The sequence below is a fragment of the Roseburia inulinivorans DSM 16841 genome, from assembly GCF_000174195.1.
Taxonomy (GTDB): Bacteria; Bacillota; Clostridia; order Lachnospirales; family Lachnospiraceae; genus Roseburia; species Roseburia inulinivorans.
Genome location: NZ_ACFY01000058.1, coordinates 1 through 89,231, shown reverse-complemented (window position 1 = coordinate 89,231; position 89,231 = coordinate 1). Strand labels below are relative to the sequence as shown.

Annotated in this window: 75 protein-coding genes, 4 tRNA genes, 3 pseudogenes and 1 riboswitch; of the genes and pseudogenes, 22 read left to right on the top strand and 60 right to left on the bottom strand. The window is 44.0% G+C overall.

Going from position 1 to position 89,231, the window contains the following annotated elements:
• Nucleotides 1–34: 34 nt before the first annotated feature.
• Nucleotides 35–208, bottom strand: a complete 174-nt coding sequence (locus ROSEINA2194_RS20970; protein ID WP_172727059.1) for a DUF6472 family protein — start codon at nucleotides 206–208, stop codon at nucleotides 35–37.
• A 114-nt stretch (nucleotides 209–322) separates the two neighbouring features.
• On the opposite strand from ROSEINA2194_RS20970, the gene ROSEINA2194_RS06760 reads away from it, so the two are divergent.
• Nucleotides 323–505, top strand: a complete 183-nt coding sequence (locus tag ROSEINA2194_RS06760; protein WP_044927393.1) for a DUF4250 domain-containing protein — start codon at nucleotides 323–325, stop codon at nucleotides 503–505.
• Nucleotides 506–519: 14 nt separating this feature from the next.
• On the opposite strand, the gene ROSEINA2194_RS06755 is transcribed toward ROSEINA2194_RS06760, so the two are convergent.
• From ROSEINA2194_RS06755 to ROSEINA2194_RS06740, 4 genes are all read right to left on the bottom strand, one after another.
• Nucleotides 520–1,092 carry a M48 family metallopeptidase gene (locus tag ROSEINA2194_RS06755; RefSeq protein ID WP_007884798.1) on the bottom strand — a complete coding sequence of 191 codons (573 nt, stop codon included), beginning with the start codon at nucleotides 1,090–1,092 and terminating at the stop codon, nucleotides 520–522.
• A gap of 32 nt (nucleotides 1,093–1,124) precedes the next feature.
• Complete coding sequence (locus ROSEINA2194_RS06750) at nucleotides 1,125–2,111, bottom strand: helix-turn-helix transcriptional regulator (RefSeq protein ID WP_044927392.1); 987 nt, start codon at nucleotides 2,109–2,111, stop codon at nucleotides 1,125–1,127.
• Between the two features lie 248 nt (nucleotides 2,112–2,359).
• Nucleotides 2,360–3,676 carry a sensor histidine kinase gene (locus tag ROSEINA2194_RS06745; protein WP_007884796.1) on the bottom strand — a complete coding sequence of 439 codons (1,317 nt, stop codon included), beginning with the start codon at nucleotides 3,674–3,676 and terminating at the stop codon, nucleotides 2,360–2,362.
• Nucleotides 3,676–4,398 (bottom strand): LytR/AlgR family response regulator transcription factor, encoded by a 723-nt coding sequence (locus ROSEINA2194_RS06740; RefSeq protein ID WP_007884795.1) that lies wholly within the window; start codon nucleotides 4,396–4,398, stop codon nucleotides 3,676–3,678. Before ROSEINA2194_RS06740 ends, ROSEINA2194_RS06745 begins: the two co-directional genes overlap by 1 nt.
• A 169-nt stretch (nucleotides 4,399–4,567) precedes the next feature.
• Here ROSEINA2194_RS06740 and ROSEINA2194_RS06735 point away from each other — a divergent pair, with 169 nt between their 5' ends.
• Nucleotides 4,568–4,948, top strand: a complete 381-nt coding sequence (locus ROSEINA2194_RS06735) for an alginate biosynthesis protein (protein ID WP_044927391.1) — start codon at nucleotides 4,568–4,570, stop codon at nucleotides 4,946–4,948.
• Between the two features lie 50 nt (nucleotides 4,949–4,998).
• On the top strand, nucleotides 4,999–7,101 hold the full coding sequence (locus ROSEINA2194_RS06730) for a hypothetical protein (RefSeq protein ID WP_007884793.1): 2,103 nt from the start codon (nucleotides 4,999–5,001) through the stop codon (nucleotides 7,099–7,101).
• A gap of 204 nt (nucleotides 7,102–7,305) precedes the next feature.
• Here the strand turns inward: ROSEINA2194_RS06730 and ROSEINA2194_RS06725 are convergent.
• Nucleotides 7,306–7,665: pseudogene (locus tag ROSEINA2194_RS06725) on the bottom strand (IS1634 family transposase); the annotation flags it as partial.
• Nucleotides 7,666–7,855: 190 nt separating this feature from the next.
• Here ROSEINA2194_RS06725 and ROSEINA2194_RS06720 point away from each other — a divergent pair.
• The 4 genes from ROSEINA2194_RS06720 to ROSEINA2194_RS06705 all read left to right on the top strand — a co-directional run bounded on the left by ROSEINA2194_RS06720 (nucleotide 7,856) and on the right by ROSEINA2194_RS06705 (nucleotide 12,267).
• Nucleotides 7,856–9,307 carry an NAD(P)/FAD-dependent oxidoreductase gene (locus ROSEINA2194_RS06720; protein WP_055301721.1) on the top strand — a complete coding sequence of 484 codons (1,452 nt, stop codon included), beginning with the start codon at nucleotides 7,856–7,858 and terminating at the stop codon, nucleotides 9,305–9,307.
• 2 nt (nucleotides 9,308–9,309) lie between these two features.
• A complete protein-coding gene (locus ROSEINA2194_RS06715) occupies nucleotides 9,310–10,572 on the top strand; it encodes an NAD(P)/FAD-dependent oxidoreductase (protein WP_007884790.1) in 1,263 nt (420 codons plus the stop codon).
• A gap of 2 nt (nucleotides 10,573–10,574) precedes the next feature.
• Nucleotides 10,575–10,946, top strand: coding sequence for a DUF1667 domain-containing protein (locus ROSEINA2194_RS06710; RefSeq protein WP_044927390.1), 372 nt, complete (start codon nucleotides 10,575–10,577; stop codon nucleotides 10,944–10,946).
• 754 nt (nucleotides 10,947–11,700) lie between these two features.
• Nucleotides 11,701–12,267 carry a glycerol-3-phosphate responsive antiterminator gene (locus ROSEINA2194_RS06705; protein ID WP_007884786.1) on the top strand — a complete coding sequence of 189 codons (567 nt, stop codon included), beginning with the start codon at nucleotides 11,701–11,703 and terminating at the stop codon, nucleotides 12,265–12,267.
• 377 nt (nucleotides 12,268–12,644) lie between these two features.
• Here the strand turns inward: ROSEINA2194_RS06705 and murI are convergent, their stop codons facing one another.
• The 8 genes from murI to ROSEINA2194_RS06675 all read right to left on the bottom strand — a co-directional run bounded on the left by murI (nucleotide 12,645) and on the right by ROSEINA2194_RS06675 (nucleotide 19,895).
• Entirely contained in the window at nucleotides 12,645–13,430 is a 786-nt protein-coding gene (gene murI / locus ROSEINA2194_RS06700; RefSeq protein ID WP_044927389.1) for a glutamate racemase, read from the bottom strand.
• Nucleotides 13,431–13,577: 147 nt separating this feature from the next.
• Nucleotides 13,578–16,370, bottom strand: a complete 2,793-nt coding sequence (locus tag ROSEINA2194_RS06695; protein WP_007884783.1) for an AAA family ATPase — start codon at nucleotides 16,368–16,370, stop codon at nucleotides 13,578–13,580.
• The gene (locus ROSEINA2194_RS22890) at nucleotides 16,367–16,495 is read right to left on the bottom strand and encodes a hypothetical protein (RefSeq protein WP_007884780.1); all 129 of its coding nucleotides are present in this window, start codon (nucleotides 16,493–16,495) and stop codon (nucleotides 16,367–16,369) included. Before ROSEINA2194_RS22890 ends, ROSEINA2194_RS06695 begins: the two co-directional genes overlap by 4 nt.
• A gap of 37 nt (nucleotides 16,496–16,532) precedes the next feature.
• Nucleotides 16,533–17,099: an exonuclease SbcCD subunit D gene (locus tag ROSEINA2194_RS22885; protein WP_330370325.1), complete on the bottom strand. Its 567-nt coding sequence runs from the start codon at nucleotides 17,097–17,099 to the stop codon at nucleotides 16,533–16,535.
• A gap of 11 nt (nucleotides 17,100–17,110) precedes the next feature.
• Complete coding sequence (locus ROSEINA2194_RS22880; RefSeq protein WP_330370324.1) at nucleotides 17,111–17,524, bottom strand: metallophosphoesterase family protein; 414 nt, start codon at nucleotides 17,522–17,524, stop codon at nucleotides 17,111–17,113.
• 89 nt (nucleotides 17,525–17,613) lie between these two features.
• Nucleotides 17,614–18,531, bottom strand: a complete 918-nt coding sequence (locus ROSEINA2194_RS06685) for a SufB/SufD family protein (protein ID WP_007884776.1) — start codon at nucleotides 18,529–18,531, stop codon at nucleotides 17,614–17,616.
• A gap of 88 nt (nucleotides 18,532–18,619) precedes the next feature.
• Nucleotides 18,620–19,342, bottom strand: coding sequence for an ABC transporter ATP-binding protein (locus ROSEINA2194_RS06680; RefSeq protein WP_007884775.1), 723 nt, complete (start codon nucleotides 19,340–19,342; stop codon nucleotides 18,620–18,622).
• 55 nt (nucleotides 19,343–19,397) lie between these two features.
• On the bottom strand, nucleotides 19,398–19,895 hold the full coding sequence (locus ROSEINA2194_RS06675) for a DUF6106 family protein (protein WP_021922386.1): 498 nt from the start codon (nucleotides 19,893–19,895) through the stop codon (nucleotides 19,398–19,400).
• 132 nt (nucleotides 19,896–20,027) lie between these two features.
• Here ROSEINA2194_RS06675 and ROSEINA2194_RS06670 point away from each other — a divergent pair, with 132 nt between their 5' ends.
• The 4 genes from ROSEINA2194_RS06670 (at nucleotide 20,028) to ROSEINA2194_RS06655 (ending at nucleotide 23,060) form a co-directional block, all read left to right on the top strand.
• The gene (locus ROSEINA2194_RS06670) at nucleotides 20,028–22,049 is read left to right on the top strand and encodes an amylo-alpha-1,6-glucosidase (protein ID WP_007884772.1); all 2,022 of its coding nucleotides are present in this window, start codon (nucleotides 20,028–20,030) and stop codon (nucleotides 22,047–22,049) included.
• Between the two features lie 64 nt (nucleotides 22,050–22,113).
• Nucleotides 22,114–22,186, top strand: a tRNA-Phe gene (locus ROSEINA2194_RS06665).
• Nucleotides 22,187–22,189: 3 nt separating this feature from the next.
• Nucleotides 22,190–22,260, top strand: a tRNA-Gly gene (locus ROSEINA2194_RS06660).
• A 158-nt stretch (nucleotides 22,261–22,418) separates the two neighbouring features.
• Entirely contained in the window at nucleotides 22,419–23,060 is a 642-nt protein-coding gene (locus ROSEINA2194_RS06655) for an extracellular solute-binding protein (protein ID WP_007884770.1), read from the top strand.
• A gap of 84 nt (nucleotides 23,061–23,144) precedes the next feature.
• On the opposite strand, the gene ROSEINA2194_RS06650 is transcribed toward ROSEINA2194_RS06655, so the two are convergent.
• The 7 genes from ROSEINA2194_RS06650 to malQ form a co-directional block, all read right to left on the bottom strand.
• Entirely contained in the window at nucleotides 23,145–24,533 is a 1,389-nt protein-coding gene (locus tag ROSEINA2194_RS06650) for a methyl-accepting chemotaxis protein (protein WP_172727058.1), read from the bottom strand.
• Nucleotides 24,487–24,876, bottom strand: coding sequence for a hypothetical protein (locus ROSEINA2194_RS20965; protein WP_172727057.1), 390 nt, complete (start codon nucleotides 24,874–24,876; stop codon nucleotides 24,487–24,489). Before ROSEINA2194_RS20965 ends, ROSEINA2194_RS06650 begins: the two co-directional genes overlap by 47 nt.
• A 165-nt stretch (nucleotides 24,877–25,041) precedes the next feature.
• Nucleotides 25,042–26,790 (bottom strand): alpha-amylase family glycosyl hydrolase, encoded by a 1,749-nt coding sequence (locus ROSEINA2194_RS06645; RefSeq protein ID WP_007884767.1) that lies wholly within the window; start codon nucleotides 26,788–26,790, stop codon nucleotides 25,042–25,044.
• A gap of 226 nt (nucleotides 26,791–27,016) precedes the next feature.
• The gene (locus ROSEINA2194_RS06640; RefSeq protein WP_007884766.1) at nucleotides 27,017–27,892 is read right to left on the bottom strand and encodes a sugar ABC transporter permease; all 876 of its coding nucleotides are present in this window, start codon (nucleotides 27,890–27,892) and stop codon (nucleotides 27,017–27,019) included.
• Nucleotides 27,892–29,265 carry a carbohydrate ABC transporter permease gene (locus ROSEINA2194_RS06635; RefSeq protein WP_007884764.1) on the bottom strand — a complete coding sequence of 458 codons (1,374 nt, stop codon included), beginning with the start codon at nucleotides 29,263–29,265 and terminating at the stop codon, nucleotides 27,892–27,894. The genes ROSEINA2194_RS06640 and ROSEINA2194_RS06635 overlap by 1 nt, the downstream gene beginning before the upstream one ends.
• Nucleotides 29,266–29,375: 110 nt before the next feature.
• Complete coding sequence (locus tag ROSEINA2194_RS06630; RefSeq protein WP_007884762.1) at nucleotides 29,376–30,665, bottom strand: extracellular solute-binding protein; 1,290 nt, start codon at nucleotides 30,663–30,665, stop codon at nucleotides 29,376–29,378.
• Nucleotides 30,666–30,732: 67 nt separating this feature from the next.
• Nucleotides 30,733–32,229 (bottom strand): 4-alpha-glucanotransferase, encoded by a 1,497-nt coding sequence (gene malQ / locus ROSEINA2194_RS06625; protein WP_021923913.1) that lies wholly within the window; start codon nucleotides 32,227–32,229, stop codon nucleotides 30,733–30,735.
• 234 nt (nucleotides 32,230–32,463) lie between these two features.
• Here malQ and ROSEINA2194_RS23770 point away from each other — a divergent pair.
• A pseudogene (locus ROSEINA2194_RS23770) lies at nucleotides 32,464–33,450 on the top strand (LacI family DNA-binding transcriptional regulator); the annotation flags it as partial.
• A gap of 212 nt (nucleotides 33,451–33,662) precedes the next feature.
• Here the strand turns inward: ROSEINA2194_RS23770 and ROSEINA2194_RS06620 are convergent.
• The 3 genes from ROSEINA2194_RS06620 to ROSEINA2194_RS06610 all read right to left on the bottom strand — a co-directional run bounded on the left by ROSEINA2194_RS06620 (nucleotide 33,663) and on the right by ROSEINA2194_RS06610 (nucleotide 36,026).
• Nucleotides 33,663–33,746, bottom strand: a tRNA-Leu gene (locus tag ROSEINA2194_RS06620).
• Between the two features lie 11 nt (nucleotides 33,747–33,757).
• A tRNA-Tyr gene (locus ROSEINA2194_RS06615) sits at nucleotides 33,758–33,839 on the bottom strand.
• Between the two features lie 81 nt (nucleotides 33,840–33,920).
• Complete coding sequence (locus ROSEINA2194_RS06610; RefSeq protein ID WP_007884754.1) at nucleotides 33,921–36,026, bottom strand: glycoside hydrolase family 13 protein; 2,106 nt, start codon at nucleotides 36,024–36,026, stop codon at nucleotides 33,921–33,923.
• Between the two features lie 237 nt (nucleotides 36,027–36,263).
• Here ROSEINA2194_RS06610 and pulA point away from each other — a divergent pair, with 237 nt between their 5' ends.
• Nucleotides 36,264–38,198, top strand: coding sequence for a type I pullulanase (gene pulA, locus ROSEINA2194_RS06605; protein ID WP_007884751.1), 1,935 nt, complete (start codon nucleotides 36,264–36,266; stop codon nucleotides 38,196–38,198).
• A gap of 50 nt (nucleotides 38,199–38,248) precedes the next feature.
• On the opposite strand, the gene ROSEINA2194_RS06600 is transcribed toward pulA, so the two are convergent.
• From ROSEINA2194_RS06600 to ROSEINA2194_RS06570, 7 genes are all read right to left on the bottom strand, one after another.
• Nucleotides 38,249–38,632, bottom strand: a complete 384-nt coding sequence (locus ROSEINA2194_RS06600) for a VOC family protein (RefSeq protein WP_007884750.1) — start codon at nucleotides 38,630–38,632, stop codon at nucleotides 38,249–38,251.
• A 93-nt stretch (nucleotides 38,633–38,725) separates the two neighbouring features.
• Nucleotides 38,726–39,793: a 16S rRNA (cytosine(1402)-N(4))-methyltransferase RsmH gene (gene rsmH / locus ROSEINA2194_RS06595; protein ID WP_007884749.1), complete on the bottom strand. Its 1,068-nt coding sequence runs from the start codon at nucleotides 39,791–39,793 to the stop codon at nucleotides 38,726–38,728.
• An 89-nt stretch (nucleotides 39,794–39,882) separates the two neighbouring features.
• Nucleotides 39,883–41,058 carry a flagellin lysine-N-methylase gene (fliB, locus tag ROSEINA2194_RS06590; protein ID WP_007884748.1) on the bottom strand — a complete coding sequence of 392 codons (1,176 nt, stop codon included), beginning with the start codon at nucleotides 41,056–41,058 and terminating at the stop codon, nucleotides 39,883–39,885.
• A gap of 455 nt (nucleotides 41,059–41,513) precedes the next feature.
• Nucleotides 41,514–43,355, bottom strand: a complete 1,842-nt coding sequence (gene ftsH, locus ROSEINA2194_RS06585) for an ATP-dependent zinc metalloprotease FtsH (RefSeq protein WP_044927388.1) — start codon at nucleotides 43,353–43,355, stop codon at nucleotides 41,514–41,516.
• Between the two features lie 12 nt (nucleotides 43,356–43,367).
• Nucleotides 43,368–43,904 (bottom strand): hypoxanthine phosphoribosyltransferase, encoded by a 537-nt coding sequence (gene hpt / locus ROSEINA2194_RS06580; RefSeq protein ID WP_007884745.1) that lies wholly within the window; start codon nucleotides 43,902–43,904, stop codon nucleotides 43,368–43,370.
• Nucleotides 43,885–45,348, bottom strand: a complete 1,464-nt coding sequence (gene tilS / locus ROSEINA2194_RS06575; protein WP_007884744.1) for a tRNA lysidine(34) synthetase TilS — start codon at nucleotides 45,346–45,348, stop codon at nucleotides 43,885–43,887. Before tilS ends, hpt begins: the two co-directional genes overlap by 20 nt.
• Entirely contained in the window at nucleotides 45,349–47,193 is a 1,845-nt protein-coding gene (locus tag ROSEINA2194_RS06570) for a SpoIIE family protein phosphatase (RefSeq protein ID WP_044927387.1), read from the bottom strand.
• A gap of 591 nt (nucleotides 47,194–47,784) precedes the next feature.
• Here ROSEINA2194_RS06570 and ROSEINA2194_RS06565 point away from each other — a divergent pair.
• Nucleotides 47,785–48,777 carry an aldo/keto reductase gene (locus tag ROSEINA2194_RS06565; protein ID WP_044927386.1) on the top strand — a complete coding sequence of 331 codons (993 nt, stop codon included), beginning with the start codon at nucleotides 47,785–47,787 and terminating at the stop codon, nucleotides 48,775–48,777.
• A gap of 82 nt (nucleotides 48,778–48,859) precedes the next feature.
• Here the strand turns inward: ROSEINA2194_RS06565 and ROSEINA2194_RS06560 are convergent, their stop codons facing one another.
• The 13 genes from ROSEINA2194_RS06560 to ROSEINA2194_RS06505 form a co-directional block, all read right to left on the bottom strand.
• Nucleotides 48,860–49,165: a septum formation initiator family protein gene (locus ROSEINA2194_RS06560; RefSeq protein ID WP_007884738.1), complete on the bottom strand. Its 306-nt coding sequence runs from the start codon at nucleotides 49,163–49,165 to the stop codon at nucleotides 48,860–48,862.
• 68 nt (nucleotides 49,166–49,233) lie between these two features.
• Nucleotides 49,234–49,701, bottom strand: a complete 468-nt coding sequence (yabQ, locus tag ROSEINA2194_RS06555) for a spore cortex biosynthesis protein YabQ (protein WP_007884736.1) — start codon at nucleotides 49,699–49,701, stop codon at nucleotides 49,234–49,236.
• The gene (gene yabP, locus ROSEINA2194_RS06550; protein WP_007884734.1) at nucleotides 49,701–49,988 is read right to left on the bottom strand and encodes a sporulation protein YabP; all 288 of its coding nucleotides are present in this window, start codon (nucleotides 49,986–49,988) and stop codon (nucleotides 49,701–49,703) included. The genes yabQ and yabP overlap by 1 nt, the downstream gene beginning before the upstream one ends.
• Nucleotides 49,989–50,147: 159 nt before the next feature.
• Entirely contained in the window at nucleotides 50,148–50,390 is a 243-nt protein-coding gene (locus ROSEINA2194_RS06545; RefSeq protein WP_007884733.1) for an RNA-binding S4 domain-containing protein, read from the bottom strand.
• Between the two features lie 147 nt (nucleotides 50,391–50,537).
• The gene (gene hbs, locus ROSEINA2194_RS06540) at nucleotides 50,538–50,813 is read right to left on the bottom strand and encodes a non-specific DNA-binding protein Hbs (RefSeq protein WP_007884730.1); all 276 of its coding nucleotides are present in this window, start codon (nucleotides 50,811–50,813) and stop codon (nucleotides 50,538–50,540) included.
• Between the two features lie 147 nt (nucleotides 50,814–50,960).
• Nucleotides 50,961–52,694: a phospho-sugar mutase gene (locus ROSEINA2194_RS06535; protein WP_007884728.1), complete on the bottom strand. Its 1,734-nt coding sequence runs from the start codon at nucleotides 52,692–52,694 to the stop codon at nucleotides 50,961–50,963.
• 254 nt (nucleotides 52,695–52,948) lie between these two features.
• Nucleotides 52,949–54,184 (bottom strand): hypothetical protein, encoded by a 1,236-nt coding sequence (locus ROSEINA2194_RS06530; RefSeq protein ID WP_227970528.1) that lies wholly within the window; start codon nucleotides 54,182–54,184, stop codon nucleotides 52,949–52,951.
• Nucleotides 54,185–54,262: 78 nt separating this feature from the next.
• The gene (locus ROSEINA2194_RS06525; RefSeq protein ID WP_118091884.1) at nucleotides 54,263–55,249 is read right to left on the bottom strand and encodes a CotS family spore coat protein; all 987 of its coding nucleotides are present in this window, start codon (nucleotides 55,247–55,249) and stop codon (nucleotides 54,263–54,265) included.
• A 66-nt stretch (nucleotides 55,250–55,315) separates the two neighbouring features.
• Complete coding sequence (locus ROSEINA2194_RS06520; RefSeq protein ID WP_007884722.1) at nucleotides 55,316–56,656, bottom strand: CCA tRNA nucleotidyltransferase; 1,341 nt, start codon at nucleotides 56,654–56,656, stop codon at nucleotides 55,316–55,318.
• Nucleotides 56,653–57,648, bottom strand: a complete 996-nt coding sequence (locus ROSEINA2194_RS21850) for a GGDEF domain-containing protein (protein ID WP_252832558.1) — start codon at nucleotides 57,646–57,648, stop codon at nucleotides 56,653–56,655. The genes ROSEINA2194_RS06520 and ROSEINA2194_RS21850 overlap by 4 nt, the downstream gene beginning before the upstream one ends.
• Nucleotides 57,617–59,950 (bottom strand): tetratricopeptide repeat protein, encoded by a 2,334-nt coding sequence (locus ROSEINA2194_RS06515; RefSeq protein ID WP_007884719.1) that lies wholly within the window; start codon nucleotides 59,948–59,950, stop codon nucleotides 57,617–57,619. The genes ROSEINA2194_RS21850 and ROSEINA2194_RS06515 overlap by 32 nt, the downstream gene beginning before the upstream one ends.
• Nucleotides 59,951–60,012: 62 nt before the next feature.
• A complete protein-coding gene (locus tag ROSEINA2194_RS06510) occupies nucleotides 60,013–61,791 on the bottom strand; it encodes a methyl-accepting chemotaxis protein (RefSeq protein WP_172727055.1) in 1,779 nt (592 codons plus the stop codon).
• Nucleotides 61,792–62,111: 320 nt separating this feature from the next.
• Nucleotides 62,112–62,762 (bottom strand): RluA family pseudouridine synthase, encoded by a 651-nt coding sequence (locus ROSEINA2194_RS06505; RefSeq protein WP_007884716.1) that lies wholly within the window; start codon nucleotides 62,760–62,762, stop codon nucleotides 62,112–62,114.
• A gap of 432 nt (nucleotides 62,763–63,194) precedes the next feature.
• Between ROSEINA2194_RS06505 and ROSEINA2194_RS06500 the strand changes: the two genes are divergently transcribed.
• Both ROSEINA2194_RS06500 and ROSEINA2194_RS06495 read left to right on the top strand, forming a co-directional pair.
• A complete protein-coding gene (locus tag ROSEINA2194_RS06500; protein ID WP_007884714.1) occupies nucleotides 63,195–64,103 on the top strand; it encodes a hypothetical protein in 909 nt (302 codons plus the stop codon).
• A 68-nt stretch (nucleotides 64,104–64,171) separates the two neighbouring features.
• Nucleotides 64,172–64,360: a hypothetical protein gene (locus ROSEINA2194_RS06495; RefSeq protein ID WP_044927385.1), complete on the top strand. Its 189-nt coding sequence runs from the start codon at nucleotides 64,172–64,174 to the stop codon at nucleotides 64,358–64,360.
• Nucleotides 64,361–64,417: 57 nt separating this feature from the next.
• Here the strand turns inward: ROSEINA2194_RS06495 and ROSEINA2194_RS06490 are convergent, their stop codons facing one another.
• The gene (locus tag ROSEINA2194_RS06490) at nucleotides 64,418–65,596 is read right to left on the bottom strand and encodes a flagellin N-terminal helical domain-containing protein (RefSeq protein WP_007884712.1); all 1,179 of its coding nucleotides are present in this window, start codon (nucleotides 65,594–65,596) and stop codon (nucleotides 64,418–64,420) included.
• Between the two features lie 152 nt (nucleotides 65,597–65,748).
• Nucleotides 65,749–66,024: a carbon storage regulator gene (locus ROSEINA2194_RS06485; RefSeq protein ID WP_007884711.1), complete on the bottom strand. Its 276-nt coding sequence runs from the start codon at nucleotides 66,022–66,024 to the stop codon at nucleotides 65,749–65,751.
• Nucleotides 66,025–66,399: 375 nt separating this feature from the next.
• Between ROSEINA2194_RS06485 and ROSEINA2194_RS06480 the strand changes: the two genes are divergently transcribed.
• On the top strand, nucleotides 66,400–66,828 hold the full coding sequence (locus ROSEINA2194_RS06480; protein WP_007884709.1) for a helix-turn-helix transcriptional regulator: 429 nt from the start codon (nucleotides 66,400–66,402) through the stop codon (nucleotides 66,826–66,828).
• A gap of 40 nt (nucleotides 66,829–66,868) precedes the next feature.
• On the opposite strand, the pseudogene ROSEINA2194_RS20270 reads toward ROSEINA2194_RS06480, so the two are convergent.
• The 3 genes and pseudogenes from ROSEINA2194_RS20270 to metK all read right to left on the bottom strand — a co-directional run bounded on the left by ROSEINA2194_RS20270 (nucleotide 66,869) and on the right by metK (nucleotide 70,448).
• Nucleotides 66,869–67,558, bottom strand: a pseudogene (locus ROSEINA2194_RS20270) (response regulator transcription factor).
• Nucleotides 67,536–69,038 carry a sensor histidine kinase gene (locus tag ROSEINA2194_RS06465; protein WP_007884702.1) on the bottom strand — a complete coding sequence of 501 codons (1,503 nt, stop codon included), beginning with the start codon at nucleotides 69,036–69,038 and terminating at the stop codon, nucleotides 67,536–67,538. Before ROSEINA2194_RS06465 ends, ROSEINA2194_RS20270 begins: the two are co-directional and overlap by 23 nt.
• 222 nt (nucleotides 69,039–69,260) lie before the next feature.
• Nucleotides 69,261–70,448, bottom strand: a complete 1,188-nt coding sequence (gene metK / locus ROSEINA2194_RS06460; RefSeq protein WP_007884701.1) for a methionine adenosyltransferase — start codon at nucleotides 70,446–70,448, stop codon at nucleotides 69,261–69,263.
• Between the two features lie 130 nt (nucleotides 70,449–70,578).
• Nucleotides 70,579–70,676, bottom strand: a riboswitch (SAM riboswitch).
• 302 nt (nucleotides 70,677–70,978) lie between these two features.
• Here metK and ROSEINA2194_RS06455 point away from each other — a divergent pair.
• The 5 genes from ROSEINA2194_RS06455 (at nucleotide 70,979) to ROSEINA2194_RS06435 (ending at nucleotide 75,165) form a co-directional block, all read left to right on the top strand.
• Complete coding sequence (locus ROSEINA2194_RS06455; RefSeq protein ID WP_044927384.1) at nucleotides 70,979–72,097, top strand: HD-GYP domain-containing protein; 1,119 nt, start codon at nucleotides 70,979–70,981, stop codon at nucleotides 72,095–72,097.
• Between the two features lie 501 nt (nucleotides 72,098–72,598).
• Nucleotides 72,599–73,015: an immunity 70 family protein gene (locus ROSEINA2194_RS06450; RefSeq protein WP_044927383.1), complete on the top strand. Its 417-nt coding sequence runs from the start codon at nucleotides 72,599–72,601 to the stop codon at nucleotides 73,013–73,015.
• A gap of 130 nt (nucleotides 73,016–73,145) precedes the next feature.
• Entirely contained in the window at nucleotides 73,146–73,583 is a 438-nt protein-coding gene (locus ROSEINA2194_RS06445; protein WP_007884694.1) for a radical SAM mobile pair system MarR family transcriptional regulator, read from the top strand.
• Nucleotides 73,580–74,269: a radical SAM mobile pair protein A gene (locus ROSEINA2194_RS06440; protein ID WP_007884692.1), complete on the top strand. Its 690-nt coding sequence runs from the start codon at nucleotides 73,580–73,582 to the stop codon at nucleotides 74,267–74,269. The genes ROSEINA2194_RS06445 and ROSEINA2194_RS06440 overlap by 4 nt, the downstream gene beginning before the upstream one ends.
• Nucleotides 74,257–75,165 carry a radical SAM mobile pair protein B gene (locus tag ROSEINA2194_RS06435; RefSeq protein WP_007884690.1) on the top strand — a complete coding sequence of 303 codons (909 nt, stop codon included), beginning with the start codon at nucleotides 74,257–74,259 and terminating at the stop codon, nucleotides 75,163–75,165. Before ROSEINA2194_RS06440 ends, ROSEINA2194_RS06435 begins: the two co-directional genes overlap by 13 nt.
• 11 nt (nucleotides 75,166–75,176) lie before the next feature.
• On the opposite strand, the gene ROSEINA2194_RS06430 is transcribed toward ROSEINA2194_RS06435, so the two are convergent.
• The 11 genes from ROSEINA2194_RS06430 to ROSEINA2194_RS06380 all read right to left on the bottom strand — a co-directional run bounded on the left by ROSEINA2194_RS06430 (nucleotide 75,177) and on the right by ROSEINA2194_RS06380 (nucleotide 89,018).
• The gene (locus ROSEINA2194_RS06430) at nucleotides 75,177–75,605 is read right to left on the bottom strand and encodes a hypothetical protein (protein ID WP_118091880.1); all 429 of its coding nucleotides are present in this window, start codon (nucleotides 75,603–75,605) and stop codon (nucleotides 75,177–75,179) included.
• 536 nt (nucleotides 75,606–76,141) lie between these two features.
• Nucleotides 76,142–77,434 carry a UDP-N-acetylglucosamine 1-carboxyvinyltransferase gene (gene murA, locus ROSEINA2194_RS06425; protein ID WP_007884679.1) on the bottom strand — a complete coding sequence of 431 codons (1,293 nt, stop codon included), beginning with the start codon at nucleotides 77,432–77,434 and terminating at the stop codon, nucleotides 76,142–76,144.
• Nucleotides 77,435–77,569: 135 nt separating this feature from the next.
• The gene (locus tag ROSEINA2194_RS06420) at nucleotides 77,570–79,126 is read right to left on the bottom strand and encodes a M23 family metallopeptidase (RefSeq protein ID WP_007884677.1); all 1,557 of its coding nucleotides are present in this window, start codon (nucleotides 79,124–79,126) and stop codon (nucleotides 77,570–77,572) included.
• Nucleotides 79,114–79,632 carry a shikimate kinase gene (locus ROSEINA2194_RS06415; protein WP_021922139.1) on the bottom strand — a complete coding sequence of 173 codons (519 nt, stop codon included), beginning with the start codon at nucleotides 79,630–79,632 and terminating at the stop codon, nucleotides 79,114–79,116. The genes ROSEINA2194_RS06420 and ROSEINA2194_RS06415 overlap by 13 nt, the downstream gene beginning before the upstream one ends.
• Nucleotides 79,633–79,857: 225 nt before the next feature.
• The gene (locus ROSEINA2194_RS06410; protein WP_007884671.1) at nucleotides 79,858–80,961 is read right to left on the bottom strand and encodes a peptidyl-prolyl cis-trans isomerase; all 1,104 of its coding nucleotides are present in this window, start codon (nucleotides 80,959–80,961) and stop codon (nucleotides 79,858–79,860) included.
• Between the two features lie 144 nt (nucleotides 80,962–81,105).
• Nucleotides 81,106–84,657, bottom strand: a complete 3,552-nt coding sequence (mfd, locus tag ROSEINA2194_RS06405) for a transcription-repair coupling factor (RefSeq protein WP_007884669.1) — start codon at nucleotides 84,655–84,657, stop codon at nucleotides 81,106–81,108.
• Between the two features lie 77 nt (nucleotides 84,658–84,734).
• Nucleotides 84,735–85,307 carry an aminoacyl-tRNA hydrolase gene (gene pth / locus ROSEINA2194_RS06400; protein WP_044927382.1) on the bottom strand — a complete coding sequence of 191 codons (573 nt, stop codon included), beginning with the start codon at nucleotides 85,305–85,307 and terminating at the stop codon, nucleotides 84,735–84,737.
• Between the two features lie 48 nt (nucleotides 85,308–85,355).
• Entirely contained in the window at nucleotides 85,356–86,096 is a 741-nt protein-coding gene (locus ROSEINA2194_RS06395) for a sugar phosphate nucleotidyltransferase (RefSeq protein ID WP_007884666.1), read from the bottom strand.
• Nucleotides 86,097–86,286: 190 nt separating this feature from the next.
• A complete protein-coding gene (spoVG, locus tag ROSEINA2194_RS06390) occupies nucleotides 86,287–86,553 on the bottom strand; it encodes a septation regulator SpoVG (protein WP_007884664.1) in 267 nt (88 codons plus the stop codon).
• 75 nt (nucleotides 86,554–86,628) lie between these two features.
• A complete protein-coding gene (gene glgD / locus ROSEINA2194_RS06385) occupies nucleotides 86,629–87,747 on the bottom strand; it encodes a glucose-1-phosphate adenylyltransferase subunit GlgD (protein ID WP_007884662.1) in 1,119 nt (372 codons plus the stop codon).
• Complete coding sequence (locus ROSEINA2194_RS06380) at nucleotides 87,744–89,018, bottom strand: glucose-1-phosphate adenylyltransferase (RefSeq protein WP_021922134.1); 1,275 nt, start codon at nucleotides 89,016–89,018, stop codon at nucleotides 87,744–87,746. The genes glgD and ROSEINA2194_RS06380 overlap by 4 nt, the downstream gene beginning before the upstream one ends.
• Between the last annotated feature and the right edge of the window lie 213 nt (nucleotides 89,019–89,231).

Genomic DNA, 89,231 nt, shown 5'->3' with positions numbered 1-89,231 from the left:
CCTGCAAGCGGCAGTTCATAAGTTAAACTCTGGTTTACATCTGATGGCGCACCACCGCATACTCATCATCATTCTGATAGTATGGACAGTCTTTGTAATGTCCCTGCATCAGACGTGCAGCGTCATCCTCATCCATATCTACCTCACAGTAGTAACATTCATCATCGTCATCATAAACATTGTATACACAGCTGTCACAATTTGCCATTGTATTTATTCCTTTCCAATCCACAATCTGATTTCTATAGGCAATTGCCCTTTTGTCTTTCCTATGCTATCTTATTATTGTTCAAAAAGCAATATGATTCAAAGGAGATTTATTATGTACCAGAATATTCCAAACGACCCGGTGATGCTTTTAAGTTTTGTCAACACACAGCTGCGCGACTATTTTACCACTCTTGATCTTTTCTGTGAAAATTTTAACGTAGACCGCAGTGAGCTGGAAGAAAAACTAAAATCTATCGATTACGAATACAACGCAGCCACCAATCAGTTTGTATGATTGATACGAGACTGTCAGACGCCTTCCTCGTTGAGACGTGCACGCACATTTTTCCAGTCCGGGAAATACTGTGCGACATAACCCCAGAATATTTTATTATGGCTTGCTTCCAAAATGTGACACATCTCGTGGACAACCACATACTCAAGGCACTCCGGTCCTTTCTCATAAAGAGCCAGATTAATGTTGATATGATGCGTTTTTACATTACAGGAGCCCCAGCGCGTTTTCATCTGCCGGATTGTGACACCGGATACCTGCACCCGCATCAATTGCTCATACTTCTGGATCAGCTTTTCCACTGCTGCCTTCAAAAGTACTTTTCTACGTCTGATCTCCGCCTCACTCAAAGCCGGTCTTAAATCCTTCTGCTGTTTCAATTCCTTATATTTTTCCTGATATTCCCTGATCCACGGCAGGCGTTCCTCCGCAAATCTGCGGATACGAAGATCACTCATCTGATACGGTGCAGAGATCAAAACCATGCCGTCCTCTTTTTTGATGCGCAGATACATGTTTTTGATGCGTTTTTTTGTCACGGTGATCACAATGCCCTCCAACACGATCTGATACGTTCTTTCTTTCATGTCCGATTTATGTTTCCTTCTGCTCTGAATTATTATGAATATCTCTCGATAATCTCGCCAAGATAGTCTCTATATTGTTCCACCACCCGCTCCGGAGCTTCTATTTTCACGATATTTCCCAAGCCAGTGATCCAGCCGAAAAACTGGCGGCTCACCGCTACATTCACTCTCGCCTGGATCGTGTTCTCATCAATTTTTCTCATCGCAACATCTTTTCCAAACCGGTCGATCATCACGCCTGTTAAAGAACGGTCGCATCGCAGTGTGACAGTCTCCTCTTTTCCTGCAAACATTCCAAATGTTTTTTTCGAGTAAGCTGCAATATCAAAATGCTGGAACTGTTCTTTTCCTTCTCTTTTTTCCACAGAAAGTTCGATTTTTAACATTTTATCCACGCGATAATGCTTGATGATCCCCGCCTCGCTGTCGTAGGCGATCAGATAATAATTTTCATCATCCCACGTCAAAAGCCACGGACTCACCTCGTATACTTTTCCATTCCGGCGGAGATGCATTTCTTTATTCACATCCCACTCAAAATACTGAAACTGTATTTTCACGTTCTCCGCGATCGCATTGTAAATGATGTCGACATTATAATAGATGTTTTCATTGACCGTCTTATTCCGGTTTGTCACAACTACCTGTCTGTGTAACTGACCCGCTTCATATTTACTGCAAAGTGTTTCCAGCTTTCCGATCAGATCTCTTGATTTTTTCGTTGTGATAAATTTGGAGGACTGCACCGCATCTACCAACAATTTCAGTTCTGCCAGCTCAAACTGGCGGCTCACTAGCGTGTAACCGCCCGATCTCCCCGAATTTTTTACAATATCCATTCCATAGTCGATCAGAAGGTCAATATCTGTGTAAATACTTTTCCGTTCCGCATTAATGCCCTGCAATGCGAGATAATCAATGATCTCCTGCGTAGTCACTGAATGCTCCGCATCCGTTTTCTCCGTCAGGCACTGCATGATATATAGAAGTTTTAATTTCTGTTTTTCCGATTTTGCCATTGTTTGCCCCATGTCCTCCATGAAGTCTGGAATTCTCTGCTTTCTTTGTTGTGATCCTATTTCCGATTATAATATATCCATTTTTTTCATGCAATAGGGTTACTGTTCACTCGTCAATGCTAACTAAATGACATTGCACAGTGAAGTCTAACGTCTTTGCAAAAACGGCAATCCGGTACATACAGGGATTGCCGGAAGCGAGACTGCTGAAATCTGTGGTCGTGCCGTTTTGGAAAGGCAGGGCATAATTACCCACAGAGCATGACCTTTACACAGAACAGACCGTCCTGATAGGTAACCGTACTCACCCCGCAGGATTTTTCTGCGATGTGACGGACGGACTGAAGCCCGACACCGTCTCCTTTTCGCTTGGAGGACAGAAATACCCCGTCTTTTTCCCGGATAACTCCGTCATAGGTGTTTTCAACTTGAATCAGTGCCAGACTGTTGCCATGCAGATAGGCGGTCAGCTCGATTCTGCGTCTGGCAGGTGCAGTATGCAGGCTGGCTTCCAGCGCATTCTCCAGCAGATTAGAGAGGACCAGGCAAAGATCGATCTCGTCTACAGGAAGACATTCCGGAAGATCGAGCCGCACGGAAAATGGGATCTGCTCCCGCTTCGCAAGTGCGCAGTAATACCCGACCACGCCGTCTGCCGCCCGGTTTTCACAGAAATGCAGCTCCAGACTCGGGATTCTGGAAACTGCGTCGGAAAGATAGGCTTTGATCTTTTCAAGATTCCCTTCTTCTGCAAGGGCAGCGAGCTGACATAGCTGGTGGCGCAGATCGTGCCGCGCCTGCCGGGTTTCCTCAATGGCAGCTTTCAGGCTTTCGTAGCGCTGCTGCTGCATAGAAAGCAGCTGGTTCTCCTGCTGCAATCTCACATTCCGGTTGATACTGATTGCCATCAGAAGGAAGATTGCGTTGAAGAAAAGCATCAAAAACAAAAGTGCGATGCAGATCACAAAATACCCCTGCAAAACACGCCCGGTATAGAGAGTGTCCGCATACTTGGGAATCATAAACAGATTCAGCGCAATGAACACCAGCGGCAGCACCCAGAACACATACCAGGTCTGTGCAAAATTTTCGTCCTCGACCATCCTCCGCACACTGTGCGTCGTAGGATAATAGGCGATGGCGGCAAACAGCCAGCAGATCGCATGATAGCAAATCACGACCCGCAGACAAAACCATGGTGCAGCCTGCGCCTGCGGCAAACCGGCCAGCATAGCTGCGTTGAGCGCTCTTGCAAGGCTGTTGATACAGGCAAATACCGCACAGACGGACAACGCAATCGTTCCAGATTTCCAAAGCGAAATCCGGAGCGTTTTTATGTAGATCACGACTGCAAGCAAGGTTAGGCCTGCAAGCATCGGCGCAGTTGGCATGCGGCGCGCATAGCACATCACGCCTCCGGCGGCACAAAGCAGCGCAAGCAGCGGGGCAAGCCACAAAACAAGCTTTGACAGCGGCTGCTTTAAACTGGATTTTACCGGGAAGCAGGCAAGCAGCATGCCGGGAATCACCACGCCGAGTTCCAGAATTGGACGCAGCAGCTCCATTATACCATCCGCCCCCTTTGAAGCAGGAATTCCATAAGCGCCTGCCGGGCGCTTTTTAGAAGGTCCTGACTGACAAACACGCGGCTTCCGTCCGCCATGCGGAAGGCGGCACCTTCCAGATCCTTCGCGTGTTCCAGATTCACGATCACTCCGCGCCCGCACACAAAAAAGCGTGTGTCATCCTTTAGTGAGGCGATGAACGTCTTGAAGGGTTGGCGTGTGGCAAGCGTCTTTTGAACCGTCGTATGGACGTAGATCAAGTGGGCGAAGTGTTCTGCGTAGATGATATCCTGATAGCGCAGATGGATCTCGCTTCCCTCCACCTTTAGCTCCATATATTTGTCCGGCTGCGGTATGCAGGCAAGCAGCTCGTCCGTCAGCGCGTCGATGTCCGCTTCGGTAAGGGGCTTGACCAGATAGTGCAGCGCCCGTACCTGAAAGCCCTCCAGCGCATGGTCGGTCGAGGTCGTGATAAAAACCAGCAGGCAGTCAGTGTCGGTTTTCCGCAGCTTCTTTGCCGCCTCCATGCCCGTCATGCCATCCATATAAATATCCAGAAATGCGGCAGTAAAGGGTGCTTTCCTTGCCGCTTCCAGAAATGTCTCGCCGCTTTCGTATTCCAGAATATCCGCCTGTACTTTTCTCCGCTGAAGCTGCCACTCCAGCCTGCCTTTCAGCAGTGTGCGTTCCGCAGCAAGATCATCCACAATCGCAATTCTCATGCAGGTTTCTCTCCTTGTGCTTAAATTCCAAGATAATTATATCACAGCTTGTCGAGGATAACAAAGAACTGCTGTCGGAATTCGTGCCAAAATCGCCCCTTTCGTGCCACGGCGCTTGAAAAAAGCGAATGGCCTTTTTATACTGAGCACAAGCAGGATGCTAAATCGGATGAAGGAAGGAGGGAGATCTGTGTATCGTATTGCAGTGTTGGCAGAACAGGAAGCAGAGCGGCAGCGCTACGCCGAGCAAATTACCCGGTTTTGTGAAGCGAAGGGGCTGTTTCCGCAGGTCATGCAATATGACGACCAGGAACGTTTTTTTGAAACGGCGCAGAAAGCTGATCTAACCAATGCCGTCATTGCACTTTCCGGGGTGGCAGGGTTGAATGCGGCGGAGCACCTTCGGTCCTTATGCCCAGCATGCCGGATGATCTGGTGCAGTGACCTGGATTTCTCTCTTCATGCCTTCCGGCTGCGGGCCGACTATTTCCTGATGAAGCCGGTTTCCGAAAAAGCATTCCAGCGAGGACTGAATGCCTGGATTGAATAAACGGGCATCGAACCAAACCGGGACAATAAGCATAAAAATGGAGGATATCAATGAAAAGGAAAAAGTTACAATGTTCTGTACCAACCCTTATGCTGGCAGGTGTGTTGTGCCTGACATTGGCAGCCTGCGGTGCGAAGCAGTCTTCCGACATGCCTGCATCGGATACAGAATCCGCGGTAAGCACTGCCCTGCCTGCATCGGATACAGAATCCGCGGTAAGCACTGCCCTGCCGGTAAAGGCCATGAATGCCAAACGTGTTGACGAAAACCCCTATATGGCAAAGAGCGACGCCAACATTCACCACGACGGCTACAATACCGACTCTACGGATGAAGTCCTGCCGCTCGGCATCTATCCGGAGATCAATGTTTCCTATGAAAAAACCAACGCGAACGCTTCGCCTGCCATTTACTTTGACAGCTACGGCCACGCAGTCGTTCCGCTGCTTGGCGGCATCGCCATCCGCGATCTGAACGCGGAGGAAACCACGACGCTGGGCTATTTCTCCCCAAAGCAGCATGACGGCGGCGGTTACGTCATCCAGAGCTCCTATACGTTCCTGGACTCGGAAAACCACATCGTCTGCCCCACCAGCAACAACCATGTGCTGATGCTGATGGCAACCGATGAAGCAGGAAATGTCCTGCCTGAATTTGAAAAGGTACTGGACATTGACATCAAGGCGGCAGCCGAGACTGCGCTCGGCAAGGAGCTGACGCAGAATCTTCTGTCCGTGGTCTTTGACTACGATGGAAACCTCTGGTTTGCAACCGGCGGCTTCCGCATCTACCCGGAGCGTGAGCAGCAGGGTGTGCTGGGCTATATCGAGCGCTCCGCCATCGACGCAATTCTCAATGGCGAGCAGGCTGACCTCTCCGATGCGGTCTTTGTTTATGAGCTTACCCCCGGCGAGGGCGCGGAAAACGGCATTGCCGCCTCCAAGGACGGCGCGGTCATCCTGACAAACCAGAACTGCTATCTGCTGCGTGCCAACAATGGTGTCGAGGCTGTCTGGTGCACACCGTATGAGAGCGTCGGCGCTAAGGTCAGCGGCGAAAACGACAAGACCACCGGCGGCGGTCTTACCTGGGGCGGCGGCTGCTCCCCGTCGCTGACGCCGGATCTTGTGATGTTCACCGACAACGCAGATCCAGTCAAGCTGCTGGCGCTCGATATGAAGACCGGTGAGATTGTTGCAAGCATGCCGGTGCTGGATGATCTGCCCGAGGGCTATCAGGTGGCGGTTGATAACTCTGCCATCGTCTATGATGACAGTGAGGGCACCGTCAGCACTATCGTGTGCAACTGGTTCGGCGCAGGCAGCGCAGGCCTTGCCGATCCCACCAGTGACTCTTCCATCCAGAGCTACGCCAACATCTATGACACGAACTGGCTGACGAAGGGCAACTGCATGATCGCACCCGGCGTCGAACGTGTCGATACCATCAAAACCGATTCCGGCTATGAGATGAAAAGTATCTGGTGTCGCAATGACCTGAGTGACACGTCGATTATGAAGCTCTCCACAGCAACCGGCTATATTTACGGCTATGTGCAGGATCTGGAAAGCGGCATGTGGCAGTACATCATTCTGGACTTTGCCACCGGCGAGACGGTATTAACCATGGACGTCTCCAACAAATATGGCTACAATAACATGGCTATCGGTATGTATGCCGGAAACAGCGGCAACGCGCTCTACTGCCCGACGGGCTATCTGGAGCTGCTGTGCTTGCAGGACCGCTTTGTGTATCTTCCCGAAATGCCCTACCGCAAGGTCGATCTCGACAAGTCCGCACGGAACGTACTGACACAGGAACAGTTTGAGCAGGCCGGCGGCGAAGGTACGGTTGCGAGCTGGCGCAATACTGTGACGGTCGAAAATGTTCATCCCAACACGACGGTCTCGTTCCGGATGAACAATCTTTCCGGAAGCGCCGCTGATTTGAAGCTCTATGCCTACGGTGCAGACGGAAAGCTAGCAGAGGTCAGCAAAGAGCTGTGGACGATCACGGATGAATCCGGGACTGGCGTGGATACTCTGACCGACGGCACACTGTATGAACTGCGTGTCAGCGTCGCAGACGACGGTGCGCTTGATCTGAGCGAGGCTGAAAAGGAGATCATCATTTCCGTTGTGCTTTCAAAGTAAGTCTCCAGAAAGACTCCGGTGCTTTTGGCACCGGAGCCTTTCTTATAGTGCTATTGTGCTATATTTTTTACACTATGGTAAATTTATTTCTTTTGTTTACTTGATGATGCTTCGCATCGTAGATTTTTTGATAAATTCATAGTCTGTCCGAAAACCAAAAGTTTTGTGTAAAGAGTCTGTTATTTCAGTTCGGGTGTAGGATGGAACGATCAGCGTCCCATCCAAATCTCCGGTAAAAACAGGAACTTCCTTGTAGTAAATGGAGTTAAAAACTTCTTCATCTGTTTCGTCCAAAGTCCTGATATCTAAAAAACCTGTCGAACCAGCTTTTCCGAACTGTGTTGGATTCAGGGCAATATGACGGTCTTCCTGCTTCATCTTTTTAATGGAATGCGTGATGACATAAGCCCGATTCCCGATACTGTTAAACGCCCGGTCATTTGCGCTTTCAAGACCGGCATCTGAACAGAAAATAAATTCACTACAGTTAAAATCTTTTATGATTTTCTTCTCCAGAGGCTTAAGCGTTGTCTGCTCGTTTTGGTTACCTGGAAAAACATCAAATTTCCCTTGCACTTTTATTATTTCATGCTATACTATAGTTAAGTTAATAACTTACCGAGAGACATGAGCAAGGTAATAGGGCGATAGGAATCGCCTTGTTTCTTTGCTCTTTTTTTGTATCAAGGAGGCTAAATCCTCTCCTCGCCCAGAGGGGCTCGGATTTTGCTTCGCAAAACAAGGAGGATTTGATATGTATGATGTAGCAATTATTGGTGCCGGGGTTGTCGGCAGTGCAATTGCAAGAGAACTTTCCAAATATCAGGTAAATGCCTGTGTCATTGAGCGCGAGGAAGACGTGTGCAACGGTACTTCCAAAGCAAACAGTGCTATTATCCATGGTGGTTTTGACGCAACACCAGGTACGCTCAAGGCAAAATTAAATGTCAGAGGGAACTTTTTAATGGATGAACTTGCAAGGGATCTCGACATTCCTTTTAAACGAAATGGTTCTCTCGTAGTTTGTACCAAAGATCAGGATCGAAGTGGTCTGGAAAAACTTTTGGAAAAAGGAACCTCCAACGGCGTGCCGGGTCTCCGTATCATAGAACGTGAAGAACTGATCGCAATGGAACCGAATTTAAGCGACGATGTCACCTGTGCACTCTTCGCTCCTACCGGCGGAATCGTCTGCCCATTCCATATGACAATGGCATTTGCAGAGAATGCCTGCACGAACGGAGTGAAATTTTTCCTGAATACACAGGTGGATACAATTGAAAAAAACGGAGATAGTTACCGTATTTCCACGCTCCACACAGATACGAAAAACAAAGAAACTTTTGAAGCCAAAGTTGTAATTAACGCCGCCGGTGTTTACGCCGATGTTTTTAATAATATGGTAAGTGAAAACAAACTTCATATCACCGCACGAAAAGGCGAGTACTGTCTGTTGGACAAAGATGCCGGAACCCATGTTTCCCATACGATTTTCCAGCTTCCTTCCAAAATGGGAAAAGGTGTTCTCGTCACACCGACTGTACATGGAAATCTGTTAGTCGGTCCAACTGCTGTTGACGTAGACGACAAAGAGGCTGTCAACACCACGGCTTCCGGACTTGACTCACTCGCTGCCACTGCCGCACGAAGCGTGAAAAATGTTCCAATGCGCCAGGTCATCACCTCATTTGCAGGACTGCGTGCCCATGAGGATAGCGATGACTTTGTGATCGGAGAAGTGAAAGACGCAAAGGGATTTATCAATGCTGCCGGAATCGAATCCCCCGGTCTTTCCTCCGCCCCTGCAATTGCAGAGATGGTCACTGATATTGTAAAAGGGCTTCTTCCATTGGAGAAAAATCCTGATTTTGTTGGAACACGAAAAGGAATTCTCCGCCTGGATACACTGTCTTTGGAAGAACGAAATAAACTCATCAAGGAGCATCCTGAATACGGTAACATCATCTGCCGCTGTGAAATGATCACAGAGGGAGAAATTATGGACGCAATCCACCGCCCACTCGGTGCCCGCTCCTTAGATGGAGTAAAACGTCGCACCAGAGCCGGCATGGGACGCTGTCAGGCAGGTTTCTGTTCTCCTCGTACCATGGAAATTTTGGAGCGTGAAGTTCCGATGAGCATTTTTGACATTACCAAAAACGGCGTTGGTTCCAATATTGTTGTTGGATATAATAAGGAGGTTTAGCCATGAATACATATGATTTAGTTATCGTTGGAGGTGGTCCTGCCGGACTTGCCGCTGCTGCAAGCGCAAAAGATCATGGGATTGACAGCATATTAATCATTGAGCGTGATAAAGAACTTGGTGGAATTTTAAATCAGTGTATCCACAACGGATTTGGCCTCCACACATTCAAAGAAGAATTAACCGGCCCGGAATATGCTTCCCGTTTTATCGATATGGTCTTAGATCGTGGAATCGAATACAAGTTAAATACTATGGTCATGGACATTTCTGCTGATAAAAAAGTAACCGCCATGAACCGTGAAGATGGCATGTTTGAAGTTCAGGCGAAAGCTGTCATTCTCGCTATGGGCTGCCGCGAACGATCCAGAGGTGCCTTAAACATTCCGGGCTACCGCCCTGCCGGCATTTATTCCGCCGGAACTGCCCAGCGCCTTGTCAATATGGAAGGCTATATGCCGGGAAAAGAAGTTGTGATCTTAGGCTCCGGTGACATCGGTCTTATTATGGCACGCCGCATGACCTTAGAGGGTGCAAAAGTAAAAGTTGTTGCAGAATTAATGCCTTATTCCGGCGGATTAAAACGTAATATTGTACAGTGTTTAAATGATTTTGACATTCCCTTAAAATTAAGCCACACAGTCGTAGATATCGAAGGAAAAAACCGTGTCGAGGCAGTTACGATTGCGGAAGTTGGTTCTGACCGCAAACCAATCCCCGGCACGGAAGAACGCTATACCTGTGACACGCTGCTGCTCTCCTGTGGTCTGATCCCGGAAAATGAACTGAGTAAAAGCGCCGGTGTTGCCTTAAACCCGGTAACCTCAGGTCCAGTTGTCAATGACAGTTTAGAGACAAACATCGATGGAATTTTTGCCTGCGGCAATGTGCTTCACGTTCATGATCTGGTAGATTATGTTTCCCAGGAAGCATCCGCTGCCGGAAAAAATGCTGCAAATTATATTAAAAACGGCAAGGAAAAAGATGCAAAAATTGTTGAGATACTTCCGGTCGATGGTGTCCGTTACACTGTTCCAAAATACATCCGCCCAACAGAAATGGATGATACTTTAACCGTTCGTTTCCGTGTTGGTGCTGTTTATAAAAACTGCGCCATTGCCACCTATTTTGACGACCAGCTCATTTCAAAACGCAAACGTCCGGTCATGGCTCCCGGCGAAATGGAACAGGTCATCTTAGACAAGAAAAAACTGGGCGAATATCCTGATTTAAGTAAAATTACAATCAAAATTGAGGAGGCGTAATTATGAGCGAAACAACTCGTGAACTTACCTGTATTGGATGTCCGCTCGGATGTTCCATTACTGTTACAATGAACGGCACCGATGTCGTATCCGTTACCGGAAACACCTGTCCAAGAGGTGATGCCTATGCCCGAAAAGAAGTCACAAATCCAACACGTATCGTGACTTCCACTGTCCGTGTGGAAGGCGGAATATCACCGATGGTCAATGTTAAAACAGCCAGTGACATTCCAAAAGCCAAAATTTTTGAATGTGCCAGTGCCTTGAAAAATGTCGTTGTGACTGCACCTGTCAAAATCGGGGATGTTGTGGTTTCCAATGTTGCCGGAACCGGGGTAGATGTCGTGGCTGCAAAAAATATTGTTGCAAAGTAAACCGGAGTTTAGGTGACGTAGTGTCGCAGATTTTGTGGTGCTTTTATAGGTTGTGAAGGGCAGATATCAGCGTCCTCTCACAAGTCGTGATTTTATCGGTTTATGAAAAGAAAAACGGTACAGACGAAATATGCTGTTCCTGTTCGCCGGGCATTCCGATAAGCCTCTAAAGAGTCTTATCTCCATGGCTCACAAAGGAAATCATATTTGTCTGTACCATTTTTCTTTCATTTACGTTGTGAATGACTTGTGAGAGGACGCTTATATTTGCCCAATCAACATCATGAATCGCACCACAAAATCTGCAATTTACGTTATGGAACTCACGGTTATGGGATGAGTGCCTATATTGGGTTCTGCCGCTCGTAACCTGGATTGACGGATTTTCACAATCTGGATATTGCATGCCACACAGTCTTGGCTTAATAAAAAATAGAACTGATTTGTTTTCAGGATTTTGGGAGCGACCGGTCCTTAGAAAGCAGACATTGCGATTTCAAAAGACAATGTCAATTGTATTTTGAAATCACGATGGATACTTTCTTAGTACCACTGCCAGCGACAACAAGCGGAAGCGCTCCTGAAAACAAACAGTTCTATTTTTTATTTTATAAAGTTGTTATGCGTGCAATACAGTAGCTCTGGAAATCCGTAACACCACCTGCAGGCGGCAGTTCACAAGTTAAATTCTGGTTTAAATTGAAATATTGCTGTATAATTATAGATAGATAAAAACGAAATGGAGTAATTTCTTATGAAAAAAGAATTTAAAGAAGCAATCGAAGATTCCCCGATCATTGCAGCTATTAAGGATGATGAAGGGTTAAAAAAATGTCTCACAAGCGAAAGCCGTGTCATTTTTATTTTATATGGTGACATCTGCAATATTCCAGACATTGTTGAGACCGTGAAATCCTCTGGAAAAATTGCAATGGTTCATATTGATCTGATCGCAGGTTTAAGTTCCAAAGAGATTGCGGTCGACTTTATCCAAAAATATACCAGAGCAGATGGCATTATCACCACCAAGCCTGCTCTGATCAAACGTGCAAAAGAGCTAGGATTGTATACAATCCTTCGGCTGTTTGTCATTGATTCCATGGCTTATTCGAACATTGAACACCAGCTTCGAACCGCCAAACCTGACCTGATCGAAGTGCTTCCGGCTCTCATGCCAAAAGTACTCGCTAAGGTCTGCAAACTGTCCACTGTTCCTGTCATTGCAGGAGGACTGGTTTCCGATAAGGAAGATGTCATGGCACTGCTCCAGGCTGGCGTGGTCAGCATTTCCTCGACGAATGAGAAGATTTGGTTTTTATAAAAACTCAAAGACATTAAATTCTATCCGTGAATTTCATATCTTTTTTTGCAATGAAAAAACAGCCCTTGCGGACTGTTTTTTCGAGGAGTTTAGTTATGAAAATGTTAATCTATATAAAGGAAAATTGGCATTTTTAGTAAGCACCATTCTGAATGCTTACATCAACAAGTGCTTGTCTGTTGTTCTCTTGTTGATAATAGTAATATACAAAATAAATGTGTACGAATTATGTCGGTTTTCGAAAACATTTCTAAAATTCTGGATAAATTATTTTATAATTCGTTAATATTTTATTTTTTTCTGTTTAGATTTTTTTGTATGATCATAGTCTGCCCGGTATTTTTCCTTTTATACATAACACTTCAATTTTTTATTTATCACATCTTCCTCTGTTCCAGCAGATATTTGCTCAACTCGATCATTGCCTGATCTTCTGTGCTGTTATAAAACTGCACAGTTCCCGGTGTCACAGCATCCGAAACCAGACTATACTCTTTTAATTTATGAAGTGTCTCTCTGGCAGTTCCTGCACCACCGTCAAAAACCGCTACCCCGGAGCCGAGTACTTTCTGAATCGTCTTACGCACCAGTGGATAATGCGTGCAGCCAAGAACAACTGCATCCACTTTTCTTTCCTGGTACGGTGCAAACAGATTTTTTAAGAAATGTTCCAGTGCTTCCCCGGAAAGTTCTCCGCGCTCTACGAATTCCACAAGTCCCGGACATGGCAGTGATATGATCTCCGCCTGATCCTGAAATTTCTGCATAAGGTTATGGAACTTTTTTTCCCGCAATGTCATAGGCGTTGCCATGACAAGCACCCTTGAATTTTCTTTTACAGACACTGCCGGTTTTAATGCCGGCTCAATTCCGATGACCGGGATCTCTTTCTGATATTTTTCCCTTAAAATGTGAATCGCTGCGCTTGTCGCCGTGTTGCATGCGACAACCAGTGCTTTTACATTCCGCGACCTTAAGTACTCCGCATCTGCCAGTGTGAGTTTCCGCACTTCCTCTAAGGTCTTTGTTCCATAGGGCGCATTTTTTGAATCCCCATAAAATATAAAATTTTCATTTGGCATCAATGCCACCAATTCCCGAAGTACGCTGATTCCACCAACGCCGGAATCAAATACTCCAATTGGTCTCTGCATTTCGTCCATATTACGATTTCCTGCTTTCTTTTCTTCTATTTTGCAAACACCGCGATCTGTTCTTTCCTCGTACTGATTACTATTCCAACAAGGCACCTGCTCGAAATGTGCTTTTTACTTACCTGCTTCAGTTGTGCCTATTACCTATGATAACATTCATTCCGTCCACACAGCCCTGCTGCCCTTGTCCGTACGGCTGACAACGAGTTTACGGTCGATCTGTTCTTTCAGTTCCGTCACATGGGAGATGATCCCAACCATGCGGCTGTCACCGGCAAGTTCCGCAAGCACCTCGATCGCCTGCTGTCTCGACTGCGCATCCAGAGAACCAAATCCCTCATCGATAAACATCATATCCGGGTGGATCGCCCCTGCGCTCCGCTCCACGATATCGGACAATCCGAGTGCCATCGCAAGTGCTGCCAGAAAAGATTCCCCGCCGGACAGTGTTTTCACGTCTCGCTCGCTGTCCGTCACAAGACTGTAAACAGAAAGATCCAGTCCCTCGTTTGTCTTTCTTCCCGTGTTCGCCTCTTCCTTTAATTTAAGAATAAACTGATGATTGCTCATCGTCAAGAGCCGCTTGTTTGCTTCATGGATGATCTGTTTAAAATACTGCCTCTGGATATAAGTTTCAAAATCGATTTTCGCAGAACCGGAAAGTCTTCCGTTCGCTGTCTTTGACAGACTTTTGATGACCTGGTCTTCGCTCTCCAATTTTTTTCCCTTTTCCAGATAGACGGCACAATTCTGCAGCACTGACCTGTCATTTTCATATGCTGTGTGCAGCTCCATATACGTTTTTTCCGTCTCTTTTAATGCCTGCTTTTCTGCTTTCAGCTGCTCATTTAATTCCGCCGTATCAGTATATGTTTTTCCGCTGACCTGTTTCTCCAAAAGTTTCTGCTCACTCTGCTGTCTTAAGCACTGAGACTCATACTCTTTCTCTTCCCGCTCCAGTTTGGATCTGCTCCGCTCCGGCAGGATTGCAAGGTGGTATGTTTCTTCGGAAACAAACCCGGATTTTTCCAAAAGTTTTGCATATTCTTTTTCCGTTTTTACTGCAAGCTTTTTTGCCGTTTTCTGATTCTCTTCCTCTGCGAGCTTCTGTCCTTTTAACGTGTTCATCGCTTCTGCCAGCTCCGACACTTTTTGCCGTTTCCTCTCTATCTCCTGCTCTGCCGCCGCCAATGCTTTCTGCATTGCGGCATACTGTTTTTTTGCTTCGGCAAGAGATGGATACACAAGCTTCTCACGGATCTGTTCCGCTATTTTCTGCAGACTGACATAGTTTTGCTCTGCTTCTTTTCTCTGCTGTTTTGCAATCGTCTGTGCCAGTACAAAATCAGCTTCCTCTTTCTCGACTGCCTGCGCAAGCTTCTGTTTTTCTGTTTTCTCTGCCTCAAAAGCAGCATACGCCAGATCGCGCTTTTCTTCCGCAGCAGCCCTTGTCTTTTTTGCCTGCTCCACTTCCAGTTCTGTCACCGCATGGTCAGGAAGCTTCGCCGGATCCGGATGAACCGTTGAACCGCAGACCGGGCATGGACAACCCGCGCTCAGATTTTCTGCCAGGATCCCTGCCTGTTCTTTTAAAAAGGCTTCATACATATGTTCATAATGCTTTGCCGACTCCGAAGCGCTGAGAGATGTCTGCTCCCAGTTTTTCTTCGTTTGCTCCACGACCTGCTCCTGCCGCTTCTGCTGTTCTTTTAATGCAGCAATCCCAGCCTTTTTCTTATGGAATGACTCCTCTGATGCTTTCCCGAGGTCTTCCCACACCTTTTTGGCCTGCTGCTCCTCTGACCTTGCATTCTGCAGTGCCTCATAAGACGGGAATGACTGCTCTAACGCAAGCATTTTTTTCTGGATGTCTGCCGCTTCTCTTTTCTGTTCTGCCTCTACCTCCTGCAGCTGTGTCTTTAATGTCTCGAACATCTCCTGATTGTTTGTCAGTGTTTCCTCCATTTTTGCAATCGCCTGTACCGACTGCTCCACTGTCTGCTGCTGTCTGAGATTCTGCTGCTCCGCCACAAGCACTTTATCCGCTTTCAGCGCATTCTCAATCTGCTGCCTGCGCTCTTTCGATTCCACCTGTCTTGCTTCCAGCTCTTTTCCATTCTGTCTGATTTTTTCCAGAGAAACAAAAAGTTTATTGATTTCCTCATACTTTGTGATCTTTTTATTCAGTTCCTCCACATTTGCCCTGCGGAGATTCTGCTCTTTTAACGCATCCTTTAATCGTTCCCGCAAACGCTCCACAAGTTCATCCAGCGGTAATTCTTCACTTTCAGGAAGCAGAATGATCCTGCTTTTCTCCTGCTCAAATGCCCGGTCGTTCTCCTGTATGCGCTCATCCATCTCCATGGATTTTCTTCTGAGATTTTCCTGGATCTTCCAATAGATGTCTGTCCTGAATAATTTGGAAAAGATCATTTTCCGCTCGTCCGACTTTGTATACAGGAGTTTTAAAAAATCTCCCTGTGCGATCATCACGATCTGCGAAAACTGGTCTGCGGTAAGCCCCAGGATTTCAATAATTTTTGCATCGGTAGCATTTTTCTTTTCCGGGAAAACAGTTCCATCCGGCATGGTAAGTTCGACACTGTGTGGTACTTTCTGCTCCCTGATTTTGCCGTTTTTCAGTGTTTTCGTAATCTTATAGTCCGGGTTTCTGCGCACGCGGTATGTCTGTCCCCGGTATAAAAATTCCAGTTCCACATAGGTTTCCGTCTCCGGCTGGGCATACTGGCTGCGCATCATGTTTCCGTTTCGCTCACCGCCGCTGGTCTGATTGTAAAGTGCGTAAGTGATCGCATCAAAAATGGTTGTTTTTCCTGCTCCGGTATCTCCGGTGATCAGAAAAATCCCCTGCTGCTGCCCGGTAAAATCAATGACATTTTTTCCCGCATACGAACCAAATGCCGACATGGTAAGCTTCAAAGGCTTCATTCTGCCACCTCCTTTTCCCCGTTTATCACAGTGCGGATCACATTATCCTCATCCTCCGTCATCGCCCTTCCGTTCATCTCCTGAAAAAAGGTCACAAACGCATCATAAGGATCGAGGCTCTCCACTTCCTCTTCCGAAAACTCCAGAATCTTCCTTGTCCTCTCATTGTCTATTTTTTATCTCCAGAATATGGTCATAGACCTGTTCTAACTTTTCTTTCGGCTGGTACGCTTCCACCTCATCTGTCAATGTAATGCTCACATAATCGTGACAGTTGTCCTCTGCCGCTGCATTTAAAATCCCATCCAGATGTCCGATCATTTTGCGCACCCTGCGCATCGGCGTAAGCGGCAGTTCTGTGATATGCGGCTCGCTTCCTTTTTCCAAAAGTTCCACCATCGTCACGGTCTTTTCATCGCCTGCCTCGCTCACGGAATACTGTAACGGTGTTCCACAGTAACGGTTCTGTACACGCCCTATTTTCTGTTTTCTGTGAATGTGTCCAAGTGCTGCATAATCAAACGGTTCTAAAACCGCTGTATCCACATTTTCAATCCCTCCAACCATGCGGATCTCGGAGTCTGAAGTCTCCGGCTCCCTGCCCGCAGCAGTATAAAACTGATGGCTTACGATGATATTACGCTTTGCAGTGTCGATGTTCTCCCGCTCTATGACAAGCCGGACAGCCTCATCATAAGTCGTAATATCGCTATCGTTCAGATTTCTCACATAGGAAGGCTTCACAAAAGGAAGCAGGTAAATGCATACCTCGCCGTATGCATCAAAAAACTCACTTTTCTGATGGTCTCCTCCCGGGTAAGCGGCGGCATTCCTGCGATCATTACTCTGTGTTTTGCCAATATGTCACTCGCAAAATCAATCCGTTTCGCACTGTCGTGATTCCCTGCAATGATGCAGACTGTCACTTCCGGCTCCAGATCGTTCAGTGCTGTCAGAAACTCATCAAACACTGACACTGCCTCCGCTGACGGCACCGGCGTATCATAGACATCCCCTGCAATGAGAACCGCATCCGGCTTCTCGCGTTCTGCCAACGCCACGATTTTCCCTAATATGTCCCGCTGTTCTGCGATCATATTGTAATGATGCAACTGCTTTCCAATATGCAGATCCGACAAATGAAAGAATTTCATGTTCCTCTCCTTTTGCTCTAAGCTGACGTTTCCTATTACAGAAAAAGCCACAACAGACAACTGTTTCCATTGTCTGCCATGGCAGTCTGTTATTTCAAAAATCCGTTGATGATCTGTTCCTCGGCTTCTTTTTCCGTAAGTCCAAGTGTCATAAGTTTGATCAGCTGCTCGCCTGCAATTTTACCGATAGCTGCCTCATGAATGAGGTTTGCGTCAATATTATTGGCGGTAAGCTGTGGGCTTGCTGTCACGCATCCATGATCCATAATGATCGCATCGCACTCACTGTGGCCTGCACAGGCTGCGTTTCCGTTCATAATAGAGAAGAATTCCTGTCGGGATTCTCCCTTTGCCACCGAACGTGACACCAGATTACAGCTGCAGTCTTTTCCGTTCATATCGATTGCAAAATCTGTCTTGGCATACTGTTTTCCGTGTGTCATGATCTTCTCATGCACTTCTAAGGAAGCTCCGTCTGCAAGATCTCCTTTGGTGATACGGACTGTGGAGTCGATTCCCTTGATCTGGGTTGTCTCCATCTCCATGTGTGCGCCCTCTTTTAAATGCACGATGGTCTGTGGATTCATGACATTCTCACCATTTCCATCTCCCTCACCGTAGTGGCGCTCAATGTATTTTACTTTTGCATTTTTCTCCAGATAAAATGTGTGGATTCCCTCATGCTTGGAAGTGTCCACGCCGCAGTTGTGGATTCCGCATCCCGCAACGATCGTGACGTCTGCGCCCTCCCCAATGTAAAAATCATTGTATACACATTCCTGCAATCCGCTCTCGCTCAAAACAACCGGAATATGAACGCTCTCATTGACCGTTCCCGGTTTGATAATGATGTCAATTCCGTCCTTGTCCTCTTTTGTGACAATATCAATATTGGCGGTGGTGTTTCGTGCAGCCTTTTTTCCATTGGCACGGATATTATAGGCACCTTCCGGAACCTCATGAAGTCCCGCCACCTGTTCTAATAAATTTTTCTGTACTAAATCCATGTTTCTTCCTCATTCTCCTGCTGCTGTTTTCTGTCGATCATCATCCTTTCAGCAGCTCTCTCACTACAAATCTGTTCTGCCAGTGCGGCTATGCTTTATCGATCAACGTCTGGCAGGTCTGTGCCGTATTCAGAAGTTCCGGCAGCACTTCCGCTTTGGTTCCTGTCTTGCGCACCTGTCCGTCTGCAATGACGATGATCTTGTCCGCAATGTCAAGGATCCGTTCCTGATGGGATATGATCAGAATCGTTCCGTTGATCTCATCTCTCATTTTTTCAAATACTTTGATCAGGCTGTTAAAACTCCAGAGGTCGATCCCTGCCTCCGGCTCATCAAAAATAGAAAGCTTCGTTCCCCTTGCAGTGATCATTGCGATCTCGATCCTTTTCAGCTCACCGCCGGAAAGACTTCCGTTGATCTCACGGTCAATGTATTCTCTTGCACACAGACCTACCTCCGATAAAATATCGCAGATCTCATTCACACTCATCTCTTTGCCTGCAGCGATCGTAATGAGGTCTTTTACGGTCAGCCCTTTAAAATGAACCGGCTGCTGGAATGCAAAACTGATTCCTTTTCTGGCGCGCTCCGTAATGTTTAAACCGGTGATATCCTCTCCGTCTAAAAGAATCTGCCCACTTGTCGGACGGATGATTCCTGCAATCATCTTGGCAAGTGTGGATTTTCCACCGCCGTTTGGTCCTGTGATCGCCACAAAATGATCGTCAATGGTGACACTGACATTTTTCAAAATCTCTTTATTCTCGTTGTTATCATCTACTTCATAGGTGATATTTCTTAACTCTAACATAAATCCTCCACTGTGCAGCCGATAAGCCACAGTATTTTTCGTAATCGCGATCCTGTTACTTTATAACGCTTCTTGGATATTTTACCATGATGGCATTTAACATGTCCTCATCCGGCTCAAACTCATACCTTGTGATACCATTTTCGCCCTTGCAGACTGCCTCATAAAGTTTTGCACCTGCATTGCCGGACGCAATGTTTTTCACTGTAACCGATCTGTCATTCTCATACTTGTAAATGCTGCGGTCACCCTTCGGGGCAATGGTCAGCACATCATCCATACTAAGATAGGCAATTTTCTTTCTCTTTGCTTTATTCCTGATCTTCGCAAATCTCAGGTCGCCATCATAATATGTATACTCATACTCCACTTCACTGCGAAATGCAAACAGATACCAGATCACACCAAAGATGATCGTCGGCACCAGAAACATAACCGGTGATACAAACATGCTAAGTACTAAACAAAGACAGGTTAAAACAAAAAATGCGATCATTCCTGCCTTATGTCCACCCGTTGTTTTTTTCGGAACAATAACTAATTTTTCCTGCATAATCATTTCCTCCAAACAAAATTTCGTAATGATAATTATATACGCTTTTTTCCCTCTGTACAACTTCTTTTTTATCATGTAAAATAAGATAATAGAAATTTTCGTATTTTTTCGTTCAGGAGGAAAAAAAGAATGATCACATATCAGTATACCCAAAAAGACTGGACAACATTCAAAGAAGGGATCAAACGTGAGTGGGCAGTCACCAATGGCATTGGCGGATACGCAGGAAGCTCGATGATCGGCGCACACAGCCGTACACACCAGGGGTACCTGATTGCCAGCCTCCATGCACCAATTGAGCGCTATCTCGTTTTTTCCAAGATCAACGAAACAGCCACTGTCGGAACCAGCACGGTTTCCTTTGAGACTTCCCAGCACTGTGCTTCCGGAAAAACGGTTTACACAGAGGGACAGAAGTTTCTCACTTCCTTTATCTATGACGGAAGCGTGCACTACACCTATGAGACAGACAATTTTTCTTTTGAAAAGCACATCACATTAAAAAGGAACGCCAATGTCTGCGCAGTCGCCTATGAACTGACCGCCGGGGACAGCGACTGTACCTTTACGCTCACACCGCTTTTCAACTACCGCGAGCACAGTGAGAGCAGCACCCCGGACACTTTAAAATTTGAGACATTTACAGAAGACAGGACATTTTATCTTGTTCCGGAAAAAAATAAAGATATTGCCATTCGTTTTCAGACAAGTGAAGGAACTTTTTCCGAACGCGAAACTGTTTATGACATCGACATGCAGTTACAGATTGAAGTGGATCTTGAGACAGATGGGCTTGACTGCCATTACTGTCCGGTTGACCTGTCCATTGCAGTTCCTGCCAACACAACCAAAAAAGTTTCCATCCTGTGCAGTATCGGTGACGTGAACGAGCGTCCTGCCCCTGTGTCTGGTACGGAAGCATTTTCCATTTTAGAGGAAAATGCCCGCTGCCATGCAGAACTTTTTGAAAAAGCCGGATACCACGACTCGTTTGCCAACCAGCTGGTGCTTGCCAGCGACCAGTTTCTGACTTACCGCGAGTCCACGAAAATGATGACCGTTCTCGCCGGACTTCCGTGGTTTACTGACTGGGGCAGAGACACAATGATCGCCTTTACCGGTCTGACGCTCTGCACGAAACGTTTCAAAGAAGCTGAGGAGATCCTTCTGACATTTGCCAGATATATCCGCCACGGAATTGTGCCGAATATGTTCCCGGACGACAATATGCCGCCGCTCTATAACACGGTGGACGCCTCTCTCTGGTACTTTTATGCGGTCTATCAGTACCTTCATTATAACCCGGCTGCCGAGGCGGAAGCTTTTGTAAAAGAACAGATTTTCCCTCATTTAAAAGAGATCATCTCCGCCTATGAAAAAGGAACGGATTTCAGCATTTATATGGAAGACGACGGGCTGATCCACGCCGGAAGCGGACTTGACCAGATCACCTGGATGGATGTCCGCGTCGGTGACTGGGTAGCAACACCGCGCCACGGAAAACCGGTGGAGATCAACGCGCTGTGGTATAACGCTTTACGGATCATGGAATCACTCTGCGAAAAATTTGACGAAGATGCTTCTGCCTACCGCACACGCGCCGAACAGGTAAAAGAATCCTTCAATGCCAAGTTCTGGGATTCCGCCAACCAGTGCCTGTTTGATGTTGTGGATGGTGACGAGCCGGACGACCATATCCGTCCAAACCAGGTTTACGCCGTATCCCTTCCATTTTCCCTGCTCCCGGAGGAACAGGAAAAAGCAGTTGTCGCACTTGTGGAAAAAGAGTTGTTTGTCGGCTGTGGACTTCGCTCCCTCGCACCGGATCATCCGGACTACCATGGCATTTACTGCGGTGCTCTTGCAAAGAGGGACGCCGCTTACCATCAGGGAACTGCCTGGGGCTTTTTGCTCGGTGGATTTTTCAGTGCCTATATGAAAGTGAACCACCACTCCTCCTCTGCTGCCGCAAATGCCGTCCGCATGTTAGAGCCTGTGAGAAAACATCTGACGGATTCCGGCTGTATCGGTTCCATCTCTGAAATCTTTGACGGGGATACACCACACAATCCCCGCGGCTGTTATGCCCAGGCCTGGAGTGTTGGGGAGGTACTGCGCTGCTACTGTGAAGATATTCTTCCTTATTTATAATTTTCATTTTTTGCTTGACAACAAAGGTTCCTTCCTTTACAATAATCTTTGTTGTGAGCAACAAGCCCAGTTAGCTCAGTTGGTAGAGCAAAGGACTGAAAATCCTTGTGTCTCTGGTTCGATTCCGGAACTGGGCATCTGCGGGTGTAGTTCAATGGTAGAACACCAGCCTTCCAAGCTGGATACGTGGGTTCGATTCCCATCACCCGCTTTTTGTGTACAACGAATGTGCTAAGAATGAATCCTTTTCATTCTTAGCATTTTTTATTTTAGATAAACTTTATACTTTTTCCCTTTTAACCTGCTTCTTTCTATGTTATCCTATCATTATCGCGTTAGTAAAGCGCACAGAATTACGGAGGTTTTCCTATGGAAAAGAAAACTGCATTCAAAGACCTTTCCCGCAAAGCAAAGGTGCAATATATCTGGGACTATTACCGCTGGCACATCATTGCTGCCATCTGCCTTGTGGCGTTTGTCATTTCCATGATCGTACATTATGCTGCCTATAGGGAAAGTGTTTTAGATATAGTGATGGTAAATACCCTGAATCCTTATGAAGAAAACGTTTCTTCCACAGATGAATTTTTTGAACAGGAAGGCTTTACAAAGAAAGAAGAAGTTACCGTAGATACCTCCATCACTTTTTCTGATGACGATAATTACTCCACAAACTACTACAGTAACCAGAAACTGACTTTAAAACTTTCTGTCGGTGGTGCCGACGTTCTTTTTGCACCGGAATTTGTGTTCCAGCAATACGCTGATGCCGGAAGTCTTATGCCTCTTACGGATTATTTAACAGCGGATGAATTAGAACAGTACAAAGATATGATTGTCTATGCAACAGATTCCGAAACCGGTGAGACACTCCCATGCGGTCTGGAACTGAACGACAACCAATGGCTTTCTGACTACGGTTACTACACCGGAACGGTCTGCTTCGGCATTGCATACGCAACTGATAACAAAGGGAATGCTGTTGATTTCTTTCATTATGTTATGAACTGAATACCTATTGATAAAAAAATCGTGCAAACATAATACGTTTTTGTTCGCACGATTTTTTATTTCAATTATGATTTATAGTCTCCGTTACTCCAGTTTAAAGCGTTTCACCTCAGTATCAAGCAGATCTGCGATCTCATTGTTATGATCAGCCGCCTTCTGGATATCTCCAACACTTCCGGTAAGATCTGTGGACATTTCTGCCACATTCACAATGCCCTTTGCGCTCTCTTCGACAGCTGCACTGACTGCTGTCGTTGATTCCCTGATCTCGTCCATGGCTTTCTGCAATTCGCCTGCAGCACTTGTGAACTCTTCCATAATGGAATTCATATCACCTGCATCTTTGCTGTAACACTCACTCATTTCCACTAACTGCTGATAACCATCCACAGCAGTTATTCCCGCAAATTCGACCATATTTTCTGCCGCAAGTGCCAGACCATTCACAGCCTCAACTACCGCTGCACTCACTTTTTGTATCTGTTCTGCAGCTTCTGCCGAATTGGCAGCAAGTTTTCCGATCTCATCTGCCACGACTGCAAATCCTTTTCCTGCCTCTCCTGCCCTTGCTGCCTCAATGCTCGCATTTAATGCCAGCAGATTAGTCTGATCGGTGATCTCGATAATATTGGCTGTAAGTTGTGCTATCTTCTGCACTGCGTTGGACTGCTCGATCTTCTCATCCAATGTCCGTGCCATTTCGGCTGTCTGCTCCGCAACCTCCTGCTGTTTATTTAAGGCTTCTGTGCGGACACTGGCTGCCCGCCCGTTCATTTCACCGGAAGAATCTTTCCCATGTTCTGCACGTGCTGCCATGTTTTCAATGGATGTATAAACTTGTCCCACTGAGGTGCTGATCTGCTCCAGTGAAGCGTTTGTCTCCTCCATTGCCGCACTCATTTCCTCCATAGTTGCGGAAACGTCAGTGATATTCACCTCAGCTGCTGCAAGGTTTTGTGCGATCTTTTGTGACGAACCATTTAAATGTTCTGAATTGTCGGAGATCTTCAACATGATTCCCCGTATGTATTCCAATAAAGCATTGACATTCCCTGCAATGAGTTCCATCTCATCTCCACTGTGGATGTCCAGCTTCTGTGTCAGATCTCCCTCATTATGCACGATCTCATAAATCTTGTCGTCCACTTTCTGAAGCCCTCTCGTGATCGTTGAAATAATGATACTGAGAGCCGCTACTGCAAGAACAATGCAGACCACACCGATCTTGATCACTCCCACAAGTGATGCCTCAAGCCGGGCAGTAATATCAGATGCATCATAATCGCACCCCAGAACTGCCACCACTTTTCCTGCGCTGTTTGTGATCGGCTTGTAGACTGTGATCAGGTCTCCATCCTCCGTCTCATCAATATAATCCTGCACATATTCCTGTCCCTCAAATACAGATTTTAACTCCTCATAAGAGTCAGCAAAAGGATCCCCGAGATAACTTACATCCTCGGTTGCTTCCACATCTACTCCGTAATAAACATTTGTCCCATCGGTATATAAAGTATACAGATATGCAATCCCACAGCTGTCCTTCATATTTTTTAAGGTCTGCCAGAACTCCTTTATATGCATCGCTTTCTTCTGCCCCCGGAACGATCTGCTCCACCTCGTCGCCATCTAACATACGAAGTGTCAGATCTGCCGCCATGTCTGCCTCCTGAACGCCCATCTCAACCATGCCGTCTTGGATATGTTTGTAAGAATTTACTCCCATAACCACACAGACAACGAGTACACATACACATACCGGGATCAGTATTTTAAATTTGATTCCCAGCTTTCTTGTTCTGACTTTCCGCTTCATCTATTGTTCCTCCAGATTTTCTCTTAAACACACGCATTTCCACAACACCTGTATTTTCCGTCTTTGATATTACTATTATATACCAAAAAAGCACAGATTCAAGTAAAAATCCCCAATAGATTCTCTCATATCGGGGATTTCTGTTATCCGGAAAAGTATTCTTTTTTACTCTAAGACCACGACCGAATACGCAGGTATGGTAAGCTGTTCTTCATCCAGAACGGCAGCTTCCGTTCCTGTCAGAAGCTCCCCTGCGATCTGCAATGGATATTTCCTGTCTTCCGTTGCTCCGAGAGCTGATTTCCTGAAATCGACCGTCTGTGCCTTCTCTGAAGTATTGAACACCAGCGTCAATTGTCCCTCATCACAGGTTTTCCGGATCACGCATACCGTATCATCCGAAATCCCCTCATCAAATGCGACCTTTCCTCTGGCGATCACCGGATACTCATTCCGCAATGCGATCGTCTGTTTCACAAAGTTATAAATGGAATTACCATCGTTTTCCTGCTCCTCTAAACTGCCATACTTCATCTTAATATCGTCCATATCCTTTGGTCCGTCACACATACCCGTAGCATCGGCATCCGTCGACCAGTACATCGGAGCACGCTTATTTTCATCTTTTCCGGAGCCTTTCATTCCAAGCTCCTCCCCATAATACAAAAATGCACTTCCCGACATCAGAAGATTCATTGCATTTCCAAGCTTTGTCTGCGCTTCACTATAATCGCCGGAATAATAACCTGCGCTCCGCGCCATATCATGATTGGTGTAAAACGGTGCGTCAATGTAAGTATCACTGTAGCTGCCGTAAAGCTCCTGCGTATTGACAAGACTCTTTCCGTAAGCGGAAGCGCCATTGATTCCCTTTACTGTGTCTGCGATGATACCGTCCTTATCCGCAAAAGTAAAATCAAAGAAACTGTCCATGCCACTCTGATAATATTTCGCATAGACATTGTAATCATTCCATGCCTCTCCGACCAGATATGCATCCTCTTTTTTGGATTTCACCATATCATTAAACCAGGTCAGGACTGCAATATTTTTTTCATCTGCGCCCGAATAGAATTCCTTTACTGCATCCAGACGGAAACCATCCACTCCGAGATCCAGCCAGAACTGTACGATCTGCTCAAACTCCGTCTTTAACATTTCATTATCCCAGTTGAGATCCGGCATCTCGCTCCAGAACTGTCCTTCATAATACCAGTCTGTTCCCTCCACCGGATAATAACCGCCTAGTTTTTCTTTGGAAAAATTATAATAATCTACATAAGGGCACTCTGACGCATCTGGTTCTGCACCTTTCGGAAGACCCTGCAAATATTGGTATGCAGTCTGAAACCACTCATGCTGTGAGGATGTGTGGTTCATGACAAAATCGATGATCACATTGATTCCACGCTTATGGCATTCATCTACAAGTGTCGTAAAATCATCCATCGTTCCATACGCTGGATCGATCGCTTCATAATCCGTCACATCATATTTGTGATACGTTGTGGACGGCATGATTGGCATCAGCCAGATACCATTACATCCCAGATCCGTGTCCGTCTCAGGATCACCGTCATTTATATAATCGAGATTTTCCGTCAGTCCTTTCAGATCACCGATTCCGTCCCCGTCACTGTCATAAAAGCTGTAAACAAACACTTCGTAATAAGTACGGTAATTGTCATCGATCACATTCTCTTCCGCCGTATTGACCTGCTGCATCAAAGATAATGCGGTAACTTCATCCCCTTCTTTTTCTGTATCTGCCTCTGTTCCACTCTCCGACATTGTCTCTGTATTATCCACAGTACCTACGGTTCCACTGGTGCTATTTCCACAAGCGGTTGTCTGTACCAACATCATTCCTGCTAACAGGGCTGCGATCAAACGTTTTTTCATTCCTATAACCATGCCTTTCTCATATCATTTAAAGCTTCTCTTCTTCGTATTATACAACAAAGTGTGTGCTTGCGCACACTTTCGCGCACGAGCGGATAGCGTAGCTATATATTCATCTCCGCGAGTTGTGCATCCTCGCGGAGCGTTTTTATATTTACATAAAAAGGGACTGCTGTATCAAGATTTTCACTCTCATACAACAGTCCCACACACAGCCAAAGCTTATCCGCTGCCCGGGTTAACCCTTTACAGCTCCACTCATTCCATCTACATAGAATTTCTGTGTCAGTAAGAACAGAATTGCAATCGGAATGGATACCACAACTGCGCCTGCGGCAAAACAGGTATACCAGCTGTCAATGTATTCTTTTTCAAGCATCTTCCAAAGACCGATAGATACGGTGTAGTACTGTGCATCAGCACGGCAGATAACCTTTGCAAAAATGAAGTCTACCCACGGTCCCATGAAGGATGTCAAAATGGTATAAACAATAATCGGTTTACTGAGTGGCGCGGTAATTTTGGTAAATACCTGCCATCTTGTTGCCCCATCGATGATCGCAGCCTCGTCCAGCGCCTTCGGGATCGTGTCAAAGAAACCTTTTGCAACATAGAATCCAACACCGGATCCTGCTGAGAATACGATGATCAAAGCGATACGGATCATAGATCCCTCTGCCAGTCCAAGAGCCTTTAAAATATAGTAAACAGCGATCATGGACATAAAGGATGGGAACAATCCGAGGATCATTGCGACATTCATAAATGGTTTTCTCATGTTAAAACGCATTCTTGACATTGTATAAGATACTGAAAGTACAAAAATGGTTGAAATGATACATGTAAAAATCGCAATGATAAAAGTATTCACAAACATTTTCGGGAAGTTCAAAATACTTGTATCTGTGAATAATTTCACATAGTTGTTGATCGTATAAGTCTTCGGGAAGAAAGTGGTTACGTAAGAACCTTTCTCACCGCGGAAACTTGTCAGGACTACCCAGAAAATCGGCAGCACCCAGATGAATGACAGGATTGCCAGAAAAATATGGATAATAATATTCACAATTGTTTTCTTTGCTTTTGTGCCAGATGTCACTTGTTTTTTACTCATTACATGAATCCCTCCTCATCTTTGTAGGATGCGGTATTACGATATGTTACCAGCGCAACGATCGCAAGGACAATGAACGTCATAATACCAATTACTGCACCTAAGTTGTAGTAGTTCTTATCAACGGTCAGTTTGTACAGCCATGTAACAAGCAGATCTGTCTTACCGGCTGTTGCATCCACCGGTGTCGGATTACCGCCGGACAGCAGGTAGATAACGTTGAAGTTATTGATATTTCCGGTAAACTGTGTAATGAGGTATGGTGTCATGACAAATAACATATATGGCAATGTGATCTTGAAGAATATCTGGATTGCATTAGCTCCATCAATCTTCGCTGCCTCATATAATTCACCCGGAATGTTCTGTAAAATACCTGTTACCTGAAGTAACGTATATGGGATACCTACCCACAGGTTGATAACGATAACTGTCACTCTGGCCCATGTCGCACTTGAGAAAAATGGAAGTGCCGTATCGATCAGACCATATTTTAATAATAAAGTGTTCACGATACCGGTTGGCTGTAACATACTTCTCATGATCAGCAGGGAAACAAACTGAGGTACTGCGATGGATAATACAAAGCAGAATCTCCAGAAGCCCTTAAAATGTGTCTCTTTACGGTTGATCACGATTGCAAGGATCATACCGAAAATATAGTTTAATGCTGTTGCAAAAATCGCCCAGGTGATCGTCCATGTCAGTACGGAATAGAACTGCTTACCGATACTGTCGTTCAAATTTAAGATTTTCGCAAAGTTTGCAAGCCCAACCCAGTCAAATAATACCAGATGATCATTTACCTTGCTGTAATTGGTAAATGCCATGGAAATATTATAGATCAGTGGAAGGATCGTAAAGATCAATACTCCCATGATCGGCGCTGCAAGTAATAATTTATGTAAATTTTGATCAAACAAACTCTTGAAGTCTTCTTTAAAGGTGTTCAGGTGCTTTCCTGATTTTGCAAGCACTTCTGATTTATAAGAGCTTTTTACTGCCTCTCTCCACACAACGATAAACATCAATGTAATATAAATCGTTGCAACTCCATACAACAGGATCAGGGATGACTGATCACCGGCAGTGTACTCATAGATACTTTTCTTTTCATTCCAGACTTTTTCCTGCTCTCTCCATCCCAATGATGGAAACATGGATAAATTATAAATTCCGGATTGGATCATAAACCATATATATCCAATCTCAACAACCAGGAACATCAGTCCCTTTGCGATCTGTCTGTGTGCGATATTACCCAAGCCCATAATAAGCAGGGAAAGCTTTGTAATGATGTTTCCTTTTGTAACCGCACCGGTCACGGTATATGGATCCGCAAACTCTTTTTTTCTTTTTCCAGCCTGTATCACGTTATGGGCCTCCTTAAAATAAAAATAGATTCCTTAGTATCAAACAATCCTCAGAGCGCTCATGCGCCCCGAGGTTTGTATTTTGCATGTAAGAATCTTCTGTATTCTTTTTACTGTGCTGCGTCTGTGTTCATTGCTGTATTCATATCTGCTGTCTTTTCTGCAGCGTTATCATGTGTGACCTCGCCAGCTACAAGTGCTTTACCCATGTTCTCAGCTGGTGACCAGTAGTTACTCATCTCAGGTACTAATGGCTGCATGATAGATGTGTTGATCATTGCGTCTGCAACTGCTGCTGCGATCTCATCATCAACTGCAATGTTTGTGTTTGTAGGAAGGATGTTTCTCATATCGTAGTGATCTTTCTGAGCGTCCTCACCTGCAAGGTAAGCTGCCAATGCCATAGCAACCTGCATGTTCTCAGCATTTGGGTTTACACCGATTGCTTTAGATCCGATGAAGGATTTCATCTGGCAGTCTGTTCCGTTTAAGTTAAATGATGGAAGTGCTGCAACACCCATGTTGTCACCAAGTGCTTCTTTTACAGCTTCTGCATTCCATGTACCGGAGAATACAGCGTTTACGCTTCCGTCACGTAAACCTGCAAGACCAGCTCCGTCTGCATCATTGATAAAGTTAGGATTTGCAACTACATCAACTAAGTAATCTGTAACAGCTGCTGCCTTTTCTCCATCGAAGTCGATACCTGCTGCTGCGTCTGTACCATCTCCGAATAATGAACAGCCATTTCCAACATAGAATGCCTGAATGTACCAGGAATCAGATAATGGGAAGGCAACTTTTCCTTTCTCCAACATTGTGTCAAAGCTCTTGATATCCTCATCAGAGAATACACTCTTATCATAGTACATGAACCATGTATTAGATGTAAATGGGAATGCTACTACTGCATCATTGTATGTAACAGATGCTGTAATGGAATCGGAGTTTGTGCTTGTTACATAATCAAGATAAGATCCGCCGAGCTCAGCAAGTGCGTTTGCTGCTACTAAATCAGGGATGTTATCGTTTGCCAGCATATAGACATCTGCAGATCCCTCAACGTCTGTTGTGACAGTAGCTTTTGCATCACCCTCTGCACATACACCATACTCAAATGTGACATCCCAGTTTGGATGAGCCGCATTGAATGCGTCACATTCTTTCTGTAACCAGCCTGTATCCTGATCTTCCTGTGGGCTCCATACAGTCAATGTACCGCTCCATGCTTCCTCTTCTTCTTCTGTTGCTGCATCATCAGATGCTGCTGCTTCTGTAGAAGGTGCCGCATCGTTTCCTGCAGTTGTGTTGTCTGCTGCTTCCTGTTTGTCGCCGCAGCCTGCTGTCATTGTAGCTGTCATAGCTGCAACAAGTAATAATGAGATTGCTTTCTTTTTCATTTGATTCCTCTCCTTTTTTAGAATAAGACTTCTATATAAAATGCTTATGCATCTTATAGCGTATTTGTTATCTGCGATATACGGTTGCCAGAGTCCGTATCCATGCTCTCCGTTCTTCGCTCAAAGTATCTTTTCCGATACGCCAGCGCCAGTTGCGTCCCACCGTGGAAGGTGCGTTCATTCTGGCTTCATTTCCAAGCTTCATCAGATCCTGCATCTGGATAATGGCCACATCTGCGATACTTGCGTAGGCTGCCCGGATCAGTGCATCCGGTATTTCTTCTTTATAATGAATGTTCAGATACTCATACAGATATGCCAGCTCGTAATCTGACTTATCCCGGAAATAACCAACGATCGTTTCGTTGTCGTGAGTTCCTGCATATACGACCATGTTCGTGTCCTGATAGTTATGTGGAAGATGCTCATTCGCGGTGTCATCATCAAAGGCAAACATTAAAATCTTAATGCCCGGCCATCCGGTTTTTGTCTTTAACTTTTTCACTCCCGGAAGCCCGCCCTTTGGTCCGATGTCTTCCACGATCACCCGCATATCACCCAGAACCTCTGTCATGGCATCTGTCAGTTTCCTGCCCGGTCCTTTGCTCCACTTGCCATTTCTTCCGTCTTCTGCATCTGCAGAAACGGTGTAATAACGCACCAGACCGGAAAAATGGTCTAACCGGATCACATCAAATAATTCCATGTTCTCAAGCATTCTTGCCTTCCACCATGCAAAGCCATCCTCTTCCATGACGTTCCAGTCATATACCGGACTGCCCCATACCTGACCGCTCTCGGAAAATGCATCGGGTGCTGCCCCTGCGACCACATTCGGTCTTCCATCCGGTTCAAGTAAAAACATCTCACGGTGCGCCCATACATCCACGCTGTCTGACGCCACATACAATGGCATATCACCGATGATCTGGACTCCACGGCTATTTGCGTACTGCTTCAGCTGTATCCACTGCTTAAAAAACTCGTACTGGCAAAATTTGCAAAACATGATGTCATTATGTAATATTTCCTGATACTCTTTCACTGCCTCCGGATCTCTGTCCCTGAGCGGCACGTCCCAGCTCTGCCATTCTATATCTCCAAAATGCCGTTTCAATGCGGTATAAAGAGAATAATCAGACAGCCATCTGTCGCTTTTTTCTGTAAAAACAAGGAAGTCTTCACTCTTCGCAGAAAATCTCGAAAAAGCCATTCGCAAAATCTTGTAACGGTTCTCATAGATGGTTGCATAATCAATATCTGCATCATCCGTTCCCCAGTTAAAACTGCGGATCTCCGTCTCCTGTAACAATCCATCCTTCACCAGATCATCCAGATCAATGAGATATGGGTTTCCGGCAAATGCGGAGTAGGACTGATACGGACTGTTTCCAAAACTGGTAGGACCGATCGGAAGCACCTGCCAGTACCTCTGCTTGAGATCGACAAGTAAATCAACAAATTGGAATGCAGCTTCCCCTAATGTTCCTATTCCATATGAAGATGGTAAGCTTGTGATTGCCAGCAGGACTCCTGCTCCTCTGGTCAATTCTTTTGATCCCAATTCATTTCCTCCCGTTCTGTTGGAATGATCCCGCATTCAAAACCTATACGAATTGTTTCGTGAATTTTCGTATCTGAGGTAATTTTAGTTTATTGAAACGTTTTTGTCAACGAATTTGCAAATATTAATATCGATTTTGCTATTTTTCACGTTTTTATATTTGTTTTTTTGTGTAAAATGACAAGTTTTTCTCGTTTTGTTTCGAAACTTTTTTGAAATCTCTGAGCAGACTGCTTGAAAACAGAAATTCGATTCTATATAATAAGGGAAGTATCGAATAATTATAACAAAGAGGATAAAGACTTGGCTACGATCAAAGATATAGCAAATCGTCTGGGTGTATCCGTCAGCACTGTCTCCAAAGGTTTGAACGGAGCAAGCGATATCAGTGATGAATTAAGACAGATGGTCTTAGATACCGCAGTGGAAATGGGATATGCGACCAAACGATCAAAAAAAGTAGAAAACCGCAAGCTTGCGATTTTCATTGAAAATATGGACTATGAAGCTGCCACACAGTTTGGTTATGAAATTGTCCTGGGATTCAAACAGAATGCGTTCCGCCACAACTGGGATGTGACAGTCATTCCGGTCACACCGGCATTCCAGCTCGCAGAAAAATATGACACCTATATGTTAAAGAATGGTTTCTGTGGAGCCTTTCTCGTCGGCTTCGCCCTTCACGACGAATGGATGAAACAGTTAGAACAAACCACCATGCCGACTGTTCTCTTCGACAATTATATTAAGAAGAATCCGAATGTTGCTTACATTGGAACGGACAACTATGAGGGAATCGATGCGGCAGTTGACCATCTCTACACACTCGGTCACAAAAAAATTGCCTTTTTAAATGGTTCCCTGCACTCCATGGTATCCGAGCAGCGTCAGGAAGCCTACTATAACAGCATGAAAGCACATGGTCTTGAGATCAATGAAGACCTGACCGTTTACGGCTATTATGTGGCAGACAGTGCAAAGTATCACGTTCCTACTTTTTTGGGTGCGGGTGCTACTGCGATCATCTGCGGCAATGACCTGATCGCATCCGGTGTTATCACGGAATGCAAGCTCCGCGGTTTCCGCGTGCCGGAAGATATCAGCGTGGTCGGATTCGATGACATTCCGATCTCCTCCATGCTAGAGCCACCGCTTACCACTATCCGGCAGGAACGCAGTGAACTCGGAAAATGTGCTTATGTCATTTTAAACTCCCTGGTACATCACATTCCAATCTGCCGCACACAGCTCCGTGCGACACTGATCGAACGTGAATCAACCGCAAGATATCAGGCTCCTGTACAAAAAAAAATAAGATCACAGAAAAAAATCCGCCGTCCACAGAATCTGTGGGCTGGCGGATTTTTCTTATCTCAACACAAAAATAAAAAGCCCCAGATGCTGAACGAACTTCAACACTTGAGACCTCTTAATGCCGGCGACCGGAATCGAACCGGTACTGTATCGCTACAACAGGATTTTAAGTCCTGCGCGTCTGCCAGTTCCGCCACGCCGGCATATATGATAATGGGCAGAGGTGGATTCGAACCACCGAAGCAAGTTGCAGCAGATTTACAGTCTGTCCCCTTTGGCCACTCGGGAATCTGCCCATTCTTGTCAGCACAAATGTCCTGACAAGGATTGATTATAACATATCATTTTTCATTGTGCAAGATAAGATTTTATATTTTTTACACTTTATATTTCAGCACCGCAGCCGAATGAGGCAGCAGCGTGACGGTGATCCTTCCATCTTCCACTTCGTATTCTTTCGGCATGAGCGAATAGCCAGCCTCCGTGGTGATGATCAGACGCTCCATCTTACAATTTTTTGGAATACCGATACTCCATACTTCCTTTGTGATCTCCTTCTTCTCATCGCTATTATTCAGGATCACAACAAATTGCTGTGTCCGGTTAAACCTGCCGTAACACAATATGTCCTTTTCTCCTTGCAAAAGCTTTAAGGAACCGGTGCGTAAGGCTTCATTTTCCTTATGAATGCGGATCATATCCCGGTGAAAATCCACAAGCACCACATCTTCTTTTCCCCATGGATAGGTTCGGCGGTTATCAGGATCGGTGAATCCACACACGCCTGCCTCATCCCCATAATAAACCGTCGGTGCGCCCGGCCATGTCATCTGAACAACAACTGCTTCCCGGAAAATCCCAAAGTTGACGCCATAATCTGCGGCTTCCGACCCATGGGTTCCCACACGTCCTGCTGTTCCGTTGGTTCTTGTCAGGAATCTCGAATGATCGTGGTTGGATAATTCATTCATCGCACACTGCAACTGGGATGTCTGGAAACTTGCCATAAAGTGGCGCATAGCTCCCTCAAAATCATCCACCTTTCCCTTTTTCTCCGGGATATACTCGTCACTGTGTTTTTCCATTCCTGTCAGAAACCATGTCAAAGGTTCCATAAAGGCATCGTAATTCATGACTGTATCCCACTGGTCACCTTTTTCTAGCCAGTCTTTTGGGTCGCCATAATGCTCCGCCAGAATAAGTGCTTCCGGGTTGGCTGTCTTAACTGCTTTTCGAAAATCCCTCCAAAATTTATGATTGAACTCTGAGGAATGACCTAAATCCGCCGCAACATCCAGACGCCAGCCATCTACATAATATGGTGCTGACACCCATTTTGCTGCGATGCCAAGAATGTAATCGTACAACTCTTCCGAGCCTTCATAATTTAATTTTGGCAGCGTGTCATAATCCCACCACCCCTCATAAGAGGTGTTATCCGGCCAGCCGTTTTCATCCCGGAAACCGAAGAAACTGCGGTAAGGGCTCTCTTTCGACAAAAATGCACCGTCCTCGTAACCTCCGTTTGCGTGATAAATTTTTTCCCGGTCTAACCATTTATTGAACGAACCGCAGTGGTTAAACACACCGTCTAAAATAACTTTCATTCCTCTGGCGTGGATCTCTCTGACCAGCTCCGCAAAAAAAGCATTACTTGCCTCTAAATTTTTAAAATTTGTCACACGGTTTACATAACGTGTTGCCTTGCTGTTATCCGTTGTCCCGGATTGTAAAAGCTCCCCCTCATCGACCACAATTTTTCCATAATGTGGATCGATATGGTCATAGTCCTGAATATCATATTTGTGATTGGATGGTGACACAAAAAGCGGGTTAAAGTAAATGACTTCCACGCCAAGATTCTGTAAGTAATTTAACTTCTGTCTCACGCCCTCTAAATCTCCGCCGTAAAACTCTCCAACAGAAAAATCGGACGGACACTGATTCCAGTCCTCCATTTTTTTACTCGGTGTCTGGATATAATAGCACTCATCCGTCAATACATCATTAGCCGAATCACCATTGTAAAAACGATCCACAAGGATCTGGTACATGACGGCTCCCTTTGACCACTCCGGTGTGGAAAATCCCGGAATGATGCAGAACCGGTAAGCATCCCGCCGCTCCTTGCTCACACCATAACGGTCAAAAAAGACATGCAGCAGACCGGAAGCCACCTCGAAATAATAATAAAACGGCTCCTCTCCCATTGTCATCTCAACCGCATAATAGTCAAATTCACGATCACTTTTTGTTTTCTTCATTTTATAATGTTCACAATCTGTGCAAAGCCAGACGATATCCACGTTATTCTTTCCGGTGCGGAAACGGATCGTCACCTTTTCTCCTGCCTCCGGTTCCGTCGGATTGCGGTAATCTTTTGTTCCATCCGAAAACAGCGCCTCCTTCTTCAAAACCGGACGCATCTGCATAATGTATTGTTGAATACGGTTTAATTCGTATACAGAATATTCTTTTGCCATGGTATTTGGCTCCCTTCAAAAAATCCTTATGATTATAGCACAAAAGTATCTATGCCGATGATTTTTCATTTTTTTTCGCTTTTTTTTCGTACTTTTAAAAATTTTAACCAAAATATATTTATTTTTCTGTTCTTTTATGCTACACTTTCACCAAAACCAGTTTATGTCATGAACATATGACAATGAAAAACCAAAGGTTATACGATTTTATTTGAAGGGAATGAGTATCCAATTATTATGCCAAATATTTATTCTACAGAAAAATTTGAAAAAGAATTTACTTACTCCGGCAGTGACTTAGGTGCCACTTATACACCGGAAAAAACAACCTTCCGCGTGTGGGCTCCTACCGCGGACACTGTCACTTTAAACCTTTATGGATCCGGCACTCCGGGCACAGACGATCTTGTGGAACAGCTCCCGATGACTGCCGATGTAAACGGAACGTGGATCGCTGAAAAAGAGGGCGATTTAAACGGCACTTACTATACTTATCTCGTATCTGTGGGCGGCAATGAAAATGAAGCCTGTGATCCATACGCCCGCACAACCGGTGTCAATGGCAAACGTGCTATGATCCTTGATCTTGCATCCACAGATCCTGATGGCTGGGAAAATGACACCAACCCCAATGCCGGCATGACTTACAATGACGCTGTCATTTACGAGCTTCATGTGCGTGACCTCTCTTCCGATGAGAGTTCCGGCATTCAGAACACCGGAAAATTCTTAGGTCTTACCGAAACAGGAACAACAACTGCCTCCGGCATTCCAACCGGCTTAGACCACATGAAGGATCTTGGGATCACCCATGTGCACCTGCTCCCGATTTATGATTACGCCTCTGTCGACGAGACACAGTCAGACAAACCGCAGTTCAACTGGGGCTATGACCCGGAAAATTATAATGTCCCGGAAGGCTCCTATTCCACCGATCCTTACAACGGTGCTGTCCGTGTTGCCGAGATGAAACAGATGGTAAAAGTACTTCACGACAACCAGATCAGCGTGATCATGGATGTGGTTTACAATCATGTATACAATGCGTCAGATTTCTGTGTAAATCAGATCGTACCGGGCTATTTTTCCCGGGTAAACGAGGATGGAACATACTCCAACGGCTCCGACTGTGGAAATGACACTGCCTCCGAGCGCTCCATGGTGAGAAAGTATATTGTAGACTCTGTCAAATACTGGGCAGATGAATACCACATCGACGGTTTCCGTTTTGACCTTGTCGGACTGATCGACACCGAAACGATCAACGAGGTCGTCACAGAAGTTCACAAAACCCACCCGGATGTCATTTTCTATGGAGAGGGATGGACCATGGATACCGCTGTGACCAAAGACGGCTATAAAATGACCACGCAGCCGAATTCCACCGATGTTCCGGGATTTGCATTTTTCAGCGATACGCTCCGCGACGCTTTGAAAGGTCACGTCTTTTACACCACAAGGAAAGGTTATGTCTCGGGAGCCGCTGATCTTGCCGATACCGTCAAAGGCTGCTTTTTAGGTCAGGCAGGTGACTGGTGTACCACACCGGCTCAGAGCATTAACTACGCCTCCTGCCACGATAATATGACACTGTTAGACCGCATCACAAGATCAACGCCAGGCGTCTCAGAAGAGGACCGTATCCGCATGAACAATCTCTCTGCCGCCATTTACATGACTGCACAGGGCATTCCATTCCTGCAGGCAGGCGAAGAAATGCTCCGCACCAAGATCGATGCCTCCGGCGGTTTTTTGGAAAACAGCTACAATTCCCCGGATTCTGTCAACAGTATCAAATGGGATACGTTAGAAGATGAGACTTATCAGAATGTTTATAACTATTACAAGGGACTGATCGCCTTCCGCAAAGCCCATGCAGCGCTTCGCCTTACCAATGCAGACGATGTCAACGCAAACATCACTTCCGTGGACGGTCTCGACGAAAATGTGCTTGCATTCCGGATCAACGGCGGCGTGAATGGGGAAACGTCCGACGGCATTTTTGTGATCTTCAATCCAAACAGTACAGAGACATCTGTCACACTGCCAGATGGTGCATGGGATGTATGTGTCAACGCTGATCATGCCGGAACCGAAGCACTGACAACCGTTTCCGGTTCTGTTTCCGTGGAACCAATTTCTGCCATGGTACTCGTAAAAAAGGAATCATAAAAAAATAGACAATTGTGATTCTATAAGTTTCGCAATTGTCTATTTTGTCTTTACTCCGTAATCTCGATCTGGTTATCTTCCGGTCCTAACACAGTGCTCTCGTAATAGCCATCCCCGGTAATACGCGGACCACTTAAAACTTCGTAACCTGCCTCATACAGTTTTTCGGTGATGGCATCCACTTTCTCTCTGCTTCCCACTGAAATTGCGATATGGATATAGCCCATCCGCACCAACACTTTCTTCTGATCCTGCATTTCCGGCAGATTCATCAGTTCCAGCCTTGTTCCCTCATCAAACGACAGAAAATAGCTTTTCAGTCCTGTTTTTGGATTATGATATAACTCTCCCGCTTTTGCCCCAAAAAAGCGGATGTAAAACTCCTTTACCACTTCCAGATCTCGTACATACATTGCAATATGTGATATTCTCATGTCCTTTTCCCCCTTCCGGCGTTACTGTTTCTCATACCCCGTTCCAGTAACAATAAGCTTCCTTGATTCCTTCTCCTGCCCGGATACCCGATTTTACTCTGCCCGGACTGCCCAGCGCATCTTCGTAGATCTCGCTCTTCCGTTCTGTGCACATTCCTCTGCGGATGGTCTCACAACATCATTTGCGATTTCAGAATAAACACCTTCTTTGTATCCCTGTTTTAACGCTTTTTTTACAAGTTTATCTTCCCCGGAGTGAAATGTTAAGATTGCTGCTCTTCCACCCGGTTTCAAGGCACCCGGCAATTTTTCCATAAATTCGTATAACACTTCAAACTCGTTGTTCACGTCAATGCGGAGCGCCTGAAATGTTCTCTGACAGGTTTTCTTAACCGTATCCTTTTTCTCCTTCTCCGGAAGAAAACTTAAGGTCTCCTCGATCACCTCACGAAGCCTCGTTGTTGTGTCGATCGGCTTTCCATGTTTCCGCTCAGTCACAATCGCACGTGCCAATTCCTCTGCATATGGTTCATCGGAATTTTCCCAGAGCATGCCTGCAAGTTCGTCCTCGTCGATCTGTGCCAGACGTTCCGCTGCACTGATTCCCTTTTCCGGATTCAGCCTGAGATCCAATGGTCCGTCCACTTTAAATGAAAATCCGCGGTCCGGGTTATCAATCTGCATGGACGACACTCCAAGATCAGCCAGCACAAAATCAAATCCTCCGGCTTCTTTTGCGATCTCATCGATTGTGCAGAAATTCTGCAGCCTGATAGTCAGAATGTCTTCCCCAAACCCGGCATCCGCCAGACGCTTTTTTGTCTTTGCAGACTCAATGGGATCAACATCTGTCGCATACATATGTCCCTGCCCTTTTAAGCATTCCAGCATCGCTTTTGTGTGTCCGCTATAACCTAATGTTGCATCAAACCCGGTCTGCCCAGGTTTGATCTGCAAAAAATCGATGATCTCCCTCACCATAATGGATATATGCATTCCCGCCGGTGTGCTGCCTTTCCGGATCACTTTCTCGATCGTATCCTGATACTTCTCCGGATTCAGTTCCTTGTATTTTTCCTTATAATTTCTCGGATACTTTCCCTTGTACCGCACACGTCTCTTGTGCGGTTCTTCCTGTATATTCTGGTTTTCCTGACTCATAGCTTGCTCCTGTTATCATTTATGCAACATTTGCGAAACTCAATTTTACGTTATGAATATTACGAAAAGTTTCGCGATTGTCTGAATTTTTATCCAACAACCAATGCAAGATATCCCCAATCCCAGACTAACTCCTCAAAACTGTTCTCCAGATATTCGTAGATATCTTCCTCATCATAACCTGTCATACGGCAGATAATAACAATATAATCTCTGACCGTCTCATATGCAATCTCTTTTTGTCCATCCAACAGCCAGCGCAGAAAAATGCTGTGTCTGATCACACCGTACTCCATGGCGATCCACTGATATTGCACCAGCAGACTCTCCAGATCTCCATCCGGCATCAAGAGGTCTGCGTTAAACTCATTGATGAGGAATTTCCGCATCAGTGGGTTGTATGCCTGAAATTCACTTTCAAATACGTGCATCCTGTCTGCCATTTCAGTTTTCAGGTCTGCATTCTGTTCTGCCGCATCTGCCGGATTTCCTATATTTTCAAACAAACCCGAAAGTTCTTCCGCTTTCTCAATGACCGGGTTCAGATAATTCCGGTATAATCCCTCTTTCCGGTAATTGACGGCAAGATCCTGTAACAGCTCATTCCGTTCCTCGATCGTTGCAAATGGATCACGCTCTATCTCCGCAATTGCCCTCCGAAGCTGCTGCTGATTTTCTGCGGAAAAGTAATCTTCGGCAAGCTCTGATAATTTTTCATCCTGCCCACACTTATCGAAAAGTTCCCTTATGATATAAAATCCACAGAGCAGGGATTCCTCCACACGATAGTCCTCATCCAGAAATAACTCTGTCAGCTTTTCCCGGATATAAAAACGTGCGTTTTCCCCGGCATAAATCCTCTGCGGTTCCTCTTCCCGCAACAGGTCAATGACTGCCGGACAGCATGACATTAATGTCTCTTCCTCATGTGTCTCGAAGCGGTGTACTTCCCGCGGAAATACTGCACAGGTTTGCGATAACACGTTGTCTCCATATGTGGTCACAAGTTTACATAACTTGTTTTCGTTCAAAAAAGGACATTTGTGTTCTCCGGTCAGTTCTATCACCCGTCCGCCGTCTTTTTTCGTTGTATAGGCACTCAGATTCTTTTTCTGTGGCAGGACATCCTCCGGCGGAAAAATCTTCTTCCATTTCCGGTTTGTATCTGCGTCTACGCCGATCTTCCACTCCTGACAGCAGGTGATGGAACACTGATCTGCGATGCATGCAAATTTATCGTAATAATCCGGGCGGATTCTTTTCATAATATGTAACTCCTAAATCATTGTATTACCGATCCAATACGATCCACTCTTACATTCTTTTCCTTAAAATTTCTGCATACATTCAATATACCACTTTACACATTTAAAGTGTCTTAATATTTCATTAACTTCCATTTTTGCATAGTAAAAAGGACAGCCTGTCGATCAGCTGTCCTCTTAGGAGAAGGTATTTTTACTATGGGGTATAGCAAAAACTATATATAATGTATTGGGGGGTTTTTACGGTTATTATAGTATCATGATTGTGCGGATAAGTGTGCACAAAGTTCACAAAAATCGCATGCTGTTTTTGTGCAATTTTACATTAGTATTTTTTCGCAGCTTGTAAAATAAAGAAAATCCTGCACAAAAGATAGTTTCTTTTCGTGCAGGGTTTTGTTTTTCCATCATTTACTGTTAAATCCTTGTATCAACAAAATTTCTTGCAAATGCTTTTATAAAACAAAATGATCCATTTCAAAGAGCGCTTCAAACTCTTTCTGGCTGATTTTTTCTTTTTCCAGCAGAAGTTTGGCACAGGCATCTAAAACACTGCGGTTTTCTGTAATGATCTGTCTTGCCTTGGCATAACACTCATCAATGATACGTTTTACTTCCTGGTCGATCGCAGTTGCCACACCTTCCCCATAGCCTCTGGTGTGTGCCAGATCTCTTCCGATGAACACTTCGTCGTCATCATTATCATAGCAGATCAGTCCGACATTCTCCGACATACCATAGCGTGTCACCATCGCTTTTGCCATCTTGGTTGCCTGTTTGATATCCTGGGAAGCACCGGTTGTGATATCGTCAAAGACAAGTTCCTCCGCCACGCGTCCTCCGAGTGAAACGGTGATATCCTGTAACATCTTGCCCTTGGTGTTAAACATCTCATCCTTTTCCGGGAGCGGCATGGTATATCCTGCTGCACCTGCTCCGGTAGGGATAATGGATACAGAATACACAGGTCCTACATCCGGCAGTACATGGAATAAGATCGCATGGCCGGCTTCATGGAATGCAGTGATCCGCTTTTCCTTGTCGGAAATGATACGGCTCTTCTTCTCTGCTCCGATCCCGACTTTTACAAAGGATTTCTTAATATCATTCTGTGTGATGTATGCACGGTTTTCTTTTGCAGCGATGATCGCCGCCTCATTCAGAAGATTTTCCAGATCAGCTCCGGTAAATCCGGCGGTTGTCTGTGCAATCTGTTTTAAGTCCACATCATCACCAAGCGGTTTATTCTTAGCATGCACGGCAAGGATCTCCTCCCTGCCGCCGATATCCGGACGACCGACATACACTTTGCGGTCAAAACGTCCCGGACGCATGATAGCCGGGTCTAAAATATCCACACGGTTCGTTGCCGCCATGACAATAATGCCCTCATTGACGCCAAAACCGTCCATCTCAACAAGCATCTGGTTTAATGTCTGCTCACGCTCATCATGTCCACCGCCCATACCGGTTCCGCGGCGTCTTGCCACCGCATCGATCTCATCGATAAAGACGATACATGGTGCATTTTTCTTTGCTTCCTCAAAAAGGTCACGGACACGGGATGCCCCGACACCGACAAACATCTCCACGAAATCAGATCCAGAAATGCTGAAAAACGGTACGCCCGCTTCCCCTGCAATTGCTTTTGCAAGCAATGTTTTACCGGTTCCAGGAGGTCCGACTAAAAGGACACCCTTCGGGATTCTTGCACCGAGTGCGGTATATTTCTGCGGCGCACGAAGGAAATCCACGATCTCCTCCAACTCCTCTTTTTCCTCTTTCAAACCTGCGACATTGGCAAATGTCACTTTTTTGGCATCCGGCTGCATCAGCTTTGCACGGCTCTTACCAAAATTCATCATCTTGCTGCTGCCGCCGCCCGCGTTTGCCGCTGCCTGATTGGTCATGATCATGAAGAAAATAAACATTGCCCCGAATATGATCAGATATGGAAGCAGTGTCATGATCCAGCTCTCCGCCGGAACATTCTCCATCGTATAATAAGTGATATCCTGATCCTGCAGATAAGATACGATCTCATTTACATCTGACACGATCAGCACCTTCTGTGTGGAATCCGAGAATGTAAGATTCACACTTCCGGTCGGAATCTCACGATTCTGCACAATATCAATGGCTGTTACATCCCCTGACTGGATGTCTTTCTCAAAAGCTGCTCTTGTATAAGAATTTGTGGTTGTATTTCCATCCAGGAAATACCAGACACCAACTACGATCAGAATGAGCACCAGATAAAACCCAAAGCCTCTGTAACTATTATTCCTACTATTCAAAGCTGCTCTCCTTTATTCTTCGTCCTCAAGTTCCACACATCCAATGTATGGCAAATTTCTGTACTGCTGGTCAAGGTCTAATCCAAAACCTACTACAAACTCATCCGGGATCTCAAAACCGACATAATCCACCTTCACATCACACACGCGCCGGTCCGGTTTATCTAACAGTGTGCATAACTTCAGGCTCTTTGGATTTCTTGTTTTCAGGTTCTGAAGCAGATAACTCAGTGTTCTTCCGGAATCAATGATGTCCTCGACCACAAGGACATTCTTTCCCTCAATTGTAGTATCAAGATCTTTTCCGATCTTGACAACACCGCTGGAACTTGTGCCGGCACCATAACTGGAAACAGACATAAAATCGATCTCTACCGGAGAGGTGATCCGCTTAGCAAGTTCACAGGTAAAGAAAATCGATCCCTTTAAAATGCAGATCAGATATACGGTCTCACCGCCATAATCTCTGCTGATCTGTTCTCCCATTGCTTTTACGCGCTCTGTGATCTGTTCTTCTGTCAGATACTTCCTAATATTCTTTACTTTCATGATAATTTCCTCCAAAAAAATGTACTTCTAATATCTTTTTTGTATTTTCATCGATTTTATAATCTGCACTGATCCGCTGTCCGACCGCCCATATAACATGAGAGTCTTCCGTCAGGAGCAGCATGGTATCCCGCATCTCTTTTGGGACTTTTTCGTTAATAAAATACTCTTTCAGTTTCTTTGTGTGTCCCCTGTCATCCACCGTAAGATAATCTCCTGCGGTTCTGGTTCTGATTTGCAGTCCAACTTTGATTTTATCATAATTCAGCCATTTCGTATATGATTTTTTATCAATTTCCCCGATTTTCCCATCCGGGCTGAGTCCGCAAAACCTTACTCTGCCTCCCGGCACTTCCAGTTCCAGTGTCTCTCCATCAAAAACTTTTTGCAGGCTCTCCTTTGGTATTTCTATCAAAAAGGTGTTATCCGCCCTCTTTTTTTCCGTCTCTTTTCTCAGCAAAATACCATGATAATTGCGCTCCGCCAGCACCTGATATGGCAGTTCCACATATCGTCCAACCTGTGAAAAATAAAGGTTTCTCACGCTCTCTACATGTTTTCTCGTAATATCTTTTTTCGATCCTGCCACCTGTCCGATTGCCTTATGGAGAACCTCCCGCTGCACAACTTCGTGGCACTCCTCCCACACGCCCGAATAAAGCTGTATGCCATCGCTTTTTTCAACCACATACATTTCCCGGATATGCTCTGCCTCCTCATTGAGAAAATCTCTCATTTCCTGCAGAAGCGCCGCACTCTGGTTGATATGTGCCACCGCCTGCCCATTGATCTGCTTTAGTTCCGGCAGCACCTGATGCCGGATACGGTTTCTGCTGTATTCTGTATCCAGATTTGTCTCATCCATACAATAGGACTGCCCGCATTCCCTTAAAAATGCCTCGATCTCTTCCCGCGGCTGCGCAAGCAGAGGACGAATCAATTCGTAAATCCCCTCATCCCTGCGGCGGCTCATGCCACACAGTCCATCCAGTCCGCTTCCGCGCACCATCTGAAACAAAACCGTTTCTGCGTTATCCTCCGCATGATGTGCCAGCGCAAGTTTAATCTTCTTTTCCGGAAATTCCTTTTTTACGCTTTCTGCCGCTTTCTTATAACAGTCATATCTTAAAATGCGCGCTGCTTCCTCCAGCCCAAGACCATGTTTCTCCGCAAATAGAGGAACTTCCACTGAAAATATATGACATCTGATCCCATGATCCTGACACAGGTTTTTCACAAACGCAGCGTCTTTCCGGCTCTCTTCCCCACGGATGCCATGTTCCACATGGACTGCTTCCAATAAAAAATCTGTTTTTTTCTGTAACTGCTCCAGCATCAATAGGAGGCAGACGGAATCAGCACCGCCGGATACCCCTGCGAGTACTATGTCCCCGTCTTCCACTATTTTTTCTTTTTTCCATTCGTTTAAAAGTTCATTTGTCATCTATTTCTCCCAGATGCAGGTTGCAAGAATGGTCATATCATCCGAAACCTTTCCCCCTGTAAAAAGAAGCACCCGCTCCAAAATCTTTTTCGCCAGGATGCCCGGATGATTGGTGTTGATACTCTCGATGATCTCCTGCATTGTTTCTTCCGGATTTGGTACATGCAGATATTCTAACACACCATCCGTGACCATGACAACAAAATCGCCGTTTTTCAGGGTTATCTTTTTATGCTCGATCTCGGGGTTTGTCCCGACGCCGACCGGCAGCGAATTCGGAGCAAAACTTGTCACCTCCTGCCCGTGCCTGATAAAGCTTCCCGCTGCTCCAATCTTGTAAAAATCCGCCGCCCCATCATAAAGGTTCACCATACACAAATCAACGGTAGAATACAGATCGCTCTCCCCTTTCATCACCATCGCCGAGTTCATCATACGGATCGCTGTCTCCACCGAAAAACCGGCTTCCAAAAAGCGTTCCACAAGATCTAACACCATCTCACTCTCTTTGCATGCGGCACTGCCGGAGCCCATGCCATCCGAGAGTCCGAGCAGAAGATCACCGCGCTCCAGCTCCAGAAACGAGAAATTGTCCCCGGAAATCTGTGCACCATCTTTTTTCAGCCGTGCGATTCCCTGCACACTGCGGTATTTTGTATCCTCGTAAAACAAAAAATCGGTGCGTTCCTTTGAGATAAATGAGCGGCAGTCTGCGGCAGCACGGATATCTTTTCCAAGCGCATGGCTGACCGCTGCGAGAAATGATTTCACAGAAACACAGCCGCCCATTTTACTGCGCAGTCCCGCGGTCAGCCGCAGACGTCCCTCCTGATTCTCATACAAGTGCATTTCCTCAATGACGATCCCGCTCTCTTTTGCCCGGTAGCGTATCTCTGCCAACGCCTTTTTCTCCTGCGTATCCAGCAGTTTTTCCTCCTTCGCACAGTCTTTCATAATGTACGCCATCGCATCGAGCTGTTCTGCGATCGTCTGACGGTTTTCCAACAGACGGTTGTACCACGCACGGTTTAAGCTTGCCTTCTCAAACACACGCACTGCCTCCTCCACCATATCTTTGCTGTGTTTGCAGTAGTGGCTTAGTTCCTCCTCGCTCTCTTTCGCCGGAGTCCCCACATTCAGGATCGACGTGATCATGTTAGACAAAATTCCATACAGCGGCGTAGATTCCTGCTCCCAGCATATCGCACAGCAGTCACAGTTTGCGCAGAGCCTTCCGGTCAGCTCATTTTGCATTTGTCCGAGTTCCTCCGCCGTGTACTGCTCCTTTTTTTTACTCATATTCATAAAAATCTGTGACAATCCCTGAAACGATTCCGCATACCCCGAAAGGCGTTCCTCCTTGCCTCTGTCCACAGGTTCCTGCTCTATCCTGTTTCCACGCCCCTGCCACTCCATAAAAAAATGAATGCCGCGGTTTAAAAGGATCACCGCGCCGAATACAAAGATCCCTTCCAGAAACACCGCCAGTACCTCCGGCTGGTCTTTCCATTCCAGCAGTCCGCCACAGAAAGACAGAATCATCGTCGTGATTGCTGTCAGGATTGCAGCCAGAAATGCGGGGCAGCCCTCGTTCGCCCACTCTACCAGTTTGATCGCACCTGCGGTCACAAGAAGCGCCATTGCGTATTTTACCGTTGCAGTCAGTGGCATAAAATAAAGCATTCCTATGTACATTGCAGCTGTCAGCCACACGCCGCTTACTCCTTCCAAGAATGCTGCCGCAAAATACGCCGGGGCAAGTGGATAGCAGCCCATCATTTGCATACTGCATGCAAGAACGCCTCCCGCAATCGTTATCATCTGTTTACCTGCACTTTTTTTCATGACATAATCTCCTTTTACCATTCAACGATAATTACAAAACTCTACTCCACGCTATGAATGTTGTAAAAATGTAACAAAATTTTCGAAGACACGCTCTCGCTACGTGTCGCTCACAGCGGTACTAAGAAGCCATCTCCTGCATTTCATTTCTGATAAATCAGAATGAAATACAGAATCTGCCTTCTAAGAACCGGTGGCTCCCCAGTGTCTTCTCAAACTTTTGTCACATTTTCACAACTTCATTCACGTTTTCTATTAGTTTTGTAATTATCTGCTACTGTACATATGCAACTACGAAATTTAGACATACGTTTCTATGTCTTTCACAATTGCCATGCGACCGTGCCAACGATTATAGAAGTTGTCACAAAAAATCTTTGTCAAAGGAGCGACGTGTCAAAAAAAAGTTTTCGCCAAAAGTTCCGCTCAAATGTCTTTTCGTGGTGATTGAAGGGTGTTCAGGTTTTTTAGGAAGATGAGGTAGTCCGCTTATAAAAATATGTTACAGAAATATAATTTTGACACTGTACACGCGAAATTTCTTGTACTACAATTTAAGAAATGAAGTACGACTTGAAAGGAGATTTTGTAATGTATATTGCAGATGAAAAAAGATATGACACGATGGTTTACAACCGCTGCGGCAACAGTGGTTTAAAGCTTCCATTAGTATCTTTAGGCTTATGGCATAATTTTGGAGACACGGGTGTTTACGAAAACATGAAGCAGATGTGTTTCACCGCATTTGATCACGGAATCACACATTTTGATCTCGCCAATAATTATGGTCCTGCTTACGGAAGCGCAGAGCGCAACTTCGGAAAGATCATGAAGGAGGAACTTCATCCTTACCGTGATGAACTTCTCATCAGTACAAAGGCCGGTTTTGATATGTGGAAAGGTCCTTACGGCAACTGGGGAAGCCGCAAATATCTGATTGCAAGTCTTGACCAGAGTTTGAAACGTCTCGGTTTGGATTATGTTGATATTTTCTATCATCACAGAATGGATCCGGAGACACCACTGGAAGAGACGATGGGCGCCTTAGATTCTATCGTAAAGAGCGGAAAGGCACTTTATGTCGGTCTTTCCAATTATGATGGTCCGACTTTAAGAAAAGCAACTGCAATCTTAAGTGACTTAAAGTGTCCATTTATCATTAACCAGAATCGTTACTCTATTTTTGACCGCACCATTGAAAATAATGCATTAAAAGATACCGCTTATGAACTTAAGAAGGGAATTATCGCATTCTCTCCTCTGGCTCAGGGACTTCTGACAAACCGTTACTTAAATGGTATCCCAACCGACAGCCGCATTGCCACAGACGGACGTTTCTTAAAGGAATCCGCCCTGACTCCTGAAAAGCTTGCACAGATCCAGGCTTTAAATGTACTTGCCGGAGAACGTGGCCAGACCCTTGCTGAGATGGCTTTAAGCTGGATCTTAAAGGATGATAAAGTAACCAGCGTTTTAATTGGCGCTTCCAAACCGGAACAGATTTTAGACAACATTAAGATCATCGGACACACAGACTTCACAGAAGAAGAATTACAAAAGATAGAGACGATTGTTCAAGGTTGACATTGAAGTACAAAAATGGGACTGTACAAAAAACAGTCCCATTTTTTTATCTATCACGCTCACGATCCAACGAATGCGATCGTTACTTTTGTTCTTTAAATACAACCTCATTATCATAAAGCAGCCCCAGTTTGCTCTTGGCGACATCTTCGACATACTGCTGTGATTTTGTATAAGTCTCGTATGCTTCTAACTCTTTTTGTCTGTCCTGTTCTGCGGAAAGCTGCTGTTCTAAGTCCGCCTGTTTGGCAATATATTCCTGATCCTTCTGGTATACCTTAATGATCTGTGTTGACATAACAATTGCAAACACAAATACAATACAGGTAATGCACATTCTTCCAGCTCTGTTTCCGTTTTTTCTACGTCTTCTTTTCGCGTTTGCCATGATGAACCCCTCTAAATCTACGCATTAAAGCTTACATAAACTCATTTTAATCATTTTTATCCATTTTTTCAACTGTTTACATAAAAACTTATGATTTTCCTGCCAATCTTTCGAAAAGGTTTTGTCACAAAACCGGTTATCCTTCCCGCAATGCCAAGTATTTTCTTCAAAATACACACATTGATCTTTACAACAAATCTGCTGAGGAGGAAAAAATACAGTATCATGCCAAAAATAACACCACCAATGGCAAATCCCCGGATCATACCGTCATTCTCCTGATACAGCATCAGAAAAACCGCAGCAGTGCATAGTAACCAATAACAGAAGTCTTCCACTCCAATCCAGATTGCGCCATGTGGCACGATTCTTCGGAAAATACGAAAAATATCGTACAGCAGGAATAGTCCCATCCCCACCAGAACCGAGATTCCGAGAAAAACTGCCTCTGTGAAAATCCCCTCGCTCACCCTGCTTCCGGTCTCCTGCACCTGCCAAAACAGGATTCCTTCCGCCAGCCGCACAAATCCAGACATTATTTAAAAAGCCTTCCAAGAAGAGATTCCGTCTGTTTTGTAACATTTTTCGGCTCTGAATAGGTCAGGGAATCGATCCGTCCCTCAATATCGATTTCTCCCTTTTCCAGTGAAAGGCGGTTTACATGAAGGTCATGTCCTTTTATTAGAAGCATCCCAAGCTCCGTCTCCAGCAATATCTCTGCCACATCAAAAGACAGTACATCCACCACACCGCTGAATGCGCCATTTTTCCGGTTTGCCAAAAGCACTTTGTGGGATTTTGTCACATTATTCTTCTCATCCATAAATCTCCTCCTCATATATACAGGTAATTGCGAACCTCCTACTTACGTTTTGAATGTTTTCTATGAGTTCCGCACTTGTCTATATTCTATATATGAGAAGGTTCCCTGATTTATGCCCTCAAAAATAACTGCCCTGGCTAATGTGTGTATAGAATATATTTAGGATACATATTCAAACAGGTCTTTTGCTTCCTCTTTCTTCGTTGTATCCTGAAGATCAAGCACACGCACTTTCACACTTTTTGTTCCAAATGCGATCTCGATCACATCCCCGACTTTCACATTGACGGAAGCCTTTGCCGGTTTTCCGTTCACCATCACACGTCCTGCATCACACGCTTCATTCGCAACCGTTCTTCTCTTGATGAGTCGTGACACTTTCAAGAATTTATCTAATCTCATTGTTTTTATTTTCCCCTCTTACTTTTTATTCCGCAGGTTACACATCCCTGCGGCTCGTTTTTGATCCAACAGAAACGACGTCTCCTGCTGCACAAAAAACGAGCCCGGAAAATCCGAGCCCGCTAAACATTCATATTTAAAAAAGAATTATGCGTTAACCATATCTTTTAAAGCTTTTCCTGCTTTGAATTTAGGAGCTTTAGAAGCTGGGATAACCATCTCTTTACCGCTCTGTGGGTTACGTCCTGTTCTCTCTGCTCTCTCAGAAACTTCGAATGTTCCGAATCCAACTAACTGGATTTTCTCACCTTTTTTTAATTCTTCTGCAACAACATCTGTGAATGCTTTTAATGCTGCTTCTGCGTCTTTTTTGCTTAATTCAGCTTTCTCAGCCATAGCTGCAACTAATTCTGCTTTGTTCATGTTAAAAATTCCTCCTCTGGATTTTCACTTTATGATATATGAGGTTTTTTCTTTTCCAAAATACCTACATCCATATTTATACTTGTTTTCTATGTCTTTGTCAAGAAATTTTCCCATTTTGGGGCATTTTTAGGCATTTTCCATATGTTATAACATTTTTCCGATCATTGCATGGACAGCTTCGGATAATGCCTTGGATTTTGCATCTGCATCCTCTAAAGACGTTCCCTTTACACCGAGATAGAATTTTACTTTCGGCTCTGTTCCGGAAGGTCTTACACATACCCATGCATCATCCTCCAGCTCATAATATAAAACATTGGAAGCCGGAAGACCGGTCGGTTTTACAGCGCCTGTTGCAGTATCTGTAATGGTGTCCTTCTTATAATCACGCACTGCCGTTACTTTGTAACCGCCAATCTCTGCCGGAGCATTCTCTCTCAGCGTATTCATGATCTCCTGGATCTTGGCAAGTCCCTCGATACCTTTTAAAGTGATAGCAGTCACATCATCTTTGTAGTATCCGTAACGCTCATACATTGCAAGCATAGCATCCCAGAGTGTCATGTTTTTGGTCTTATAGTAAGCTGCTGCCTCGCACAGTGTCATGGAAGCATCGACCGCATCTTTATCTCTTGCATAAGTTCCGGTCAGACAGCCATAGCTTTCCTCCATACCAAAGAGGTAGGTTCCTTTTCCGGTGTTTTCAAACTCAAGAATCTTCTGTCCGATGAATTTAAATCCTGTTAAAACTTCTACAAGCTGGATTCCATAATATTTTGCAATTGCATCTGCCATATTGGTGGAAACGATTGAGCGGATAAATGCTCCATCTTCCGGCAGTCCGTACAGGGCTTTTCTCTGACCGATCACATAATCGCCGATCAGGCATCCGGACATGTTACCTGTCAGGCTGTGGTACTCCCCGGTCTTGGAATCTTTTACATAAACGCCAAGTCTGTCTGCATCCGGGTCTGTTGCAAGGATGAGATCAGCATCCACTTTTTTGCCTAAAGCAAGTCCTAATTCAAATGCTTCTGCTGCCTCCGGGTTTGGATAACTTACGGTTGGGAAATCTCCATCCGGGAGTTCCTGCTCCGGAACGACATATACATTTTTGAATCCAAGTTCTTTTAACACACGGCGCACCGGGATATTTCCGGTTCCGTGAAGTGGAGAGTACACGATTTTTAACTCTCCTGCCACTTTGTCAATACAATCCTGATGAAGGATCAGTTTTTTCAGTTCTTCTATGTATGGATCATCGATATCTGCTCCGATCACCTGATAAAGACCTGCTGCAACTGCGGCAGCTTTGTCCATCGTCTTAACGGCTGCATAATCCGTTACTTTCTTCACCTCTGCCATAATTCCGGTATCGTGAGGCGGAGTGATCTGTGCGCCATCCTCCCAATATACCTTGTATCCATTATATTCCGGTGGGTTATGGCTGGCTGTGATATTGATTCCTGCGGTGCATCCTAATCTGCGGACTGCATAGGAAAGTTCCGGTGTCGGACGAAGCGACTCGAACACATACGCCTTAATTCCGTTTGCAGCAAGGCATAAAGCCGCAACATCTGCAAATTCCGGCGACATATGTCTGGAATCATATGCAATTGCTACCCCTTTCTCCTGTGCATGCACATTGTTGATATAATTTGCAAGTCCCTGTGTTGCCTTGCGGACTGTATAGACATTCATACGGTTTGTTCCGGCACCGATCACGCCGCGGAGACCTGCCGTACCAAACTCAAGATCCATATAAAAACGGTCTTCGATCTCTTTTTCATTCCCCTCGATCGCTTTTAATTCTGCTTTTGTTGCATCGTCGAAGTATGGATTATTTAACCATTCTTCATACATTTCTTTGTATCCCATAATTATTTCCTCCCTATATTGATCTCGTTTATAGTTTAGCTTTGTCAGCCGCTATTTTCAAGTTATTTTTTTGTAACTATTCAGAGCCAAGGCAGTTTTCAAAAATTTGCGAATCATGCTTGCATGAATGAGCATAATTTTGAAAATTTCTTTGGCGAAGTAACCACAATGAGCAAATAACAAGCATGCTTGTTATTCAAGGAAAGCTCTGAGAGAACGATTTTGCGAATGAGGTTCTGAATAGTTACATCTTCTTACTTATTCAACGACGTGATGAGATCAGAAAGTGTGGACAGATAATCAGATGTCACATCTTTGTCCGTGGACTTGTCTGACGTCTCCGAATCTTTTTCTGTACTCTTTGTCTCCTCCTCACTGTCTTTTGTCTCTGTCTCAGCAGTTTCGGTCTCCTCCACAGACTCTGTGCCCTCTGTCATGTCATTGTCTGACGTAGTACCGTCTCCGGTAAGAGAGATATCGATATTCGCTGCCGCAGAGTTAACAAAAAGCTTTTTATCAAAATCGTCGTATCCCTCTGCCTCCGCATGCAATGTGTGCACGCCATAGGTCAGTACCACAGGTGCGCTGTAATCCACAGTATCCCCATCAATGGAAAGCGTTGCTCCCTCCACATCAATATAAAATATGATACTTCCAGTCTTAGGACCCTCACCTTTTAATTCATCCAGATCAAGCGTGCAGTTCTCCCCTCTTGCGATCTCCACCTCTGTGCTGCCGCCATATCCTTCATTTGCAACGGTAACCGTATAAGTTCCCTCCGGGATCTCCAGCTTCATATTGTGTGTGATCTGTGCAAAAATCTTACTTCCCACCTGAATAAAACTTCCCTCAAATACGGATGTATTCTTTAACTCCAGAGTTCCCTGTCCGGTAGTGACGGATACGGATAATATTTTTGTTCCGATTCCAACGACACGGATCTCATCTTTTTCGTTCAGGTCGGACAGACGGATTTTTTCTCCATTCGATTCCACGAACAAATCTGCGTCATACGAATACTTGGAATCCGCAATTTTGAAAATCCCACGCTCTGTATCTACCGAATATTTTGTGATATCCGAATATTCCCAGACTTCATCCGCGATCTGTGCCTGCAAGAGCCGTCCTTCGCCATCTTTTTTTCCAATATGGATCACCCTGCCCGGCTCAAAATCCATCGTTGTTGCACTGTTTCCGTATTTATCCAGAAAGTCTGTAGACAATGAATAAACATACAGATACTGCTTTCCTGATGCAAGCTGCTTTAAATTCAACTGTTCATTGGTCATGTCATTGCCAATGATCAGATAGAGATCGGTTCCGATCGATGTCTCCGCCCCTGCACCCTCTGCTTCCTCAGTATCTGCCGCTGTCTCTTTCGCCGGATTATAATACTGTGCAGTCGAGACCGGTCTTGTCTGCTGTCCACATCCCGCTAATAAAATCATACTTAAAATAATGCTATAATACATGTATCTTAATTTTCTCAACGTATCACCTCTTATGTAAATTGCGAAACTCATCAAAGCGTAAATAGAATTGTGAAAAAAAGTTTCGCTGTTACCTAATTATATCCTATTTTCTACTTTCCCTGCAAGCGTCTGCAAAAAATGCTCCCTCGCCCCCTCCTGTGTGATCACCTTGCTGAGTTTTTCGGTGTTTCTGCCGGAAAGCCAGGCTTTGTGGGACTGGCTATAATGATTTGCAATTTTCCAGAATTTCTCGGGATACGCAAGGTAAAAATACAAATATGAAAATTCCTGCGGCTTTAGTTTCCGCACAGAATCATATGCCCCGATCAACTCCATTCCAAGCGACGTGTTCCAATTATTTTTTTCCATCATCTTCCGCACAAAATTTGAGAGGTCACTCACCCGGATCTGATAGGAAAAATTAAGGAAATTGACGATTGCCACGCCCTCTCTCGAAAAAATGACATTGTGCTGGTTATAATCCCCATGGCAGAAGCCAGTCAACTCCTCACGAATCTCCATATTTTGCAACTGCTCTGTGACAGCCTGTGCCTTTTCAAAAAAACCTGCAAACTGGCGCATGAACATTTCTTCAAACTCATTTTTCTGTTTTCTGCCACGGATATAATTGCGCACCTGCCGCAATTCACGGTTATGTTTTTCATAAAGCAAAAGCAGGGCGTTAGGATTCATTTTTACAAACTCAGGCACCTCGTCCGGATACTGTTCAGTTGCATTATGTAAACCAGCGAGCAGTCTTACCGCATACACCATGTCCTCCCTGCTCTTCGTATCGCACTCGGCTCCACGGAAAACTGACAATAACAGATAATTCTGTTCCTCTTCGTCCCTGGCAAAAATTTCCCCTTCTTTTGTATAAAAGATCTGCTCTGCCACAATATTCTGCTCTTTCAGGAAATCAAGCATTCCAGCCAGAAATTCTGCACGCTCCACAGAGCCCCTATACTCCTTCAGTGCGCGCATTCCGAGATCTGTTTCACACAAAAAACAGTCTCTTCCCTTCGAAATAGACTTTACCTCCATCTCATATTGTTCTGCTATCTGTTCCGGCCTGATATACATGAAAATCCCCTCCATACGATGAATCTGCGATAAGAGAGCAAAATGCTCTCCTGCCGTGTCAATTCATCATATGTGAGGGGATGCGATATTATGAACCTGTTCCATTAATTTTTCTTTCGTGTTGTCCTCCGGGTGTTCCAGCACATACTCCAAAAGCTGTTTCAGCGTCTCGCCGATCGCCTTTCCCGGCTGCATTCCATCTGCGATCAGATCCGTTCCCGTAACCGCAAGTTCCTTTATGGAAAGGCACTGCCGCTTCGCCATGATCTGCTCATATATTTCTTCGTATTCCTTTAAATACTCTGCTTTTTCCTCCCGCCTGTATGCACTCTGTGCCAGCATGTCCGCTCTTTTTACTGCAAAAAGCAGCGGATACTGATCCACACCGTTCCGGTAGATTGCTCTGCGGACCGTCCGCTCCTGCAAAGGCGGATTATCGTCGTGGCATAAGATCAGTCTGCATACCCGGTCGGTTGTATCATTGTCAAACTTCAGCCGCCGCAAAATCTTCCTTGCCACAAGACTTCCTTCCTGTGGGTGTCCATAAAAGTGATCCACGCCATGTTCGTCCGTGGTTCTGCACATCGGTTTTGCCACATCATGTAACAGCATTGTAATACGCGCCACTTTATCCGGCTGTATCTCCATCAGGGCATGCAGCGTGTGCTCCCCCACAGAATAGCAGTGATGCGGATTATTCTGCGGTGTTTTCATCATCTCGTCAAATTCCGGCAGAAAAACTGCGGTAAGTCCTGTCTCATAGGCCGTGCGCAGCAGTTCCGGATGTCCGGACGTGAGAAGTTTTACCATTTCGATCTGAATACGTTCTGCACTCACTTTTGCAATGTTTGGTGCCAGGGAAACAATCGCCTCTCTTGTCTCATCTTCAATAGAGAAGCCAAGTTGCGCTCCAAACCGCACTGCACGCAGCATACGAAGCGCGTCCTCCGTAAAACGCTCCACAGCAGCTCCCACGCACCGGATCACACCGCGCTCTAAATCTCCCACACCATCAAACGCATCGACCAGCCCATCCTTATCATTGTAAGCCATGGCATTGATCGTAAAATCGCGGCGCTTCAGATCTTCTAACAGATTGGAAGTAAACTGTACCTCCTTAGGATGCCTTGCATCCTCATATTCCCCGTCTATACGGTATGTGGTCACCTCGAATCCCTCATGTTCAAGCATCACGGTAACCGTTCCATGCTGGATCCCAGTATCTATGGTATGTCGGAATAACTCTTTTACCTGTTCCGGTTTTGCTGATGTCGTGATGTCCCAGTCCATAGGAATCCGTCCTAACATCGTATCACGGACGCACCCACCTACAGCATAGGCCTCAAAGCCATGCTGTGTCAGTGTGTCAATAATATAAGTTACTTTCTCAGGTAAAACGATTTTCATATACGATAGGTTCCTTTTGTCGTTGTTTTGATCGAATATAACAGATCATCCGCCCTCTTGATCATCTCTGTCATATCATTTTCCGTACAGATATGGTCTCCGGCTGCAATACCGATGGAGCAGGAGATCTGATGCTGTTTATCGATTGAGAATGACTGTCCGAGTTTTTCACTGATCTCCGCCGAAAATCCGTCTGCCTCATCAATAATCTGATAGATACGCTCTGCCTTTTCTTTGAAAATATCCCTGTCATCTGTATAAAGGAAGATCAGGAACTCATCCCCGCCATAACGGCACACAAAACCATCTTTTCCACAGACTTCCGTAAAAATATCAGCCATTTTGATCAGAACGAAATCGCCCACATCATGTCCGTACGTATCATTATAGTGTTTGAAATTGTCCAGGTCAATAAACATCACTCCCAGCTTTGGTTTTCTTTTTTCCCCTGCGATCTCTTTCAGAAGTGCGTCTAATTTGCGGTAGAACCCTTCACGGTTATAGCACCCTGTCAGCTGGTCTGTAACTGCCGACATATACAGTTTTGTATTCATCTCATAAATCTTGTCATAGGCATCAAGCCTGTTCAATGCGTAACGCACCTCACGGAACAGAAGCTGATAAAAGTTCAGATCGTCCTCATCAAGCATATAACGGTTCACCGAGGAATGCCAGTTATCCTTCATCAGCACATAGGTGATGACAATATTCTCGATTTTTGCGTTGTTAAAAAATGGGATCGCCACCATGGAACACACATCTTCATCACCAAAAATCGATGTGATATCCTGATGTTCAGAATAATTGCTGCTGATCTTGGAGATCACAAATCCACCCGCATTTTTCCGCATGGATTTTTCCATGATCTTCATGATCTCCGGCGTCATCTCTTTCTCTGTGTCATTGTAAAGTACCTGCGGCACCCTCTCGCTATAGCGGATATAGACTGCCCGGTCGACGTCAAAATGATTTAAAAATGTCTTCATGACCATATTGAGCATCTCTTTTTGCAGTGATACCATTTACATCGATCAGTTTCTGCCAGATAGAAATAAAGTCGAGCTGTTCTTTCTTACTCTTATATGCCCGCTCCACGCTCTCCTGCTTTAACAGATCCTCGATTTCCCTGGTTGATAATTCCTCACAGTCGTCATCTACCGGTGGCAGAAGATCTTTCATATCCTCCGCGTACTCATGGAACATGATACGATGTGTCTCTTCATACTGTTTTAAAATAAACTCTTCCTGCTCATAAAGGATCTCTTTTCCTGCATTCCTGAAGCATTCCATCCTGTTCCTTCGGAACAGCACATAACAGAAAAACTGGTTTCCCTCTGCTCTCTTTAAATAAATATCTGCCTGCTCATATAATTTTAGCGCCTCCTCGTTGTCTCCGTCATGCTGTGCTAATAATGCCTTGGAAAACGTATAGAGGAACATATCATCATCTGCCTTTGCGTAGTCATGCACAGTGGCGAGGTTGTTTTCTGTCTTTTCCTTCTCGAAAATATAATTCAAAAACTGGCGGCAGCTATACAGATACCTCTCACAGTTAAAACGGTTTCCCTGTAAAATGGAAACCAGAGCAAACAATCCATACAGTTTGGACAGGTTGCAGACACGCAGACTGTTCAGATGCAGCTTTTCGATCGCTTTCATACACTGTGTCAGGTATTCCTGCGCCTTGTCATACTGCCCCAGCATAACGCAGTTCAATGACATATTATAATGTACTTCTGCAATATCCTCCGGCTTTCTCAGTTTACATAATATCTTAATTGCCTTGTTGTAATAGCTCTGGGCTCTCTCATTTTCTCCCATTGCGCATAAATTATACGCAATACCGGAATAGATCCTTCCGCCCTCCACGCTGTCAACATCTTTCATCGCCTCATAGGTACGGATCGAATATAACAGGGAAACTTCGTACTCGCCATTTGTGGATGCTATCATGATATTTTTCCGGTATGCAATGCTGATAAGCTGCTCATTGCCAATCTCTTTTGCAAGCGCAACGCCCTTGGAAAAATAAATCAGAAATGCTTCCGACCGGTACGCTTTTGCCACGATCTCCGGTTTATTGTCGTATGCATAAATATAAATATGCGCCAGATGATTTTTATAATGGTACGCATTCAGCTTCTCGATCAGTTTATCGCTGATCTCAATATCCTGGGCACAGAAGAAAATATTGCACCAGCCGGACATCTGGTTCTGCGCTTTTAAAAGTTCCGCACGGAACACTAAAAAATCATCCCCAAGCGCTTCTCCGCACTCCTTTGCCTTCTGTACATAAATCATGGCTTCCTCTAACTTGCCAAGATACATGTAAGAAGTTGCCATCCAGAAATTATAATAAAATGCTCCCTCTTTCTCCTGATCCTGCAGTTTTTCCAGATCTTCGCAGGATTCCAGAGCCTTCGCAATATCTCTTTGCAGTACCGACACCATAATCTGTAACAGCAAAAGCTGATAATGCTTTTTCTCAGAAATCGTAAAGTTATCAAACTTGATCCGGCGCTCAATCTTGCTCAGATGATGGTCTGCCTGGTCAAAATCCAAAAAGTATACCAGATTATTCAGTTTCCGATAGCCATCGTCACTCTCATAATCAGAGTAATAGTCCATGACATCCGGTTCCATGTTCCTGCCTGCATTTCCGATATGGTACACCATGTTCCGGTCATCCATACTCTCACAGATCGCATCCCACTCTTCATGTGCAAATTCCGGAATCGACTGCACATCATTGACTCCCAAGACAATGCCGATATTTTTATTCTTCACCTGAAGCAGGCTGTTGGAAAGCTGCATGGTGCTTTTCGAAGCAAGCTGGAAACGGTTCAACACAATGACGACCGGACGGATCTCTGATAATTTCTGAAGCATCGTCACGATCGAATTGCGCATACGTTCCTGCTCATACTCTACCTCATCGATCAGGATCTGTTCCGTTCTCTCGCAAAATCCCTTTTCAAAATAACTTTCAAACACAGGTCTCTGAAGCTTGTAGACATCACATTCTTCCATAAACTCTTCCAATGTGCCGCTGCAATACTTATGGAACATCTGCCGGATCAGTCCCAGATATGGTTCATAAGCCTCTGCGATCTTGTTATAAGAAAACTCATGACAGGTAAAAAAGATGTCTGACTGATCCTTGTAATGATTGACACTCTCTAAATCCCATATGGAAAAATCATTGCTATACCGCACAAGGATACTGTTATGTTCTACATTTCCGATTCCTCCTGCGACCTGTTCGATAACCCCATTATAATACTTTTCTATCATACGATCCCCTTTTGCTCCAAAAAAACGCTTGCTGTTTTGTCACATTCTATATCCATTACCGGTTATACAATAAAACGTTCCACATTTTTCTGTAGTTTTTCAGCAGAATGATAGGTTGTCTCTGCCTTCTGTTTAATTGCCTCTGCCTCCTGCACAACGTTTCCTACTTTTTCAGCAATATCCGTTGTTCCGGTAGCTCCCTCTGTCGCAGTCTTGCTGACATCGGAGATAGCATCCATCACTCCGTTAATGGATGCGAGCAGCTGCTCCGATGATGCCGAGAAGTCCGTTACAAGAGAATCTACATTGGCAGCATCACTGTTATAGGAATTTGCCATTTCTGCAAATCCTCCAAGACTCTCCACAACATCATTTCCGACAAACTCCAGCAGCCTCTCTGCATCATTTGCAAGATTCTCAACGGCTGCGGTCACATTGCCAGTCACTTCCTGAATATGGGCAACTGCGGCTTTTGACTGCTCTGCCAATACACGGATCTCATCTGCAACAACCGCAAATCCTTTTCCTGCCTCTCCCGCCCTGGCAGCCTCAATGGATGCATTCAAAGCCAGAAGGTTCGTCTGTCCGGTAATATCCATGATTGATTTGGCAAGAACATTGATCTGATCCACAACCTTAATATCTTCGAGTGCTTTTGTCAGGCTCTCATTAATCTCCTCATGAATCGATCTGGTACGTCTGTCATTTTCGTCTGTATCTTTTTTGATTTTCACAGCACGTTCCCTGATCTCATCTGCCTCGTTAGCGCCATCCTGAGATCTCTCTGCAATACTCTTCGCAGCGCTCTCAATCTCATGTGACATTGCATTCATCTCTTCCGAAGATGCCGCTGTCTCCTCCATACCTGCCGCAAGCTCCTCCGTTGTCGCAGATACATTTTCAATCTGATCATCTAATGCCTGAAGACTTGTATCAATCTCCTGCACCATGCCGGTGATCTCTAATGCTTCTGATTTCACCTCTCCAATCAGTTCCTTCATCTCAGAGCGCATTTTCTCAAGCGAATCTGCCAGTTGTCCAAAATCATCTTTTCTCTTTAACAGATCCTGTTCAAATTCTTTTGAAAAATCACCCTGCGCTATCTCGTCAATATGGGTAAGGCTCTTTTTCAATGGTTTCACAATGCTGGCTATGATCAGTGTCAGGACTAAAATTAAGATTACTTCCATGACAACAGCGATTCCGATGATCGCCATTCTGCTGTTGGATTCATAGGAAGAAAATTCATTTTTGACATCCAGTACATCATCATCAATATCGTCCGTGTAATTTCCGGTTCCAAGTACCCAGCCAAATGGCTCAAATGCCTTGCTGTAAGCACGTTTTGGAGAAGACTCCGTCTCACCCTCTCTCGGGAATACATAATCCGTAAAACCGCCGTCTTCCTGCTTTCCTGCGTTGATGATCGCCTGCATATACGCAAATCCATTGGTGTCCACTGCATCCATACGATTTGTTCCCTCTGTGTCATTGCCGAGAAGGACTACGTTTGTTCCATCATAGGTATCTACCCAGAAATATCCATTATTGCCGTAACGCAGATCACGAATCTGGTCTGCTGCAAGTTTTTCTGCCTCGTCTAAGGTATATTCACCTTTTTCATACCGATTGTAAATGCTCTGGCAAAGAGATATTACATTATCTACCTGTGCCTTGATCTGTTCATCATACGAGGAACGCATATCATTCTCGATAATGTCTAACGCATTATTTCCAAGTCCTGACAGGCTTGTGTTGGAAATGACGGTGCATAGTGCCAGTGCGATCAGTGCAATCACCATTACAATAACTAATTTTGTTCTCACCTTAATATTGTTCATACCCATACCTCCTACTACATCTTTTTTATTTTATGAACCCAATTTTAAATCCTATTTGTATTTTAGCACATTATGCTTATTTTACCACTCTATTTTCGACATTTTTCGTGATTTTATTCTATTTTTCGTTACTGTTCACTCATACTTCGTTCCAGTAACGATTCGCTGACTCATTTCAGTTTTTGCTTCACAAAAGGAGTCTGCTCACTCCTGAATCACTTTCTTACGCAGCAAAACAGCAAGTGTTTTACTGCTGAGTGAACAGTAACTATTTTTATAGCAAAAACGCAGAAGTTATTTGTAACTCCTGCGTTTCTGTCTCAGATGAGAAATGGATTCCTGATTTCGAACTCCATTTTTTTATGTGTCTTTGGATGTTTAAATCCGATTTTATAAGAGCAGAGTAAAAGACCGTTTCCACTCCGTGTCATTGTCTCTTTAAAATTATACTTCGTATCCCCTACGATCGGGATTCCTGCATTTGCTAACTGTACCCGGATCTGATGATGCCTTCCGGTGTCTAACCGGATCCGGAGAACGGCGTTCGTTTTATTCTGTGCGGTCACTTCATAGTCCAGCCTTGCTGACTTTGCGCCCTCCGTACTTTTAGATACCACTTTTGAAGTGTTTGTTTTTCCATCCCGGAGCAGGTAATCTTCCAATGTACCTTTTTTCTGTTCCGGCACACCGTCTGTCACCGCATAATAAAATTTATCTGCCATTTTTGTCTGCACCTGACGGCTTAAATCCGCCGCAGCTTCTTTTGTTTTGGCAAAAACCATCACTCCGCGCACCGGCTGATCCAGCCTGTGTACCACCCCGATATACGGCTGTTCTCCCTTTCCTGCCCGGTAATTTTTCAGAAGGCTTTCCATGTCCGCCTGTCCTAACCGTCTTGTCTGCGCCGCAACCCCCGCCGGTTTTTCGCAGACAATAACCTCCTCATCCTCATATAAAATATTTATGTTCATGTCTGATGATCTCCTTCGTTATTCTATGGCATTTCTGCTGTTTTTATCTTCCTTTGTTCATTGTAGCATGATTCTTTTGTTTGGGCTACTGTTGCGGAGATTTGAATGAATGCTTTTATTCATTTTTTTAGTACTCATAATATTTAAAATTTTACTATTTTCTCCATTGCATTTTCTGATGTTGGTATGATACAATATCCCAAAGCATATTTTACAAAATCTTTGTGGCTGATGAGCCATCTGTATTCTAGGAAGCACTCGATTATCAAAAACAATCGGTGTCATTCATTTCGTATCTATGCTTTTATTACCCATTAACCAATTTAAAAGCAGGAAACGGATGAAAACTATTTTTACAATGCTCTATTCTCCTGCCGGAGGCACGATGCATTTATGTGCATCTGCCGTCCACCGTGATAAGGAGGAAAGCCTATGGCAATGCGGCCACAAGATCGTTACAAATCAACTACCGCAGGAGCAGTTTCTGCAAATCGCAACTACAAAGATACTGTTTTCCGGATGTTATTTTCAGACAAAAAGAATCTGCTCTCGCTTTACAATGCAGTAAACAGCAGAGATTATACGAATCCTGATGATTTAGAGATTGTTACTTTGGAAAACGCTATCTATATGGGAATAAAAAACGATCTGGCATTTATTATCGATACCAATTTGTATCTGTATGAACATCAGTCAACTTATAACCCAAATATGCCTCTTCGTGATTTATTTTACATTAGCAGTGAATATCAAAAAATGCTGGATCAAAAATCTTTATACTCGTCCAGCCTGCAAAAGATACCTGCCCCTAATTTCATTGAGTTTTATAATGGTTCTGATCCGGTTTGCGATGTTTTTGAACACAGACTTTCCTCTGCTTTTGAACATCTGTCGGGTGAGCCAAAACTGGAGCTGATCGTAACTGTCTTAAATATCAATGAAGGTCACAATGCCCTTCTTATGGAGCATTGCAAAACGCTAAGGGAATATGCGCAATATGTTGCAAAAGTGCGAAAATACACAGCCGACCTGTCTCTGAACGAGGCGGTGGAACGTGCTGTTGATGAATGTATCAAAGAAAATATTCTTGCGGATTTTCTTCGAAAGAACCGCGCGGAGGTTATCAGTATGAGTATATTTGAGTATGACAAGGAAGAAGAAGAAAAGAAACTTCGGAAAGCGGAGTATGAAGCTGGCGTTGAAGCTGGTGAAAAAAGTGGAATTCAAAAGGGCGTCCTTAACACTGCGCGTCATCTATTGGAACTTAATCTGCTGTCTTTAGAGAATATTTCTCGTGCTACCGGTCTGTCAATCGATGAATTGAAGGAGCTCCAACAGTAGCTTAGTGGATATAAAAAAAGATTCTTCTTGCAGATTTTAATTTAAAAACCATGTGGGAGATTATCAGAATGAGTATATTCGAATATAACAAGGAAGAGGAAGAAAAGAAACTTCGGAAAGCGGAGTATGAAGCTGGCGAAAAAAGTGGCATTCGAAATACTGCACGTCATCTATTGGAACTTAACCTACTGTCTTTAGAGAATATTTCTCGTGCTACCGGTCTGTCAATCGATGAATTAAAAAAGCTACAGCAATAGCTTAGTAAAAGAAGCCCGCAAAACTGCGAGCTTCTTTTTTGTACAATTTTACACAAATTACTGTAACAGAGAAAGCACTCCCTGAGTAGACTGATTAGCCTGTGCAAGCATAGACTGTCCAGCCTGAGCAAGAATGTTGTTCTTGCTGTAGTTAACCATCTCTTCAGCCATATCTGTATCACGGATACGGGATTCTGCTGCTGTTGTGTTCTCTACAACGTTGTCTAAGTTGTCGATGGTATGCTCGAGTCTGTTCTGAACTGCACCGAGAGCGGAACGCTGAGAAGAAACTTTCTGGATTGCTGCTGCAATTGTATCAATTGCTACTGTAGCATCGTCTTCTGTACTCACTTTCAAATCTTTAACACCAATTCCCAATGAACTCATAGTCTCAATGCTGACACCGATTTTATTATCCGCTTCTGAATCTGCACCAACATGAAGATTAAATGATAATTCACCATTTACAGTATTTGTTGTAAGATAATCAGTCTTGGTTTTAACCTTTACGGTATGCTCTTTATTGGCAAATAAATCACCAGTGGCTTTTTTAGCTTCTTCTGCTGACAATTCCTTACCGGTATTATCGTAAATCTTAGTAAGATAAGCGTAATCAGTACCTTTTTTGGCCAACTTATCATCCGCTTGTTTTTGACCTGCCGCTTTTGCTGCTTCTGTATAAAGTTTTTTTCCAGAAGCAACTGCATCTGCAATATCCTTTTTGTCTATGGCAGTCGTGGATCCTTCAAGGAATAAGTCCATATCATCATTTGTTACATATCCTGATTTATAGAATGTAACATCTTTTGTAGTTTTACTATCACCTTTGAGCAAATAAATCTCATTAAATTTTGTCGTTTCAGATACACGGTCAATTTCAGTTGTCAACTGTGTAATTTCTGCCTGAATCGCATCTCTGTCAGACTGTGCATTGGTTCCATTTGCAGACTGAACTGCTAACTCGTTCATTCTCTGTAACATAGAGTGAACTTCTGTTAACGCACCTTCTGCTGTCTGAACTGCTGATACACCATCCTGTGCGTTTGTGGAAGCCTGATCCAGACCTTTGATCTGTTTTCTCATTTTTTCAGAAATTGTTAATCCTGCCGCATCATCTGCTGCACGGTTGATTCTGTAACCGGAAGATAACTTCTCTGTGGACTTTGCCTGCTGTCCTGTTGTTACATTTAACATTCTGTTCGCGTTCATTGCCTGTAAATTGTGTTGTACTACCATAATATAATCCTCCTTGTCTCATCCTTATGATGAGTTATTATGTTTTTGACCGGACTTCCTTTTCCGGCATTATTTATAACAAACAAAGCATCCCGGGTTGTGCCTTGTCTATTACCAGATGATTGTGCGATGTTTTTAATGAGCTTAATGGCTCATTCTTTCTGCATCTTTTTTGTTTCCGCTTTCATGCGTTCATTCCATAAAATCTTCTTGATCTCGTCCTGCGCTTCTTTTGAGATCGCAGGTTCCGGATAATAAGTATCTTTTCTGCGCTCCGGATTTTGTTCCACGGTGCTCCTTGCGATTTTGACCTCTTTTGGCGCATCGATCATAAGCCTTCCATGATTTCCTGTTCCACCCACATAAACTACGCGGATGTTATCTCCGATATTTACATACTGACCTTGTTTCAGTGAAATCTTTAACATAAATCCTCCATGTTTTTCCGAAGGAAAAATCCGAACCTAATGGTGAGGAGAGGATTTAGCCTCCTTGTTTTTCATCGCAATTCCATTTGCTACGTTTTGTATCATTTATATCGTCTTTTCGCTACAATTTGTTAACATCTGTTTTTATATTTTGCTACACTTTGTTACATTTTTACAATCAACAATCTATTTTTCCAGTGAATAAATGTTGTTATTTTGTGCACAATTAATAGTAACTTTATTTTTTCCGCAACATTTTGTTACAATTGCAATGTCAATCAACGTTAACATTTTAACTTTTGTTGTCTGATATGCTACACCTTGCTACATCTAAGGCACAAATAAAAATATACTAATAGCAAAGGTGGTATTTATATGAAAAACAAACTACTTCCACAGAAGTTAAAAGAATTGCGCAAAGTCAATAACTACACACAGGATTATGTTGCGGAGGTATTGGGTGTTGTACGGCAGACATACAGCCATTATGAAACCGGGAAACGCACACCGGATGCGGAAGCCTTTTACAAATTAGCAGGGCTTTATAATATTTCCGTTGATGATCTGCTGCATCTGACAATCGATATTGACAGGGAGGAATCTTACGATGCGCCTGCGCCAACACAGGCAAGCACCGATTTATCAGAATTTCTTGAATTTTTTAATGATCCTTCTAATAAGAAAAAATATATGTTTAATACAAATTTGGAACGGGAATTACTTTTCTATTTTGATAAAATATCTGATGAAGACAAAAAAGAAATTATAGAATTTACGAAAATCAAGGCGAGAAAGCCTTTATAAAACAAGAAGCAATGTGTCACAAAACACATTGCTTCTTGTTTTATAATTTAAATCTGTACCCAACCCCCCACGATTGTTTCTATATACTGCGGTTTGTTGGTGTTCATCTCGATCTTTTCGCGGATCTTCTTGATATGCACGGTAACTGTTGCAATATCTCCGACGGATTCCATATCCCAGATTTCCCGGAACAATTCTTCCTTTGTAAACACATGGTTTGGATTTTCTGCCAAAAAGGTAAGAAGATCAAATTCTTTTGTTGTAAACTGTTTTTCCTCGTCGTTCACCCAGACACGGCGTGCTGTCTTGTCAATGCGGATACCACGGATCTCAATGATATCATTTTTTGCCTCACTGCTTCCGATCAGTCGCTCATATCGGGCGAGATGTGCTTTCACCCGCGCTACCAGCTCACTTGGAGAAAATGGTTTTGTGATGTAATCGTCCGCACCAAGTCCAAGACCTCTGATCTTGTCAATATCATCTTTTTTGGCTGAAACCATAAGAATTGGTGTATTTTTTCCTCACGGATCTTTTTGCAGATTTCAAATCCATCCGTTCCCGGAAGCATAAGATCTAAAATGAACATGTCAAATTCCTCGGACAATGCTCTTTTCAATCCTGCTGTTCCGTTATTCTCGATCTCTACGGTAAATCCGCTCAATTCCAGATAATCTTTTTCAAGATCTGCGATCGCTTCTTCATCTTCAACTATTAATACTCTGCTCATTTGGCACCTCCTGATATTTTCTGATCACAAAATACATAACGGTTCCGATGGACTCCTTGCTGGTCGCCCATATTTTACCTCCGTGGTCTTCGATAATTTTTTTCACAATTGACAATCCTATTCCGCTGCCTCCGGTTGCAGAATTTCTCGAAGCATCCGCCCGGTAGAAACGATCAAAAATGTATGGCAGATCCGCTGCTGCAATACCCCTGCCATTATCCTCGATCTCCACCTGGATAAAATCGCCAACATCCTTGATACGGATGTTGATAAGCCCTCTCTGCTTGTCCAGATATTTAATGGAATTTCCAATAATATTGTGAATCACTCTGCGAAGCTGTTCCGGATCCGCAATGATCTGTGTCGATCCATCCGTATAATTAAAGTATGCCAGTCCGATATTTTTTGACTCAAGATCCAGTCCGATCTCCTCAATGCAGTCATTGAAGTATTCACCAACATTTATTTTGGCAAAATTGTACGGTATACGGTTCGTATCGATCTTCGCATAGAGCGTCAGCTCATTGATAAGCGTATCCATCTCATTTGCTTTATTATAAATCGTCCGGATATACTTATCCCGTTTTTCCGGGGTATCCGCAACACCGTCCATCAATCCTTCCGCATATCCTTTTACCGCAGTGATCGGCGTTTTCAGATCGTGTGCAATGTTGCTGATCAACATTTTATTTTCTTTCTCGCTGTTGATTTTCTCTTCGGCATTGTCTTTCAGCCTCTGCCGCATCTCTTCAAAACTTGTGCAGAGTTCCCCGATCTCATCCCTGCTCTCTGCCTCGATCGTAAAATCAAGATTACCCTCCTTAATATTCTGTGCGGCAGCCTGCAATTTTTTGATTGGATTGATCAGGCTGGTATAAATCCATACCGTCAGCATACATGCTGTCAGAACAAGGATCAGCACAATGGAAACCATAATATCGATCAGAAGACTTTTTAATTCAGGAACCATCTCCTCTAATCTGGTCACGATAAAAATGCTGCCCTTTGCACCATCCGGATAAACAAAATCAATCTGTTTTACCAGTGCCTGCTCCTCACCATCCATGTATGTCCCGGAATCCGCATTGCCATCGGCACTTCCATACTCCGGAAGCTCCGTCAAAAGCGATGTCCCTGCGCTTTTTCCTATATATACCAGCTCCTGTCCTTTCCGAACGATGAGATAGGACGCTTTTTCTTCCAACTGCTGGTTGATCTTCTCAAGGTATGCTCCATCCTCCAGTTTCTCCGGCTGGTTGTCTGCCACCTTGTATACTTCCCGATAGATTTCTCTTGTAAACCGGCTCAGAAGCTGGACAGAATTGGAAAAATAACTGTATCCGTCCCCTTCGACACCATAGGTCTGCTCGATCGCCCGCATCTGAATGTGCTGCATACTGAACAAAACCAGTGTTGCAAGGAAAATCGGTACAAATATAATGATGCAGAATGAAATAATAATCTTATTCTTAAACTTCATACGCTTTCCTTCTATGAATGTTTATGTTTCTACCCTTGTTCACCCACTTTTGTATCCATAGAAACAATAGAATGCACACTTCGTGAACATTCTATTATTGTGAATAAAAATAGGTCACAAGGATAAACCCTATGACCTATTATAGCATGAACCATCCGAAATCCTATGACATTTTCCGAAAAAGATTCTAAACTTTTCATAAATTAATCTGCTCAACGCTGATTATAAATATTTCTTTAATGTTTCCGCCTTATCTGTTGCTTCCCACGGAAGATTTAAGTCTGTACGTCCGAAATGTCCGTAAGCTGCTGTTCCACGGTAAATTGGTCTTCTTAAGTCAAGCATTTTGATGATTCCTGCCGGGCGGAGATCAAAGTTCTCACGAACGATCTCAACCAGTTTTTCATCAGAAAGTTTTCCTGTTCCAAAAGTATCTACCATGATAGAGGTTGGCTGTGCAACACCGATTGCGTAAGACAACTGAATCTCACATTTTTCTGCAAGACCTGCTGCTACAATGTTCTTTGCAACGTAACGTGCTGCGTAAGCTGCGGAACGGTCAACCTTTGTACAGTCTTTTCCTGAGAAAGCTCCGCCGCCGTGACGGGCATATCCACCGTAGGTATCTACGATAATTTTACGTCCGGTAAGACCTGCATCACCGTGTGGTCCACCGATCACGAAACGGCCGGTTGGGTTGATGAAGAATTTTGTCTCTGCATCTACTAATTCTATTGGAAGGATTGGATCAAATACATATTTTTTGATATCCTCATGGATCTGTTCCTGTGTTACATCCTCGTCATGCTGAGTGGATAATACAACTGCCTCTAATCTCTTTGGCTTGCCATTCTCATCATACTCTACAGAAACCTGTGTTTTTCCGTCTGGTCTTAAATATTTTAATGTGCCGTCTTTGCGCACTTTTGTAAGCTGTAAAGCAAGTTTGTGTGCAAGGGAGATCGGATATGGCATTAACTCCGGTGTCTCATTTGTTGCATAACCAAACATCATACCCTGATCACCGGCACCAATTGCCTCTAACTGCTCGTCAGACATTTTGTTTTCTTTTGCTTCCAATGCTTTGTCAACACCCATAGCGATATCCGGAGACTGCTGGTCAAGCGCTACCATCACTGCACATGTATGTCCGTCAAAACCTGTTTTTGCGTCGTTGTATCCGATCTCGTTGACTGTTTTACGAACGATGGAAGGAATATCTAACTGTGCTTTTGTTGTAATCTCACCTGTTACAAGCACAAATCCTGTACAGCTTGCTGTCTCACATGCTACACGGCTCATTGGATCCTGTTCCATACATGCATCAAGGATGGCATCAGAGATGGCATCACACATTTTGTCCGGATGTCCTTCTGTAACGGACTCGGATGTAAATAATAATTTTTCCATTTGTTCTTTCCTTTCTTCTGGCTGTTCATTTGGTAACTAAAAAACTCCGCTGTCACAAACAAGCGGAGTTAATAAATCATCAGATTATCAAATCCTCTTATTGTTCGAACTATAAAATATAGTCTTGGATAAATCATCCAAATATTTGCTCGCTCAGGTAGGCACCTTCCGTAGAGGGGTTGCCGTGACTTCATAGATCCTATGTATCTCCATCACTCTGAATAAGAAAATTTTCCGTAATTAAAAATCTCTTTCTAATTACATCTTATACAATATTGAATTTTCAAATCTGTTTACACAGACTGAAACATAAACTGTTTCAAATCTCACGTGCTATACAATACTATCTAACCGCCTCTCTGTCAAGAGTTTTTTCAAAATGATATACAAACCATGTGGAATGTATACTACTATTTGTTCTTTCTAAAAAACTATATTTTATGGGAATTTCTGCCAGCAGTATCTATTGACTTTCATTTTGTGCAATCTTATACTATTTTATAATAAAATGTATAGATTGGGGTATGCAAATGACAAAATATTATCCAACGGATGAATTAGTACCAGGGATGGTAACTGCTGGAGAAGTCCGTACCAAAGGCGGTCAGTTGATCGTTGAAAATGGAGTTTCTCTCACGGATCGTCTCATTTCCCGCATTAAATTTTATGCGATCCCGCAGGTATCGGTCACAGAAGATCCAATTCCTGCCACAAAAAAAGAGGAACAAGTCGAAGTTCCTTCCCATGTTGTAAAACCGGAAGCCCAGGCACCTTCTTATTCGCAGAAGGTTGTCTGCTCTAAAGAATTCCAGAATTTTCAGATTTCCTATTCCAGAGTAATCGCCACTTACCGCACGGTTCTGGAAGATTGTGTCATCTATCATAAGTCTTTAAATTATGAACAGCTTCTGTCTGATACGAAGGAATTATATTATTCCTGCAAAACATCCTTAGAACTTTTTGATATGCTTCACAATATGCGCTCCGTAGAGGATTCGGTCTATGCACATTCACTGAATGTCTCTCTGATCAGCCGCAGACTTGGACGCTGGTTAAAGTTTTCACCCGAAGAATTAGACACACTGACCTTAGCAGGCGCCTTACATGATATTGGAAAATTAAAAATTCCTGCCGAAGTTCTCAATAAGCCTGGAAAATATACCGATGAGGAATTTGCCCTTGTAAAACAGCATCCAAAATTTGGTTATGACATATTAAAATCACTCCCATTAGACTCTCACGTGAAAAAAGCAGTTCTCTGCCATCACGAGAGAAGTGACGGCAGTGGTTATCCAACCGGTTTGTCTCAATCCGATATTGATGAATATGCGGCAATTGTTTCCATCGCAGACGTATACGATGCCATGACCGCTGCGCGCTCATACCGCGCACCGCTCTGTGTCTTCCAGGTAATTAACAATTTTGAACATGATGGTCTTTCCAAATATAATCCTAAATTTATTTTGACCTTCCTGTCCCATGTCGCAAGTACCTATCAGAATAACCGTGTACTTCTCAATGATGGACGTGTTGCAAATATCGTCATGTTAAACAAAAACCGTTTGTCAAAACCAATCATCCAGCTGATGGATGGAAGCTGCATTGATCTTTCGACTCAGCCTGACCTTCACATTCAATCAGTGTTATAACCGGAGTTTAACTTACCATAGAGCAGCAGATTTTGTGGTGCTTTTATAGGCTGCGAGGGGGCAGATATAAGCGTCCTCTCACAAGTCATGATCTTATAGGTTTATGAAAAGGAAAACGGTACAGACGAAATATGATGTTCCTGCTCGCCGGGCATTCCGACAAGCCTCTGAAGAGTCTTGTCTCCATGGCTCACAAAGGAAATCATATTTGTCTGTACCGTTTTTCTTTCATTTACGCTGTGAATGACTTGTGAGAGGACGCTTATACATGCCCAATTTACGCTATGAATTGCACCACAAAATCTGCAATTTACGTTATGGAACCCACGGTTATGGGATGAGTGCCTATAGGATCAAAACTCAATCTGCATTCTTGAAATAAATGAATTAGGTTTTTTTAATGAATTTTAACGGAATAAAATAGAATTGTATATGTAATTATGGTAGAATATGACATTAATGATTTTGTCAATCGGAATTTACAGGAAGGAAATTAGACACATGGCTGTCGGATTCAAAGTTGCGTTCTTTTACTATCAAATAGGACATGGAGATTTTCTACACTCCTTTTTCTCAACAGTTTCTTATAATTTAGAAAACGGGAAATGGGGTAGCAGATTCCCAACGATTATGAATGAGCTATATCAAGGAACATTGGATAAAGATAACGTCGAAACAGCCATAGAGGAACTGAAAAAGATTCAGTTAGAGCTCCAAGCGTTTAGTCCGGATAAGGTGGTTTGGGATATTGACGATTTGTCTAATCAACCGCCTTGGGGCAAAAATATCAGCAATGATATTACCAACCTATCTAATTACTTTGTGACAAGCGATGGAGAAGACTTCATTACGATATTTTTCAACGCCTTGGAAAAAGCAAAAAAAATGCAAATTGATTTGACTATTGAGAACGTATAAGGAGAGCGCAGACAGATTCCAGTTTGGAGAATTGAAAAAAACGGAATTTACCTATTAAGACATATAAACTCTTGACAATAAAGCTCCTATATAGTATGTTTTTAATAAACTACTATATAGGAGCTTTTGTATGGAAATGAATGGAGGATTTCTTGTCACCAAAATAAAACAGCTTGGAGACCGGATTTTCGAGAAGATTCTCAGTGAAAAGAATATTGATGCGTTTAATGGAGCCCAGGGGCGTATTCTTTATGTGCTGTGGCAGGAGGATGGTATCTCAATCAGGTCACTCTCGACTAAATGCGGATTAGCGATAACATCTCTTACTACGATGCTGGAAAGAATGGAAAATCAAGGGCTGATAAGCCGTGTTCAGTCTGAAACGGACAAAAGGAAAACACTCCTGTTTCTTACTGAGAAAGCACATGCCTTAAAGGGCGAGTATGATTCTGTATCTGATGAGATGGGCAGTATTTACTACAAAGGTTTTTCAGAGGAAGAAATTATCCGGTTTGAGGAATGCCTCGACCGCATCAGAAAGAATCTTGAGGAGTGGCAGAAGTCATGAGTATTTGTATCAAAGATCAGATTCAGAACATGAATATCGTCATTGGCTGCACAGTGGGGTGTGCATATTGTTATGCCCGCAACAACGTGAAACGCTGGCATATGATTGATGACTTCGCTGACCCTGAATTCTTTCCGGGTAAGCTCAAGATGATGGAAAAGAAACGTCCGCAGAACTTTCTTCTTACCGGGATGAGCGATCTCTCCGGATGGAAGCCGGAATGGAGAGACGAGGTATTTGCAAAGATCCGTGAAAATCCACAGCATCAGTTCCTGTTCCTTACCAAGCAACCTGATTTGCTGGATTTTGATACCAATCTGGAAAACGCATGGTTTGGCGTTACGGTGACGAGGAAAGCAGAACTGTGGCGTATCGACGCCCTTCGGAAAAACGTCAGAGCAAAACATTACCATGTTACCTTTGAGCCGTTATTCGACGATCCCGGCACAGTTGACCTTTCCGGAATCAATTGGATCGTTGTCGGCACCATGACCGGAGCTCAGAACAGGAAGATTCATACGGAGCCGGAATGGGCATGGTCTCTGGCGAATCAGGCACATAAGCTCGGCATTCCGGTGTTTATGAAGGAAGACCTTGTCCCTATCATAGGGGATGAAAATATGATTCAGGAAATGCCGGAAGAATTTAATAAAGTGTTAGAGGTACAGAAATCATGGAAGAAGTAATAAATGGAATCCTCATTCGTGAGGTGGAAACAAAGAACATCATGACTAAGTCTAGTCTGCCGGTAGGCGGTTACTCGGTCAATCCCTATGTGGGCTGTACACATGCCTGCAAGTATTGCTATGCTTCATTTATGAAGCGCTTTACCGGGCACAAGGAGGAATGGGGCACTTTCCTTGATGTGAAGCATTGGCCGGAAATTAAAAATCCGAAGAAATATGCCGGACAGCGGGTGGTCATCGGTTCTGTGACAGATGGCTACAATCCACAGGAGGAGCAATTCGGGAATACCAGAAAACTTCTGGAGCAGCTGATTGGCAGTGACGCAGATATTCTGATCTGCACAAAGTCGGATCTTGTGGTACGGGATATTGATCTGCTGAAGAAGCTTGGACGTGTAACCGTTTCATGGTCGATCAACACACTGGATGAAAATTTCAAGAACGATATGGACTCTGCTTCGAGCATTGAGCGCCGTATCACTGCTATGAAGCAGGTATATGAAGCAGGTATCCGTACAGTCTGTTTCGTATCCCCGGTATTCCCCGGCATCACGGATTTTGAAGCGATCTTTGAGCGGGTAAAGGATCAGTGCGATCTGTTCTGGCTCGAAAATCTCAATCTTCGAGGCGGTTTCAAAAAGACAATTATGGATTATATCGCCGGAAAATATCCTGATCTTGTACCACTTTACGACGAGATCTATAACAAGCATAACCGCAGCTACTTTGAAGCACTTGAAGTAAAAGCAGAGAAAATGGCTAAGAAGTATGATTGTGCCTTTGTGGATAATGAAATGCCTTATGGCAGAGTCCCGCAGGGACATCCGGTGATCGTAGATTATTTCTATCATGAGGAAATCCGTGGGACAGAGAATACCGGAAAAAGAAATCGCTAACTACCAAGTTGTCACGCTGATTTCCGCCAGAACAATCCTTCTGAAGCTGCAATTTTCTCAAACAACATACACATTTCTTCATCTGGATTATAAATGCTTATATTTAAGCAATCCCATCCAAACTGGAGAAGCACATCTTTACTTGTAAATAATATATTTACATCACCAGAATGGCTTTCCAGTATAGTATCAATGATTTTTGTTACTTGTTCGGGGGTTGGCTGTTCAATCCATTTGCCCCAATGAACAGATACAGGATAATAACACATCGCTTTCAAAATAACGCCAACAAATCTATCTCTTAACCCACAGTAATCATAGTGGTTGAGTAGATAAGTTTCTACTTCAAAAAACTGTCCACCACAATTCATGGGTACTTGTTTAGGGAGGAAATCCATTATATAGCACGGGGTTTCCAAGAGTTTGTCAATTATGTTCACTTAATCACGCTCCTTTAACAACTTCCGATTGACAAAATCATTAATATCATATTCTACCATAATCACATATGCAATTCTATTTTATTCCGCTAAAATTCATTAAAAAACCTAATTCATTTATTTCAAGAATGCAGATTGAGTTTTGATCCTATAGGCACTCATCCTATCCCCAGCGAGTTCCATAACGTAAATGGCAGATTCTGTGGTGCAATCCATAACGTTGACTGGGCAAATATAAGCGTCCTCTCACAAGTCATTCACAGCGTAAATGAAAGAAAAACGGTACAGACAAATATGATTTCCTTTGTGAGCCATGGAGCTGGGATTCTAACAATCATGGAAGCTTCAGCTGAACATGATTGTTGTTCAGAAGCCCAGCGGAATGCCCGGCGAACAGGAACATCATATTTCGTCTGTACCGTTTTTCTTTTCATAAACCTATAAAATCACGACTTGTGAAAGACGCTTATATCTGCCCCTTCAAGCCCTAAGAAAGCACCGCAGAATCTGCGACACTACGCCAATTAAACTCCGGTTTAAGAAACCTTGAGTGTGAATTTCTGAATTTCTTTTTCTGTACTCACTTTCTCGATAACCGCGCCAAGAGACGCCAGTTTTGCTTCAAATTCTTCATATCCACGTTCAATATAGTAAATATCATCTACAACTGTAATTCCTTCTGCCGCAAGACCTGCGATTACAAGTGCTGCTCCGGCGCGAAGATCGGGAGCATTCACTCTTGCCCCGGTATATTTTTCCGTTCCATTGATGATCGCAATATTGCTCTCTACCTTAATGTTGGCACCCATACGTGTCAATTCATCAACATACTTGAAACGATTCTCGAAAATACTCTCAGTCACTGTACTTGTTCCCTCAGAAATTCCAAGAACAACTGCCATCTGTGGCTGCATATCTGTTGGGAATCCCGGGTATGGAAGTGTTGTCACCTGTGTATGATGAAGCGGTTTGGAAGCCACAACACGCACTGCATCGTCAAATTCTTCCACTTCACATCCAATTTCTAAAAGTTTTGCTGTAGTTGCCTCCAAATGCTTCGGAATGACATTCTTTACGGTGACATCTCCTTTTGTTGCAGCCGCTGCAAACATAAAGGTTCCTGCCTCAATCTGATCCGGGATAATAGAATACTCTGTCTTGTGGAGTTTTTCCACACCGACAATCCGGATTACATCCGTACCAGCACCACGGATCTGCGCACCCATGCTGTTTAAGAAGTTCGCAACATCCACCACATGTGGCTCTTTTGCTGCGTTCTCAATAATTGTTTTTCCCTCTGCCATAGAAGCTGCCATCATAATGTTAATGGTTGCTCCGACAGATACTTTATCCAGATAAATATGGGTTCCTGTCAGCTTTTCTGCGGATGCAAGAACAAGCCCATGTTTAATATCAACATTGGCGCCTAATGCACTGAATCCCTTTAAATGCAGATCGATTGGACGGCTTCCGATATTACATCCACCCGGAAGTGCCACTTCTGCTCTTTTATATTTTCCTAACAAAGCACCGATCAGATAATAAGATGCTCTGATTTTTCTGATATATTCATTGTCAACATTAAAATCACGGATAAATGATCCATTGATCTTAACAGTGTGAGCGTCGATTCGGTCGACTTTTGCTCCAATTTCCTGAATTGCGTTTAATAATACATTAATATCTCTCACGTTTGGGAGATTCTCTATCGTAACAGTTTCATCCGTCATTACGGCTGCAGAAAGGATTGCCAGTGCCGCATTTTTTGCTCCGCCAATCTCAACTTCTCCAACCAAAGGATTTCCACCTTTAATTACATATTGTTCCATATCACACCTCTATGAACATTTTCGTCCAGTCTGCCATCAACTTACAGACTTATCGAATGGTTGCATACAAACACATTATTATAGTAACCATTATATCTTTTTGTCAAGCGGTTCTTTCTTCCGCTTATTATATCATTACTGACCAATATAATTCAATGGATTTACTGCAACTCCATTGATATAAATCTCAAAATGAACATGTGGACCTGTAGATCTTCCGGTACTTCCGCTCAGTGCAATGCTCTGTCCCTGTTCTACCCACTGACCTGCTGATACCAGTAATTTACTGTTATGTGCATATCGTGTCATTCTGCCATCCGGATGGCTGATGACAACATTATTGCCATATCCTTTGCTGTAACCGGCACTGACAACAGTTCCTGCACTGGATGCATAAACGGTTGTTCCGACCGGGCATCCCCAGTCAACGCCCTTGTGCATTCTTCCCCAGCGGCGTCCGAATCCTGATGTGAAATGCCCACCTGCCAATGGTTTGATATACGTTGGCGGCGTGATTGTTCCCTGCTCAATGATTGCCGGTGTCGATTCCACCATGATCGTCTGATGCGCAAGCTCCCTCGCAACCTCAATTCCATTTTCATAGGTGACAATGTCATTACGCTCTCTGTGTCCGGTCGTGCCTTCCTGGTGTACCACCTGTTTTGTCGTATACCATTCATCATTTTTTATGATGGTCGGCTCTGCGTTATAATCCTCTTCATAGACTTCACCTTTTTTAATGCGAAGGCTTAAATCCGGTTCCGGCACTGCAATGATGATCTCCTGTCCCGGATAAATCCTTACCTCTGCATTGTCAAATCCGTTCAATGCCATGATATTGGCTACTGTTGTATCATGATCCATCGCGATAACAGAAAGTACATCACCACTCTCTACTACATATATTTTATTCGTTTCTTTTTCTTTTGTGACTTCTTCTACCTGTGTTTCCACATCCGACAGTGCATCCCCGGAAATGTACTTCTCATACACTTCGACACGCTCTATAAATTCCATTCCAATGGTTCCCGTCTCGTAACTGTCATCCCTTGGATTTGCCATTGCGTATTCCATCTGATAGGTAAATGCCCCATTGGCTCCGGCAGACACCTGATCTGCAAGCGTCACCTCCGGTGTCACCTCTGTATTCTCTTTCGGATCAACTTCTGTCAGCTGTGCTGTATAAATACCACTGATATGTCCGGCTTCTTTGGAAATCTGTGTTGTATACTGTCCTTCCGTATCAGCCTCATTTTTGACCGTATTCAAAAATTCCGTCACTTCGTCCATACTTTTGAAATTTCCGCGATAGCCTTCAATTGCTACTGTGTAAGCCCGCACCTGTGTTTCAATTTCTGATACTTTCATTTTCTCCTTTAAGGCTTCTTTTAATGCATCTTCTGTCATCAAAGGAGTAAACCAATCATTGGCTTTACTGGAAGAATATTCATAATCCATGCAGAGTGGTTCATCGCTCTCTGCTGCAAGTTCTCGGCGCACCTCATGCACCGCATCATCGACTGATACATGACCTGCAATATTTCCTACAAGTTCTCCATTAAAATAAACCTGCTGGTATTTCTGTCCGATCGTAACTTTCTGTGAAACTGCAAAAAACAGTAAAACCAAAAATAAACCCGCTATCACAAATAGTTCTATGATCACTTTTTTTGTCAACTCTATTTTTTGCATTTCTTTTCATTCCTCAAACTCAAAATTTTATCAATGGTCTGCTCCACATTCAGACCATATTCGTTTACCGTGATATCTGCATATTTTTCATATAACGGAACACGTTCCTCATACAGATCTTTTAAAGTCTGTCCATCTTTTAAAACAACACCACGACCTTTGATGTCGCTCAGTCTTCTGTTTAACTCTTCAAATGGAAGCTGTAAATAAACCACAGTTCCTATGCTTTTCAAATGTTCCATCGCTTCTTTTCCATAGACAACACTTCCGCCTGTGGCAATGATCGAATGGTCGACCTCAAGCGAGCTGTTCACTCGGTTCTCCACTGCGATAAAACCGTCTGTTCCAACTTCCTCAATGATCTCCTTTAAAAGCTTGCCTTCCTCTTTCTGGATCACAAGATCTGCATCTACAAATTCATATCCTAAAACTTTCGCAAGAATGACACCTGCGGTGCTTTTTCCCACTCCAGGCATTCCGATCAGTACTATATTATCTTTTTTCATTGCTGCAAGATTCCTCTTATTATTCTTTCTTCCGCAGTGCATGTACACTTCGGTTTTCCGCTATGTCTGCACGTCTCAGCTGCTGATACACATCTTTTTTTAGAATAGCATAAACGTTCCCTTTGCACAAGCACAACTGTGCGGCTGCACATCTGGGTAAAGTAAAAAACAGGATAATCTCCAAAGCTGTATGCTTTCTCTGATTATCCTGTCTCTTTTTTTCTATTATTGTACAGATTCTGTGCCTTCCACTGCCTCTGTATTCTCTGTCACTGCATTGTCTGTTGTGCTGCTTTCGGTAGTCTCTGTTGTCTCTGTTGATTCTACGGTTGTTGTGAATAAGTTGTCAAATGTAACTTTATCCCACACTTTATCTTTTAATACCCACTCTGCTTCATCTTTCCAGCCCTGAAGGACTTCATTATATAAGTCGCTCTGACGCTGGCTGATGATCTCCTGTCTGTGTTCCTCTGTGGCATCTGCATCTGTGATCTCGTCAAGGCGGAGCACATAATAATAATTATCTGTCTCCACTACGTCAGAGAGCTCACCCTCGCTCTTAAGTCCCTCTAATGCGTTCAACACTTCTTCATCCAATGTGGTGTTATCTGATGAAAATGTACCTGTACTCACCGTATATCCATACTCATCTGCGGCTGTATCAAGTGTCGTGTCTGCTGCTGCATCATGGAATTTCTGAACTGTATCTGCAAGTTCTGCTTTCTCATCATCTGTATATTCCTGTGTATTTCCGTCTGCATCTTTATAACTGGTTTTCGATACATTGACATAACTATATGCACTTGTGTTGGCATCTGCATCACTGACATTTGTGTCTGCATCTGCAATGATCGCTGCACGCATTTTACTCTGAACTGTCACTAAGGTAAGATATTCCTTCACAATGTCTTCTGTTGCTCCGAGTGCATTGACCGCCTTATCATCATTGTCTGCCATGAACTGTGCTGCTGTCTCTGCGATTTTTGCAGTCTCATCATCGGTCAGTGTCACGTCATAATCTGCCATATGATTCTGTAAAATATATAAATTTTCAATCATCTCGATGACACTGTTCTTCGTGTTATCTTCCATGGTTGTTCCATTGTTATACAGATCGGATGACCACACATCGTCTCCAAAATAAGCTCTGTAAAAATCATCTGCCTCCGCCTGCTGCAGACGCGCTGCAAAATTAGCTACTCCTAACTTAATTTCCTGTCCATCTAAGGTTGCAACGGTTTCATTTTTATTTATGCCGCCACATCCCACTAACATAGATGCTGCTAAAACACTACTTACGAGCAGTGTTGTAAATCTCTTTGCCTTCATAAATCCTCCTTGTTTTGCGGAGCAAAATGCGACTGCCCCTGCGGGAGCAGAGGATTTAGCCTCCTAAATGTATCCACTCGATTTTCATACATGGATAGTCACTTTTCCTATTATAGTGCTTTTTTACCGGTGCCGCAAGATTTTTCACTCTTTTTTCACAGAGTCCTGCGCAATCTTTAATTTTTCCTGCACACCATTTAAAAAATCTTCTATCACTGTTCTGGCATCCACATTCTTTTCCCTGGAATTTTTCTTCAAAAAATAAGTAAAATACGGTGCTTTGGCATCCATGGTAAACTTCAGGTTATTGCCATAAGATGCGATAAACTCCGGGATTTTTGCCACGTCAAGTTTCGCTTTCCCATAAAGTGTGAACTTCACAGTATCCGCTTTTTGTGAAATCTCTGTCATATAAACTGCATGCGCCAATGACTTTATTTTTGCAATGTAAAGCAGATTTTCCACTGGTTTTGGTGGATCACCGAAACGGTCGATCAGCTCCTCTAACATCTCCTCCGTCTCCTCATCCGTCTGGATATCTGCAATACGTTTGTAGATATCAAGCTTCTGCACCTCATTTGGAATGTATCCCATCGGAATATAGGCATCGATATCAATGTCGATCGTCGTATCAAAGCTTTCCTCCTGCTTCATACCCTTCGCCTCTTTGACTGCCTCGTTTAACATCTTGCAGTAGAGGTCATAGCCGACCGCCTCCATATGCCCGTGCTGCTCTGCGCCGAGCAGATTTCCTGCGCCACGGATCTCAAGGTCTCGCATGGCAATTTTAAAACCACTGCCGAGCTCCGTGTACTCTTTGATCGCAGCGAGACGTTTCTCTGCGACTTCTTTTAACATCTTATCGCGCTTATACATTAAAAACGCATACGCTGTCCGGTTTGAGCGTCCCACGCGTCCGCGAAGCTGATAGAGCTGTGACAGCCCCATGTTGTCCGCATCATGGATGATCATGGTGTTGACATTGGAAATATCGAGTCCTGTCTCAATGATCGTCGTCGACACAAGCACGTCGATCTCTCCATTGATAAACTTGTACATGATATTTTCCAGTTCGGTCTCTTTCATCTGTCCATGCGCATAGGCGACATTCGCCTCCGGCACAAGCTCTGCGATCTTCGCTGCCACATCCGCGATCTCTTTCACGCGATTGTATACATAATACGCCTGTCCGCCACGCGCCAGCTCTCTGGATATTGCTTCCCGCACAAGCTCCTCATTATATTCCATCACATAAGTCTGGATCGGGATTCGATCCATAGGCGGTTCTTCCAACACACTCATGTCACGGATTCCGATCAGACTCATATGCAGTGTTCTTGGGATTGGTGTCGCGGTTAAAGTGAGCACATCAATGTTATTTTTTAACTGCTTAATCTTTTCCTTGTGAGTGACACCAAAACGCTGTTCCTCGTCGATCATCAGAAGTCCAAGATCTTTGAACACCACATCTTTCGATAAAAGACGGTGTGTACCAATAATGATATCCACCTGACCTTTTTTCAGTTTTTCTAATGTCTTTTTCTGCTCACCTGCAGAACGAAAACGGCAGAGCAGATCGATATTCACCGGAAAATCCTTCATGCGCTGTACAAAATTGTTGTAATGCTGCTGCGCCAAAATGGTTGTTGGCACCAAAAATGCAACCTGTTTCCCATCCTGCACCGCCTTAAACGCCGCACGGATGGCAATCTCAGTCTTACCATAGCCAACGTCACCGCAGATCAGACGATCCATGATCTTCGTGCTCTCCATATCTTTTTTCGTTGCCTCGATCGCAAGGTCCTGATCTTCCGTCTCCTCGAATGGGAACATCTCCTCAAACTCGCGCTGCCAGACAGTATCCGGCCCATAGGCAAAACCGCGCTCACTCTGCCGCACTGCGTATAAACGCACCAGATCTCCTGCAATCTCTTTGACCGCTCCGCGGACTTTCGTCTTGGTCTTATTCCATTCCTGTCCACCAAGTTTATTTAATTTCGGCTTTTTAGCGTCCGCACCGGCATATTTCTGGATCAGTTCCAGCTGTGTCGCCAGAATATAGAGATTTCCACCTCCGGCATACTCAATCTTGATATAATCCTTCACGGTCTTGTCTACTTCGATTTTTTCAATGCCACGGTAAATTCCAAGTCCATGATTTTCATGCACGACATAGTCACCGATATTCAGATCAGTAAAACTGGCGATTTTCTCACCCTCATACATGCGGTGGCGTTTCTTTTTCTTCTTTTCCGAGCCAAAAATATCACTCTCAGAAATCACAACGAACTTGACTGCCGGATACTCATACCCTTTTTTCACCTTGCCATATCCTGTCATGATCTCTCCCGGACTTAAAACACGGTCAAAGTCTTCCGAGTAAAATGCCGGAAGCTCCTCGTTCATCAGATCTTCCGCAAGACGTTTTGCACGGGTTCTCGAACTCGATAGTAAGATCATGCGGTATCCGTTTTTCTTATAGTGCTTCAGGTCTTTCACAAGAAGCTCAAAACTGTTGTTGTAAGGATTCACAGTACGGCTTTCGATTGCGATGCGGTCTTTGATGTTTAACTGGTTACACTTCATATCCAGTGCAACCATTGCCACACATCGTCTCTGATTTATTTGGGCAAGTATTTCTTTGCAGGAAAAAAGTTCGCGCATCTGTCCCGGAAGAATGTATCCTTTTTCCAGACGTTGTTTCATACTCTCGGAAAACTCGGTTTCTGTGGACTGTCCACGCTCGATCGTGCGCACTGTCTCATCCAGAAATACGATGGAATCTTCTTTTTTCAGATAATCTAATAAAGATACCCTCTCCTCACAAAAATAGGACAGATAGGCATCCAGTCCTGCGGTAATGCCGTATTCCATCGTCTCTTCCGCAATCTGGTCTGCCATGGATTTTACGCGGTAAGCCTCCTCGGTCTTCATCTCTTTGCGGAACTTTTCTGCGGCTTTTTCTGCCTCTTTCTGAATCTTTGCGACACCATTCCTCCGCTCTTCTTCCGTCAGGACAAGTTCACACGCCGGATAAATATAGATCTCCTCAAGATTTTCGATGGAACGCTGGCTCTCCGGATCAAACGAGCGGATGGAATCGACCTCATCGCCCCAAAGTTCGATTCGAAACGGCGTTTCCTCGGTCAACGGAAAAATATCAATGATTCCGCCGCGCACAGAAAATTCTCCCATAGTCTCTGCCTGATAGTTTTTCTCATATCCAAGCTCTACCAGATGTCTGGTCAGTTCATTTAACTCCACGGTATCGCCCACAGAGATTTTCTTCACTGCCTGGATAAACTTTTCCGGGGCGGGCATCGGATTCATCAGACCGTCAAACGTAGTAATAATCGTACATTCCTTCTCCTCAGCCATCATTTTCAGGGCATTGATACGTTCTGATGTCAGAACATTTCCACGGATATCCGACTGATAAAATAGAATATCTTTCGCCGGATAATATGCCACGTTTTTATCAAAAAAACGGTATTCTTCCAACAATTCTTTCGCTTTTTGCTCATGAAAAGTAACAATGATTCTGTTGCCAGAACCATTATGAACACTGTATACAATATGTGGTTTTACTGCGTCAATGCAGCCGGAAACCAAAATGACTCCCTCAGTCTTCTGCACTGCCTGCTCTAACTCTTCATAACCCTGCAGTTGTGTTAAGGGTTCAGTGAATGCTCTCACGCCGTCGCGCTCCTCTCTGCAGCCCGGAATTCTCCCACTTTCATAATCTTAATACTCATTACTGTAAATGTTTTGTTTTACTTGTTTTTACTATTGTAATCATTCATTGCCTTGTCGACTTCGCCCTGCATCATCAAAACGGTGGCATCCATCGCATGTCCGATCGCTTCCTCCACTTTGGCGCGGTCTTCGGTACTGAAATGTCCCAACACATAGTCTGCCAGATCCCAGCCCTTCGGCTTCTCGCCGACACCGACTTTGATGCGCATAAAATTCTGCGTGCCTGTCATGGCAATAATATTTTTGATTCCGTTATGTCCACCGGCACTTCCTTTTTTGCGGATACGGATATTACCCGGTTCTAAGCTGATATCATCGAAAACGACAATCAGTTCCGATTCCGGATCCAATTTATAATAATTGACCAGTTCTGCCACACTCTCACCGCTTAAGTTCATGTAAGTCTGCGGCTTCGCCAGCACAACTTTCATTCCTTCAATGACACCTTTTCCGCAAAGTGCCTTGTGCTTGTTCTCACTGATACTAATATTATATTTATCTGCCAAGGCATCCATGACATCAAAGCCGATATTGTGCCTTGTCTTTTCGTACTGCTTTGTTGGATTGCCTAATCCTACAATTAAAAACATGTCCTGCCCTCCTCTGCTTTCCATAGTTAATTGCGAAACTCCGGCAGATTATTTTGCAGTTCTCGCGCGGATGATCTCAGCGGCGGCGGCTAACTGCTCCTGATCGTTGACCCCTGTGATATCTTCCGGATCATCGAGTGCAAATGCATCTACTTTAAGTCCTTTGTTTTTGATGATGGTAAGGGTATCCGGCAGATAGTACTCGCCCTGCGCGTTGTTCGGTGTCAGCTTATCGAGTGCTTCCTTTAATTCTTTTGTATCGAAAATGTACATACCGGAATTGATCTCGTGAGACTCTAACTCTTCCGGTGAAGCGTCTTTGTGCTCTACGCTCTTCACAAATCTGCCTTCCGCATCGCGGATAATTCTTCCGTATCCGGTTGGATTGTCGATCATCGCAGAAAGTACCGTAACTGTATTTCCGTTTTTCTTATGATGCTCTGCCAGGCGGTTTAATGTTTCTGCTGTGATAAGTGGTGTATCACCAAATAAAATCAGCGTCTGTCCCTCATCCCCTAAGAAATCTCTGGCACATTTTACTGCATGACCGGTTCCCAACTGTTCTTCCTGTAATGCAAATTTCACATTTTTATGAGAAATGCTATTCTCCACTACTTCATGTTTATATCCTACTACCAGACAGATATCATCTGCGCCTGCTCCGATTGCTGCGTCAATTGCATAATCTACCAGACATTTTCCCTCGATCGTGTGAACCACTTTCGGAAGATCTGATTTCATCCGGGTTCCTTTTCCTGCTGCAAGAATGACTGCTTTTAACTGTTCCATTGTTCTGTTCCTCTCAATATGATGAAATAATTTCCATTGTTCTATTCCGTATGTTCTATTTTACAGAAGATTTTGGATTTGGCAAGTAAGGAATGCAACTTTTATTTCTGCATGAATGCGTATATTTTTCTCATCAACATAAGCAAAAAACGAGCCGCTATCCCCATAGCGGCCCGCTCATCTGCAGTTCTTATTCTTCCACAGCCATTGTTTCCTGATACTTTTCAAGGATCAGTTTCTGAATACGGTCTCTTGTATCGGAATTGATCGGATGTGCGATATCACGGTATTCCCCGTCTGCTGCCTTTCTGCTTGGCATCGCAATGAATAATCCTTTCTCTCCTTCAATGATCTTAATATCATGTACCACAAATTCTTCATCTATGGTAATGGAAACTACGGCTTTCATTTTTCCTTCTTTTTCAACTTTTCTAATTCTGACGTCTGTAATCTGCATGATGTCTCAGTCCCCCTTTTCAGTCTTCATCTAAAGCAAGTTTTTGTCACCTTGTCGGTAAATCTGCGCTCCCGGCTATAACACATATCTCTCATTGTTCTCAGATACGATCTTAATTCCATTCTCACCACAATAGTATGTGTTGGCTTTCAATGTATCACGGCTCTCAACGATACAGTTTTCAATATGTGTATTATCTCCAATATAAACATCGTTTAAAATAATGGAATTCTTGATCACACAATTCTTTCCGACAAATACCTTTTTAAATAAGATAGAATTTTCAACCTTACTGTTGATAATACATCCGCTTGCGATCAGGCTGTTTTTCACGTCTGATCCTGCATTATATTTTGCAGGTGGAAGATCATCCACTTTCGAGAAAATTCCCGGTTCTTCTTTAAAGAAGTAATTTCTGACTTCCGGTTTTAAGAAGTCCATATTCGTCTGGTAATAAGAATCCACGGATGCAATATTGCTCCAGTATTCTTTCATCTTATAACCATAGATACGCTTCATATTCTTATAACGGATCAGGATATCCGTTACAAAATCCCATCTTCCCTCATCAGCACTCCGCTCTAACATCTCAATGAGCTGTCTTCTGCGGACAATGTAGATACCTGTAGAAATCGTATTGGACTGGGAAACCATTGGTTTCTCCTCAAACTCAACGATTCTGGAATCCTCATTCATGCGGACAACACCAAAACGGCTGACATCCACATTCGGATCCATATCTTTGCACACAACGGTGATATCTGCTTTCTTCTCGATATGGTAATCAAGGACTTTGTTAAAATCAAGTTTGTATACACAGTCACCACTGCTGATGATGACATATGGCTCATGACGTTTTTTCAGGAAACTGATATTCTGGTACATCGCATCTGCTGTGCCACGGTACCACCAGCTGTTATCCACTGTTACAGTTGGGTTGAATACATATAAACCACCCTGTTTACGTCCGAAATCCCACCATTTGGAAGAACTTAAATGTTCATTCAGGGATCTTGCACTGTACTGTGTCAGCACTGCCACTGTCTGTACATGAGAATTACTCATATTGCTCAGAGCGAAGTCGATGCTCCGGTAACTGCCTCCGATCGGCATTGCTGCAATTGCTCGTTTGTTCGATAATTCCTGCATGCGGCTGTTATTACCGCCAGCTAAAATAATTCCTACTGCCTTCATTCTGAGTCACCTGCCTTAATAATTACTTCACCGCTGTCAAGAATTCCTTCCGGATAATCTTCTTTTGTGGTCTTGCCGGAAATTGCAGTGTTCTTTCCGACTGAGACGTTCGATGGAACTTCGGAATCCTCTCCGATCGTCACAAGACCAAAGGAGTAAATCTTCTCATTGAACTTGTTCGGTTTTTCCTCTCCAACGCCTAATGTAACGTTATCACCAATGCTGCAGTTTTCAGCAATAATTGCTTTGTCTATGACGACATTCTCACCGATCTGGGTTCCCTTCATAATAATGGAATCTCTCACGACACTGCCCTTGCCGATCGTAACGCCGGCTCCGATGACAGAACTGTGAACCTCTCCGTAAATCTCAGATCCCTCTCCGATGATACTCTTCTCAACAATACTGTCTGCTGACAGATACTGCGGCTGGATAATATCACTCTTCGTGTAAATCTTCCAGTATTCCTCATACAGGTTGAATTCCGGGATCAGATCGATCAGTTCCATATTGGCTTCCCAATAAGAGCCAAGCGTTCCTACATCTTTCCAGTATCCATTATACTCGTAAGCAAACAGACGCTGTTTCTTCTCGTGGCAGTAAGGAATGATGTGCTTACCAAAGTCACAGTTGCTCTGATCTTTCATTGCAGTCAGAGCTTCCTTCAATACCTTCCAGCTAAATATGTAGATTCCCATTGAGGCTAGATTACTTCTTGGATGTTCCGGTTTCTCTTCAAAATCCTGAATTCGTTTATCTTCATCTGCGATCACAATACCAAAACGGCTTGCCTCCTCTAATGGAACAGGCATTGTGGCAATTGTAACATCTGCGTTATTTTCCTTATGGAAATCAAGCATGACTTCATAATCCATCTTGTAGATATGGTCACCAGATAAAATCAGTACATATTCCGGATTGTACTGCTCCATGTAATTCATATTCTGATAAATTGCATTGGCAGTTCCTGAATACCACTCACTGTTATTACTCTTCTCGTATGGTGGAAGTACTGTTACTCCTCCGTTATTACGGTCAAGATCCCACGGAATACCAATTCCGATATGGGTATTCAAACGTAATGGCTGATACTGTGTCAATACACCAACCGTATCAATTCCGGAGTTAATGCAGTTGCTCAATGGAAAATCGATAATACGATACTTGCCTCCAAATGCAACTGCCGGTTTTGCAACTTTTGATGTCAGGACACCTAAACGGCTTCCCTGACCTCCCGCTAATAGCATTGCTATCATTTCTTTTCGAATCACGTCAATCACCTCTCGTCACTTTCTAGTCAATCTAGTCCTCTTGATATTTCAAGTATATCACAACCATTTTTCAATGTACATCATTTTACACAATTTTTTCAGTAAATTTTTTCTTTTTTTTGACATTTTATACAAATATGTGTGTTTGTCCTGTTTTTTTCGTCAAAATAGCTAACATGGAATTGTCCGAAAAGAATTTGCAAATTCCTGATA

Excerpts from the sequence above, each read along its gene's own strand:
- ROSEINA2194_RS06645 (WP_007884767.1), bottom strand. The coding sequence starts at position 26,790 with ATGGTTATAGGAATGAAAAAACGTTTGATCGCAGCCCTGTTAGCAGGA.
- glgD (WP_007884662.1), bottom strand. The coding sequence starts at position 87,747 with ATGAAGGCAGTAGGAATTATTTTAGCTGGCGGTAATAACAGCCGCATG.
- yabQ (WP_007884736.1), bottom strand. The coding sequence starts at position 49,701 with ATGTCTGGATTTGTGCGGCTGGCGGAAGGAATCCTGTTTTGGCAGGTG.
- ROSEINA2194_RS06445 (WP_007884694.1), top strand. The coding sequence starts at position 73,146 with ATGGAAATGAATGGAGGATTTCTTGTCACCAAAATAAAACAGCTTGGA.
- ROSEINA2194_RS06755 (WP_007884798.1), bottom strand. The coding sequence starts at position 1,092 with ATGAAAGAAAGAACGTATCAGATCGTGTTGGAGGGCATTGTGATCACC.
- hpt (WP_007884745.1), bottom strand. The coding sequence starts at position 43,904 with ATGAAAGTAAAGAATATTAGGAAGTATCTGACAGAAGAACAGATCACA.
- ROSEINA2194_RS06560 (WP_007884738.1), bottom strand. The coding sequence starts at position 49,165 with ATGGCAAACGCGAAAAGAAGACGTAGAAAAAACGGAAACAGAGCTGGA.
- ROSEINA2194_RS06735 (WP_044927391.1), top strand. The coding sequence starts at position 4,568 with ATGAAGGAAGGAGGGAGATCTGTGTATCGTATTGCAGTGTTGGCAGAA.
- ROSEINA2194_RS06655 (WP_007884770.1), top strand. The coding sequence starts at position 22,419 with ATGGAAAAGAAAACTGCATTCAAAGACCTTTCCCGCAAAGCAAAGGTG.
- ROSEINA2194_RS06630 (WP_007884762.1), bottom strand. The coding sequence starts at position 30,665 with ATGAAAAAGAAAGCAATCTCATTATTACTTGTTGCAGCTATGACAGCT.
- ROSEINA2194_RS06490 (WP_007884712.1), bottom strand. The coding sequence starts at position 65,596 with ATGGTAGTACAACACAATTTACAGGCAATGAACGCGAACAGAATGTTA.
- murA (WP_007884679.1), bottom strand. The coding sequence starts at position 77,434 with ATGGAACAATATGTAATTAAAGGTGGAAATCCTTTGGTTGGAGAAGTT.
- ROSEINA2194_RS06730 (WP_007884793.1), top strand. The coding sequence starts at position 4,999 with ATGAAAAGGAAAAAGTTACAATGTTCTGTACCAACCCTTATGCTGGCA.
- ROSEINA2194_RS22880 (WP_330370324.1), bottom strand. The coding sequence starts at position 17,524 with ATGAAATTCTTTCATTTGTCGGATCTGCATATTGGAAAGCAGTTGCAT.
- ROSEINA2194_RS06410 (WP_007884671.1), bottom strand. The coding sequence starts at position 80,961 with ATGAAGGCAAAGAGATTTACAACACTGCTCGTAAGTAGTGTTTTAGCA.
- pth (WP_044927382.1), bottom strand. The coding sequence starts at position 85,307 with ATGTTTTTAATTGTAGGATTAGGCAATCCAACAAAGCAGTACGAAAAG.
- ROSEINA2194_RS06510 (WP_172727055.1), bottom strand. The coding sequence starts at position 61,791 with ATGAACAATATTAAGGTGAGAACAAAATTAGTTATTGTAATGGTGATT.
- ROSEINA2194_RS06565 (WP_044927386.1), top strand. The coding sequence starts at position 47,785 with ATGTATATTGCAGATGAAAAAAGATATGACACGATGGTTTACAACCGC.
- ROSEINA2194_RS06485 (WP_007884711.1), bottom strand. The coding sequence starts at position 66,024 with ATGTTAAAGATTTCACTGAAACAAGGTCAGTATGTAAATATCGGAGAT.
- hbs (WP_007884730.1), bottom strand. The coding sequence starts at position 50,813 with ATGAACAAAGCAGAATTAGTTGCAGCTATGGCTGAGAAAGCTGAATTA.
- fliB (WP_007884748.1), bottom strand. The coding sequence starts at position 41,058 with ATGAAAAGAATCCGCCCGGATTATTACGATAAATTTGCATGCATCGCA.
- ROSEINA2194_RS06710 (WP_044927390.1), top strand. The coding sequence starts at position 10,575 with ATGAGCGAAACAACTCGTGAACTTACCTGTATTGGATGTCCGCTCGGA.
- ROSEINA2194_RS06600 (WP_007884750.1), bottom strand. The coding sequence starts at position 38,632 with ATGAGAATATCACATATTGCAATGTATGTACGAGATCTGGAAGTGGTA.
- ROSEINA2194_RS06610 (WP_007884754.1), bottom strand. The coding sequence starts at position 36,026 with ATGGCAAAAGAATATTCTGTATACGAATTAAACCGTATTCAACAATAC.
- ROSEINA2194_RS06695 (WP_007884783.1), bottom strand. The coding sequence starts at position 16,370 with ATGAAGCCTTTGAAGCTTACCATGTCGGCATTTGGTTCGTATGCGGGA.
- ROSEINA2194_RS06435 (WP_007884690.1), top strand. The coding sequence starts at position 74,257 with ATGGAAGAAGTAATAAATGGAATCCTCATTCGTGAGGTGGAAACAAAG.
- spoVG (WP_007884664.1), bottom strand. The coding sequence starts at position 86,553 with ATGCAGATTACAGACGTCAGAATTAGAAAAGTTGAAAAAGAAGGAAAA.
- ROSEINA2194_RS06685 (WP_007884776.1), bottom strand. The coding sequence starts at position 18,531 with ATGGATTTAGTACAGAAAAATTTATTAGAACAGGTGGCGGGACTTCAT.
- ROSEINA2194_RS06495 (WP_044927385.1), top strand. The coding sequence starts at position 64,172 with ATGAGTATATTCGAATATAACAAGGAAGAGGAAGAAAAGAAACTTCGG.
- ROSEINA2194_RS06675 (WP_021922386.1), bottom strand. The coding sequence starts at position 19,895 with ATGCAGGAAAAATTAGTTATTGTTCCGAAAAAAACAACGGGTGGACAT.
- ROSEINA2194_RS06415 (WP_021922139.1), bottom strand. The coding sequence starts at position 79,632 with ATGAAAAAAGATAATATAGTACTGATCGGAATGCCTGGAGTGGGAAAA.
- yabP (WP_007884734.1), bottom strand. The coding sequence starts at position 49,988 with ATGGATGAGAAGAATAATGTGACAAAATCCCACAAAGTGCTTTTGGCA.
- ROSEINA2194_RS06395 (WP_007884666.1), bottom strand. The coding sequence starts at position 86,096 with ATGGAACAGTTAAAAGCAGTCATTCTTGCAGCAGGAAAAGGAACCCGG.
- ROSEINA2194_RS06750 (WP_044927392.1), bottom strand. The coding sequence starts at position 2,111 with ATGGCAAAATCGGAAAAACAGAAATTAAAACTTCTATATATCATGCAG.
- ROSEINA2194_RS06720 (WP_055301721.1), top strand. The coding sequence starts at position 7,856 with ATGTATGATGTAGCAATTATTGGTGCCGGGGTTGTCGGCAGTGCAATT.
- ROSEINA2194_RS06760 (WP_044927393.1), top strand. The coding sequence starts at position 323 with ATGTACCAGAATATTCCAAACGACCCGGTGATGCTTTTAAGTTTTGTC.
- ROSEINA2194_RS06545 (WP_007884733.1), bottom strand. The coding sequence starts at position 50,390 with ATGAGATTAGATAAATTCTTGAAAGTGTCACGACTCATCAAGAGAAGA.
- ROSEINA2194_RS06640 (WP_007884766.1), bottom strand. The coding sequence starts at position 27,892 with ATGAGTAAAAAACAAGTGACATCTGGCACAAAAGCAAAGAAAACAATT.
- ROSEINA2194_RS06535 (WP_007884728.1), bottom strand. The coding sequence starts at position 52,694 with ATGGGATACAAAGAAATGTATGAAGAATGGTTAAATAATCCATACTTC.
- ROSEINA2194_RS06525 (WP_118091884.1), bottom strand. The coding sequence starts at position 55,249 with ATGTATATCAGGCCGGAACAGATAGCAGAACAATATGAGATGGAGGTA.
- ROSEINA2194_RS20970 (WP_172727059.1), bottom strand. The coding sequence starts at position 208 with ATGGCAAATTGTGACAGCTGTGTATACAATGTTTATGATGACGATGAT.
- rsmH (WP_007884749.1), bottom strand. The coding sequence starts at position 39,793 with ATGAGTCAGGAAAACCAGAATATACAGGAAGAACCGCACAAGAGACGT.
- ROSEINA2194_RS20965 (WP_172727057.1), bottom strand. The coding sequence starts at position 24,876 with ATGAAGCGGAAAGTCAGAACAAGAAAGCTGGGAATCAAATTTAAAATA.
- ROSEINA2194_RS06465 (WP_007884702.1), bottom strand. The coding sequence starts at position 69,038 with ATGAAGTTTAAGAATAAGATTATTATTTCATTCTGCATCATTATATTT.
- ROSEINA2194_RS06740 (WP_007884795.1), bottom strand. The coding sequence starts at position 4,398 with ATGAGAATTGCGATTGTGGATGATCTTGCTGCGGAACGCACACTGCTG.
- ROSEINA2194_RS06570 (WP_044927387.1), bottom strand. The coding sequence starts at position 47,193 with ATGAAAAAAAGTGCAGGTAAACAGATGATAACGATTGCGGGAGGCGTT.
- ROSEINA2194_RS21850 (WP_252832558.1), bottom strand. The coding sequence starts at position 57,648 with ATGGTCATGAAGACATTTTTAAATCATTTTGACGTCGACCGGGCAGTC.
- ROSEINA2194_RS06440 (WP_007884692.1), top strand. The coding sequence starts at position 73,580 with ATGAGTATTTGTATCAAAGATCAGATTCAGAACATGAATATCGTCATT.
- ROSEINA2194_RS06670 (WP_007884772.1), top strand. The coding sequence starts at position 20,028 with ATGATCACATATCAGTATACCCAAAAAGACTGGACAACATTCAAAGAA.
- tilS (WP_007884744.1), bottom strand. The coding sequence starts at position 45,348 with ATGACAAATGAACTTTTAAACGAATGGAAAAAAGAAAAAATAGTGGAA.
- ROSEINA2194_RS06680 (WP_007884775.1), bottom strand. The coding sequence starts at position 19,342 with ATGTTAGAGTTAAGAAATATCACCTATGAAGTAGATGATAACAACGAG.
- ROSEINA2194_RS06715 (WP_007884790.1), top strand. The coding sequence starts at position 9,310 with ATGAATACATATGATTTAGTTATCGTTGGAGGTGGTCCTGCCGGACTT.
- ROSEINA2194_RS06520 (WP_007884722.1), bottom strand. The coding sequence starts at position 56,656 with ATGAAAATCGTTTTACCTGAGAAAGTAACTTATATTATTGACACACTG.
- ROSEINA2194_RS06705 (WP_007884786.1), top strand. The coding sequence starts at position 11,701 with ATGAAAAAAGAATTTAAAGAAGCAATCGAAGATTCCCCGATCATTGCA.
- ROSEINA2194_RS06420 (WP_007884677.1), bottom strand. The coding sequence starts at position 79,126 with ATGCAAAAAATAGAGTTGACAAAAAAAGTGATCATAGAACTATTTGTG.
- ROSEINA2194_RS06515 (WP_007884719.1), bottom strand. The coding sequence starts at position 59,950 with ATGATAGAAAAGTATTATAATGGGGTTATCGAACAGGTCGCAGGAGGA.
- murI (WP_044927389.1), bottom strand. The coding sequence starts at position 13,430 with ATGGACGAAATGCAGAGACCAATTGGAGTATTTGATTCCGGCGTTGGT.
- ROSEINA2194_RS06450 (WP_044927383.1), top strand. The coding sequence starts at position 72,599 with ATGGCTGTCGGATTCAAAGTTGCGTTCTTTTACTATCAAATAGGACAT.
- ROSEINA2194_RS06455 (WP_044927384.1), top strand. The coding sequence starts at position 70,979 with ATGACAAAATATTATCCAACGGATGAATTAGTACCAGGGATGGTAACT.
- ROSEINA2194_RS06480 (WP_007884709.1), top strand. The coding sequence starts at position 66,400 with ATGAAAAACAAACTACTTCCACAGAAGTTAAAAGAATTGCGCAAAGTC.
- metK (WP_007884701.1), bottom strand. The coding sequence starts at position 70,448 with ATGGAAAAATTATTATTTACATCCGAGTCCGTTACAGAAGGACATCCG.
- pulA (WP_007884751.1), top strand. The coding sequence starts at position 36,264 with ATGCCAAATATTTATTCTACAGAAAAATTTGAAAAAGAATTTACTTAC.
- ROSEINA2194_RS06745 (WP_007884796.1), bottom strand. The coding sequence starts at position 3,676 with ATGGAGCTGCTGCGTCCAATTCTGGAACTCGGCGTGGTGATTCCCGGC.
- ROSEINA2194_RS06500 (WP_007884714.1), top strand. The coding sequence starts at position 63,195 with ATGGCAATGCGGCCACAAGATCGTTACAAATCAACTACCGCAGGAGCA.
- ROSEINA2194_RS06505 (WP_007884716.1), bottom strand. The coding sequence starts at position 62,762 with ATGAACATAAATATTTTATATGAGGATGAGGAGGTTATTGTCTGCGAA.